We start from the raw sequence: 113,416 nt of genomic DNA, 5'->3' as shown, positions 1-113,416 counted from the left end.
ATTGTCTTTCCGGAGGGCTGGTATCTGAAAAACTGAGGGGCCGGGGTGCAGGCTCCCCTCGCCCAAGCGCCGGCCCTGTCAAGGCGCCACAGCTGGCGCTGTCCCGGCGCCATGCCGCTTACTCGCCCTGCTCCGGCGCGCGGCCGATCTCGCCGTCGATATTGGCCAGGAACCAGGCCAGCGACGACATCAGCGCCACGTTGCGTTTCAGGTTATTCGGGTCGACCTTGTCCAGGGTGTCGGCCGGCGTATGGTGGTAGTGGAAGTAACTGTGGCTGTCGACCAGCGGCTCGAAGCTGGGCACGCCTCCCGTTTCCAGACGGTGCAAATCGCCCGTGCCCAGCGCATCGCGGCGCGTGAACGCGTGTGCGCCCATCGGCTGCAGGGCGGCCAGCAAAGGCGTGAACAGTTTTTCCGCCTTCGGTCCCACGCTGGCCTTGATACCGAACGGGCGGCCGGCGCCGCTATCCATCTCGATGGCCGCATATTGCTTGCCGAGCGCCTGCTTGTGGGCCTCGAAGTAAGCCTGGCCGCCGCGGCCGCCGTTTTCCTCGTTCATCCAGGCGATCACGCGGATGGTGCGGCGCGGACGGTAGTCGAGCTTTTTCAGGGTTTCCACCACGCCCATGGCCGCCACCACGCCGGCGCCGTCGTCGTGCGCGCCCGTCGCCAGGTCCCAGGAGTCGAGGTGACCCGAGACCACCACCACTTCGTCGGCCTTGTCCGTGCCCGGCCAGTCGGCGATGACGTTGTAGCTATCGGCTTCCGGCAGGTTTTGCGGCGTCAGGGTCAGGTGCATTTTCATCGGGCCGCGCGCGGCCAGGCGGCCGATCAGCAGGGCGTCTTCCACGGTGACGGCGGCGGCGGGAATGCGTTTATTGTCGTCCAGGCCCGTGGCGCCCGCATGCGGGATGCGGAAATCGGCGCCGCCCACCGAGCGCACCAGCGCGGCCGCTGCGCCCAGGTCGGCCGCCGCCTTCGGTCCGAGGAAGCGCGAGCGCGAACCCTGGCCGTAGGTGACGCCGGCCAGACCCCGCTCGGCCATCTCCTGGTCGAACGGCGTGTCGATCAGCACAATGGCGCCCTTCACTTCCGCCGCGCGCGCCTTGAGTTCTTCCAGGCTCTTGACGATGATCACGGGCGCCGTCAGGCCCGCGGCCGCAGTGGCGCCGGAGCCGCCCAGGGCCGTGAGCACCACGCGCTGCGACACGCCCTGCGGACGGCCCGCATAGTCGACGATTTCCGCCGTTTCCACGCCGCGCACCCAGTGCGGCACTTTCACGGGCTGCAAGGTGACCTTGGCGCCCAGCTGGCGCATGGTGTCGGCCACCTGCTGCACGGCGGCGGCGGCGCCGGCGGAGCCGGACAGGCGCGGGCCGATCAGATCCGTCATGTCGGCCAGGCGGGCGTAGGCCCAGTCGCTTTGCAGCGCGGTGTCGCGCACCTGCGCCAGCGCTTGCGGCGTATTGCCTGGCGCGGCGGCAAAGGCGCCGGCGCTGACGATACAGCCAAGGGCAAGGGATACGGCGGAACGGCGCAGTGGCGCGCCAGTCGGGATGCTATGCATGTGTTCAGTTCCAGTCAACAAGGTCGAAGCGGGTACGCCGTAGCCATGGGCAAGGCGCGAATTTTTCTACGATAGCGTATTTATTCTGTCATTGCAGCAACTTTTACGGGATCGATTGCCTCTTTCCCCCAGAGTCGATTACCATGCAGATCGTGATCGCTACCGGATACCGCCATGCTCAAGGGAAGACTCTGTATCGTCCGGCATTTGACCGCCGCCGACCTCAATACCTATATCGCGCTGATCAACGACCTGCCCGCGCGCAGCGAGTTCTTTTCCATGCAATTCAAATCGCCCGAAGCGATCCGGCGCGAATTCCTGCAGACGGGCCTGGTCACGGAAGATAGTGAACTGTTCCTGATTGAAGACCATCACCAGCACATCATCGGCTCGATCACGCACTTCAAGGGCCGCACCCCGGCTTGCCGCGAAATCGGCTACCGCCTGTTCGACCCCAAGTGGGGCGGACGCGGCTATGGCGGCGAAGCGACGCGCCTGGTGGTCGACTACCTGTTCAATGCCTATCCCTACCACCGTCTGGAATTGCTGATGGACCCACAAAATACGGCTTCCGAACGGATCGCGCAAAGGTGCGGCTTTACCGAGGAAGGCGTGAAGCGCCAGGCCTTTTTCATCAATGGCGTCATGCGCGACGTGAAAATGTATAGCCTGCTGCGTCCGGAATGGCAAGCGTTTGCGCCTATCGTGTCAGGCTGAAACTGTTACCACGCCGCCCTGATTGTAATAAGTTGTATTAGACGTGGAACAAGCTTGCGGCAGCGGATATAGTCCACTCCATGCAGATCATTGTGATCTCGCCGGAATGGAAGGAAATGCCATGTTGAACAAGAAACTCCTGGGTGCGGTAATGGTAGCGGCAGTGGCTGTGTCTTCGGCCGCAGTCGCCGGTGACCGCGACTTCAATACCGTTGCAGGCGCCGTTGTCGGAGCGGCCATTGGCAACAGCACCGGCGGGCGCAATGGCGCGATCGTCGGTGGCGTGCTTGGCGCCGCCGTCGGCAACAGCATCAGCACGAATGACCGTTATTATGACCGTGGCGGCTATCGCGGCGGTTACCGCGAAACCTATTACGCGCCTGCGCCGCAGCCGGTGTACTACGCCCCTGCCCCGCAGCCGGTGTATTACGCGCCGCCACCGCGCTACTACGGCCCGCCAGCTGTCGTCTACGTGCAACCGGGCCGCGGCTACTACCGCGACCATGGCCGCCGCGACTATTATGACCGCGGCCACGGTCACGGCCACGGCTGGGGCCATCGCCGTTAAGCACCGCCCTGCACTTGCACCATGAAAAACCTGCGCCAGCCTGCTGCCGCAGGTTTTTTTGCGCGACAGGCAAGGTATCGTCCCTGCGCAATTTCGGCTAAGCTGTGTCCTATGATCAACATTGCTGGCCGCCTGGACCGCACCAACCGATGCATTTAATCAAAGACGGACTTGACTTCGGCCCCTGGCTCGATGCCGCCGCCGGCACCAGCGTGGGCGCCGGTCCCCTGCCGCGCCGCGAGAACCAGGACAACTTCCTGCTGATCGATGCCAGCGGCCACGCCGTCTGCCTGTCGCAGCAAGCGCCGTTCCACTGCCAGGTGCCGGGCTGGCCGCGCGGCCATGTACGCGCCGCCGTGCTCGACGGCATGGGCGGTCACGGCCAGGGGCGAGAAGCGGCGGAAGCGGCCGTGCAAGGCTTGCTGGCCATGCCCGCCTGCCTCGACACGGCCAGCCTGGCCGCCAGGCTCGACGAGTTGCACACGCGGCTGCAGGACAGTTTCGCCATGGCCGCGCCAGCCCAGGCGCGTCCGCCCGGCACCACCCTGACCCTGCTGGAAGTACCGCCCGGCGAAGCGCCGCTGCTGTATCACGTGGGCGATTCGCGCCTGTATGAAATCGCCGACGGGGCAGCCAGCATCCTCACCGTGGACCACGTGCCGGCCACCGTGTACGCCATGCGCGGCGCGCTCGACGAGACGCGCTGGCGTGCCGCCGTGCACGGCGAGCATCATCCGCAAATCTCGCAGGCATTCATTTTAGGCAATGCCATCAGCGACAGCTTGCAGCTCGACAAGCCATTGCGCGCCCTCGATGCGGCCACCCTGCCGCCCTTCCTCGCGCACCTGGGCGACCGCCGCGTGCTGCGCGTGCGCCCCGGCGCCCACTATCTGCTGGCCAGCGACGGTTTCTGGGCCTGCGACGATCCGCTGGCCCTCACGGCCCGCTGGCCCGCCTTGTGTGCAGGCAAGACTGCGGCACAGGCCGTCAGCGCCCTGTTCGACGACTTCCTCTCCCACCCGCCAACAGGTTTACATAGCGACAACATTACCATGCTGGCGCTGCGCTTCGATGCGGAATTCACCGCCCCAGGCGGCTAGCGGCCAGGTAGCCGGCCGTCGCCGACACGGCCGACAGCAGGGCGCCCCAGGCCATGTCGATCGCCGTCAAGGCCAGCGGCCAGTCGCGCAATGTCGCGTAGTTGCTCAGATCATAGGTGCCGTAGGCAAGCAGCCCGAGCAACGCGCCCAGCGCTGCCGCCGTGCGCCCGCGGCGCAGGCGCAAGCCGGGCAAAATGGCAAAGACCAGCAGTCCCGCCACGTACAGCAGGTAAAACAGCGTGGCCGGCGCCCAGCGGGGCGTGTCCGCCAGCAACGGCCCCAGCGCCGCGGCGTACATCGGTTTCATCAGCACGGCCAGCCACAGGGCATCGATGGCCAGGAATACGCACAAGGTGGCGCCATAGGCAATGGCAAGCTGGAGCGGACGTTGGACAGGCATGGTCATCTTTCGGCGTCAGGCAGCGTGTGGGGGATAACGGTTACGCCAGCATAATGCAAAACGCCGCCATGGATGCCATGGGATCAAATAGGCCGCATGAAAATACACCATGGCTCAGGTGCGCGAACTGCCCGTCTTACTCGAACGCATGAACTCTGCCTGCATCCTCCCGCTGGCGCTGCGGCGAGTATCCGGAAGTGACCGCCAACCAACAACGCAATGATAAGACATATCAAAATAACATGCCAACAAAGACATTAAATGTGTTTATGAGCAATAGTTTCCATGGCTTGCATGGCAAGATGTGACCAGGGACATGAATTTGGGCAAAAAGAGCGCATTCCGGCGCCGTGAAAGTTGCCAAGCAGGCGCAAAAGCGCGTAAGCTCTCATGTATAACAGAGGGCAAAATGTCCCCGCTCGATTCGAGTCAGAATGTCATGAAAAAATGCAGCAACCCGGAGCACCCGCACTGTACGTTCTGGGTCTTGCCTGGGGAAACAGTCTGCGCGGGCAACCACCCGCAAACGACGACTGCCCCCAGCAGCTACGACCTGTTGACCGCACTGCGCAGCGCCCGTTCCGAGCCATCGGCAACGGCGCTTTCGCACGCCCCTGCCCGTGATGCTGTTATTCGCGATGCTGCTATGCAAACGCTGACGAGCCCCGTGCCGGCTTCCGCCGCGCCTCCGGCATTCGCGCCAACGCCGGTTGCGCCGCCATCGGGCCTGCAGGCCTACCAGCCGGTGCAAGCCCACCTGCACATCAGCGGCTTCGATCCGCGCGCGGCAGGCGGACGGCAAACCCTGAAAATGGAATTGCGCGGCATGAGCGCCGCCTGCGCGCCGCAGCTGACCTTGCGCCTGCGCTCGGACCTGATCCCCCGCGGGCACGTGCAGCATGATTTCGTGCGCACCACGCGCGGTGACTGGCGTCCCGTGTTTGTCGAGTTTTCGTCGCGCAACAAGGAACACGGGCAATACCAGATCGAAGTGGAAGTGCACAGCCACATCGATGGCGCCGTGGCGCAGAAATGGGTGTGCACCTTCGTCATCCTCGTGCCGCGCCGCGACGCCACCCTGACGGAAATCCACCAGATCTTCCTCAGCACGCACAAGAACGTGCGCGTGATGGCCGATGACGCCTCGATCGCCCGCGTGACGGGGGGCGACGGCTGCAACCTCGACGTGACGGCGCGCAATGCCGGCATCGCCCACGTGGATTTATCTGCGCCGCAAGGCAAGATCGACATGGGTTTTACCACCATCGCCTGGGACGAGGAGTTGATCGAAGTCGACCTGCCCGCCGCCAGCCACTGCCATCCGCACCCGAGCCAGGCCGCCTGCCTCGTCAATGCGGCGCCGGAAGCGGGCGAACAGCGCCAGATCCGCCTGTTCGCGCTGGAAGAATGCATGCTGGGCCGCTTCGAACTGGTGGACCCGGAAGCCGATGTGCTGCTCAGCCATTTCAGCCCCGACGGCCAGGACAACAATGGCTTGACGCGCCGCCTGTCGGGCCGCCACGCCATCATCCGGCGCAGCCAGCAAGGCTTTGAAATCGAGGATGTGTCGCGCTACGGCATGCTGCTCGACGGCGTGTGGCCCGGCAAGCACAAGCCCCTGCGCCTGGGCATGCGCATCGAATTGACTGCCAGCATCAAGGGTATCGTCGTGCTCAGCGTCACGGCCCTGCTCGCACACGGCGTGATCCTGCACCGCATCGACCACGGCGCCCACGCCGAATGTTTTTACCTCTTGCTGCCCGACACCCAGCCCACGCCAGCAAGCCACCTTGCCACGCCGCAAGCCAGCTGCCTGCCCGTACTCTTCCACCGCAATGGCGGATTCTGGCACCTGGACACGGCCAGCGGCAAGGAAACCGCGCTGGCCCCCGCTACCGCGCTCGACAAGCTCAGCGGCTTCGCGCGGCACAACCGCTTCGCCAGCGAACCGTATCCGGAATGCTGGATCATCCGCACCGAAGGTGCTGCGCTATGCGATAGCCCCATGCAAACTGCCTGATACAACGCCTCCCGCCACCTGACCGCTAGCGTCTGAAAAATGGTCAGAGCAAGGCGCGCTGCCGAAGACAGTACGAATGTACGGCAAGGCAGTGCAACGCAGCTATGCCCTTTTTTCGGACGCTAGCGTGGCACCAGCACGAGGAAAATCATCGACAGGCCCAGTATAAACACCGCTTCCAGCGTAAACACGATGGCGGGAATCTGCAATTCGCGCGGGATTTTCATGGCGACACCTCTTCAAAACACAGGACTGCCTTCAGCATAGCGCGCCCTGCGCCAATTGCATTATCAGCCGTATAACACACTTGACCGCCCGGCATGAGTTGCCGAGTTCGCTGCCAGGGCCATGCCGACACATAATTTAACAAATTATCGGCAGATATTCTGCAAATAGCCCCCTTACCTACCCTTCCGTACTGTATATTCATCCAGTTAATATTCCCCTGTATTTCACACAGCGCCCGCATGGCGTTTTACATTTCCTATGGCTTCCAATAAAGCGCATCATGCGACCGGTTGGGCTGCTGGCGTGATCGCCGCTGCCCTGGTCGCGCACGCTGGCGCCGGTGGCCCGTATCAAGTGCTGAGCATGCTCGCCTTTGTCATGGGTGCGCTGGGCGGCACGGCGCCGGACTGGCTGGAAGTGGCCTGGTGGGCGCGCACGCACCGGCTGTGGATCACGCACCGCACGTGGACGCACTGGGGCCTGGCCTGGATCGCCCTGCTCGTCTACACCTATCTGCAATTGCAGCACCACCTGTGGGCGCCGCCCCTGTTCGGCTTTGCGGCCGGCGGCATCATGCATTTGCTGGCCGACTGGCCCAATCCGCTGGGCGTGCCGTGGATCTTCCGCCGCCACTCGCTGCGCTGGTGGAAAAGCGGCCGCCACGACATCATCGTCATCATCGCCGCCTGGCTGGCCGCCACCGTCGTGGCCGACCACGTGTTTTTTGACGGCATCCACCTGCGGCGCACCCTGCTGGCGTTCGACAGCCTGCTGCACTGGTCCGCCAGCGCCCTGCAGCAGGCTTGGGCAGATCTGCAACAATGGCAGCTGCGCTGGCGCCTGGGCGGCGACGCCAATTGACGCCGGCGGCGTGGCAATGTGATAATGAGTATCATTCTCAAACAGCCCAGCCAGCCGGCACCGCGCGGTCCGTCAGCCCAGCTCTTCCCTTGCCTGGAGAACGCAGTGAGCACCGTCAGTCCCATCCCTACCAGCCACCTGAGCACCCTGTACAGCGAGCACCACGGCTGGCTGTATGGCTGGCTGCGCGGCAAGCTGGGCAACCGCGCCGAGGCGGCCGACCTGGCGCAGGACACGTTTCTACGCCTGCTGGGCAAGCGCGAGGTGACACCGCTGGCGCCCCTGCGCGAACCGCGCGGCTACCTGGCGACGATTGCGCGCGGCTTGCTGATCGACCGCTACCGGCGCCAGGCGCTGGAGCAGGCCTACCTGGAAGCGCTGGCGCAGCAAGCCGAAGCAACGACGATCAGCGCCGAAACGCATGCCATCATCATCGAAACCCTGCTCGCCATCGACCGCCTGCTCGACCGTCTGGGCCAGCGCACGCGGGCCATCTTCCTGCTGGCGCAGATCGAAGAACTGAGCTATGTGGACATCAGCCGGCGCCTCGGCATCTCCCTGCCCACCGTGAAAAAACACCTGGTGCGCGCCTACACGGAATGCCTGATGCTGGCGGCCGGCTGATGTTCGGCCCCGCGATCTCGCCTTCCGCACCCATTGCCCGCAAGGTGCTGGCCGCCGCCGCCCACTGGCATGTGGAACTCCAGTGCGGCAGCGCCGACCCGGCCGCCGTGCAGGCATGGCGCGACGCCAGCGCCGAACATGAACGTGCCTGGGACTTGTTGCAACGCATGCACTGCCAGCTGGGCACGATACCGGCAGCGCTGGCGATGCCCGCCCTGCAGACGGCGCAGCAGCGCCGGCGCGCGGCCGCCAGGATACTCGCCCTGCTGGTGGCGGCCGGCGGCGGCATCGCGCTGGGCCAGGCGGGCTTGCAGTCCGGCCCATGGCAAGCCCTGACGGCGTCCTTGCGCACGGCACCGGGCCAGCGCCGCCACGTGACCTTGGCCGATGGCGGAGGCATGGAGGTGAATACGGATAGCGCCCTGGATGTCGCTTACAGCGCCACGCAGCGCCGCATCCGCCTGCACCATGGCGAAATCATGATCACGACGGCGCCCGACCCGCGCCCCTTCCTGGTCGACACCCCGCATGGCGTGATCCGCGCGCTGGGCACGCGCTTCGGCATACGCTGCGACGACGATGGCAGCACCGTCAGCGTCTTCGAGCACGCCGTGGAAGTACGTTGCGCGGCGCGCCCGGATGCCGTGCGCCGTCTGGAAGCGGGACAGCAGCTGCGCTTTGGCGACACCGGCGCGGATGACGTGCAGGCCATGCCGGCGCACCAGGACAGCTGGCTGCGCGGCATGCTGGTGGCCGCCGACTGGCCGCTGCAACAACTGGTCACGGAACTGGCGCGCTACCGGCGCGGACGCCTGGCGTGCGACGCCGGCGTGGCGCAGCACCCCGTCACGGGCACTTACCGCCTCGACGATATCGACGCCGTGCTGGAAAGCCTGTGCGCCTCGCACGGGCTGCAAGTGACGTACTTCACGCGCTACTGGGCCACGGTGGCGGCACGGCCGGCATAATTATTTTCAGTTTTTTGCGCCAGGGGTTGGTGTTTCGATGCGCTGCTTCGGCTTGACAAGTAAGAAGCCGATTCATACGCCATTTTCTTATCCCTCTGAGCAGAAAGACCGAGCATGCAGCTGACCACCCCCGTCCTCCATCCCGCCGCGCGCGCCATCCGCCTGGCCGTCATCGCCATGGCTTGCGCCGCCCCCGCCGCCTTTGTCGCCGCGCCCGCGCTGGCGCAAGGCCAGGTCGCCGCCACCGCAGCGCCGCAAGCCTATGCCGTGCCAGCCGGGCCGCTGGCCACCGCCCTCAACGACTTTGCCGTCGCCGCCGGCGTCAGCCTGTCGACCGATCCCGCGCAGACGCGGGGACTGCGCTCGCCCGGCGTGCGCGGCAGCCATAATGTGGCGCAGGGTTTCGCCCAGGTGCTGGCCGGCAGCGGCCTGGAAGCCGTGCAGCTGCCGAACGGCGCCTACGTGCTGCGCCAGGCCCCTCCCTCCTCTGCCTCGGCAGGCGGCACGGAAAAGACCATGGCGCCCGTGACGGTTAGCGCCAGCATGGAGCGCGACCCTGTCAGTGAGCACAGCAACTCGTATGCGGCGCGCGCCGTCACCGTCGGCAAGGGCGTACAGACCCTGCGCGAGATCCCGCAATCCGTCAGCGTCGTCACGCGCCAGAAGATGGATGACCAGAACCTCAACACCATCGACGCCGTGCTGGCCAATACCACCGGCATCACCATGTACGACAGTCCCATGGGCGGGCGCTATGTGTATTCGCGCGGCTTCATGGTCGAGACCTACCAGTTCGATGGCGTGAACCGCGCCATGTACTACCCGCAGGCAAACAGCTTTACCAGCAATACGGCCATGCTGGATCGCGTGGAAATCGTGCGCGGCGCAACGGGACTGCTGCAGGGCACGGGCTCGCCGGGCGCCGCCATCAACATGGTGCGCAAGCGCCCGCTGGCGGAAAAGCAGGTGCAGCTGGCGCTCGGCGCAGGCCGCTGGAACGACGTGCGCGGCGAAGTCGACGTCACCGGCCCCTTGAACGAATCGGGCAGCATCCGCGGCCGCGCCGTGGCCTCCATTGAGCAGCGCGATTATTTCTATGACGTGGCCGACAGCCGCACAGACGTGCTGTATGGCGTGCTGGAATTCGACCTGGCGCCGGGCAGCAAGCTGACGACGGGCGCCAGCTACGAAAAACTGCACTCGACGCCCTTCTTTTCCGGCATGCCCCGGTACCGCGATGGCAGCGACCCGAAACTGCCCCGCGCAACCTTCCTCGGCGCCGACTGGAACCGCTGGGACAGCCGCCAGACGGCCGTCTTCGCCGAATTCGAGCACCGCTTCGACGCCGACTGGTCACTCAAGGCCAGCGCCAACTACACGCGCGAGCGGCATGACGTGAAATACATGTTCAGCCAGGGCGCGCTCAATCCCGACACACTGGCCGGCATGATGATGTATGGCGGCGTGTTCGACTACGGCAGCACCAACAAGGGCATCGACCTGTCGCTCGATGGCAAATTCAACGCCTTCGGCCGCCGTCATGGCTTCAGCGCCGGCATCAACACGAACCGGCTGGAAAGCGACAGCGATTTCAGCCTTGCCCTGCTGCAGCAAGCGAACAATCCGCTGCGGCCCAATCACGGCGTGGCCGAACCGAGCGATGCCTGGTTCCGCGAGAACAGCTACCGGGGCGATCCCAGCGTAACAACCATGACGCAGACGGGCGCCTACGGCGTGGCCCGCTTCAGCGTCAGCGATCCGCTCACGGTGGTGGCCGGCGCGCGCGTGTCGAACTACAAATGGAGCAGCGTGTACCGCGACACGGGCGAGGTGTATATCGATCCATACCGCGAAAATGGCGTCGTCACGCCGTATGGCGGCGTCATTTACGCATTCGACCCGCGCTGGTCCGGCTACGCCAGCGTTTCCGACATCTTCCAGCCGCAGAACCAGCGCACGACCGACGGCGCCCTGCTCGACCCGCTGCAAGGCCGCAACCTGGAAGTGGGCGTGAAAGGTGAACTGTTCGACGGCAAGGTGAACACCTCGCTGGCGCTGTTCCGTATCGAACAGCGCAACCGCGCGGAGCTCGACCTGGTCAACACCTGCTCCAGCGGCACGGAGTGCTATTTCTCGGCCGGCAAGGTACGCAGCGAAGGCCTCGATGCGGAAATCAGCGGCGAAGTGGCGCCGGGCTGGCAGCTGTTCGCCGGCTATACGCTGAACAACTTCAAGTACCTGGAGCAGACGTCGAATGCGGGCGTGATGTTCGCCAGCACCTACTCGCCGCGCCACATGCTGCGCGCGTGGAGCGATTACCGCCTGCCCGGCGCCCTGCAGAAGTGGAGCGTGGGCGGCGGCGTGAACTTCCAGACGGAGAGTTCGCGCGTCACGCAGAACATCACGGTGGCGCAAGGCGCGTATGCCTTGTGGAGCGCGCGCGCCGCCTACCAGATCGACCGCAACTGGACGGCGTCGCTGTCCGTGACGAATCTGCTCGACAAGCACTACTACCAGACAGTGGGCGCGCCTGCGTGGGGCAATTTCTATGGCGAGCCGCGCAAGGCGCAACTGACCTTGCGCGCGCGGTTCTGAACGATGCCTAGCTTGCCGGGCGCAATGGCGCCTTCGGCAACGGGATGAATTCCGTCTCGCCCGGCACTTGTCCCATGCGCTGGGCGCTCCAGTCGTCGGCCGCCTGCGACAGGCGCTCCTTGCTCGACGAGACGAAGTTCCAGAACAGGAAGCGGTGGCCGTCCAGCGGCTCGCCGCCGATGACGACGAACTGCACCGGGCCGCCGCCTGCAGTCACCACGGGCGCGGCCCCAGCTTCCAGCAAGGCCATGGTGTGTGGCACCAGCGCCACGCCATCGACGAGCACTTCCCCGCTGATCGGATAAATCGCCGCCTCCGCCGGCAAGCCCTCCAGCCGCAACTCGCGCCCCGCCTGCAGCGCCACATCCAGGTACAGCGTCTGCATGTAGGTGCGCACGGGCGAGGTCTGGCCAAAGGCCGTGCCGATCAACACTTTCACCACGGCGCCATCGAGCGGCACGACGGGAATGTCGGCTTGCGGCGTGTGCGTGAAACTCGGTTCGTCCTCTTCATGCGCCTTCGGCAACGCGGCCCATAGCTGCAAGCCGTGCGTGCGGTGCGGCTGGCCGGCCAGGTCGGGCGGCGTGCGCTCCGAATGCACGATGCCGCGTCCGGCCGTCATCCAGTTGATGGCGCCCGGTTCGATGCGCTGGCAGGAACCGATGCTGTCGCGGTGGTCGATCGCGCCCTCGAACAGATAGGTGACGGTGGCCAGGCCGATGTGCGGATGGGGGCGCACGTCATGGTTGGCGTCGGGCGCCACGTCGATGGGGCCGAAATGGTCGAAGAAGATGAAGGGACCGACGGCCTGTTTTACTGCGGAGGGCAGCAGGCGCCGCACGACGAAGCCGCCGCCGAGGTCCTTTTCGTGGCTTTTCAGGATGGCCGCGCTCATGCCAGCACCGTCGTCACTTCGGTCGTCACGGCCGTCATCAATTTATGCAGCGGGCATTTGCCTGCCGCGGCCAGCAATTCCTCGCGCTGCGCATCCGTCAGCTCGCCCGTCAGGTGCAGGGTGGCGGCCAGGCGATAGACGCCCTTGCGCTCTTCGCTGGCATCGCGCTCGGTCGACACTTCCACGTGTTCCAGGGGGATGCCCTTGTGCTTGGCGTACCAGACGACGGTGAGCGCCTTGCAGGCCGACAGGGCCGCGTCGTACAGGTCGTGCGGCGAGGGGCCGGCATCGCCGCCCCCTTCGGCCACCGAGGCGTCGGCGGAAATGATGTGATCGCGCACGTGCACGATGTGGCGCATGGGTTGCGACTGATCGCGGATGGCTTTGATGGTCATGGCGTTCCTTGGTGCGTTTGGAAAGCCACAATTTACACCGTTTGCCCGCTTTGCGCAGCCTGCTGCCCTGCTACCTGGTCATTTGATACGGAACACGGCGTCGACCGTCTGCGCCATTTTGAGGCTGGTGACCATCAGCATGTCTTCGGGGTTCTGGCGCTGGCGGCTATTCGCGCGGTTGTAGCGGTCCGAAGGCACCAGGCCTACCGCATTGCCCAGGTTTTTCAGCTGGTCCGACGAGATGCCGGCCACGGCGCCCGCGCGCTTGCCGAAGCCGCGCGCCATGGCATCGGCCTTGCGCTGCGCATCCTTGACGGCTTCGCCCATCAGTTCCTCTTCCAGGCGGATGCGCTCCGTGGCGCCGAAGGTGACGGCAAACGCATCGAGGTTGGGCATGGCCAGCAGCGGACGCATGATGGCGGGCCATTTCGACAAATCCGCCACGTTGATATGCACGCTCGCCTTGATCTGGTACTGCGGGTTGGCCGGGTCCTGCTCGGCGCCCTTGCGGATTTCCTTGCGCACGTCGCGCACCTCGATGCCGGCCGCCGCCTCGGGCAAACCCTGCTCCACCAGCAGCGCCTTGATTTCCGCGATGCGCGCCGCTACCTGCGCGGTGGCCACGTCCGGCGCCGGGTCGAAGACACTGACGTCGAAATCGATCTCGCCCAGGTCCGGCGTGACGAAACTGTACGCCGTGCCCGTCGCGTGGATGAAGGGATAGGAGGGCAGATCGCCGGCCAGGGCGGCGAGAGGCAGGCAGGCAAACACGATGGACAGCAGGCGGCGTTTGAACACGGACACTCCGGCACGGTTAAGGTGCATGAAGTATCCGCCAAGATGAGCGATTTAACAACATGCTAATCGAGCGTGCGCGCCACCCTGAAGCCCACGATGTCGTTCGACAGCACGGTGGAAAAGCCGTTGCGCAAGGCCGAGCGCAGGTAGCGCGGGTGGTACAGCCAGGAGCCGCCGCGCAGGATGCGCCGGCTGCTGTCGCTGCCCTCTTCCCACGCGCTGCCGTCGACGGGCGCGCCTTCGTAATTGTCGTGCACCACGTCCTGCACCCATTCCCACACATTGCCATGCATGTCGAACAGGCCCCAGGAATTCGGCGCGAAAGTGCCCAGCGGCGTCGTGCCGCCCCGGTACACGCCGCGCGGGCCGCCGTTGTACACATACAGGCCGTCGTAGTTGGCTTGCTCGGTGCTGATCGTGTCGCCCACGTTGAAGGCCGTGCGCGTACCGGCGCGGCACGCGTATTCCCATTCCGCTTCGCTGGGCAAACGGTACTGGCGGCCCGTGCGCTCGCTCATCCACGCCAGGTACAGCTGCGCGTCATTCCAGCTCACGCCCACCACCGGGTGCTGGTCGTTCTGCACGAAGCCGGGATTGTCCCAGTCCGTTTCCGAACCGCCCGCCCAATCGGTCGCCTTGACGAAGGCGCGCCATTCGCCCACGCTGACGGGGTGGCGCGCCAGCGCGAACGGGCGCTCGATGCCGACCCAGTGCTGCGGTGTTTCGCGGTCCAGCCATGACTGCTGCGAACCGGCCTGCAAGGCCGCCTTGTGCTCCGTCTCGTGCGCGCCCATCTGGAAGCGGCCGCTGGGAATGAGCACCAGTTCCGGCCCCTGTCCCGCGCCATCGAGGAAATCATCGCGCAAGATGCCTTCGGCATTGGCCACCGGTTCAGCGTGTGCGGGCGCCGGCGCCGGCTCGCTCACCGCGGCGGCGGGTTGCGCCTGCGCCGCCGCAGCGCGGCTGGCCTCTTCCTTGCGCGCGCGCTCCTGCTCGGCGCGGTAGGCCGCCTCCGCCTTGGCGACGATGGCCTTGCGCTGTAATTCCTGGTGTTCCTGCAGGGCGGTGGCCGCGTCGGCTTCGCGGCGCGCGCGCAGCTGGCCGCGCAGCGCTTCCTTGCGCAGCTTGCGCGCCTCTTCCGCTTCGAAATGGCGCTGCGCCTCCTGCTCGCGGCGCAGTTTGTCCTGGCGCTGCTTTTCCAGCGCGGCCGCCTGGATTTCCGCCTTGCGGCGCTGATCCAGTTCTTCCTGGCGTATCCGGGCCCGCTTGATCTCTTCCTCGCGGGTCTGTTCGGCGGCCAGCGCGGCCTGCCGTTGTTGCTGCGCCTGCTGCGCCGCAAGCGCCTGCTGCTGGCGCGCCTGTTCCGCCAGTTCTTCGGGCGACGGCCCGGCGGCCCGCTCCAGCCCTTCCAGCAAGGCTTGCACGGATTGCGGCCGCAATTCCGCCGTCAAGGAAAAACCGTTCTGCAAGACTTGCCACTGTTGCGCGTTGAGCGCTTGCGGCGCCGACGGCAAGTGGCTGGCGCTGCGCGTGTCGTCGAACGGCATGCACCCTTCCAGCATCTGGTAAATCATCACAGCCACCGCATATACGTCCAGGCGCGGGCTGGGCTGACGCTGGTTGGCGCCGGCCTCGGGCGCCCGGTAGCCGTGCGTGCCCGCATTTGGCATGTCCAGCGCCAGGCTGCTGTCCGCATTGCGCACGCGCGACGCGATGCCGTAGTCGAGCAGCTTGACGTCGCCCTTCGCCGTCAGGAAGACATTGCCAGGCTTGATGTCGCGGTGCACCAGCTTGTGCTTTTCCCACGCATACGCCAGGGCGTCGGCCACCGGCTGCAGCAATTGCTGCACGGTCGACAGCGGCAGCGCGCCCTCGCGCGCCAGATAGTGCTCGAGGTCTTCGCCATCGAGGCATTCCATGATGATGAAATAGCTGGCCGTGGCCGGATCCTGCGCCCACTCGTAGACGCGCACGATGTTTTCATGCGCGAGTTTGCGCGCCTGCGTGGCTTCCTCGATCAGCAGTTTCGCATGCGTGGCGCTTTGCGTCAGCTGCGGCGGCAAGATCTTCAGCGCCACCATTTCGCTGCTGCCCAGCTCCGCGTGCGTGGCCAGGTCGGTGGCTTGCCACACCTGCCCCATGCCGCCCGTGCCGATCAGCCGTTCGAGCCGGTAGCGGCGGTTTTGCGGGCCGATTTCCTGGCCCGTCATAAAGCCCAGCTCCGTGCCCTGGCGCACCGGTAGCGGCGCGGGCGCAGGTGCGGCGCCGGGCGGCGCGTACTCGGCGTCGAGGATGGCGTTCTTGCGGCTTTCAAATTCCTGCTCGCTGAGCAGCCCGTCATCGTGGAGGGCGCGCAGTTCCCGCAGTTTGTCTCGTGCTTTTTGCATCATCTGGGGTGAAACGCTTCCATCAAGGCTGCAAGGCAACGCCGCAGGCGGCGCAGAATTTATCTTCCGGATGGCCCGCGCGCTGCGCATGGCCGTTCTTGCAGCGCAGCGACGCAGCGGCGCCCAGCCCGACACTTGGCTGCAGCGCCTGCGCCACGGCCACGCCCAGCTGCGCCTGCGCCGACAGGCCATGCGCATGCGCCGCATTCTGCAGGTTGATCAGGTCCAGCTGCTGGCGCCGTTCGCGTTCCGCCTGGCCTTCCAGATAGCTGCGCTCCTGCGTCACGCTGTCCTGCGCCATGCGCAGCGCGTCCAGCGGCGCGACGCTGTTCTCGGCCGCCGCCAGCGCCGCCAGCGCGTGGATCTGCTCGGCGCTCATGCCCGCCTGCAGCTGCACCTTCAGCACTTGCGCCAGCGCGGCCGCATTCTGCCCGGCGGCCATGGCCACCTTGCCCGTTTCGCTCAGCGAACCGATTTTCTCGATGCGGTCGATATCGATGCGCGCCAGTTCGGCCGCATGCGCCTGCTGCGCCAGCAGGGCTTCGTACTCGCCCTTCCAGCGCGCGTAATCGCTTTCGCGCTGCTGCGCCATGGCCAGCAGATCGCGCTGCCATTGCGCTTCCTGTTCCAGCTGGCGCAGCTGCTGGCGCTGTTCCTCGATGGCCAGCGCGTCGAGCTGTGCCAGCTGCGTTTGCTGCTGCAGCTGGCGCGCGTGCACGCCATCGGCCTCGATGGTGCGCAGCAGCTTTTCCTGCTGCGCGATGGCGTCTTCGCGGGCGCCGCCGCGCCGCAGCGCCGCCACCTTTTCCGCGATTTCAGCCGCCTGCACCTGGGCCGCTTCATCCTTGTGCGCCTCGGCGCGCAGCAGTTCGCGCTGGCGCGCCAGCTGCATCTGGTCTTCCCACTCCTGCACCCGCTCGGCCTCGCGCTTGCGCGCCGCGTTCGCCAGCATCAGGCCCTGCCAGGCGGCCTGGTGCTGTTCCGCTTCCAGCTGCGCCTCGCGCTGGGCCGCATCCGCTTCCGCCTGGCGCAGGCGCGCCAGCTGGGTGCGGCGGCCCGTCTCGTCGTCGATCAGCAGCGCGCTTTCCACTTGCTGCGCGATCGACTGCAAGTGGACTTGATGCGTAAAACGCTGCTGCGCCAGCTGGATCTGTTCGCGCCCATGCAGCTGCGACAGTTCCAGCTCGCTGCGCATCTTGATGGCGGCCAGCGCCCGCACGTGTTCCCAGTTGGCCGCTTCATCGGCGCGCTGCGCGCCCTTCTGCGCCAGCTCCTGTTCCAGTTCGCCCAGCGCCAGCGCGGCGCCATGGTCGAGCGCCTGGCGCCGCGATTTCGCTTCCAGGATGCGGCCATACAGGTCGATCTGGCGTCCGCGCAGCGCTTGCAGGCGCTCCGCTTCCTGGTGGTTCAGTTCCGCCTTTTCCACCGTCGCATCCTGCTGCAGCTCGGCGCGGCGGTGCGCATGGCGCGCCGCCAGTTCCTCGCGGCGGATGCGCTGCCACTCTTCCTCGTCATACAGCTGGTCGAGCTGCTTCATGCGTTCCAGGCTGTGCTGCTCCAGGTCCTGCGCCGGCAAGCCGCCCAGCCACAGGGTGCCGATGCTGGCGCCGGCGTCGCCTTCGCGCTTGTCGTGGCGTAGCGTCAGGGTTTCCACGCGCGCCACGGCCAGGCCGCTGGACGCCAGGCGCTGCGTCAGCGCCGATTGCAGGCGCTCGTTCAATTCCGGGCGCAGGTCGGCATTCGCCTCCATCTCGCGCAGCGCGCGGCTGCCGATGAATTCCAGCGCAATCTGGCGCACGGATGGCAGCAACAGGGCGTGCAGGTGGGCGCGCGTGACGGCGCCCGGTGCGCGCATGAACTGGCGCGCGAACGCATCGGGCTGGCCCAGCGCGATATCCACGCGCAGGGATGCGGCGACGTCCAGCCGCTCCGTGCTGGCCAGGCCGGGCAAGTCGAATTCCAGGCTGACGGCGTCGGCGCGCGCGATCAGCACTTCGGCCGGACGCGCCGGCAGCAGCGCGGGCAGGCGCGCAAAGAAGGCGGCGCTGTCATAGTCGCCGGCAGGTATCAAGGTGAAAGCGTCCGATTGCACGATCCAGGCGCGCGACTCGGCCGGCACCTGCAGGCGGCGCGCGGCGCTGCCGAACAGCGAAGACAGTTCGCGCACGCCAAAGAACAGTGCCAGTTGCCCATCAGCAAGATGCCATTGATTGGCATGCAGCACCGCGTCGCTGTCGGGTGCCCCAAGCGACAAGCCGCATTGCGCGCAATAGCCGGCGGCAGCGCCGTTCTTGTGCTCGCAGCGCGGGCAGCGGGCGCCGCCAAAACCAAACAATTGGAACATATGTGACTCCTGATGATATTTTTATCCATGCGACGGGGCCGCCATGCCGATTCTAGCAGGACAGCTGGCCCTGCACTTGCCGCGCGCGGCAGTGTGCAGCGTCAAATAATGCCACGCGGCAATTACATTCATATGCCCGGATACAGGGCAATTTAGGCCTCAATTCAAGCGGTCGGCTTGCCAGCCCCGCGCGCAGGCATTTCAGCGCCGTTTTTTTGCAGGCCATCCCGCCAAAACCACGGCTGGTCGCATCCACGTGGCGCAGAGGAGCGCGCATGGCTACAGTGCATGCATACCCACCCGCCACCCGAAAGGAAACATCATGAAAGCCTTGAAAAACATGGAAGCCATCTTCACCGTCGCCGTCGCCATCGCCTGCGGTGCCAGCTATGTCAGCTTCATGCAGCCATCGGCCGCCAAGGCTGCCGATGCGGCGCAAGCGAGCGCCATCCCCGTCGTGGTGGTCAGCGCCAAGCGCATGACGGAACAGGAAAAGAAAATCTCGCTGATCGAGGAAAGGCAAGCCTTGCTGGGCAACGCCACCGCCAGCACCCTGTGAGCCACCGATGCTGACACCACGCCGCCTGGCGCCCGCTTGATCACCGCCGCGCCAGGCCGCCATTTGCATCGCAAATGTATCCGCCACGGATACACGGACACACAGCATTGTGTCAATTGTAATAAGTTGAATCAAAGGCGAAAAACCGCCAGCAAGCGCCTATAGTCCATTTCACGCAATCACCGAAATGGAGTACACCATGAAACCCATCACACTCTACGCAGCAGCCATGCTTGCCATCAGCACCGCGGCGTTCCTGCCCGTGCAGGCCATGGCACAGAATCAGCTCGGCGTCAGCATTGTCGTCGGCAACGCCCCGCCTCCGCCACGGTTTGAAAGCGCACCCGCGCCGCGCGCCGGCTATGTCTGGGCACCCGGCTACTGGAACTGGGATGGCCAGCGCCATGTCTGGAACAACGGTGAATGGCTGCGCGAGCGCAGCGGCAACCAGTACCGCCGCGCCGCCTGGATACAAGAGAACAACCGCTGGCGCCTGGACCGTGGCGGCTGGGTCGCGGCGCAAGTGCAGCCCGTGCGCTATGACGACATCCGCATCGCCCCGCCGCCGCCGCGCCGCGAAGCCATCCCGCGCGCCCGCCACGGCTATACCTGGGCGCCAGGCCACTGGGAATGGCGCGGCCAGCGCTACGCCTGGACGCCAGGCGTATGGATCGCCGAACGCCCCGGCTACGTGTATGCGCCGCCCGCCTGGAACCAGCGCGATGGCCGCTGGCAGATGGAGCAAGGCCGCTGGTCGCCACGCGGCCCGAACGGTGACCGCGACCGCGACGGCATCCCCAACCGCTATGACCGCGACAATGGCAACCGCCATGACCGCGACCATGATGGCGTGCCGAACCGCGACGACCGGCGTCCGGATAACCCGAACCGCAGCTGATATGCGGCTGTAATTGGCACCAAGGCCACCGTTCGCGGTGGCCTTGTCATTTTCCCGACATATCCGTGTATTAGAATCGCGCGACGATCAATCACACTGCGCGAGAAAGATTCACGATGGCGATGGAAACTGCCGGTTTTACCTACGGCTCGGACACCTCGGGCCTGGTCTGGGGCTTCCTGTTTGGCCGCGACGGGCCACCGCTGGCGCTCGACTCGACGGCGGCACTGGCCTGGCTGGCCGATGGCGCGGCGCGTCCGGCGCAGGAATTCGTCTGGCTGCATTTCAATTTGTCGCATGCGGCCAGCGAAAAATGGCTGATGACGCATACGCAGCTGGCCGACGAATTCTATGAAACCCTGCACCAGGGGTCGCGCTCGACGCGCATCGAACAGGCGGAAAACACCCTGATCGCCGTGGTCAACGATGTGGTGCACAATTTCTCGTTCGAGGCATCCGATATTTCCACCATGTGGGCCAGCGTGGCGCAAAACCTCGTCATCACGGCGCGCCGCGCGCCGCTGCAGTCGATCGAGCGCCTGCGCCAGGCCGTCATCAAGAACCACGAGCCGATCCGCTCGTCGGTGGAGCTGCTGATTCATTTGCTGCGCGACCAGGCGGACGTGCTGGTCAACATCGTGCGCGACGCCGTGGCGCGGGTCGACGATATCGAGGATCACTTGCTGGCCGGACGCCTGGTGCCGAAACGCGAAGACCTGGGCGCCATGCGGCGCGTGCTGGTGCGGCTGCAGCGCCTGCTGGCGCCGGAACCGGCCGCCCTGTTCCGCCTGCTGCAACGCCCACCTGCGTGGGTGTCGGAGCTGGACAGCCTGGAACTGCGCCAGTCGACGGAGGAATTTTCCGTGGTGCTCAGCGATATGTCCTCGCTACAGGAACGCATCAAGCTGCTGCAGGAAGAGATCGCCGCCAGCGTCAACGAGGAAAACAGCCGCAGCCTGTTCGTGCTGACCATTGTCACCGTGCTGGCCTTGCCGATCAATATCATCGCCGGCATGCTGGGCATGAACGTGGGGGGAATTCCGCTGGCCCAGCACCCGCAGGGCTTCTGGATCATCGTTGCCATCATCGTCACGTTTACGGTCGTGGCTGGATGGCTGGTGGTGCGCGTGCAGCGAAACAGTTAATTCCCGTCCCGGCACGGCCTGGCAGGCGAACGGCAGGCGCCGTCCGCCATTACTGCTTACTGCGCTTAACGGTGGTATTCGCCAGCCCGTTCAGGCTGATAGACGATTTCCTCGATCTTGACCTTCACCACGCCGCCCGGCATGGGCCAGGCGATGCTGTCGCCGACGGACAAGCCCAGCAGCGCGCTGCCGACGGGTGCCAGCACGGAAATGCGGTCGGCCTGGCCTTCCACATCCTTCGGATACACGAGCGTCAGGCAGAATTCCTCCTTGTTTTCCACCGTGAAGCGCACGGTGGAATTCATCGTCACGACGGTCGGCGGAATCTCTTGCGGCTCGAGCACCTCGGCGCGGCCCAGCTCATCGAGCAAGGCGGCCTTGTCCGGCGACAGATTATTACCCAAGGCATACAACAACGCTTCCAGTCGTTCCAGGTCTTGTGACGACAAAATAATTTTTGGTTTTTTTTCCAAGATATCCTCACTATTGATCATTAGGGCGACGTCCGGTTTTACTGGCGGCAGCTTGCTTGGCCGCGGCAGACAAAACAAACAGCATCAGAACGTCCATCATCAGCGGATTATGGACGAAGTCGCGGAGCAAGGCCATAGCGTTCGCGCATTCTTCATTAAAATTTATTAAAATCAATGACTTGCAATCGTCCACACGGACAAGAAATTAATCCATGCCGGGATGGTCGCAGGTATTGAAGTTATTCTTGATGGTATTTTGTTTACCATCAGCATGTTTTTAAAGAAAAAAACCGGCGGGCAAAAAAAGGATTAAAATTCATCTGGAATTATTATTAGAAAGACACGTCCCGCCTTTTCCGTCCGTCTTGTCGCCTTGCCTGCTGCCACCGGCCTGCGGTATGGACACTAAATTGCCGCGCGCCCTGTACTTTCACGCTGCAAAATGACAATATGTCGGCCTTAACAACACGTTGAGAGTTCCGGCTCACTTCGGTTTTCATCAGACTGGAACGTAAAGTATGGCAGGGCGAGGCGGGATCACACGGGGCGGCGGCAAGCGGGGCCGGCAGGAGGGCGCGTCATGATGGCGCCATTGATGCTGCCGTCGGCGCAATTGCGCGGCGACCGGATTGCCCGCTTGAACTTGCTGGCCGCGGCGGCCATGCTGGCGATGGCCAGCCTGCTGCTGATCCTCTTCCAGTTGTTTTCCCTTCAAACATCCTTCCAGCGCACGCTGCGCATCCAGGCCGACATGCTGGCGCCTGCCGCCACCCAGGCCGTGCGCCAGGACAATCGACTTGCAGCGCAACAACTCCTCGCCTCCCTCGCCGCCGCCCCGCATGTCCGGCAAGCACTGCTCTACAGCCCCTATGGCGCGCCGTTTGCCAGCTACGCGCGCAGCGCCAGCGATGCCGCGCCCGCGGCGCCGCGCAACGGCCTGCACATCGATTACCTGGACGGCAGCGCCGCCATCCTGAAAACCTTGCCCGGCGGCGGCGCGCTGTACCTGCGCGCCAGCCTGGCGCCGCTGTACGCCAGCCTGGCGCAATTTGCCGCCTTCACCCTGCTCGTCTGCCTGTGCGCGTTCGGCCTGACGTTCCTGATGGTGCGCCGCACGCGCACGGCCGCCCAGCATGCGGAAAGCCATTTGCACTACCTGGCCCATGTCGACCCGGTCACGCAACTGCCGAACCGCCATGAATTCAACGATGCCCTGGCCTACGCGCTGGCGCGCGCCGACCGCCAGGACAGCAGCGTGGGCCTGCTGCTGCTGGACCTGGACAACTTCAAGATCGTCAACGATACGCTGGGCCACCACTGCGGCGACCAGCTGCTCAAGCTCGTCTCCGAGCGCCTGGTGGCCATCCTGCGCGGCACCGACATCATCTGCCGCATCGGCGGCGATGAATTCGTCGTCATCGTCGAACCGGCCGACGACGCCTCGGAAATGGCCAGCGTGGCGCGCAAGATCCTGGCCGTGCTGGCCGCGCCGTTCGACCTCGAAGGCCACCAGCTATATGTCAGCGCCAGCATCGGCGTGAGCCTGTATCCGTTCGATGCGCAGGACGTGGCCACCCTGACGCGCAATGCCGATACCGCCATGTACCACGCCAAGCACCAGGGCAAGAACCGCTACGCCGTGTTCAAGGCCGAAATGGAATTGCGCGCCCAGCGCCGCCTGCGCATGGAAGCGAACCTGCGCAAGGCTCTGCAGAACGAGGAACTGTATCTGCACTACCAGCCGCAGATCGACTTGCGCAGCGGGCGCATCGTCGGCGTGGAAGCGCTGATACGCTGGAACTGCCGCGACATGGGCCAGCTGAGCCCCGCCGAATTCATCCCCGTGGCCGAGGAAAGCGGCATCATCGTCGACCTGGGGCGCTGGGTGCTGCAAAGCGCCTGCCGCCAGGCGGCCCTGTGGTGCAAGGCAGGCCTGCTCGATTCGCTCGAGCACGTGGCCGTCAACCTGTCGGCCTGCCAGGCGCGCGACCCGGGCCTGATGGACGATATCCGCGCCATCCTGGATGAAACGCAGCTGCCGCATGGCTTGCTGGAGCTGGAAATCACGGAAGGCGTCCTGATGGACAACATCCACGCCAACGTGGAACTGATGCGGCGCCTGCAGGAAACGGGCATCCACCTGTCGATCGACGATTTCGGCACCGGCTATTCGTCGATGTCGTACCTGAAGCGCCTGCCCATCGACCAGCTGAAAATCGACCGCAGCTTCGTGCACGACCTGCCCGGCGAGGGAGAAGCCATCGTCACGGCCATCATCGCCATGGCGCACAGCCTGCACCTGAAGGTGGTGGCAGAAGGGGTGGAAACCTTGCGGCAGGTGGAGTTTCTGAGAAAAGCCGGCTGCGACAACGTGCAGGGCTTTTTCTTCGCGCGTCCGATGACGGCGGCGCAGTTGACGGCGCTGCTGCTGGAACGCCGCGACTGGAGTACGCGCACGATCCTGCCGGCTTGAGTTGCTGCCAACAAGGGTGTCGGATTACGCACGGCCTGGCCGCGCTAATCCGACCTACGCCATAAACGGGTAGGCCGGATTAGCGCATGGCGCGTCATCCGGCGCTACAAGACGTAGGTCGGGTTAGCGCAAAGCGCGTAACCCGACGCCGCCAATGCTACATCAGGCCAGCTTGGCCGAATGCTCGCGCGTGGCGTGGAATGTCAATTTCGGCCAGCGCTCTTCCGTCAGGCGCAGGTTCACGCCCGACGTGGCCAGGTAGGCCATGTTGCCGGCCGCATCGTAGGCCACGTTGTGGCCCAGCGCGTTTTCGAAATCCTGCAGGATGCGCTTGTCGTCGCAGCTGACCCAGCGGGCGCTGCTGATGCTGGTGCCTTCGAACACGGCGTCGACGCCATACTCGTTGAGCAAACGGCTGGCCACCACTTCGAACTGCAGCACGCCGACGGCGCCCAGTACCAGTTCGCCGCCCTGCACCGGCTTGAAGACCTGCACCGCGCCCTCTTCGCCCAGCTGCTGCAAGCCCTTGTGCAGCTGCTTGATCTTCAGCGGATTACGGATGCGCACGGAGCGGAAGAAGTCCGGCGCGAAGTACGGGATGCCCGTAAAGGTCAGCATCTCGCCTTCGGAAAAACTGTCGCCGATCTGCATGTTGCCGTGGTTCGGCAAGCCGATGATGTCGCCCGCGTACGCTTCTTCCACCTGTTCGCGCGAGGAGGCCATGAAGGTCACCACGTTCGACACCTTGATCTCGCGCCCCAGGCGCAAATGCTTGACCTTCATGCCGCGTTCGAAACGTCCCGAGCACACGCGCAAAAAGGCGATGCGGTCGCGGTGGGCAGGGTCCATGTTCGCCTGGATCTTGAAGACGAAACCGGTAAACGGCTGTTCGGACGGGGCCACCGAACGCACGGTCGCGTCGCGCTCGCGCGGCGCAGGCGCCCAGTCAACCAGCGCGGACAGGATCTCGCGCACGCCGAAGTTGTTGATGGCCGAACCGAAGAACACGGGGGTCTGCACGCCGGAGAGGAATTCCTCCAGGTTGAACGGATTCGACGCGCCGTGCACCAGTTCCACTTCCATGCGCAACTGGTCCATCTCCAGCGGGAACATCTCCTGCAGGCGCGGGTTGTCGATGCCCTTGATGATTTCAAAGGCGCCATCGGCCTTTTCTTCACCGGCCTTGAACAGCATGATCTCGTCGTTCAGCAGGTGGTACACGCCGCGGAAGTTCTTGCCCATGCCGATAGGCCAGGTGACGGGCGCGCACTGGATCTTCAGCACCGACTCGAGTTCGTCGAGCAGGTCCAGCGGATCGCGCGTCTCGCGGTCCATCTTGTTCATGAAGGTGACGATCGGCGTATTGCGCATGCGGCACACGGCCAGCAGCTTGATCGTCTGCGCTTCCACGCCCTTGGCCGCATCGATCACCATCAGCGCCGAGTCGACCGCCGTCAGCACGCGGTAGGTATCTTCCGAGAAGTCCTGGTGGCCCGGGGTGTCGAGCAGGTTGACGACGTGGTCGCGGAATTCGAACTGCATCACCGAGGAAGCGACGGAAATGCCGCGCTGCTTCTCGATCTCCATCCAGTCCGACGTCGCGTGGCGGCCCGATTTGCGTGCCTTGACGGTACCGGCCATCTGGATCGCGCCCGAGAACAGCAGCAGTTTTTCCGTCAGGGTGGTTTTACCCGCATCCGGGTGGGAAATGATGCCGAAGGTGCGGCGGCGCTGCACTTCGCGCGCGATCACGGCCGGCGCCTTGCTGCTCGCTGGCGCTGCGGCGATGTCCGCATTGTCGCTGGAATCGGGAGTGTTGATGTCGTTCTCGTTGGCCATATTGGTGACCATAATATGGCCCTCGCAAAAAACCCTCGATTTTACAGAAGGATCGGCCTTCCGTGTGAACTGCTTCACTCTGGCGAACGGCAAAATCGCCCACTTCATCAAGGGGTCACAATCCGCAGGCAACATTGCACTGCAGAAATGTTGCCACTCTTTCCTGGAAACCCGATGAAAATGCTCCTCACCCCCGCCATCCGACTCATGCAGCGCTTGCGCCTGCTGCCCAAATTCATGCTTGTCTGCCTGGTCTTCCTGCTGCCGCTGGCGCTGGCGACCACCCTGCTGATCTCGGAACTGGGCAAATCGCTGGCCCAGGCGCAGGATGCGCAGCGGGGCGTGGCCTATGTGCGCCAGCTGCAGGAAGGCACGCGGCTGCTGCAGCAGCGGCGCGGCCTCGAACATTTGCGCCTGAGCGGCAAGGCGGGGATGGACAACACGGCCCTGAATGCGCGCATCACGTCCACGCTGGCCGCCCTGGCGCGCTTGCCGGCGGGCGCAGGCCTGCCCCAGGCGGCCGAACTGACGAAGCAGTGGCAAGCCCTGTTGGGCCGCCAGGCGGGCCTTGCGGCGCGCGACAGCTACGCGGCGCACACGGCGCTGCTGCGCCAGGCGGCCAAACTGGGCCAGCTGGTAGCCGACCGTTCGCACCTGAGCCTGGATCCGGACGCGGGCGCCAACCACCTGAGCGCCGTTTTCACCGCCACCCTGCCCGACCTGGCCGAAAGCCTGTCGGACATCGCCGGGCGCGGCGCCGCCTATATCGACACGGGCCTGTTCGAGGCGAATGAAGATCAGTTGGTCAACGCCAACGCCCTGATCGCGCGCCACGAACTGGAACGCCTGCCGGCCCGCTTCGACGAAATCATCACTGCCAAGCCGGAACTGCGCGCCAGCCTGCAGCCAGCCCTGAAAGCCGTGCCGGCCGCGCTGGCCTTCCTCGAACGCACGAAGAATGAAGTGACGAATTCCTACGATCAGACCTCGGGCGCGCAATTCCATGCGGCCGGCATGCAGGCGATCGATGCCCTGCAGGCGCTGTCCGGCGCCTCGGCCGCCGCCCTGGACGGCTTGCTGGCGCAGCGCATCGCCCGCGACGAGGCGCGCCGCAGCCTGATCCTGGCGGCCATGCTGCTGGTGCTGCTGGCCGCCGCCTACCTGTGCGCAGGCTTCTATGCCGCCTTCGTGCGCGACGTGACGCAATTGCGCGTGGCCGTTGGCGCGGCGGCGGCGGGCGACCTGTCGCAGCGCATTACCTCGCAGGCGCACGATGAGATCGGCGACCTGGTGCGCGACTTCGGCGCCATGACGCACGGGCTGGCCACCCTGGTGCAGGAAATCCGCGGCGGCGCGGCCGTCATTGCCGCCGCCGGCGCCGATATCGCGCAGGGCAACGCGGCCCTGTCCGGCCATACGGCCACGCAAGCGGACGCGCTGGGCGCCACCGTCGATTCGATGCGCGAGCTGACGGCCACCGTGGGCCGCAACGAAGCCCATGTAGGACAGGGGCGCACCCTGGTGGCCTCGGCCGCCGAAGTGGCCCTGCGCGGCGGCGAGACCGTCAGCGCCGTGGTCGAGACCATGGCCTCGATCAAGGCCAGCTCGCACAAGATCGTCGACATCATCGGCGTCATCAACGGCATCGCCTTCCAGACGAACATCCTGGCCCTGAACGCGGCCGTCGAAGCGGCCCGCGCGGGCGAGCAGGGGCGCGGCTTTGCCGTCGTGGCCTCCGAAGTGCGCAGCCTGGCGCAGCGCTCCAGCGAGGCGGCGCAGCAGATCAAGCGCCTGATCGGCGATTCCGTCGCCACCGTGGATGCGGGCGGCGACCTGGTGAATGCGGCCGGCAGCACCATGCGCCAGGTCGTCGATGCCGTGCAGCAGGTGTCTGTCGTCATCGGGCGCATCAGCAGCGCCGGCGCCGAGCAGAATGGCGAGATCGCCCGCATCAACGGCGCGCTGGCGCAAATCGACGACATGACGCGCCAGAACGCGGGCCTGGTCGACGAGGCGCGCGCCGGCTCGCAGCGCCTGCACCAGGAAGGCGAAGCGCTGACGCAAGCCGTCAGCCGCTTCCGCCTGGGCGAACACGAGGCGCCAAACGTGCGCCAGACACCTGCCGCAACCGTGCGCGAGGGCTTGCCCAGCGTGCGTCCGGCCGGCCTGTGGAGCGCCAACAAGCCGCGCGTCATATCACAAAATCGCGCGGAACGGCGCAAGGCTAGCTAGTCAAAAGTGTGCGCGTAGGACAAGGACTACAATTTCGCCTCAATGGAGACTACAAAGTGGCGACTGCTAATCTTATGTTCGCCACTTACATAAGCTTTTAAAGTAGCTACATCGCGATCTGCACCGCGCGGTCGACAAAAACGCCGTTACTACATGAGTACGGCAGTTTTTTTTGACCAGCAACGCGGCAGTCGCACTCCGATGTAAAAAGCCTGTGAGGAATACTATGAGCCATACTCAACTTATCGCCCCGGTCCAGAAGAACCAGTTGCTGCCGCGCGCCATGCCGGCGGCCGGTCGGGAAATCAAGCTTGCGTCGCGGGTTAGCCTCAGCAGTGCCCAACAGAATGAATTGCTGGCCGCCCTGCCGCGCGCCGCGCTCGAATCGCTGTTCGAAGACCTGGAACTGGTGGAACTGCCTTTCGGCAAAGAACTGTATGCCTACGGTAACAACCTGGAATACAGCTACTTCCCTACCACCGCCATCATTTCCTTGCTGTATGTAATGGAAGACGGCGCCACGACGGAAATCGCCGTTGTCGGCCATGAAGGCGTGGCCGGTGCCTCGTTGCTGGCAGGCGAGCGCGCCATGTGCACGGCTGTCGTGCAAAGTGCCGGCTACGGCTACCGCCTGAAAACGCAAAGCTTGCGCGATGCCTTCAATCAAGGCGGCGCCCTGCCCCAGTTGCTGATGCGCTACACCAACGCCCTGTTTGCGCAAATGGCGCAGAACGCCGTCGGCGGCCGCCACAGCTCGATCGAGCAAAAGCTGTGCCGCTGGCTGCTGGACCGCCTGGACCGTTCGCCATCGAATGAATTGAAAGTCACGCAAGAGCTGATCTCCATCATGCTGGGCGTGCGCCGCGAAAGCATCACGGCCGCCGCCGGCAAGCTGCAGGAAGAAGGCTTGATCCACTATCGCCGCGGCAATATCACGGTGCTGGACCGCGCCGGCCTGGAATGCTATGCGGGCGAGTGCTACAAAGTGGCCAAGACGGAATACGACCGTTTGCTGCGCGACGTATCGCGCTGCTGATCAGGCAAGATAAAAAAATGGCCGGGCTTGCATGCCCGGCCATTTTTTTGCCGCAACCTCAACCTCAACTACGCTTCGGCATCCGCATCGATGTCTTCCGGCTCCGGCGTCAGCGGCAGGGGAATCACGGCTTCCACACAGGTCCCCTTGCCTTCCGGCCCCTGGCGTACGGTGAGGGTGCCGCCCAGCAACAAAGCCCGTTCGCGCATGCCCAGCAAGCCGTGCGACATGGGTTTTTGCAAAGCATCTTCCGTGATGCCGATGCCATCGTCGATCACGCGCAGCACCAGGCCATGCTCGTTGCGTTTCAATGTCACGCTGACCATGCCGGCGCGCGCATATTTCAGGATGTTCGTCAGCGATTCCTGCACGATGCGGAACAGGGCAATCGTCAGGGTGGCTTCGCGGTTGTCGATATTGATGGCCACGTCCGTTTCACAGCGCACGGAACTCATGCGCGTAAAATCCTCGCAATAGCTTTCGATGGCGGCGCACAGGCCCAGATTGTCCAGCAGGCTCGGGCGCAAATCCTCGACGATGCGGCGCTTCAGTTCCACCGTTTCCAGCAAGGTTGCCTTGGCGCGCCGTAATTGCGCGGCCAGTTCCGGCTGCGCGTGCGCCAGTTGCTGCGTAACGGCGCCCAGGTCCATGCTGATCGAGGTCAAGTTGGCGCCCAGCTCATCATGCAATTCGCGCGCCAGGCGCGCCTTTTCCACTTCGTTGACGCTGATCAAATGGCGCGACAGCACGGATAGCTGCTCCGTGCGCTTGCTGACCGTCGATTCCAGATTGTCGTTGGCATTTTGCAATGCATACTCGACGGCCGCGCGGTTCTGGAAGCTGCGCCGCACCAGCTGGTAAAACATGATCAGCACGAGGATGGCCAGGGCATTGATGCCGATGCCGAGCAGCACGGCTTTCTGGTACTCATGGTAAAACGCGGCGCTGCCGGACGACAGCGCTTCATTCTGCTCGCGCGTCATGATCACCACCTGCAGGCGGATCTCGTCCATGGTGGCGCGGTCATCGGTCACGCGGGAAATGTTGACGATCTCGGCCAACCCGCCCTGCCTGTAGACCTCGATCGACTCTTGCAGCATCGACATCTTGCGGCGGATCAAGCTTTTCAGCTGGCCCAGGTTTTTCAGCTGGGTGGGACTGCCCGCGAGCAAAGTCTGCAGCTCGTTGAATTCGTTTTCAATTTCGGTGGTAGCCGTCTTCGACGGTCCCAGATAGGTTTCGGAGCCGGAAATGAAATAGCCGCGCAAGCTGCTTTCCGCATCAAGCACGAGCACGTTCAAATATTGCAGGCGATCCGCCACGCGGGCGCTCTGGCTGAGCAAGGCGTTCGTGCCCTTCAGCGACTGCAGGTTATGAAAGAGACTGAAACCATTAAGTACAAGCAACAAGGCGCACGTCACGCACAGGATCGTCTTGTACAGGGGCAGGCGGTGATTCGGGGCCGGTTCAGCGGTGAAATACATCCTGATGTGCATCCTTAGCAAGGTTCGGCGCGGGAGAGAGCGCCGGCGCCGGCCAATTATAGTCCTCGCCACAAACTGCTGCACTGCACAAGTCGTGCTGGCCAGCTGGCTGAGCGATCATGTTTCCATGATCGCACCGCAGCGCTAGTCAAGCAAATTGTTTTTCATTGCGTAATAGGTCAAGTCGCTGTTCGATTGCAAGCCCATTTTTTCCATGATGCGCGTGCGGTAGGTACTCACCGTCTTTATGCTCAGCGACAAGGCGACACCGATATCGGACACGGTGGCGCCGCGCGCCAGGCGCAGGAAGACCTGGAACTCGCGATCCGACAATTCCGTATGCAGGGCGGCATTCGTGTCGCGGTCGAACGATTGCGCCAGCAATTCACCGACGGTGGAGCTGACGTAGCGGCGTCCCTGGAAAACGGTGCGCACGGCCGTCATCAGCTCGTCGGCTTCGCACTCCTTGTTCAGATAGCCATTCGCGCCCATCTTGAACAGGTTCAGCGCGTATTGCTGCGCGGGATAGCCGCTGAGGATCAGCACGGGCAATTCCGGCTGGCCCTGGCGGATCGTGCGCAAGGTATCGATGCCGCTCTGATCGGGCATGGCTATATCGAGCAACAATACATCGCAAATTTCGCGGCGGGCGATATCGAGGGCTTCACGCCCCGTACCGGCTTCCGCCACCACACTGAAATCGCTTGACGACGAAAAAATCTGTTTGAATCCAGCTCGTACTATTTGGTGATCATCACAAATGGCAACGCGTATCATTGTTTCCCCTTAAATTTTCCTGGCCTGGGAAAGACTACCGGAACCTGAACGCTGCTCCGGCTTAGCGTCACTAACAAAAACGCAACATTAACATTATATTCAAAATATGGCGCGCCGTACGGTAGCGTCAACGCCAAGACGGAGCGCCCATGCAGTATAGTCAACTTAGTCAACTGCTACCGGACAACCCCACCTATATTGGTACAAATCTTATTTTAGCAAGTTTAAAATCGCAATTAATTCATTGCGTATCCACACGCGGTCCAGCGGCGCTTCCTGCGGCACAACGGGCATGGCCGGCAGCACTGGCAACTCGTCAAGGATGGCATGCGATGCGCCACGGCTGTCGAGCTTGTTTCGCGCGCCGCTGATGGTAAAGCCCTGCTCGTACAGCAATTCGCGGATGCGGCGTATCAGCAGCACCTCATGGTGCTGATAATAACGGCGGTTGCCACGTCGTTTGACCGGCTTGAGCTGGGAAAACTCCTGCTCCCAGTAGCGCAACACGTGCGGTTTGACGCCGCACAATTCGCTCACTTCGCCGATCGTGAAATAGCGTTTCGCCGGAATGGGCGGCAAGGCGATCAACTCGGTTTTACTGATGCGCTCGTTCATCGCCACTCACTCAGGCAGCACGTGCCAGCGGACTGGTCTCTTCGACCATGCTTTTCAGCTTCTGGCTCGCATGAAAGGTCACGACACGGCGCGCCGTGATGGGAATCTCTTCGCCCGTCTTCGGATTGCGGCCGGGCCGCTGCGGCTTGTCGCGCAACTGGAAATTGCCGAAACCGGACAGCTTGACGGCCTCGCCACGCTCGAGCGCGTTGCGGATCTCGTCGAAAAAGGTCTCGACCATATCCTTCGCTTCGCGCTTGTTCAGGCCCACTTGCTCGAACAACAGTTCGGCCAGTTCCGCCTTGGTCAAGGTGGGTAAATCTTTTTCCGCTTCCTGGCGCACTTTGGCAACCAGCATGGCCCGATGCAAATCGGCGGCCAGTGCGGATTGCAGTACGGCGGAATCAACGTCGCTGTTATTAATTTTCCTGCCCTGCCTTTTCTGTGCGCCCGAGCCCGCCACATGGCAAGCTCGTCTACGGTTGACGACGGAAAGGCCGTCACGCAAGGCGACGGCCGTCCGGTAATTACGAACGCAGTTTCGCGTCGTGGCCCTGCTTGGCCGCATCGATCAGGACAGCCATCAGGCCGTCGACGACATCGTCTTGCAGGGTGTTTTGAGTATCTTGCAAGCTAATCCGGAAAGCAAGGCTTTTTTCATCCACTTCCAGCCCTTTTCCACGATATTCATCAAATAAAACAATGGCTTGCACGATACGCGCTGCCGGGCTCGACTTGGCGGCGGCATGGAAGCTGTCGAGCAGATCCTGCACGGCCACCGATTGCTTGACGACCACGGCCAAGTCGCGGCTGACGCCAGGGAATTTCGAGATTTCCTGGTACGCCGGCACGACTCGTTGCGTCAAGGCAGCGGCGTCGACTTCGAACAGCACGGGCGCCAGCAGCAAGTCGTACTTTTGCATCCAGCGCGGGTGCAATTCGCCGATGAAACCGATGACCTTGCCATCGAGCTCCACATTGGCCGAACGGCCCGGATGCAGGGCCGGATGTTCCGCCTTGGTGAAACGCAGGACCAGCGGTGCAAACAGCGCTTCCAGGTCCGCCTTCACGTCGAAGAAGTCGACCGTGCGCGCAGCCTGGCCCCACTGCTCGTCGGCAACCGCGCCGTAGGCCATGGCCGCCACGCGCTTCGGCTGGGCGTAGCCAGCCACCGACAAGGGGCCGTTTTCCACGCTGTCGTCGCGCTGGTAGATCGCGCCCACTTCGAAGATGCGCACGCGGTTCGTCTTGCGGTTCAGGTTGTAGCGCACATTGGCGATCAGGCTGCCGATCAGCGAGGAACGCATCACGCTCATCTGGCTGGCGATCGGGTTCTGCAATTTGATCGGGTTCGTGTTGCCCGAGAAATCGCGTTCCCATGCCGTATCGACAAAGCTCATGTTAACCACTTCCTGGAAGCCCAGGTCGGCCAACTCATGACGTACCGCAAACAGCGAGCGGGTATTTTCTGGTGCAATCTGCATCACGTTCGCGGCCACGGGCGGCAAGGTCGGGATGTTTTCAAAGCCGTACACGCGCGCCACTTCCTCGATCAGGTCTTCCTCGATCTCGATGTCGAAACGGTAGCTGGGCGACGTCACGGAAAACACGCCGTCCGCCAGGGTGTATGGCAGGGCCAGGCGCGTGAAGATATCGGCGATCAGCTCATCGTTGAGCGGCACGCCGATGACTTTTTGCGCGCGCGCCGTGCGCATCGACACGGGCTGGCGCTGCGGCAGGTTCACCACGTGGTCGTCGACAGGACCGACGGTCGTGGCCGGCGTGCCGCAGATTTCCACGATCAGGGCCGTGATGCGCTCGATGTGCTCGACGGTGGTGGCGAAATCGACGCCGCGCTCGAAGCGGTGTGCCGCATCGGTCGAGAAATTCAAGCGGCGCGCGCGGCCTTGAATGGCGTTCGGCCACCAGAATGCCGCTTCCAGGTAGATGCTGTCCGTATCGTCCGACACCGAGCTGGCGTCGCCGCCCATGATGCCGGCCAGCGATTCGATTTCCTGCTCATCGGCAATGACGCCGATCCACTCGTCGACGGCGATGGTATTGCCATTCAACAGCTTGACGGATTCGCCCTTCTTGCCCCAACGCACGTCGAGGCTGCCGTGGATCTTTGCCAGGTCAAACACGTGGCTGGGACGGCCCAACTCCAGCATGACATAGTTGGAAATGTCGACCAGGGCCGACAGCGGACGCTGGCCGCTGCGCTCGAGGCGCTGCTTCATCCAGTCCGGCGTGGCTGCCTTTGCGTTCAAGCCGCGGATGACGCGGCCCGTGAAACGGCCGCACAGGTCTGGCGCGCTGACTTTCACGGGCAGGATTTCGTCGCTGGAAACTGGCACGGTGCGGAACTGCGGCGCATTCAGGGGCACGCCCGTCAAGGCCGACACTTCGCGCGCCACGCCCAGCACGGACAGGCAGTCCGCCTTGTTAGGCGTCAACTTGATGGTGAATTTCAAGTCGTTGAGCGCAAAGTAATCGCGGAAATTCTGGCCGATCGGCGCGTCGTCCGGCAATTCCATCAAGCCGGCGTTTTCTTCCGACAATTTCAATTCGCGCGCGGAGCACAGCATGCCTTGCGACTCGACGCCGCGCAGCTGGCCCACCTTGATTTCAAACGGCTTGCCATCGGCGCCAGGCGGCAGCACGGCGCCCGCCATCGCGCACACGACTTTCAAGCCCGGGCGCACGTTCGGCGCGCCACAGACGATGTTGAGCATGGTGCCCGTGCCGACATCGACCTGGCACACATTCAGACGGTCCGCATTCGGATGTTTTTCCATCTCCAGGACCAGGCCTACCACCACGTTCGAAAACGGAGGGGCGACAGGATCGACGTCCTCGACTTCGAGACCGGACATGGTCAGCAGATGGGCCAGTTCGTCCGAAGTCATCTTCGGATCGACCATGGTACGGAGCCAGTTTTCGGAAAATTGCATAATCAAGCCTTCAAAGGGTCAAAGCTCACAGCGCGAGCGCACAGGCGCTCAAGCGCAATGAATCAAACGGAACAACGCTTAGTTGAATTGCTTCAGGAACCTTAAATCGCCTTCATAGAACAGGCGCAGGTCGTTGATGCCGTAACGCAGCATCGTCAAGCGTTCCAGGCCGGAGCCGAAAGCAAAACCGATGAATTTCTCGGGATCGAGGCCAAAGTTCTTCACCACGGTCGGATGCACCTGGCCGGCGCCCGACACTTCCAGCCAACGGCCTTTCAATGGACCGGAGCCAAAGGCGATGTCGATCTCGGCCGACGGTTCCGTGAACGGGAAGTACGATGGACGGAAGCGCACCTGCAAATCGTCCGTCTCGAAGAACGCCTTGACGAAATTCAGGTACACGCCCTTCAGGTCGGCAAAGCTGATGTCTTCGGCGATCCACAGGCCTTCGACCTGGTGGAACATCGGCGAATGGGTGGCGTCGCTGTCGACGCGGTAGGTGCGGCCTGGCGCAATGACCTTGATCGGCGGCGTGTGCGTGCGCGCATAGCGCACCTGCATCGGGCTCGTGTGCGTGCGCAGCAGCAAGGGCTTGCCATCGGTATCGTTGCCGTCGATGTAGAACGTGTCTTGCATGGAACGGGCCGGGTGGTTTTCCGGGCTGTTGAGCGCCGTGAAGTTGGTCCAGTCGTTCTCGATTTCGGGGCCGTCGGCCACGTCGAAGCCGATCGAGCGGAAGATTTCCTCGACCCGCTCCCACGTGCGCATCACGGGATGGATGCCGCCGGGCATGCGGCCACGGCCTGGCAAGGTCACGTCGATCGCTTCGGCGTTCAGACGGCCTTGCATCTGTGCATCGGCCAGTGCGTCACGGCGCGCCGTCAGCGCGTCCTCGATCTGCACTTTGACGGCGTTGATCAGGGCGCCTTGCGCCTTGCGCGCGTCCGGGTCCAGCTTGCCCAGGCCCTTCATCATTTCAGTAATCTGGCCAGTCTTGCCCAGGTAGCGGGCTTTGGCGTTTTCAAGTGCGGCAGCGTCTGCGGCGGCGATAAAGTCAGCCTGGGCCGAGACGACGAGTTCTTCTAGGGAGTTCATGCGGCATTTCCTGTTTTGGACATCAATTCTGGACTCGCTTATCTAAAGTCCAACAATCAAAAACGGAAACGGGGCATAAGGTTCACACCCCTGCCCCGCTCTTTATGACAACCGACCTAATCTGCTGCGCGTCGTGATTTACGGTGTGCGATGCTCACCGTACCTTCGTACGGTTGCGCTTCTCGACCGCAACTCCCTTCCGCTCGCGACGATTTTGTCGGTCGCCGTTCTAACGTCACCCTACGGATGACGTTGTGCAATGACCGATGCTTACGCAGCGATTTTTGCTTTAACTGCGTTGACAATCGCAGCGAATGCTGGCTTGTCCATCACAGCCATATCGGCCAGGACTTTACGGTCCAGTTCGATATTTGCTTTTTTCAAGCCGTTCATGAATACGCTGTACGTTACGCCATGCTCACGGGAAGCGGCGTTGATACGGGCGATCCACAGGCGGCGGAAAACGCGTTTCTTGTTGCGGCGATCGCGGTAAGCGTATTGGCCAGCGCGCATAACTGCTTGCTTGGCAACACGGTATACACGGCTGCGGCGACCACGGTAGCCTTTAGCTTGAACAAGAATCTTTTTATGACGGGCACGAGCTGTAACCCCACGTTTTACTCTAGGCATAGTAACTCCTTAAATTGAGTGTGAGATTAAGCAGTCGGCATCATGCGCATGACGGATGTGACATCCGATGCGTTGATGTTACGGGTACCGCGCAACTGACGTTTGTTTTTGGTGGTTTTCTTGGTCAGGATGTGGCGTTTGAACGCGTGACCCGACTTGACTGTTCCACCTGGACGCACGCGAAAACGTTTTTTCGCGGAGCTTTTGGTCTTCATTTTAGGCATAGCAATCTGTCCTCTTACGGACAGCTCCATTTATAACAGGATTGCAGGTGGCAACACGACGCTGCGCTTAGATGCCTGCTTTCACATGTTGTGCAGCGGATGCGAGTCCACTACAGTTCACGCGGCCCGGGCATTGCTGACCGGGCCGCGCAAATTCTGCCTGGAATCTGGTGTCGCGCCCATGCAGGCACAAACCACGTCGATCCACAGTAAAACGCTATTGTAGCTTACTTCTTCTTCTTAGGCGAAAGAACCATGATCATTTGGCGGCCTTCCATCTTCGGGAACTGCTCGACCTGGCCGTACGGCTCCAGGTCGGCTTTCAGACGTTCCAGCATGCGGAAGCCAATATCCTGATGCGCCATCTCACGACCGCGGAAACGCAAGGTGATCTTGGTTTTATCGCCATCTTCGAGGAACTTGATGAGATTACGCAACTTGATATTGTAGTCACCATCATCAGTCCCCGGACGGAATTTGACTTCCTTCACGAGGATGATCTTTTGCTTCAATTTGGCTTCGTGAGCTTTCTTTTGCTCCGAATACTTAAATTTGCCGTAGTCCATCAAACGGCACACCGGTGGCTGCGCGGTAGGCGCAATTTCCACCAGGTCGACGTTTGCCTCTTCCGCCAGGCGGAAGGCTTCAGCCAAACTTACGATACCGAGTGGCTCGTTATCGACCCCGCTTAAACGCATTTCAGGGGCAGTGATTTCGCCATTGATGCGATGTGACTTGTCAGTAGCTATTGTAATTTCCTTTAAAAATCTTGTAAGACGGTCGTGCAGCGAGTTTCCTCGTCAGGCCTTGGTGTCGACTTCATGTTTGAGTCGCTCAATCAGGGCATCGACGGACATGACGCCCAGATCGACATTGCCCCGCGCCCGCACGGCCACTGTATTCGCATCCCGCTCTTTGTCGCCAATCACTAAGATGTAAGGCAATTTTTGTACGGAATGTTCACGTATTTTATAGGTAATCTTCTCGTTACGCAAATCAGCCTGTACGCGCAGCCCCGCTTTGCGCAGTTTTGTTGTAACTTCCTGTACATAGTCGGCTTGAGCGTCGGAAATATTCAACACCGACACTTGCACTGGCGACAACCACAGCGGCATGGCGCCCGCATAGTGTTCGATCAGGATGCCGATGAAACGTTCCAGCGAACCGACGATCGCGCGGTGCAGCATGATGGGCACCTGGCGCGTATTGTCCACGGCCACGTATTCCGCACCCAGGCGGCCCGGCATCGACGGATCGATCTGCACGGTACCCACTTGCCATGCGCGGCCCAGGCTGTCTTTCAGGTGGTATTCGATCTTCGGACCGTAGAACGCGCCCTCGCCCGGCAATTCCGTCCATTTCACGCCGCAGGCGCGCAAGGCCGAACGCAGCGATTCCTCGGCGAAATCCCACGACTCTTCCGTACCGATGCGGTTATCCGGGCGCAAGGCCAGTTTCACATCGATATTCGTGAAGCCGAAAGCCGTATACACATCCATCGCCTGCTGGTGGAACGCCGTCACTTCGCCGGCGATCTGCTCTTCCAGGCAGAAGATGTGACCATCATCCTGCGTAAAGCCGCGCACGCGCATCATGCCATGCAAGGCGCCCGACGGCTCATTGCGGTGGCATTGACCGAATTCGCCGTAGCGCAATGGCAAGTCGCGGTAGCTGCGCATGCCATTGTTGAAAATCTGGATATGACCAGGGCAATTCATCGGCTTCAGCGCATAGGCGCGGTTTTCCGATTCCGTGATGAACATGTTTTCACGGTAATTGTCCCAGTGACCGGTTTTTTCCCACAGGCCACGGTCCAGAATTTGCGGCGCCTTGACTTCCTGGTAGCCGTTGACCTGATACACATTGCGCATGTATTGCTCGACTTGCTGCCAGATCGACCAGCCTTTCGGATGCCAGAAGATCAGGCCTGGCGCTTCTTCCTGGAAATGGAAGAAATCGAGCTGCTTGCCCAATTTGCGGTGATCGCGCTTTTCCGCCTCTTCCAGATTGTGCAGGTACAGTTCCTGGTCTTCCTTCTTGGCCCAGGCCGTGCCATAGATACGCTGCAGCATCTCGTTTTTCGAGTCGCCGCGCCAGTAGGCGCCGGCCAGCTTCATCAGCTTGAAGACTTTCAGCTTGCCCGTCGATGGCACGTGGGGGCCGCGGCACAAGTCCGTGAACTTGCCTTCGGAATACAGCGACACCTCCTGGTCGGCGGGAATCGAGCCGATCAGCTCCGCCTTGTACGCCTCGCCGATACCCTTGAAGTATTCGATGGCTTCGTCGCGCGCGACAACCTTGCGCGTGACTTGCTCATCCTTCTTGGCCAGTTCCGCCATTTTCTTTTCGATCGCCGTCAAATCTTCGGGCGTGAACGGACGCTTGTAGGCGAAATCATAGTAAAAGCCGTTGTCGATCACGGGACCGATGGTCACTTGCGCGTCAGGGAACAATTCCTTGACAGCATACGCCAGCAAGTGGGCCGTCGAGTGGCGGATCACTTCCAGGCCGTCCGCGTCCTTGTCCGTGACAATCGCCAGTTCCGCGTCCTGCTCGATCAGATAGGAAGTATCGACCAGTTTGCCGTCGACCTTGCCGGCCAGCGCAGCCTTGGCCAGACCGGTACCAATATTGGCCGCAACCTGGGCCACGGTGACCGGGCCGTCGAATTGACGGGCGGAACCATCGGGAAGTCGGATTGTAAGCATATTGATCTCCATATCGGCGCTGGCGCCAGGTAAAACTGCAATGTGATGGGTAAAATACTGAAAGGAAAACGCAGACGCAAAAAAACGCGGACTAGCCGCGTTTTTCACTTTCTTGAGACAAAGGAAACCCGTTCGACTAGCGTCACTCCCAAAGCTTGGTAGTAGTTCGCGGTGTCATAACCGGTTTTACCTTTCTCTCTAACTGCATTCTGGTGGGCGGTGAGGAATTCGAATCCCCGACCCCTTGGATGTCGACCAAGTATTCTAACCAGCTGAACTAACCGCCCGTAAAACTTTTGTTGATCATTGTATTTCAAATGACCGCTTGCGGCTTGCGCCAGCTTAAAAACCATCTACTGCCAAATTCTGGTGGGCGGTGAGGAATTCGAATCCCCGACCCCTTGGATGTCGACCAAGTATTCTAACCAGCTGAACTAACCGCCCCGAAGACCAGCATTATAGAGAGGCTTTCCCAGAATGACAAGGGCTGTTTTACAGGAAACTTTAATCACTCTCCGGGCGTCAGCCCCCTTTATATAGAGTAGGCCCTGCGCACGCGGAATGCCGCTAGAATCGCGGCATGAACTCCACCATATTAGCCTGGCTGAAAACCCTGAGCCGCATCTGCGGTTTTGAAACGGCCGACTCCTTCCCCCCCGGCCACCCGTATGCACGCACGCACTGGGAAGCCGCGTATTTCGATATCGCCTCCGACGTAAAACCTGACGAGATCGAACGGCGCATTTGCGCGGCCATTGCCAATACGCCGAGCGTCTTCGCCTACATCACCAATCCCACGCCGCGCATGCAGCGCGCGCTGCTGAACGTGATCCACGACCGGCTGCGGCGCCAGCCCGGCGCGGGCGCCACGGACCTGGTCTTGTTATTGATCCATGCCTACGCCAGCGACCACATCACGGAAGCCGTACCCGGCCTGCGCGCCCTGATCTGCAACACGGAGCACGAAGACACGAATCTGCGCGTGCATGCCATCCTGGAATTGCTGGTGGGCACGCCACGGGGGCTCGATGTAATCGACATGTAGCCGTCACGCATGATTCGCGGGAACGTAGCGCGCCCGCAAGCGCATGAACGGCGTTTCCACCAATCTATATAAGAGCCAGCCCGTGACGATGCTCACAGCGATACTGACCAGTATCGCCGTGAGGCCATCCGGCCCGTAGCCAAAGTCTTGCAACAAGGGGCGCAGCAAAATGCACAGCTGCTTGTGCAGCAGATAGATCGCATACGACCACAAGGCCAGGCTGGCCGCACCGGGCACGCGCAGTTGATACAAAGCACTGGCGGGACTCAGCGCGGCGATCAGCAATAAAGTAAAACTGGCGGCCAGGGCCGGATAGCCGAACACCGTCACCCAATAGCCATAGTGATCGGTGAGAAACACATAAAACATCAGCGCCGTGCCCGCGATTCCCGCCAGCAAGCTGCGGTTACCGTAAGAGGTCAGGCGCGACCAGGCGCCAGGGTGGTAGTTCTTCAGCAGCGCCAGCGCCACGCCCGCCACTAGCTCGTCAAAGCGGCACCACGACGCGTAATAAATATACTTGTAATACCCGAGGCCGCCGCGCGGCACTTGCACGTATTCATCCCACAAATAGGCGCGCACCAGCATGCCGACGATAAAGCTGGCGGCCACGGCCAGCCAGGCCCACAGCAGCGACTTGCGGCAGGCGGCGATCACCAGGGCCACGGCCGGCAGCAGCACATAGAACTGTTCTTCCACGCACAAGGACCACGCATGCGAAAACGCCGTACCCGGCGTCAGATTGATGTTTTGCGTAAAGGTCAGGAATTTCCACAGGGGCAGCAGCGCGCTATCGCCGCGGAACGCGGGCCACAAGTAATACAGGGCCAGCACGGCATAAAAACTGGGCAAGGTGCGCAGGAAGCGCCGCGCATAGAAACGCGGCAAGGAAAATCCATGTTCGCTGCGCAAGGCCGCAAAAATCTGGTTGCCGATCAGATAACCGCTGAGGGCAAAGAACAGGTCCACGCCCACCCAGCCGATTTCTCCCCAGAAACCAAACGCCCCATCCTCGCTAACGAACAGCAAATAATGGTTCATGAAGACAAGCACGATGGCCAGCGCGCGCAAGGTATCGAGGCCGTACAGGCGGGAAGGATGGGACGTACTGGACATGGAATCGGCAAGGGAAAACAACGGTGGCGCCGATCATGCCACGCCGCACGCCGCCATGGCCAACTTTTTACAGGCGTCCACGGGGAATCCCGCTAAAATATGCCGATCCCGCTTTCCCTTCCCGCAACAGCATAGGATATGTCCAGCATGAGCAGCGCACTCCACTTCAAATCCATCAACTACACGGGCCAGGGCAGCGGCCCGCGCCTGATCGTCACGGGCGCCGTGCACGGCAATGAAACCTGCGGCACCAAGGGCATTCACCGCGTGATGGCTGAACTCGACAGCGGCGCCCTCTCCATCGTGGCCGGCAGCGTCACCTTCGTGCCCATCACCAATCCGCTGGCCTATGCCAAGGGCGTGCGCAGCGGCGACCGCAACCTGAACCGTAATCTGTTCCCGAACGACAATCCGCAGGATTTCGAAGACCGCATCGCCAATTGGCTGTGCCCGCTGTTGGGCCAGCACGACGTGCTGCTGGACTTGCACTCGTTCAATGCCGACAGCCAGCCCTTCGTCATGGTCGGACCACGCAACAACGACGGCCCGCTGCAACCGTTTAAACATGAAGAAAAGGAACGCGCGCTGGCGCGCCGCCTGGGCGTGCGCCGCTTCGTCGACGGCTGGCTGCATGCGTACGGCCAGGGCGTGCAGCGCCGCCTGGGCAATAGCGACCAGGTGGGCCTGGTCTTGCGCTACGGCGTGGGCACGACGGAATACATGCGCTCGACGGGCGGCTACGCCTTGACCCTGGAATGCGGCCAGCACGCGGACCCGGCCGCGCCGGATGTTGCTTACCGCGCCATCATGAACACCTTGGCTTTTTTGGGTTTCATCGACGCGCCGCAGCCGGAAGCGATCGCCGACGCCGACATGGAAGCGCTGAACATGGTCGTCGTGCACGACAAGCTCGATGCGGGCGACCGCTTCATCAAGACCTGGTCCAGCTTTGACAAGGTCAAACAGGGCGAGCAGATCGGCGTGCGCGCGGACGGCACGCCCGTGACGGCCGAATTCGACGCCTACATCCTGTTCCCGGACGTCAATGCGGCGGCGAATGCGGAGTGGTATTACCTGGCAAGGGTCGCCGCCAGCTTTTGATTAGAGCCTATTCCAGTAGGGAGCGTCATCTGCTGGTAGTTCATCAGGAGCGCGGACAAGGCGTGAGGAGGACGCGTGGCGAGCCACGCGACGACGATCAACGCAGTTCCCCGCTTCTGAGGGGCGCCAGCAGGGGATGTATTCAGCTACTGGGATAAGCTCTTAGTGGCCGACCGACTTGGAAAACAAGTTAATGACAAGCACGCCGGCAATGATCAGCCCCAGGCCGATCAAGGCCGGCGTGTCGAGGCTTTGCTTGAACCAGAACCAGCCGACGGCGGAAATGAGCACGATACCCACGCCCGACCAGATGGCGTACACGATGCCGGTAGGAATGACCTTCAAGGTCAGGGACAAGCACCAGAAGGCGATGCTGTAGCCAATCACGGTGATGACACTGGGCCACAAGCGACTGAAGCCCTCGGACGCCTTCAAGGCGCTGGTGGCGATGACTTCGGCGATGATGGCGATAGCCAGGTAGAAATACGTCATGGCGAGACTCATGCTGGCATCCTTTATTGTGGGCTGAGCAGTTTCAAGCCCAGGATGCCCGACACGATCAGGGCGATGCAGGCGATGCGCGCGGCGCTGGCCGGCTCGCCCAGCACCATGATGCCGAAGATGGCCGTGCCGACGGTGCCGATGCCCGTCCAGATGGCGTAGGCCGTGCCCAGTGGCAAGGTGCGCAGCGCCAGGCCCAGCATCACTACGCTGCCCAGCATGGAAATGGCGGTCAATACGGATGGCACGAGGCGGGTAAAGCCGGCACTGTATTTGAGGCCGATGGCCCAGCCGATTTCCAGCAAGCCCGCCAATACCAGAATGATCCACGCCATACTTTTCTCCCGAGGCGGCAGGGTCGTCCCCGCCATACAGCCCCGTCATCGAGCAGGGTCGTCCCCACTGGAGCAAAGGGAAAAGTATACCATTGGGCGAAAACTCTTGCCGTCAGCACATTTTTCTAGTGCGGCCGCTCCAATCGAAAGTTGCCAAAAAACATGCTGATGGCAGCATAATTGCCGCATCCATTCACTTTCGGGAACAATGATGCTACTTATGGCCCAAATCCTTACCGCCCTCATCCTGCTGCTGCACGTCTACATCGTGCTGCTGGAAACCGTGCTGTTCGATGCGCGCGGACGCAAGGTGTTTGGCCTGTCCAAGGAAAAGGCGGAGATCGTGCGTCCCGCCATGTCGAACCAGGGTTGCTACAACGGCTTTCTCGTCGCCGCCCTGGCGCTGGGCTTTTTTCACCCGGACGCGGCCATCGCCTATGCATTCACCGTGTTCGGCCTGGCGTGCATCGCCGTGGCCGGCGTGTGGGGCGCAGCGACCGTCATGACGCGCATCCTCTACCTGCAAACCGTGCCTGCCGTCATCGCCCTGCTGCTGTTCCACTTCGCCTGATACCTGCCAGGGCGGCCAGCCGGCCGCCCTGGCCCGCTCAGCACTGCCTGCGCATACCCCAAATGGGTGATGTTTCCAAAAAACATGCCCGATACAATTCCTTGTAGCAAAAATACCACCAGACACATGGTGGCAAGTCACAGTCCACAGGGGAAATCATGCAAGCACATCCAACCACCTTTGCCGTCACATTGCTCGGCTGCCTCATGCTGTCCGCCTGCGGTGGCGGCGGCAGCGACGGCAGTGGTTCCGGCAGCGGTTCCACCAGCGCCGGCGGCACCAGCGGCACCTCGGCAAACTGCCAGTACAGCAACCTGATCAGCGATACGGAACGCAAGCAGGCCAGCGCCTGCGGCATCCAGGTATCGGGCAACTACGCCCAGGCGGACTCGGGATACGACAGCGTGGTCGCCGCCTGCAAACAGGGGCAGAAAACCGTTGCCGATACCTATTACAGCGGCACGTACCAGAAAATGGTCGACTACGCGCGCTCCGTGAGCAAGGAGCTCGGCTGCGGGCAAAACAATGGCCCAACCTTGCCCAACAACACGACGGCAAGCAACTACAATTTCTGTGTCAAGAGCACCACCGTCAGTGGTAAGCTCAGCTATGAAGGCGCTTGCTACGGTCCCGTCAAATCGGGCGAAGGCGGCTGCGGCAGCGGCTATAACTATGTCAGCCAGTATGCCAGCCTCAGCACGTGCACATCCGGCGGCAAAAGCTGGCTGGAATCGCGCTAGGGAAGCCGGGCGGCCGTAGCAAGGGCCGCCCCCAGATGTGTCTTGTCCACCGCTTGCCGCCATGAGGATCGCCAATGACGCCATCGCTCGCCGTCGCCAGCCAGGCACTGACTGCCCTGATCTACGAAGCGGCCACGCGGCATGGCGCCTGGTCGCAATTCCTCGCCGCCTTTGCGCGACAACTGAAATCGCACGCGGGTTTGATCTGGGCCAATGATTTCAGCAACCGCTCGGTCGACGTCCAGCTGCCCGGCAGCGGCCTGTCCGCCACGTATGGCTTCGAGTCGGATGCCATGGCCAGCTTTGCCAGCTATTACGGCGCGCGCAATGTCTGGCTGGAAGACGCCACCCTGCACCGCGAGGGTGCCGTCGTCACCGGCTCCATGCTGTTTCCCGACCATTGCCTGAAGAAAACCGAATACTGGAACGACTGGCTGCGCCCGCAAGACATCTTTTATACGGCGGCGGCCATCGTCGAACTGCGCGCCGAGCGCTCCACCAATGTCACCGTGGTGCGCCGCGAACAGGCGGGCGCCTATGACGCGGGCGAACTGGCGCTGGTCCGCAGCCTGATGCCGCATTTGCAAACGGCCTTTGCCCTGCAGCGCAAGCTGCGCCGGCTGGAAGTGCTGTCCCAGAGTTCCACGCAGGTGCTGGAATTGCTGCCGTTTGGCGTGCTGCTGCTCGATGCCACGTCGCAACTGCTGTACGCCAACGAGCGAGCACTGGCCATGACGGCGTCGACGCGGCTGCTGCAGCTGCGCGAAGGCGCACCCCTGTATTGCCCGCGCGAAGCGGACAACGGCGCGCTGCGGCGCATGCTGCACGAGGCGGCCCAAACGGGCACGACGGCGGCAGGCGGTCCCGGCGGCGTGCTCAACCTGAATGGATTGACGGGCGAACAGCTGCGCCTGCGCGTCACGCCCCTGCCTTCCTGGCACAGTCCGTTCGGCTCGGCCAGCGCCATCGCCGTTTTCCTCAGCGATAGCAGCGACCTGATCACCTCCCTGGCCGCCACCCTGCGCAATTTCTATGGCATGACGGTGGCCGAGGCGCGCCTGACGGAAGCGCTCGTCAACGGCTATTCCTTGCAGGAATACGCCGAACGACAGCGCATTTCCATCCACACGGCGCGCACGCAGATCAAGAGCGCCACAGCCAAGGCCGGCGCCCAGCGCCAGGTGGATCTGGTGCGCATCGTGCTGACGGGCCCGGCCGTGCTGCAGCGCAATCCCCTACCCGCCTGAATCCGTTCAAAAACGCGCGCCGCCAGCACGCTTTTCATTTATATCGTAAGATAGATATATCGTAAAACAGCGATATTAGAATTGAACAACTACGATATATACATCGCTGAAAAGCGAATTGTATGTTCAGGAGAAACAATATGGATATCGACGCCATCCACAAGGCGCTGGCCAATCCGGTGCGCCGGCAGATTTTGCAATGGCTGAAAGAGCCGCAGCTGTATTTCCAGGAGCAGGATCACCCGCTGCACCTGGGCGTGTGTGCCGGCCTGATCGACCGCCGCCTGAACCTGTCGCAATCGACGGTCTCGGCGCACCTGGCCAGCTTGCAGAAGGCAGGCCTGATTTCGGCCACCAAGGTGGGCCAATGGAGTTTCTTCAGCCGCAATGAAGCCACCATCGCAGCCTTCCTCGAACACATGCAGCAAGGTTTGTAAGCACATAGTTCATCTTGACAACCCCGTCTCAACACCGCCTGAACGGCACCCACAAGGACAATCATGGCAACTTTATTCGACCCCATCACCATCGGCAGTCTGCAACTGAAAAACCGCATCATCATGGCGCCGCTGACGCGTTCGCGCGCCGGCAACCCGGGCCGCGTGCCCAACGCCCTGATGACCGAGTACTACACGCAGCGCGCTTCGGCCGGCATGATCATCTCGGAAGCGACGGCAGTCACGCCCCAAGGCGTGGGCTATGCCGACACGCCGGGCATCTGGTCCGAAGAACAGGTGGAAGGCTGGAAACACATCACCCAGGCCGTGCATGACGCAGGCGGCTTGATCGTATTACAACTGTGGCATGTGGGCCGCATTTCCGCCCCCGTCTTCCTCGATGGCGACTTGCCCGTGGCGCCCAGCGCCGTCAAGCCGGCCGGCCACGTCAGCCTGCTGCGCCCGAAACAGGAATTCGTCACGCCACGCGCGCTGGACACGGAAGAGATCCCCGGCATCGTGGCAGCCTACCGCCTGGGCGCCGAAAATGCGAAAAAAGCCGGTTTCGACGGCGTGGAAATCCACGGTGCGAATGGTTATTTGCTCGACCAGTTCCTGCAAGACAGCACCAACTTGCGTACCGACAACTATGGCGGCTCGGTTGAAAACCGCGCCCGTTTGATGCTGGAAGTGACGGACGCCTGTATCGACGTATGGGGCGCCGACCGGGTCGGCATGCATCTGGCACCACGCCGCGATGCGCACGACATGGGCGATTCCGACCCGCGCGCCACTTTCGGCTATGTGGCACGCGAGCTGGGCAAGCGCGGCATCGCCTTCATCTGCGCCCGCGAAGCGCTGGGTGACGACCGCCTAGGCCCGTACCTGAAGCAGGAATTTGGCGGCGTGTACATTGCCAATGAGAAAATGGACAAGGCGGCGGCCGAAGCCCTGCTGGCCAACGGTGAAGCCGATGCCGTGGCCTTTGGCCTGTGGTTCATCGCCAACCCCGACCTGCCCATCCGCCTGCACAGCGACGCGCCATTGAATCCCCTGAACCCGGATACCCTGTACGCAGCGGACGCTGCCGGTTACACGGACTACCCGGCACTGGCGGTACAAGCCTGAACGGCTCCCTGAGGCTCCCTGAGACTCCCTGAGAATACCCTGAGAGCTCCCTGAGCGGCACTAAGCTGCTCATCCCCGCTCATCCCCCACTGGCTGCGGACGCAACGATACCAACGCAACTCACTGCGTGACGATCGCGGCGCCCGCCGTTTTCGCCGCTTTTTTTAATGACACCGCCGCTCCCCATCGTCAGCGCCATCGGCGCCGTGCCGGCCGGGCCGGACGACGCGCCTGCACGCTGCTGAAGACCCGGCGTATCACCTCGACCGGTACCGCGTGTTCGCGCAAATAGGCTGTCGCTACCGTCCGTCCCAGGGTGTGATGAAAAGCGACGCCCCGCTCGACGAGCTCGGCCATCGCTTTGTCCGTTCGCACATGCTCCCCATTTACATCGTCGATGTTGTTTTTCATGCCATGGCTCCATGTCGGGTGGATCAACGCTGCGTCAAGTTTTGACCACATTGTGCGCATTTAGTGCCCGACACAGTGACCAAGCATCGTTAAAATAGCGGCAGCAACCGCCTCGACACCGCATGAATAGCGGCCTCGGCTGCTTGTCGCCATCGCCAGCCCCGTATAGAATGCCTGCGCAGAATTTTTGCTTCAAGGAAAATGGCCACCAGCGCCATCCCATTAAGAACAGTGTCACTGAAGGGTATCAATGGACGATTTATTTGTAAAAGCGGGCGACTTGCCGACCTGGCACCAGCGCTGCGCGCTGCGCGTGCTGCACCTGTTTGGCTGGCGCATGCGCTTCCGTCCCCTGCCGGGACCGCGCGGCATCGCCGTCGTCTACCCGCACACATCCAACTGGGATTTCATGGTGGGCCTGTTCGGCAAATGGGCGCTGTCCCTGCCATTTCGCTGGCTGGCCAAGGATTCCCTGTTCCGCGGCCCGATGGGCAAGGTGCTGCGCTACCTCGGCGGCGAACCCGTCGACCGCAGTACCACCAGCGGCACGATCCAGCGCCAGGCCGAGCGCATGCTGGCCGCCGACTGGTACTGGCTGGCCATCACGCCGGAAGCGACGCGCAGCTACCGCCCGAACTGGAAAAGCGGCTTTTATCACCTGGCCCTGGCCGCCAAGGTGCCGCTGTTGTTGGTGTATATCGACTACCCGAACAAGGTGCTGGGCGTCGTCGACCATATCTATCTGACGGGCGACAAGGACGCCGACATGGCCGCCATCGCTGCCGTGTATGCGGGCCATCAGGGCTTGCATCCTGAAAAGGCGGCGCCCATCGTGCTGTCGGAACGTCGCCCCGGCGCTTAATTCATTCCCATCAGCACCACGCCGGCAGCCGTCAAGGCCACGCCGGCCACACGCAGCATGCGCTCGGCCAGTACCTGGCCGATGAAACGTCCCGCCCCCAGCAAGATGGCCGAAGCCAGCAGGAAACCGCACGCGGCCGAGGCAGCCGGCAATTCCTGGCCATGCGCATTGCCATGCGCCAGCGCAAACATGCCCACCAATCCCATGCCCAGCCAGTTCGGCAAGGCCAGCGCCAGCGCGATGGCCAGTCCCACCAGCGCCACCGTGGCGGCGATACCCGTTTCCAGCCCGGGTACCGCCACGCCCGCCATGCCGACCAGCGCGCCGAGCAGCATCATGCCGAGGAAAGTGGCGGGCTGGGCCAAGCCGCGGCGCTGCTGGCCGCCCCAGATGCCCACGCCCAGCATGGCCAGCAAATGGTCGATGCCCGTGAACGGATGGGCGAAACCGGCCAGGAAACCGGCGCTCTCGCCATGGCCGGGGTGGGCCATGGCGGGCAAGGCCAGCAGGCACAGCGCCGCCACGGCGGCCGTATTCTTCATCAGTCTTGCGCTCATTGCAGCTCCTTGCCTGGTTGATCGAGCAAACCTTGCTCGCGGATAAAGTCGATAACGATCTGCACGCCGTCGCCGCTGCGCAGGTTGGTGAACACGAAGGGGCGCTCGCCGCGCATGCGTTTGGCATCCTGCGCCATGATGTCCAGATTGGCCCCCACATACGGCGCCAGGTCCGTCTTGTTAATAATGAGCAAATCGGAACGCGTGATGCCGGGCCCGCCCTTGCGCGGAATTTTTTCGCCGCCGGCCACGTCGATCACATAAATGGTGAGGTCCGACAATTCCGGACTGAAGGTGGCGGCCAGATTGTCCCCGCCCGATTCGACCAGGATCAAATCGAGATTCGGAAAATCTGCCTGCATGCGCGCGATCGCTTCCAGGTTGATGGACGCGTCTTCGCGGATGGCCGTGTGCGGGCAGCCGCCCGTCTCCACGCCCATCAGGCGCTCGGCCGGCAAGGCATCCGCGCGCAGCAGGATTTCCATGTCTTCCTTGGTGTAGATGTCATTCGTGATGACGGCCATGTCGTAGCGCTCGCGCATGCCCTTGCACAGCATTTCGCACAGGGCCGTCTTGCCCGAACCGACGGGCCCGCCGATGCCTACGCGCAGGGGGTTTGAGGTAATCGATGTCATGTTGTTGTCTCTCGTAGTAGTGTTCAGGAGCGGTACAGGCGGCTGTACTGCACTTCGTGCCGCATCGACAGCAGCGACAGGCCGGGCGCCCAGTTGCCCATCTCGTCGTCTGGTAACGTCTGCGCCGTGAGGGCCGCCGCTTCCAGCTCCGGCCGCAGCGACAGCAATAGCCGCTGGCCCGCCACCTGTCCCAGCGGCACGGATTTCACGCAGACGAGCACCTGGTTTTCCGCCCACGCAAACAGCATGGCCAGCAGCGCCTGCTCGCGCGGAATGGCCAGTGCCGCCACGGCGCAGGCATAGGCCGTGGGCAAGGCCACTTCCGGCTGCCCCTGCAGCATGTCGATCAGAACGCCGTCGGCCACGCCCAGCTCGGCCAGCAGGCGGGTCAAGGAATAGCCCATCTGGATGGTTTCGGCGCGAAATTCCGCCGTGTCGCGCGAAGCGATGAAACGCTCGCTCCAGCGCTGCACGGCGCACAAATCCTGTGCTTCGAACGCTTGCATCAAGCGCCAGCACAGCGGCGCTTCCCAGCGCGCCACCACGTGCGTCAGATGCTGGGCGATCCACGCGCGCGCCGTGGCCGCATCCACTACCAGGCCGGATTCGAGCGCCGCCTCCAGCCCCTGCGAATAGCTGTAGGCGCCGATCGGCAGGGCCGGGCTGGCGAACTGCAGCAGATGCAGCAGGGCCGACGCCTGCATCAGACGGTGCCCGGGGTATCGCCGGGGCGGTGGATTTTCTGCCGCAGCGGCACGGGCGCCAGCAAATGCTGGCCATGGCCGTCGTGGTGGCCATGGCCGCCGCCATACGCGCCCGCTTCCGGCTCGAACGGCGCGCTTTCTTCCGTCACAGTCGCTTGCAAGCCTTCCAGCATCTCCTTGAGCACCACGTCCTTGCGGATGCGCAAAAAGCCGTCGCCCACCTGCGCCTGCGTGTGGCGGTTCCCCAGGTGAAAAGCGCAGCGCAGCAGGGTATGCGCGTCCGCGCAGCGCACCAGATAGGTTGGCTCGCGCGCGGCGACGATCTGCACCACCTGGCCATCCGGCCCCGTCATGCGCTCGCCGTCGCGCAGCACCGTGCCGCGCACGGTAAACACGGCCACGTCGTCGCCAGTCGACAGCACGGCGCGCAGCCGGCATTTTTCGCGCTGATCGTAGGGCAGCACCAGTTGCGCAAACGGCGCGCGTTCATCGCCAGGTGCCAGCTTGGTATGCAATGTGAGCATGATTGTCTCCTGCTTAAAATAGAAAATAGCGCTGCGCCATCGGCAGCACGGCGGCCGCCTCGCACACGAGCAGCTGGCCGTCGGCGCGCACGGCGTAGGTTTCCGGGTCCACTTCCATGTGCGGCGTGGCGCTGTTGTGGATCATGTCGTGCTTGCGCAAGCCGCGCATGTTCTTCACGGCGATGACGGATTTATTCAGTTTCAGCTGGTGGCCGATATCGAGCTCGTAGGCCGCCTGCGAGACAAACGTAAACGACTTTTTCAGGCCGCCGCCGAAGGCGCCGAACATCATGCGATAGTGCACGGGCTGCGGCGTGGGGATCGAGGCGTTCGGGTCGCCCATCTGCGCGGCCGCGATCATGCCGCCTTTTAGAATCATCGAGGGCTTGACGCCGAAGAAGGCCGGCTTCCACAGCACGATGTCGGCGATCTTGCCCGCCTCGATCGAGCCCACCACGTGCGAGATCCCATGCGTGATGGCCGGGTTGATCGTGTACTTGGCGATGTAGCGCTTGGCGCGGAAATTGTCGCTGCGCGCCGTATCGGGCGCCAGCGGCCCCCGCTGCACCTTCATCTTGTGCGCCGTCTGCCAGGTGCGCATGATCACTTCGCCGACTCGCCCCATGGCTTGCGAGTCGGACGACATCATCGAGATGGCACCGATGTCGTGCAGGATGTCTTCCGCGGCGATGGTTTCGCGGCGGATGCGCGACTCGGCAAAGGCCACGTCTTCGGCAATCGCCGGGTCCAGGTGGTGGCACACCATCAGCATGTCCAGGTGCTCGTCGAGCGTGTTGACGGTGAAGGGCCTCGTGGGATTGGTCGACGAAGGCAGCACGTTGGCCTGGCCCACGGCGGCGATGATGTCGGGCGCATGGCCGCCACCCGCCCCTTCCGTGTGAAACGTGTGGATGGTGCGGTCCTTGAAGGCGGCCAAGGTGTGTTCGAGAAAACCGCCTTCGTTGAGGGTATCGCTGTGCAGCGCCACCTGGATATCCATGCGGTCCGCGACGGACAGGCAATTGTCGATGGCGGCCGGCGTGCTGCCCCAGTCTTCGTGCAGTTTCAGCCCGATGGCGCCCGCGCGCACCTGCTCTTCCAGCGGCAGCGGCAGGCTGACGTTACCTTTCCCCATGAAGCCCAGATTCATCGGGAAAGCATCGGCCGCCGCCAGCATGGCGTGCAGGTGCCACGGCCCCGGTGTGCAAGTGGTGGCGGCCGTGCCCACGGCCGGTCCCGTGCCCCCGCCCAGCATGGTGGTCACGCCGCTCATCAGCGCTTCCTCGATCTGCTGCGGGCAGATGAAGTGGATGTGGGTATCGACGCCGCCGGCCGTGACGATCATGCCTTCGCCGGCGATGATCTCGGTGGCGCCGCCAATAGCCAGGGTCACGCCGGGCTGGATGTCCGGATTGCCCGCCTTGCCGATGCCGAAGATCAGCCCGTTTTTCAAGCCGATGTCCGCCTTCACGATGCCCCAGTGGTCGAGGATGACGGCATTCGTGATGACGGTATCCATCACCTCGGCAGCGCTGCGCTGCGACTGGCCCATGCCGTCGCGGATCACCTTGCCGCCGCCGAACTTCACCTCTTCGCCGTAGATCGCATAGTCATGCTCGACCTCGATGAACAATTCCGTGTCGGCCAGGCGGATGCGGTCCCCTTTGGTGGGGCCGAACATTTCGGCATACGCGCTGCGGGGAATGCTGGCCATCTCAATCCTTTCCCGGTGGAGTATCTTGCAGTTCGCCCATCACTGCGCCATTGAAGCCGTAGACCTTGCGCTCGCCCGCCAGCGCCACCAGTTCCACCGTGCGCTGCTGGCCCGGCTCGAAGCGCACGGCCGTGCCGGCCGTGATATTGAGGCGCATGCCGTAGGCGCGCCAGCGCTCGAAGGACAGCGCAGGGTTGACTTCGAAAAAGTGGAAATGCGAGCCCACCTGGATAGGCCGGTCGCCCCGGTTGGCCACTACCACGGTGGCCGTGGCGCGTCCGACATTCAAGCTGATTTCGCCTTCTTCCAATTTGTATTCGCCTGGGGTCATGACCGGCTCCTGTAATGTCGCTTGGTTGGTTAAGGTATCGGGTGGTGCACGGTGACCAGCTTGCTGCCGTCGGGGAAGGTCGCCTCCACCTGGATATCGGGGATCATCTCGGCGATGCCGTCCATGACGTCGGCGCGCGAGAGTATCTTCGTGCCGTCCGACATCAGCTGCGCCACCGACTTGCCATCGCGCGCCCCTTCCATGATGGCCGCGCTGATCAGGGCCACCGCTTCCGGATAATTCAACTTCAAGCCGCGCGCCAGGCGCCGTTCGGCCAGCAGCGCGGCCGTAAAAATGAGCAGCTTGTCTTTTTCGCGGGGAGTCAGGTCCATGTTTTTCCTTGCGCTTCTTTCCTGATTAAGTGTTCCAGATGCGGGGCACGACGGCGTCGCGCCCCAGCATGGCGGGACGCAGCAGCTGCCAGGCGGCCAGCATGATGCGGCGCGCCGCCTCGCTGTCGCCGCACAGCAGGCGCACCGCCACCAGCGATTTCATGTGCGTGGCGCCAAACGCGGCGCCGTCCGGCACGGCGATCTCGCGCACGGCCGCCAGCACGGCGGCAGAAACTGGCGTGCCGATGGCGATCAGGGTGGCACACACGGTGTGGCCTCCCAGGCCCAGCGGGCTGGCCATCAGCGCGCCGCCGGCGGCCAGCACGCCCTGCTCCCACCACAGCAGCTTGCCGCCGCGGCGGATCCGCACCTGCTGGCTGATGCTGCCCGTATTGAACATTTCGCCCGAGGCGCTGCGGCCCAGGCAGACGATGTCGCAGCCGATGTAGCTGGCGTCGGCCGCCAGTTCCACTTCATGGCGCAGGCGCACGCAAGCCTGGTCGAAGAAAATGCTCTCCTGCGGCAGCCACTCGATGGCCGCGCCGCTGGCGGCGCGCAGCATGATGTGCTGGCCCGAGACATGGCCGTTGGCGCGGTACCACTTGGCGGCGCCCGGGGACGTGAGCAAGGCGTGCGCGCCCTCGCCCACCGTGGCGTCGACGGCCAGCTGGTCGCCGCCCACCACGCCGCCGGGCGGATGGATGATGATGGCGTGGCAGACGCGATCGCCCTCCGGATAAAGGGGCTTTTGCACGCGCAGGGGGCCGCTGTGCGTACGCTCGACGAGGCGGCTGACGCCATCGTGCAGCGCAAAGCCCAGGCGCAAATGCGCCTGCCAGGCGCCGTGCGCGCTGGCCTGCAAAAGCATGGCTGGAGGGGTACTGTCTGGCATGCGGGGCAATCGCGTAAATAAGCGATTACCTAAGCAGGATATGTGCCAGCGTCAGGGGAAATAAAAGTGAGAATCGTGCACCGCGCTGCAGCGAACGCACCGGCATGGTGCATCGGCCGCACCGCGGCGCTTAGGCCGCCGCCACGGCCAGGGTGCGCCGTTCGCGCAGCAAGGCCGTGAAGGCTTCCGCGGCCAGGGGGCGGCTGAAGTAATAGCCCTGCATTTCGTCGCAGCCGTGTTCCGTCAAAAAATCCACCTGCTCGCGCGTTTCCACGCCTTCGGCGATGACGCGCATGTCCAGGTTGTGCGCCAGCGAGATGACGGAACGGGCGATGGCCGCATCGCTGCTGCTGGTGGTGACATCGTCGACGAACGATTTGTCGATCTTCAGCACGTCGATGGGAAAGCGCTTCAGGTAGCCCAGGCTGGAATAGCCGGTGCCGAAGTCGTCGAGCGAAATGCCCACGCCGATATCCTTCAGGCGCGTGAGGGCCGCCACGGCCTTGTCCGGATCGCCCATCACCGTGCTTTCCGTGATCTCGATGCCCAGGCAGGCGGGCGCGATGCCGTATTTGCGCAAGGCCGCCTCGACGAACGGCACCGTGCGGTCTTGCGCGAACTGCTTGCCGGACAGGTTGACGGCCACCTTGATGCTGCCCAGGCCCGCGTCGTGCCAGGCGCGGATCTGCGCGCACACGCTTTCGAGCACCCATTCGCCGATGGCCGTGATCGAGCCGTATTCCTCTGCCAGCGCGATGAACAGGCCGGGCGGCACCTTGCCCAGCACCGGATTATCCCAGCGCAGCAAGGCTTCCGCGCCCAGCAAGGCGCCCGTGCGCAAGCACATCTGCGGCTGGTAGTGCACTTCGAATTCATCGCGGCCGATGGCGCCGCGCAGCTGCTGCTGCATCGCCAGGCGGGCGCGGATATCGCTGCCCATGCGCTCCGTGAAGAAGGCGTAATGGTCGCGTCCCATTTCCTTGGCGCGCACCAGGGCCGTATCGGCGTGGCGCAGCACGTCGTCGAGGCTGTCGCCGTCGGCCGGGCACATGGCGATGCCGATGCTGGTGGTCAGCGCCAGGCGCTCGCCATCGACGCTGAGTTCTTCGCGCAAGCCGGCCAGGATGGTTTGCGCCAGCCCCAGGGTGCGCCCCAGCAGGGCATCGTCCTGCAGCAGGATCTGGAATTCGTCGCCGCCCTGGCGCACCACCGTGTCGCCCTCGCGCACGCAACCGGACAGGAAACGCGCCACCACTTGCAGCGCCTTGTCGCCCACGGCCTGGCCGTGCGAATCGTTGATGTTCTTGAAGCGGTCCAGGTCCAGGCACATCAGCACCACTTGCTGGCTGTCGCGCAGGGCGTTCGCGCGCGCCTGTTCGAAGCGCTCGCGCAGCAGCACGCGGTTCGGCAAGCCCGTCAGCGCGTCGTGGTAGGAAAGGAAATCGATCAGATGCTGCTCGGCCTTGCGCTCGCTGATGTCGAGGAAGACGCCGATGTAGTTGACGACGGCGCCGTCGGGGCCGTGCACGGTGGAGGCGCTGAGCAGGCAGGGATAGGTGTCGCCGCTCTTGCGCCGCGTCTGCACCTCGCCCGACCAGCAGCCGCTGCTGCGCAAGCCCTGGCGCAGGGCCAGCAGCACCGCTTCGCCCGTGTGTTCGGCATGCAGGCGCAGGATGTCCGTGCCCACCACTTCCTGCGCCGCGTAGCCGGTGATGCGCGTAAAGGCGGGATTGGCCGTGACGATGACGCCGGCAGGATCCGTGATCAGGATGGCGTCCTGGGTCGCTTCAAAGACCTGGCCCGACAGGCGCAGCAATTCTTCATTGGCGCGGCGGATCTGCACTTCGCGCGCCAGGGTGCTGGCCACCTGTTCCAGTTCGGCAGTGCGTTCGGCCACGCGCCGCTCCAGGTTGGCGCGCTCCTGCGCCAGCTGCAGCTGCGCCCGCGCCAGACGCACGTGGGCATCGGTGCGGGCCAGGATTTCCTCGGCCTGGAAGGGCTTGGCGATGAAATCGACGGCGCCCAGCGCGAAGCCGCGCACCTTGTCGTCCGTATCATACTGGGCCGACAGGAAGATCACCGGCACCTGGCGCAGGGACGGTATCTCCTTCAGGCGGCGGCACACTTCAAAGCCGTCGAGGCCCGGCATGCGCACGTCGAGCAGGATCAGCTCGGGCGGGCGCGCCTGGGCCGTCCACAGGGCCAGTTCGCCGTTCGGCGCCTGGCGCACCGCATAGCCGGCGCCGCCCAGCAAATCGCTCAACAGCTTCAGCGAAGCCGGCGTATCTTCAACGATCAGTACTTCGCCCTTCGAATTCACTTCCGAAAAATCGCGGTGCATGTAGCAGTTCTCTCAGCTTTGGATGAGGCGCGGCGATCCGTTGCCGCGCTGGACAAGACATTTCTTTGCGATGAACTACGTACTATCATCATAATCTTTATTGCAATTTAGCACCATCCATCGGTGGCACTTAGCCCGTCTTTTCATCGAATCCGATGTTGTCAGCCCACACTTTTCAATCGTGCGCCAGCGCGCCCTCACTCTCCAGCAAGTCGCACAGCTGGCGGTACTGATGCTGGTCGAGCATGGCTTGCAGCGGCGCCAGCACGGGCGCAGCCGTCGGCGGCAAGTCACCCAGCAGCAGCGCCACCCTGGCCAGGTTCAATTCGCGCAGCGCCACCAGCAAGGCCGCGCGCTCTTCACCTGCCAGCAGCAGCAAGTCTCGCGCCCGCAGCGCCGGCGGCGCCTCGGGCGCCGGCGCCGCCGGCAGCGGCACGGGCACCTGCACGGGCGCTTCCGCCGCCTGCGCGGGTATGCTGAAACGGAAGGTGGCGCCCTGCCCCGGCATCGATTCCACTGTCAGTTCGCCTTTCATCAATTGCACGAATTCGCGCGAGATGGCCAGGCCCAGGCCCGTGCCATCCTTCGGTCCCGCGCTGTCGGCCTGCACGAAGGGTTCAAAAATGCGCTGCTGGTCCTCCGGGGCGATGCCGATGCCCGTGTCGCTGACGGCAAACGACAGCATCCATTGATCGCCATCGCGCCGCTCAGCGCGCACGCGCAAGGTGACTTCACCGCCGCCGGCAAATTTGACGGCGTTCGACATCAGGTTCAGCAGCACCTGGCGCAAGCGCGTCGCGTCGAGCACCACGGCCGCCGGCAGGTCCGCGCAATCGAGGCGCAGGGCCAGGCCCTGCTGCTCGGCGCGCATGCCCAACATGTCCATCACTTCCTGCAACAGGGGCGCCAGCGCAGCCACGGCCGTCTGCGCGTGAAGGCGTCCCGCCTCGCCCTTCGACAGTTCGAGGATTTCATTGATCAGGGTAAGCAGATGATTGCCGGAGCGGTGGATGATGGCCAGGTTGCGCTTTTCATCGTCCTGCATGTTGGGCGAGGCGGCCATCAGGCGCGAAAAGCCGATCACGGAATTCAAGGGCGTGCGCAGTTCATGGCTCATGTTCGCCAGGAAGGTGCTCTTGGCGCGGTTCGCCGCCTGCGCCTGGCTGACGGCCACCGACAGGGCGCTCGTGCGCTCGGCCACCAGCTCTTCCAGGTGATGGCGGTGGCGCAGCAGTTCCAGTTCGGCCTCGCGGTGCGCCGTGATGTCGTAGTTCGAGCCCACCAGGCGCATGGGCTGCCCCTGCCCGTCGCGGAAGATCACGGCATCGGCCTTGATGTAGCGGATGGCGCCATCGGGCCACAGGATGCGGTACTCGTGCGTGAACGCCTGGCCTGCTCCGAGCGCGGCGCGCAGGGCTTCCTTGGCGGCCGGCACGTCGTCGGGCATCAGCGCCGCGCGCCAGATCGCCGCGGGTGCCATCCGGCTGTCCGCATCGGCCTTGAACTGCGCGTACATCTGTTCATCCCACTGCAAGGCATCGTTGATGACGTTCCAGTCCCAGATGCCGATGCTGGCCGCGCCGGTGGCCATCTGCACGCGCTCCTCGCTGCGCTGCAGGGCGCGGTAGCGGCTGTCGAGCAGTGCCACCATGTCGCGGATGGAGCGGTACAGCGTGCGCAGTTCGCCCAGGAACCACGCTTTCGGCGGCGTGCCGAATGCTTCGCCCTGCCCCGCCTTGATGCCGGCCGCATACTGGCCGATCGCCTTCAGGGGCTTGAGCATCAGGCACCACATGAGCAGCCAGACGCTGGCCACCAGGATCACGTCGAGCGCCACGATCATGGCGCCGATGCCCAGCGCGCGCTGCTGCAGCTGCGCGTGCAGCAGCGCCGGCGTCGCATACACGGCCACGCTGCCGATGACCTGTCCGCCCATCGTCACGGGGCGCCGCTGCACCAGCCAGTCGGGCTCCGCGGACAGCGAGGAAAAGCTGTCGATGGCGCCGCTTGCCGTGCGGCGCAAGACCAGCGCCTCCTTGCCGATGCCCGGCGTCAGGGAACTGGCCACCAGGTCGCGCTTGCCCAGCATGCTGCGCATGATGGCCTGCATCTGCTTTTCATCGAGATTCCACAATGGCAATTCGATGGCCACGGCCAGCTGGTCCGCGCTCACGGCCAGGCTGCGATGCAGCTGCTGCCAGCGCTGCTCGCGTTCGGACTGGTAAAACAGCACGGCAAACACCAGCAGCAGCGCGGTGACGACAAAGGTCAGCGCCACGCTGACGGCCAGCACGATGGACACGCCGCCCAGGCGCGCGTCTTTGGGCAAGTGAAAAGTCATGCGTCCTCGCCCTGCGGCTCGCTCGCCAGCTGCGCCAGCAAGGCGCACAGCGGCTGGTACTGATGCTGTTCCAGCATGGCGGCGATATGCGCGGCCAACTGCGGCAGGCTGGTCGCCACGCCGGCCAGCACGATGGCGCTGCGGCGCAGATCGAGGGCTTGCACGGATTCGAGCAGCGCCTGCCGCTCGGCAGCGCCCAGCTGGCCCAGCGCCTGCTGCAAGTCAAAGACAGCCACCGGCACGCGCGGCGGCGCGGCGGCAGTACGCTGGAAGCGCACGCCCAGTTGCTGCTCCAGCATGGCGAACAGGTGTTCCTGCTCGATCGGCTTGCGCAGGAAACCGTCGGCGCCGGCCGCCAGCGCTTCCTGTTTTTCCTCCTCGAAGGCGGAGGCGGTCATGATCACCAGGCGCGGCTGCACCAGCGCCGGCTGCGCGCGCAGCCAGCGCGTCAGCGCCAGGCCATCCATATCCGGCATGCGCCAGTCGCTGAGCACAATGTCGTAGCGCTGCGCCGCCAGCATGGCTTGCGCCTGCACGCCGCCCGCCGCCTCCTGCAGCTGGAAGCCCAGCGGCGCCAGCAAGCCGGCCAGCAGCTTGCGGCAGTTATCGTCATCGTCGACCAGCAGCACCATGCGCCCGCGTTGGGCTGGCGGCAGGCGCGCCACGCGGCCCGGCGCCAGCGACGCGATGGCCGGCTGCTGCAGCACCGGCGCGCGCAGCTCGAAACTGAAGCGCGACCCGGCCCCCAGGGTCGATTCGACGCGCAGCTCGCCGCCCATCAGACGCACGAATTCGCGCGAAATGGTCAGCCCCAGTCCCGTGCCAGCCTGCGCGACGGCGCTGTCGGCCTGCACGAACGGTTCAAAGATGCGCTCCAGATCCTCTTCCGCGATGCCGCTGCCCGTATCGCGCACGGCAAACGCCAGCGCCACCTGTCCATCGCCGTCCGCCTGGCAGGCCAGCGACAGGGTCACGCTGCCCTGCTCGATGAACTTGAGCGCGTTCGACAGCAAATTCAACAGCACCTGGCGCAGCTTGGCGCCATCGAGACGCACCAGCGGCGGCACGCCGGCACGTTCGAGCCGCAGCGCGATGCCCTGGTCGCCGGAGCGCATGCGCACCATCTCGAGCACCTCGTCGAGCAAGCCATTCAAGTCCACGGGCCCCGCTTGCAGCTGCATGCGGCCCGCCTCGATTTTCGACAATTCCAGGATATCGTTGATCAAGGTCAGCAAATGATGGCCGGCGCGGTTGATGATGGCCAGGTTATGCTTTTCTTCCTCGAACATGCTGCTCGAATCGGCCATCATCTGCGAAAAGCCGATCACGGAATTCAAGGGCGTGCGCAATTCGTGGCTCATGTTGGCCAGGAAGACGCTTTTCGCGCGGTTCGCCGATTCGGCCTCCGTGACGGCCACCGACAGGGCCGCCGTGCGCTGCTGCACCAATTCTTCCAGATGGTCGCGGTAGCCGAGCAGCTCCTGCTCGCTTTGCTTGCGCTCGGAAATGTCGACGATGCCGCTGCGCACCAGGCGCCGCCCTTCCATCGGCAAGCGCACCAGCCGCACTTCGCATGGAAAGATGCTGCCGTCGGCACGCCGCACATTGCGCTCAACCAGGATGGGTTCACCGAGCATGGCGCGGCGCAGATGCTCTTCCATCATCAGTCCCAGCGGCAGGCCATCGGGCTGCTCGCCGGTATACAGGTCGAACGGCCCACGCGCCAGCAGCGCTTCGCGCGACATCCCCAGCATGCGCTGCGCGCTGCTGTTGGCGTCGATGAAGCGGTCCAGGTCCAGGTCATACACGACGATGGCTTCGGGCGCATGCTCGACGAGGATGCGGAAGCGCTGCTCGCTTTCGCGCGCATCGCTCTCGGCGCGGCGCAGGCGGCGGCGCTGCAGCAGCAAGGCGCTCAGCATGCACGCCATGGCGAGAAACACGGCGCCGGCCGACAGCACGGCGACGCGGTGTTCGTGCCACAGCTGTGGCGGGCGGTTGAAGAACAGGGTGTGCGGCGGCAGCCGGCTGAAGTCCGCATCCCAGCGCTGCAGCTGTTCCCAGTCATACATGGGCACCGGGCGGACCGGCGGCAGCAAGGCGCCCGGCGCGGCAGGCGCCTTGCCGGCCAACACGGCCAGCGACATCTGCGCCACCTGCTGCGCGGCCCCTTCGATGTGCAGGATGGAGCCGCCGAGGATACCCTTGCCCACGTTCGTGTTGTACATGCCGAACGCGGGCACGTTCGCCAGCCGCGCCAGTTCCCCTGCAAACTGCACGGGCGTGGCGATGGCGCCGTCCACGTCGCGGTTGACATTGCCCGCCACCAGCAAGGTATCGGCGGGCAGGTGCGCCACGGCCGCGCGCATCTGCGCCAGGGTCAGATCATCGAGGTAGCGCATGGCCACCTTGCCCTGCCACGCCAGCGCCGCCTGCTGCATGTTGCGCTTCAAGGCCTGGTCGGCCTCGCTGGCGCCGACGGCCATGACGATGGTTTTGGTCTCCGGGAACAGCGCCATGGCTTGCGCCAGGGTGCCGGGGAAATCGACATTCGCCTTTTGCTGCCAGATGGATGCCGGGCTGCCGGCCGGCAAAGCCTTGCCCGAGGTGTTAATCGCCAGCACGGGCACGCCGCGCGCCAGCGGCGCCAGGTCCGACAGCAAAAAATCGAGCGCCGGCTGCTGCATGGCGATGATCAGGTCGGCCTTGCGCCCCATCATCTGCGTGTATCTTAAAAGCAACAAATCCCGCATCTCATTGCGCAGCGCCGGGTCGCCCTGGGTATTCAGGTTCAGGTGCTCGACCATGATGTCTTCGCTGGTCAGGCCCGCGGCGGCCATGGCGGCCACATAGGTCCGCGTGTACGACTCCACGCCGGCGCGGCCGTAATCGTAGGCGTTGAGAAACAGCACGCGCTGGCCCTGGTGCGGCGGCGCAGCCGGCACGGCGGCCGGGGCTGCGGCGACACAGAACGCCAGCAGCAATGCGCGGCCGCAGCGGCGCACCGCTGCCCTGCCCATCCCGCCGCCAAGCCGCAAGCCGCCCGGCACATCACGCATCATTCGCCATGCCCATGCTCACTCCCGCCTGTCACCATGTTTCAACTATGCGCCGACTGCTCAGCCACCGACACTTACAAAAACATGATAACGTCAACTGCAGGGGCAAGTCTATTCCTTAGGGCAATCTTTTGACAAGACATCCGCTCGCCACGCCCACCATCGTTACGCGGCGGTGCCGCTGATACCGAACAATTCCAGCTTCAACCCTTTTATGCCAGACGGCACATAAATCGCAATCGCCTGGGCCTTGATCATGCTGTCATAAATACTGCCCTTGTTATCGATCGAAAAGTAATACGTATTGGGCCGCACTGGCACTTCGGCAGGGACCTGGGCCATATGACGCAACTCGGCACCCGGAAGCGCCCGCCCCAGTAATAGTTCGATAGTGTCCGGAGAGGAAACTTTGAACTGCAATGGCACCGTGGCGACCAGTTCCAGCGCCGGCATATCGGCGTTTACCGCAAGACAGAGTTCGGTCTGCCGGTCAATCCGCTTGGCATCGAGCAAGCCGTGATAGTGGGTGTTTTGTTGCATGTCGTTGGACAGCGCAATCGGGAAATAGCGCGACAGCAGCACAGTATCGATCAGGTCGCGAATGATGCCATCGAGCTTGCCGAAACCGGGAGCCGCGTCATCGTGACAATACGCCGGCAAGTCGCTCAGTGTGTATTTTTTCGAAAACGTCATCAAGCCACCGGCCAATGCCATCAATTTTTCAAACAAATATACGGGATGGTGGCGCCGATAACTGGCGCAATGGCTGAGCGTGGCGCTGGCCGTGCTCAAGGTATGGAGCATCCAGAATGAGGAAACATCCCCGCCATGAAATTCAACCGTATTTTTACCGGGCTGACGGTGGCGGCTGTACAGCGCCTCAACTTTCGCGCCCATGCGGTCGATCAGCGACTCGAGCATTTTTTGCAGCGAAGACTCGGCGCTGATGGTCAGGCCAGGTGGAATGAAGGACGTATCGACTTCAAAGCCGCCATTGCCAGCGCGGTACAAACGGATCAGCGGAATGGCAAGGTAATCGTTCGGGGGCTCCAGTTGCGACAGAAGATACACGCGTTTCTTCAGGTAAGCCACGTCAATGCTGACTGCTTCGCTGTACAGATCCGGAGTTTCGATATCCACCTGAACATAGCGCGCGCCGGCAGAACTCGAATTGCCGCCATGTGCCTGCAGCGCGGGCAGCGCGGCATAAAACGTAAAACTATGTTCGCTGGAAGGTAGCTTGGACAGGTCAACCGCACTGGGCAATACATCGCCAAGCGGCGCGTCAAAGAGCTCTCCATCCTGAAAGACGAGCGACATGGCGTCCGCCCGCAGGCTGTTGCTGGCCAGTGCATCCGCATTCCAGCTGACGCTGTGCACGCCCCATAAATGTGGATTAATGAGTGAGGCCAGACGTTGCAGCCGCGCTTCATGGTAGCGGTCCAGTTGCTGGAACTGCTGGGGACCGATGGCCAGTCCTTCGGACCAAAGTAATTTGGATGGCAATGTCATCGCGTTCTCCATGTTGACCGTTGGAATCATGCTGCCTTGCCAGTCTGAGGTGGCCAGCGTTGACGTCTTTGATGTTGCGCAGTAACCCTATTCAATTATTTGCGCAAACGCAATTTACCTTTGAGCAAACGCTCGGATACTGGCCATTCCGCCGCAAAGACACAGGAAAAGAGAGATGGAGGACTTGCTGCCGTATTTCGAACGCGAGCTGGTGATGCTGCGGCGACATTGCCGTGAGTTCTCCGAATGCTATCCGCGAATCGCCGGCAAACTGCACATGTCCGGCGAGTCTTGCGAAGATCCGCACGTCGAACACTTGATCGAATCGGTGGCCATGCTGGCGGCGCGCATCTCGAAACGGCTCGATGACGACTATCCGCAATTTACCGAAGCCTTGTTCGAAGCCCTGTTCCCCCATTATCTGCGCCCCTTTCCATCGTGCACCATCGTTCACCAGTCCGCCCCAGCCACTGGAGCGGGCGTATTGCACTTGCCGGCGGGCAGTGAAATGGACGCAACGCCTGTGCGCGGCGTGCGCTGCCGCTTCAAGACTGCCTACGGCATGACGACAGGAGCATCGGTACTGGAAAGCACGTTTTTCGATACGATGATCAAGGCGCCAGCAGGCGTACGCCTGCCGGCACAAGCCAGTTCCTCGCTGAACATCGGCATCCGGCATCTCGACGCAGCGCCTGCATCACTGCGCGTTTTCATCGATGGCGAAGCTTCTTTTTCCGCCGCATTGCGCGATGCCTTGTTCATGCATGCAGTCTGCGCTTTTGTGTCCATCGACGCAGTGCAATGGTTTGCTTTACCCGCCGTGCCCTTGACGCCCGTCGGCTTCGCCGACGCGGATGCCTTGATACCTTTCGGTGCCCGTTCCCAGCCGGCCTACCGCATCCTGAGCGAGTATTTTGCGTATCCGGAAAAATTCAATTTCTTCGACATCGATATCGCGACGCTGAGTACGGCCCTGCCGCCTGGGTGCCAGCGCTTTACCCTGCATCTGTGCATGGCAGGTTTGCGACCCGATTGCGCTGCGGCACGTATGTTGTCCAGCATTTCCAGCGAAAACTTAAGGCTGGGCTGCAGTCCGGCGGTCAATCTTTTCCGCCAGGAAGGCGTGCCGATCGCCATCACCCGGCAGAAAGCCGACTACTCCGTGCTGGCCCATGCTACCCATGCCCATGGTTACGAAGTCGTCACTGTCGATACGGTGCGTTTGTTGCGCCAGCGGGGAGGGGAAAGCACGCTGACCGAATTTCGCCCGCTGTACAGCCTGCGCCATGGCGAAAGCGCGGCGCAACAAGGCCATTACTGGATCGTTCGCCACGACATGGCTTTGGCCATCAAAAGTCCTGGCCATGAAAAGAAAATCACGCTGGTCGATGGCGACTTCAATCCCTTGATCCATGAAAAGGCCAGCTTGTCGCTGTCGCTGACATGCAGTAACCGCGATCTTCCGCTATCGCTCAAATACGGCCAGCCGCAAGGAGACTTGCAACCGTGCGGCGGCGGACCCGCATTGCACATGCTGCGACGCCCCAGCCAGCCGCGACGCTTTTCAGCGGGCGCGGGCCTGCACTGGCGCCTGATTTCGCACCTGACGCTGAATCATCACGCGCTGGTCCAGGAGGGCTTGCCGGCGCTGCGCGAAATGCTGACACTGTATGACCTGTCCCAATCGGCAAGCTCGCAACGCCAGATCGACGGCATCGTCGCACTGATGCACTCGCCGACCACGACCTGGCTGCGGCACAAGCGCGGCACCTCGCTGGCGCATGGCGTGGAGGTGCGCATCACGCTTGACGAGGGGGCGTTCGTCGGCAGCAGCATGCACCTGTTTGTGCAGGTGATCGATCACTTCCTTGGGCTATATGTGCAAATCAACAGTTTCATCGAACTGGTGGTGCTGTCACTGCAAAGCGGAGAGGAGCTGATCCGATGCAAACCAAGAAGCGGACTGCAGAATCTGGTGTAATGCACCACTTGCTGGCCGAGCCGTACCGCTACCAATTCGTGCAGGCAATACGTATTCTGCTGTGCTGGCTACGTCAGCAGAACGTGTCCCATGCGCAAGCCTTTGGCCATGTGTTGCGTTTCAAGAACAGCTTGTCATTGAGTTTTCCCGCCAGTGAAATCGAACAGCTTTCACTCGACGACAATGAACAGCTGACCTTGATACCGACGTTCATGCGCTTTCTGGGCATCGGCGGTACCTTGCCTTTGCACCATTCGGAACGTATCGCCGGCCACCGCTTGTCGAGCAAAGACGCCGGCGTTCCGGCCTTCCTCGATATCTTTTCGCACCGCATGCTCACGCTGTATTACCAGGCGTGGGAAAAGTATCGACTGGAATCCACGCTCCAGACCCAGGCAACGGATGCGCAACTACCTTTGCTGATGGCACTGGCCGGCGTGCAGCGCACTGCACTGCCGTCGAACGGAGATACTGATGCTGTGACGCAGGATGTCGCGGCCTGGTACGCGGGTCTGCTGCGCTGCCGCCCCGTCTCCACGCAAGCAATCGGCCCCGTGCTGGCCGAGTACTGCGCCGTACCCGTCACCCTGCAACAATTTGTCGGCGGCTGGGACTATCTTGAAAAAGATAGGCGCAGCCTGCTGGGCAGTGTCAACTTTACGCTGGCGCGCGGCGCAACGCTTGGCCTGCGGCTGTGGCGCCAGGATATGCGCGTGTGCCTGCATATCGGTCCGCTGGATGCTGCTGGCCTGCAACGCTTTCTGCCGCGCAGCACAGGCGCGGCGGCTTTGGCAAAGATGCTGGCGCTGTTCGGCGTACCAGACTTGCAATATGAAGTGCGGCTGATATTGAGTCCGTCATGCATTACTCCCCTGCTCCTGAGCTCCAACCCTTCAGAAAGACGGCGCTTGGGCTGGACGACGTTCTTGCAGACAGCACAAGGCAAGGTACGCGGCGCCGAAGTGCGTTATTTGCTGCAACTGGCTTGAGTACTTCACTCTTGGAAAGCGAGGCAAGCATGAAACATGCGGGACGCGGCGTCATCCGGCTCGGAGACGCAACCGATCACGGCGGCAAGGTCACCAGCGCATCGTCCGGCAGCAGCGTGATGGGGAAGACTGCGGCGCTGGCCGACGACACAACGTTCTGCCCCAAGTGCAAGGGCAGTTTTCCGATCACGCCGGATGGCGCCGGCGCAAAACACATGGGCAAGCCGTACGCCTATGACGGCGATGCCACCGCCTGCGGCGCCTACCTGATCACATCCCTGTAACGGAGGCAGGCCATGCATGCAAGCATCCAGGCGGCACTGTCGGCCTTCGACCTCGCCGCGCAAGAACGGCGCCTGCTGAAGATCGATTTCCCCCATGAAGATGGGCCAGCCGGCGCCATCCTGCTGGTCAATTCGCTGACTGCCAGGGAGGAGGTGTCGCGCGACTTCCGTTTCGAGGCCGAACTGCTGTCCGATGACGCGCATATTGCGCTCAAGGCCATGATGGGCCGCATGGTGAGCATTTCCATGGTGCGCGACGATGGCACGCTGCGCCACTTCAATGGCTATGTGGGCGAGTTTTGCCTGCTGCGCGCCGATGGCGGCTTTGCGTGGTACCGCATGGTGCTGCAACCATGGCTGGCCTTCGCCCGCCTGCGCCAGGACAATGTGTCCTTTCATGGCCAAAGCGTGATGCAGCTGACCGAAACAACGTTCGCATACTACGAGCAGCGCGACTGGAAAACCAGCATCCATGGCGACGATCCGCAGATCACCTGCGCCAACCAGCACAATGAGACCGACTATAACCACCTGCACCGGCGCTGGGAAGCGCTGGGCTGGCATTACTGGTACGAACACCGCGCCGATGGCCATACGCTGTGGCTCGCGGACAACAGCACCCTGGCGGACATGGTCGCCACGGCGTCCGGAGACGGAGCCATGCGTTTTCACGCCGAATCGGGTGCCATGGAAGACGATGGCCTGCAACAGTGGCAAGCCGTGCGCCGGATCGGCTCCGGGCAGCTGACTTTGGCCAGTTTCGACTATAAAAATCCCCAGCCGCGCCTTGCCAGCGGCTACTCCCTGAATCGCCAAGGCGACGTATTTTCCCACGAACTGTATGAAAACACGGGCGCCTATGGCTACAAGAATGTCGATGATGGGGAATCCCTGGCACAGCGCCGCATGGAAGAAAGCGACCATCTGCGCCAGTATTTCGAGGCGGCAGGCAATCACCGTGGCGCACAGCCCGGCCTTTGTTTCCGGCTCGATGGGCATTTCAGCGCCGAGGAAAAACGCTATCAGCCTGGCCAGGAGCGCCCAGACAATATTGCCGAACGCGAGTACCTGATCCTGTCAGTCATGCATAGCGCCAGCAATAATTATCAGCTTGGCTCTGGCACACCTTCCCACTATGTCAACAAGTTGGTGTGCGTGCGTCGGGACATCCGCTGGCGGCCGGGTCGTGACTACAACAGCACACCGTGCGTGGTTGCCGGTGTGCAGACGGCGCTGGTGGTCGGACCGGCCGGAGAGGAAATCCATACCGATGCACTGGGACGCATCCGCCTGCAGTTTCACTGGGATCGTCTGGGTGAATTCGATGAGCGCAGCTCGCCATGGATACGCGTCATGATGCCGATGGCGGGTCCGCAAATGGGACACATCGCCTTGCCGCGCGTGGGCCAGGAAGTCGTTGTGCAATTTCAAGACGGCAATATCGACCACCCTATCGTCATCGGCGTGGTCTACAACAGCGCCAATCCGCCGCCGTGGCAACTGCCGCAGCAGCGTGCCCTGTCCGGCTTGCGCAGCCGTGAACTGGGCGCCCGCAGCGCCAACCATCTCGTGCTCGACGATACCAAGGGTGCGATCCAGGCGCAGCTGCGCAGCGAACACCAGGACAGCCGGCTATCACTGGGCAACATCACCCGCATCGACGACAATGCCGGCCGCAAGGAAGCGCGCGGCGTGGGCTTTGAACTGGCCAGCAGCGCCTGGGGCGCCCTGCGCGCGGCCAAAGGCATGCTGATTACCACCGAAACACCGGCAGGTGGCGGCTCCGTCAAGCAACTCGACGAAACACAGGCCCGTCTGGCGCAAGCACGTCAACTGCAGCAAGGCTTGGCCGGCATGGCTGTCGACGCGGGCGCGCAAGACAGCGCAGCACAACAAGGCGCCGTCGCCGAGTCCATCCAGCGGCAAAACGCCGCAATCAAGGGCGCCGGCGGCGATTTCCCGGAACTGTCCGAACCGCATTTGCTGCTGGCCAGCCCGGCCGGCATCGAGTTGAGCACGGCCCAGTCCATCCACCTCGCCGCCAGCGAGCATGTGGCGCTCTCCAGCAGCAAGCATATTTCACTCGCCAGCGGCGACAGCATGTTTGCCAGCATTGCCAGGACCTTCAGCCTGTTCGTGCACAAGGCCGGCATGAAACTGATCGCCGCCAGCGGCAAAGTGTCCATCCAGGCCCACAGCGACGAGGTGGAAATCCTCGCCCAGAAAGTCTTGTCTCTGATCAGCGAAGCGGACTGGGTCAACATCAAGGGCAAAAAAGGCGTACGCCTGCACGGCGCCAACCACATGCTGGAAATCAGCGACAAGGTGCAGTTCTTCACCTCTTCTCCCGTGCTCTTTAACGGCAACCTGGAAACATTGGCACCGAAGAGCGTGTCGCAGGAATTCAATGAGAGGCCAAGCAGCAGCTTTGATCAGGAAGTGTTGTTGATGGAAGCGGCCGACGAACCCGCTGTCGGCATCGATTTTGAAATACTGCGAGAGGACGGCAACATGGCTGGCAAAAGCGGTGACGACGGCTCGACGAGCCTACAAAAATCCACCGGCATGGACAGCTATGTGATTCGATACAAAGGAGAACTGCCATGAGTGATAACGATGAGCTGAACAAACGCGGCAATCATCCAAGACAATTTACACAGGGTGTGGGCGGATGGGCTGAGTATGCAGTGCAGATGACCAGAACCAGCGATACAGCACGCCATGAAGTCGCCAAGCCCCCCGGCAAAGTTATACCGATCATTTTTCTGCCAGGTGTCATGGGCAGCAACTTACGTACCTCCAAGGCACGACAAAAACGGTTGGAGCGCCCAGACAATCGAGCATGGCGACCGGACGACTTGATGGGGGTGGGGGGAATGGCAGATGTCGCCGCCGGAACTGGTTTGGGCGGATGGTTCAGAGAGGCTACGCCTCAACAACGTCAGTTGGTGTTTGACCCCAACGAAACAGAAGTCGAATATTACCATTACACAGAAAACAATGGACGATTTGACGCGGAGGGGCCAGAAACAATGGCTTCCGATATGCGACATCAGAATGTTCCTGACAGTCTGACACCCATTCCCCCCCTGATTGGATCGAACAGAATCAATCCCGGCAGTCGTCCGGTACAAGGAAAACCGCAAGCGTTCGCAACTCCAGCGCAGGTGGCGCGATGGCGCGGCTGGAGTGAAGTGTTGTTTGATGGCGCTTATGGCTCCATGCTTCAACACACTGAAAAACATATGAACAATATAGTGTTTGGTGGAAAGCTGCATCCAGTCTGGCGCGGCACAAGTGGCTTGAGTGCGTCGGTGATGAAAGACCCTTCCACGTTTGGTGGCATATCAGGTAATCCCATAACTGAAGAAGACTTGAAAAAAATCGCGGCATGCTGGTATCCAGTTCACGCGATGGGCTACAACTTTGTGCAGAGCAATGGCGTCACTGCCGTGACCATTGCCAAACGCCTAAAAGGCCTGGTCAAAGGTTATCGTGAGCGAGGCTTCAAGTGTCATGAAGTCATTCTGGTCACGCACAGCATGGGTGGCCTGCTGGCCCGCGCCTTGATACATCCCGACTATGGAAAAATAGTTAACGACAAGGACCTGACAATACTTGGCATTTATCACAGTGTTATGCCCGCCATCGGCGCCGCCGGAGCATATAAACGCATGCGCTTCGGCTTTCAGGAAAAAGACACTACTGCGGGTGAATACGAAGCAGAGGTACTTGGCATCAATGGCATCCATGCGACCGCTATTCTGGCGAATGCTCCGGCACCGCTGGAGATGATGCCTGGCGTCGTCTACGGTGAAAAATGGCTCAGGGTGGTAGATCAGCAAGACAAAGAACTGTGGAGCTGGCCGCGCGAGGGCGCTACAGCATTGGATGCTATTTACTTGCAGCCACCGAATGCGTGGTGGCGGCTGATAAATCCGAAATGGATAAATCCGGCAAACATCGACAAAAAAAGTGGAGGTGGCCTTGAGAAGGTCAAGTATAGGCTTAACGATGCATTCAAATTCCTGAACTCAATAAAAGAAACTTTTCACACCACCACCTTTGCAAGCTACTGCGCCTCACCAAAGAGGTTAAGTTATGGGACTGTCGTATTTAAAGTAATTGAAGGACTCAACAGCGGACTATCAGTTCCTATGGAAATTCAAAATTTACCTCCATCGGAAAAATGGACACTACTTGAAGACAATGCTAAAAATGAGCTTGTTGTTCAAGCTGGCACTCGAAAATTACGATTAAAGCTAATGCCAGCCAGCGCCGCTGGCGATGACACAGTTCCATCAAAAAATTTAGAGAAGTGCTTTAAAAAAGAAAGATTATTTATTCACGGGGTAAAAGATGGCACTGATTACGGACATCAAGATAGCTATTCAAATCCCAATGTACTTGCTTCAATGCTGTATTCCATCATACAAATCGCAAAAACCGCAAAGTGGACCTAATCATGTTTAGTCAAAAAAAAATATTAATTCTTTTCACTACCATTGCATTGTTTGGATTATTTCAACCTTGCAAAGCACGAAGTACCATCGAGGAGAATGCCGTGTCAGAAAATATCGCTCTTACTAAACGTTTTGAAGTGCTCTTTCTGCAAACGAAATTAGTATGTTTTGGGCGTTATGCCCTGCGCATACCGCAAGAGGCTGAATTGATTTCTGGCGAGACATCCCTCCCATCAACGATTGGAATAAGAACCGATGGATTGGTAGGGAGGGACATACAGGTTTTAGGGGATATTGAACAAATAAAGTTCAATAGTCCAACCTCGGAAATTATCTACAACGGCATAGGTCCAATTGAAGACAGTTGGCAGATTCAGTATTTTGAGAATGAATACACCAAAAATGAAGGTGATATATATTTCAACACATACATTACAAAAGGAAACATAACATTTACGATAGGAGATTCGACCCCAGAAGGCCAGACCAAGCAAAGTGCTGAACAAAAACAAGTAGTTCGCGCAAAAAATTTACACCTACGCAAAGAAGATGAGATACCGTCCGAATCCGGCAACTGTATTCCTTATGGATTCATTTTTGACAATATTTATGACGAACAAGAAATAGTCAATACGGGACTGTATCTCCCAAGCTTCCCAGATGTAACGTTCTCCGTCAGCTCGAATAAGAACGCTTATGGTGACTACTCGCCTGCTGAGTTCGAAAATAATGTGAGAGGTGCCCTTTCCTTAATTCACCGAATTCAGCAAGCAAAAGACCGGCAAGGCAATCGCTATCCCAAAAGAACCGTGCTACGCGAAGGCAAACGCAACGTCCAGCACTGGAAAGGCGAAGAGTCGCTGATACGGCGTACCGACGGTGTCCATGATTTTGAATGGGCATTGGTAGGCAAACCAAAGGACATCGCGAATCCATCGGTACTGGAGGTCAGGATGTTCACCAAGGTCGCCCACAACATGGTCGGCGCCGCCGAAGCATCGTCGCTGACCGACGAGGAGGCGATCGCCTTGTGGGACAAGCTGCTGTCCGGCCTGAAGTTCCGGGTGAAAGTGCCGGGTGCGCCGCCCGGTTCGTACTATATCGATCCGGACCAGCCGGCGCAGTGACGGTCAGATAAGCCCCTGCTGGCGCCCAGCCAGCCATTGCGCTAGCATGGCCTTTTGCCCGGAAGGCTTCCATGCCCATTACCCTGCGCCCCGCCCTGCCCGACGACATCAACGCCCTGTGGGCCCTGCGCACGGTGGCCGTGCGCGTCAGTTGCGCCACGCACTATGCTCCGGAGCAAATTACTGTGTGGACTGCCTCGCCCGTGCCGGACTCTTATGCCGCCATGCTGGCTGCGGGTGGGGGCATCGTGGCGATGCAGGGCGAGATCATTGCCGGTTACGCCATGCTCGATGCGGACAAGCAGGAAGTGGACGCCGTGTTCGTCGATCCCGCGCACGCGGGCCTGGGTATCGGCAAGCGCCTGCTGGCGGCGCTGGAGCAACTGGCGCGCGGGCGCGGCATTGCGCGTCTGCACCTGTCCGCGTCGCTCAATGCCGTGCCGTTTTACGCGGCTGCCGGCTTTACAGCCTTGCGCGAGCAAGCATATGCGCACCCGAGCGGCATCAGCCTGTCCAGCGTGGCGATGGAAAAGGCGTTAACGCCCGCCTGAACCGTCAGTCGGGCACCGCGCCCGCCTCGGACTCGGCCAGGCAGTGCTGCAGCTTCGCGATCAGGGCGCGCACTTCATCGCCGCCCAGGTCCAGCGGGTCGCCTTGCGCGCCGACGGCGATCAGACAAATCGCCGAGCCGTCGTACCAGGCGTCCAGGCGTTCCTTGCCCTCATTCATATTGCTCTGATTCATGTTGCAAATCCCTCAGTAAATCAGCCGACGCCGCGATGCTGGCGCTGCCTTGCGGTACAGGGAAGACGAAAGCCAACTGGCCATTCTGGTTCATACCGGGCAGCCACTTGGCCAGGAAATCGCCGAGCGCGATGGCGCGCGGCTGAAAATGTTCCCATTCGCCGCTGGCGCACGCCTGCGCAAACGCGGCTTCCGGCCAGAACGGGATGGCAACCTTGCCGTCGACTTGCGCCGTGGCCCAGCCATCGCGGTACAAGCCCCACACTTCTTGCGTATCGGCTGCCTTGCGCACAAAGTAGGCATGGCGTTCGGCGGACGGCAGCCCCGCCACCTGCTTGAACTTTTCAGGATGCATGCTCGTCTCCTGCCCCGTCCCATACCCGCAGCTGCGGCGTGCACCAGCCCGTCACCATGTCGAGGGCGTCCAGTATCACGTCTTCCAGCGGCCATTCCTGCGCGCCGTCCTCCATAGACGGGCGCAGTTCCTGCAGCAAGGCGGCCACTTGCGCGGCCGTCACGCCGCTGGCCTTGTAACGCAGCAGGATGGCGCGCAGCGTGAGCAACCCTGCCCTCGCGTCCAGCGCGGCCAGCAAGTCCCGGTCGATATCGGCGATGATGGTTTGCGGCATCTCAATCCGCCTCCCACGCGATGGCGGCCGGCCGCGCGCCGCCCGTCCTGAAAAACTCGGCAAATGCCCGCTGGCATTGTTCCACCTCCACGCACCATGCCTCGGGATACTCGTCCACCTGGCCATTCGACAGCAGATAGCTGCAGGCACCGTCTGCCTCCTCGTCGCCCAGCGAGTGAAAACTCAGGTCGTCCTGGCCCGACAGATACATCAGCCAGGCATTGCCGCCATTGCGCAACATGCACAGGGCCGGGCCCTGCTCCGCGTCCGTGGCCAAGGTCAGCCACAGCTCGCACTGCGCCTGCGCGCGCGCCTCTTGCAGCGCTTGCTCCAGCGCAAGGATGCTATCCACCACGCGCGGCTCGCCGTGCAGATTCAGTTCCATCGTCATGCTTTTTCCCCACTTAGATCGGCCGTCGCCAGGGCCGTGCTCAGGTACAGCTTGCCGCTCAGGTCTTGCAATAAACTGCTCTGGCGCAGGCGGTCCATCACGGGCCCTTTCACTTCGGCCAGGTTCAGGCTGATGCCGCGCTTGATCAGCGCGCTGTTGAGTTCGATCAAGCCCAGCAAGGCCGTGCTGTCGATCTGGTTGACTGCCGACAACACCAACACCAGGTGGCGCGCCGTCGGGTGGCCGCGCAACTCGTCTTCCACGCGCTCCGTCACGGCTTCGACGTTGCCGAAGAACAGGCCCGCATCGATGCGCAACAGCAAAACGTCCGGCAAGGTCTGCGCCTCATAGCGCTCCACGTTGCGGAAGTGCTCGCTATTCGGGATGCGGCCCAGCACGGCGATGTGCGGGCGGCTGGCGCGCCAGATCAGGGTGCCCATCGACAACAGCACGCCGATCACCACGCCCGCTTCCACGCCCAGCACCAGCACGCCGGCCGTCGTCGCCAGCAGGGCCAGCGCATCGCTGCGGTCGTAGCGCCACGACAGTTTCAAGGTGTCCCAATCCAGCAGGCTGCTGACGGCAAAGATGATGGTGGCCGCCAGAACGGGCAGCGGCAGCAGGGCCAGCCAGCCCGTGGGCGCCACCAGCGCCAGCGCCAGCAGGCCGGCCGTGATGATGCTGGCCAGGGGCGTGTTGGCGCCCGCCTGGAAATTGACGGCCGAGCGGGAAATCGAGCCCGTGACGGGGAAGCCGCCCGACAGCGCGCTGGCCACGTTGGCCGCGCCCAGCCCCAGCAGTTCGCGGTTGGTCTGCAGCTTTTCACCGCGTTTTTGCGCCAGGGTCTGGGCGGCGGACATGCTCATCAAAAAGATGATGAAGGCGATCAGGAGCGCCGGCGACAGCAGGGTGCGCCAATGGGCGCTCGAGGTAGCCAGGTTCAGGCCCGGCAAGCCGCTGGGCACGTGACCGGTCGTCTGCACGCCCATCGCTTCCAGGCCGCCATAGGCGACCAGCGCGATGCCGGCCAGCACCAGCGCCATCGGCGCCAGGCGCGCGCCCACGTCGGCCGCCACCTTGTTCAGGCCGCAACGCTGCAACAGGCGCGACAGATAACGCTTGGCCAGCCACAGGAACAACAGGCCGGACAGTCCAAGCATGAGGCTGGGCGTATGCCAGTGGGGCCAGGTGGCACCCAGCAAGGGCGTGATCTGGCCCCAGATGATCAGGATCGCGGCGCCATTGCTGAAACCGCTGATCACGGGGCGCGACAAAAAGCTGGCCATGAAGCCCAGGCGCAGCACGCCGCACAGCAACAGGACGAGGCCGCTGATGAAGGCCAGCTGGGCGGCCAGGACGATATACAGGGAGGAGCCGGGGTCGGCCAGCGGCGCCAGGGCGGCGGCCGTCATCAGGGATACGATGGCCATGGGGCCCACCGATTGCGTCATGCTGCTGCCGAACAGGGCGTACAGCACGGGCGGCAAGATGCTGGCATAGATGCCCACCACGGGCGGCAAGCCGGCCACCAGCGCATAAGCCATGCCTTGCGGCACCATCATCATGGCGACAACGATACCGGCAGTGATGTCTCCGGCCAACAGAGGACGCCGGTATTGCCTGAGCCAGAGCAGCATGGATGATCCCGAAATCTGAAAACCGAAGCCTATCATGCGACGCGGCCGGCTGACAGGGGGAACGCGTTCACTCTTGCAGCAATTGCGCCTTCACGGCATCGAGGATCTCCGCCGACAGGGCTTCGTCATCGACGGAACGGGCCAGCACCATGGCCCCCACCATGGCGGCAAACGTGGCGATCGCCTGCTGGCGCCGCTCTTCCGGGGCGCCGTCGGGCAGCAATCCCTGCAGCAAGGCGAACTGCTGCTGCGTGGCCGCCGTAAACGCGGGACGCGCGCCGGGCGACATGCGCGCCACGTCGACGCCCATGGCCGCCGCCGGGCAACCGCCGCCGGGCTGGTCGCGGTGCCGGGTGGTCAAATAATTGTCGATAATGGCCGGCAACGCCCGCTGCGGGTCGCTGGCGACCTTTGCCTGCCAGCCTTCCAGCGATTTCTCCAGGGCATGCTGGCACGCCTCGATCATCAAGTCTTCCTTGGACGCGAAATGGCCATAGAAGCCGCCATGCGTCAGGCCCGCGTTCTTCATCAAATCGGCCACGCCGATGCCGTCATAGCCCTTTTCGCGGAACAACTTGGCCGCCACCTCCACGATGCGCTCGCGGTTCAGCGCCGCCTGTTCCCTGCTTACCTTCATGCTGCCCTCCCACATTTATGTCAACCATCATATAACTTTACGCCTGTTTGCGCCACTCTGTTAGCAAGCGCACCGTTGGATGCGGTTGCCGCGCCGATACTGGATCTTCGTTTCCAGGGAGGCCAGCATGAACGAGAACAAGGACCAGTCCGCCGGTAACTTGCAGCGCAGCATACAGCAGGAGCAGGATCAGGAAGACAAGCAGCGCGATGCCGCCAAGCAAGGCAAGGCAAGCAAGCCTCCCGTGCAGACAGGCCACCGCAACCAGCCGACGCCTCCCCTGCCCGCCCAGCACCTGGACAAGCCCGGCCTTGAAGCACAGATGGCATTGAAACCCCGCTTCCTGGCGCCCGACTACTGCGGCAGCGGCAAGCTGGCCGGCATGGTCGCCATCATCACGGGCGGCGATTCCGGCATCGGCCGCGCCGTGGCCGTGCTGTACGCGCGCGAAGGGGCGGATGTCGCCATCATTTACCTGAACGAACACGCGGACGCCCACGAAACCAAGCGCTACGTGGAAGCGGAAGGACAGAGCTGCCTCCTGATTGCCGGCGACGTGCGCGACCAGGGCTTTTGCCAGCAAGCCGTCAGCCAGGTGCTGGACAAATTCACGCACATCGACGTGCTGGTCAACAACGCAGCCTTCCAGGAACATGCGGAATCCTTGCTGGACCTGAGCGAGGAACGCTTCGACCTCACCATGAAAACCAATGTCTACGGCTACTTTCATATGGCCAAGGCCGTCCTGCCCCACTTGCAGCGGGGCGCATCCATCATCAACACGGGCTCCGTGACGGGTTTGCAAGGCTCGAAGCACTTGCTCGACTATTCCACCACCAAGGGTGCCATCCATGCGTTTACCATGGCGCTGGCCGGCAACCTGCTGGACAAGGGCATACGCGTGAACGCCATCGCGCCCGGGCCCGTCTGGACGCCCCTCAACCCGGCCGACAAGTCGCCAGAGGACATCCAGAAATTCGGCCAGGGCACGGACATGCGCCGCCCGGCCCAGCCGGAAGAACTGTCGCCCGCCTACGTCTTCCTGGCCTCGCCCGCCTGTTCCAGCTACATCACGGGCATCGTCCTGCCCATCACCGGCACGGTGGGGGACTAGGCGATGGCGCGCGCACTGTGGAAAGGCGCCATCAGCTTCGGCCTTGTGCACATCCCCGTCGAGCTGATTTCAGCCAGTCTCGACCATGAACTGGACTTGTCCATGCTGGACCGGCGCGACTTTTCACCCATCGGCTACAAGCGCTACAACAAGAAGACGGGCAAGGAAGTCGAGTGGGACGACATCATCAAGGGCTATGAATACAAGACGGACGAGTATGTGGTGCTGTCCGAGGAAGATTTAAGGCAAGCCAATGTGAAGGCCACGCAAACCATCGACATACTGACCTTTGTCGATGCGCTTGAGGTGCCGCTGACCTTTTACGAGCACCCGTATTATTTGCTGCCCGCCAAGGGCGGCGAAAAAGTCTATGCGCTGCTGCGCGAAACCTTGCGCAAGGCGAACAAAGTGGGCATCGCCAGTGTGGTCATGCGCACCAAGCAGCATTTGTGCGCACTCGTGTGCGTGGGCGACGCCATCGTGCTCAACACCTTGCGCTACGCCGATGAAATCCGCCCCACAGACGACCTGGACTTGCCCGGCAGCACCCTGAAATCGGCCGGCATTTCCGACAAGGAACTCAAGATGGCCCTGTCGCTGGTGGAAGGCATGAGCGAAGCGTGGGAACCTGGGCAATACCACGACAGCTACCGCGAAGACGTGCTGGCGCTGGTCAAGAAGAAAATCAAGGCCAGGCAGACCAAGACCATCACGCCGCCCGCGCCCGAGCCAGCAGAAGAGCACGGCAACAACGTGATCGACCTGGTCGCCCTGCTGCAGCAAAGCATGGGCAAGAAAACGTCCGCCGCGCCGGCCCGCAAGCGCGCGGCCTCGTCCGCTGCCCGCAAGCCACCGCCCGCCAGGCGCAAGGCGGCCTGAACCACCCCACCCGCTTAGCGAGACTCTGCCATCATATAAATGCATTGACTTTGATCCAGCTTCTCGCTACGTTATGCACAGGCCTGCCACCCGGCAAGCCCTGTCATGCGTGCGGAAAAAATGGATGCCGAGTTCGATCAGCTTATCCTCAGCAACGCCCCTGGCGGCGTTGTCATCACGAACGAAGAGCATGCCGTCGTGCGCTGGACAGCCGGGGCGCAGCGCATCTTCGGCTATGCCAGCGACGAAGCGCTGGGCCGCACGCTGTGGGAACTGATCTCCTTGCCGGGACAGGCAGAAGCGCCCGCCCTGATCGACGAGCAGCTGGCCTTGCACGGCAGCTACGACCGCGAATCGCTGCGGCGGCGCAACGACGATGAGCTCATCTACGTCGACGTGGCATGCCAGGCCGCCCACGCGGCGCCGAACGGCCACCGCTACCTGATTTTCACCATGAAGGACACGACCTTGCTGAAGGCCGCGCGCGACGCCCAGTTCGTCGACGTGCGCTACCGCGTGCTGTTCGAATCGACGCCGGACAGCGTCATCATGGTCAATGCCACGGGCGCCATCGTGCTGGCCAACCAGCAGGCGCAGCGCCTGTTCGGCTATGCGGAAGGCGAATTGAGCGGCAGGCAAATCGATAGCCTGCTGCCGCAACGCCTGCGCCATGCGCACGTGGGGCACCGCGCGCGCTATTTCGACCAGCCGCGCACGCGCACCATGGGCGCCGACCTGGAATTGCTGGGCTTGCGCAAGGACAACGTCGAATTCCCTGTGGAAATCAGCCTGTCGCCGATCCAGACGGAAATCGGCACCTTCGTCATCAGCGCCATCCGCGACGTCAGCGACCGCCGCCGGGCCGAGCAGAAGTTCCGCGGCCTGCTTGAATCGGCGCCGGACGCCATCGTCATCGTCAACGGCGATGGCGAGATCGTGCTCGTCAACTCGCAAACGGAACGCCTGTTCGGCTATTCGCGCGCGGAGTTGCTCGGGCGCAATGTGGAAGTGCTGATCCCGGCCCGCTATGCACACGATCATCCGCATCACCGCCAGTCCTTTTCCGCGGCGCCGCGCGCCCGCTCCATGGGCGCGGGCCTGGAACTGTATGGCTTGCGCCGCGATGGCACCGAATTTCCCGTCGAAATCAGCCTGTCGCCGCTGGAAACGGAGGAAGGCGTGCTGGTCTCGTCAGCTATCCGCGACATCACGGAGCGCAAGCGCATCGAGCGCACGCTGAACGAACAGAAAATCGAACTGGAACGGGCTAGCCAGGCGAAGGACCGCTTTCTTACCAGCATGTCGCATGAATTGCGCACGCCGCTGAACGCCATCCTCGGCTTCGCCCAGCTGCTGGCCAATGAAGCCCTGCCCGCGACCGTGCTGCAAAAACGCGCTTTCGTGCAAAACATCGTCACCTCGGGCCGCCATCTGCTCACCCTGATCAATGAAATCCTCGACCTGGCGAAGATCGAATCAGGCAGCCTGAGCCTGTCGATGGAAGCGGTGGCGCTGCCCGTGCTGCTCGAGGAAGTGCGCGTGATGGTGGAAGAACAGGCGCAGCAGCGCCAGATTCACCTGGTGTTTCCAGCCTGCGAGGCGCTGACGCTCAGGGCCGACCATACGCGCCTCAAGCAAGTGCTGCTGAACCTGCTGTCAAACGCCATCAAGTACAACCGTCCGGCCGGCAAGGTAGAGCTGGAAGTGTCGCAGCCCGGGGCGCAGCGCGTGCGCATCGCCATCCGCGACACGGGCAAGGGACTGGACGACGCACAGATGGCCGAGCTGTTCCAGCCGTTCAACCGCCTGGGACAGGAGGCAGGCAGCGAGGAAGGCACCGGCATCGGCCTGGTCGTCACCAAGCGCCTGGTTGAGCTGATGGGCGGCAGCATGGGCGTGCACAGCTGCGTCGGCGTGGGCAGCGTGTTCTGGATCGAACTCGACACCATGACCGCCCCGCCCGCCAACCGGCAGCCGGAATACCTGCCCGAACCCGCCTGCGACGTCCGGGACGATGCCGGCGGCCAGGCCCTGCTGCTGTATGTGGAAGACAATCCGGCCAGCCTGCGGCTGGTGGAAGATATCGTCAGCTTCCTGCCCCATCTGCGCATGATCTCGGCCACCGACGCCCGCCAGGGTATCGCGCTGGCGCTGGAACGCCGCCCCGACGTGATCCTGATGGATATCAACTTGCCCGGCATGAATGGCAACCAGGCGCAGCGCATCCTGCGCAACGATACGCGCACGGCGCACATCCCCGTCATCGCCTTGACGGCCAACGCCATGAAGGGCGATATCCGGCATGGCCTGGCCGCGGGTTTTTTTCGCTACCTGACCAAGCCCGTCGAGATCACCCTGCTTAACGCGGCCATCGAGGAAGCGCTGCAGCTGGCGCGCGCCGTCCTGCCGTTCAAGCCGGAGGAGTAAAGGCCAGCTTTTTCATCGCCGCATCGATGCCCTTCGCGCTGCGCGCGTAGCCGTCCCATGGCGCGTTGCCCACGTCGAGACGGCTGTGGACATTGCCCACGTTCCACTGATCGCCCGCCTTCAGTTTGTCGAGCTCGTCCCAGGCCAGCGGCACGGAAATGCCCAGCCCCGACCGCGTGCGGGCAGACCACGCGCATACGGTGGTGGCGCCCCGGCCATTGCGCAAATAATCGATGAAAATCTTACCGACGCGGTTGTCGGGGCCGCTTTTCAGGACGAAGCGCTGCGGAATGAGCTGCGCCATGTGCGCCACGATGGCTTGCGAAAACGCTTTGACCGTATCCCAATCGTGTTTCGGGCGGATCGGCACGAACACATGCAAGCCCTTGCCGCCGCTGGTTTTCAGCCAGGCGGGCAGTCCCAGCTCCGTCAGGAAGGCACGCAGCAATACGGCCGCCTCGCGGATGGCGGGCCAGGCCACGCCCTTGCCCGGGTCCAGGTCGAACACCAGGCGGTTCGGCGTGTCATAGGCGCTGGCCAGGGCGTTTTGCGTGTGAAATTCCACCACATTCCACTGCGCCGCAGACAATAAGCCCTGTGCGCTGGCCACTTCCAGCATGCAGGCATGCTCCGGATCGAGGCCGGGATCGAGCTGTTTGACGCCGGGCATGCTGGACGTGTCCGCATGCTTCTGGAAAAACAGCTCGCCGCCCACGCCGGCCGGCGCGCGCACCAGCGACACGGGCCGCCCGCGCAAGTGCACGAGCATCAGCTTGCCCACCAGCGCGTAGTAGCGCACCAGGTCGATCTTCGTCGCGCCACTGTCCCGGTCGATCACCCGGTCCGCATGGCTGACCTTGAAACTGGCCGGCAAGACGCCGTCTGGCGTGGATTTGCTCTGCATCGTCTTCTCCCTGTCGATTCGCTGCGCCCGCTCGCGCACGATGGCGGCTGGCTGTTTATCTTCGCGCAAGCCGTGAAACACGGCATGGCGCACGGCGCCACCGCTGGTCCATTGCGCAAAGCTCACTTCGGCCACCAGTTGCGGCTTGACCCAGATGGGCTGGCGCACGCCGCCCGCCTTGCCTGCGAACGGACTCGTCCCGGCTGCCAGGGCGTCAAGCCGGCGCCGCAATTCGCGCAGGCTGGCATCGTCGAAGCCGCTACCCACATTGCCCGCATAGAGCAGCCTGCCCTGGTCATCATGCACGCCCAGCAACAAAGAACCGATGCCTTCGCGCGCGCCCTGCGGCGCCGTATAGCCGCCGATGACGAATTCCTGGCGCAGCCCGCATTTGAGCTTGATCCAGTCGCCCGAGCGCCGCGAGACGTAGGGCGAACCGCGCCGCTTGCCGATCACGCCTTCCAGCCCCAGCCGGCAGGCGTGGGCCAGTATCTGCTGCGGCGTCGCGTCAAGCGCGGCGCTGAAGCGCACCAGGGGCGACGCTGGCAAGCTCTGCAGCAACTGTTCCAGCAACGCCCTGCGCGCCTCGACAGGCTGGCCCCGCAGATCGTGGCCATCGAAAAACGCCACGTCGAACAGGTAATACACGATCTCGCTGGTCGTTTCCGCATCGAACGCGCGCTGCAAGGCGCCAAAATCCGGGTGGCCGCTGGCGTCGTTGACGACGATTTCACCGTCATACCAGCCTGGCGGCAAACTCAACTGTTCCAGCGCCTGCCGCAGCTTCGGCAGTTTTTCCGTCCAGTCATTGCCATTGCGCGTGATCAAATTGATCCGTTCGCCATCGCAACGCGCAAGGATGCGGTAACCGTCGAATTTCACTTCGAAAAGCCACTGCTGCGCGTCTGGCGGCGGCGCATCGACCAGGGTAGCCAGCTGCGGCGACAGGGTGGCGGGCAAATCGGCATCCGGCGCTGCGGAGCCGTCCGCGCTCTTCTTGCGCTTGGGCATGGCCTTGTTCTTGACGCTGTCGGGAAACTCGTCCACGACAGAAAATTCCAGTGCCGGCCGGGCATAGTCGTCCTTTTCCTTGATCAGCAGCCAGGCAGGCTGCTTTGCGCTGCGTTTATCGCCCTTGCCTTTCATGCGCACCAGCACCCAGTTGCCATGCATCTTGTGGCCATGCAGGGTCAATTTCAGCTCGCCGGCCGCCAGCGCCTTGCGCGCATCAGGCGTGGCCGGCTGGGCTTGCCACGTCCCCTTGTCCCAGATGATGACCTTGCCCGCGCCATACTGCTTTTCGGGGATCGTGCCTTCAAAACCGGCATACGCAATCGGATGGTCTTCCACCTGCACCGCCATGCGCTTGTCGCGCGGGTCGTAGCTGGGCCCTTTCGGCACGGCCCAGCTTTTCATCGTGCCGTCCAGTTCCAGGCGAAAGTCATAGTGCAAACGGCTGGCCCAGTGCTTCTGGATGACGAAGGTGAGCGCCTCGCCCGCTTCCTCGCCGCCATCCGCAGGCTCGGGCGTGGCGGCGAAATTGCGCTTGGCTTGATAGGTTTTCAAGGCGGCTTTCATGGCGGACCCATGCGGTGACGATGGCATCGAGTCTAGGCCGCTGCCGTCCCTGGCGCGGTACGCCAGCTAACAGAGTACCTGCCCCGGCAAATGTAAGTGTTTGTAATTAGCCCGAATCGCTGTCAACGCTATTGCCGTACGGCGCGTTTTTGCCTCAGTGACAGGGGAAATGCATCTCCTGAACTACAACCCCACTTCTCGAGGAACTGCACCATGAAAAAAGTAATCGCTACTCTGATCGCCGGCTTGTTCGCTACCGCAGCCTTTGCTCAAACGCCAGCCGTGCCTGCCAAGGCCGAAGCCAAGCACACCAAGGAAGTGGCAAAAGCGGAAGCCAAGGAAACCAAGGCCGTCGTGAAAGCCGATGCGAAAGAAGCCGCCGTCGCCGCCGATGCGAAAGCCGATGTGGCCAGCGCCAAGGCCGACGCCAAAGCCACCAAGGCCAAAGCCCATCACAAAGCCACCAAGGCCAAGGCAAAAGCCGCCGAAGACAAGGCTGAAGCGACCGCAGCAGCGAAGTAATCGCCATCCCGCCATGGCGGGAGGCACCATGCAAAAAGACAGCTTCGGCTGTCTTTTTGCATTTTCACACTTTCTTCTTCAATTAACGTCGCTCAAATCACCTGATTGTAAGAAAGTGTAAACCAGGTCAACCATTCCCTTCCGGGCCGCGTTTTCTGCTCAGTGACACGGGAATCATCCCGGCACACCAGACAAACCACCACCGAGGACTGCACCATGAAAAAAGCAATTGTTACCCTGATCGCCGGCCTGTTCGCTACCGCAGCCTTCGCCCAAACCCCTGCCGCTCCCGCAGCATCGGTTCCCGCCAAGGCGGAAGCGGCCCACACGAAAGCCGTGGCCAAGGCTGAAGCCAAGGAAACCAAGGCCGTCGTGAAAGCCGATGCCAAGGAAGCGGTCGTCGCCGCCGATGCGAAAGCCGATGTGGCCAGCGCCAAGGCCGACGCCAAAGCCACCAAGGCCAAGGCCCATCACAAGGCCAGCAAAGCCAAAGTGAAAGCGGATGCGGCCAAAGCAGACGCAGCAGTTGCTGCCACGCCGGCAAAATAAGCGCGATGGTGTAGTCACGCAAGCGCGTCCGCCAGGTCTGCGCCAGCGTTACCACTTCGAAATCCAGGGACAGCTTCGGCTGTCCTTTTTTTGTCCATATTTTTTGCTGCGCATGTTATTGACACAATTCTTGCGCGGCAGCAAAACTTCATCGCCTGGCCAAGTTCGGCATCATGCACATTCAGGCTATCCTTCATCAGAACTGTTATTCCAAACTCCGCTTATTCGCTGCCCCACCCCGCTGAGGCGGCACGCGAATGCGTGCATCCGCGACGCCGTACCAACTTGAAAGCTGCCGATGAACCTACGCTGCGCCGTATCCCGATTCTCATCCCATCCAAGCGTCGAAAAAGGGCAGCGAGCATCTCCGCCGGGGCCAAATGGATTGGCTGGGGAACCACCACACGTCGCCCACTGGCTACTGCGGATTACAGCGCTGCTGGCCGCCGCCATGCTGGGTTTGAGTCTGATTTTGTGGGTAGCGGCCAACTGGGATCTTTTTGGCCGCGCCAGCCATTTCCTGCTGTTACAAACCCTGTTTGCAGGCAGCGGTCTAATCGGCTTTCGTTCGACGACAGCCAGGACCCCCATGCTCTTGACGGCCATGCTGTTCATGGGCGCCCTATTCGGGTATTTCAGCCAGACCTACCAGACGAGTAGCGATCCCTGGCAATTATTCGCCGCCTGGGCCATCGCTGCCATGCCCTTGTGTCTGGCGACGCGCAGCGATGTGCTGTGGATACCCTGGATACTGGTCAGCTTCAGCGCCTCCACCTTATGGCTGTCCGACATGGCAACCTATCGCTGGGACATCGATGCAATGTACATGGGTCACTATGCGGCCAGCTTACTAATCTCGGTAACGCTATGCGGAGCGATGACACCCTTCATGGCACGCTGGACGGGCGCGGGCGCCTGGCCACTACGCATGGCCATCGCGTTGACCACGCTGATGGCAGGCACCATCGCCCTGGGCTTGCTGCTCGATTCGAAACCGACATACGGTCTGCCGCTGCTGCTCGTGCTGACAGCAATACTCGTCCTGCTCCTGCCACGCTTTCATGATGTGATCTGCCACAGCATCATCGCCCTGGGTGCCAATACCATCCTGACGACATGGTTGGCCGTTCTTTTATCCGATGGTGATCTGCCAGCAGTACTGATCTTTGTGGGGCTCACTGCGGCCGGCATGCTGGCAACGACGGGCTACTGGCTGCTATGGCGGCATCAACTGCATCACACCGAGGTAAGTGCATGAACGCCCGCCTCGACGTGCACCAGGCGACTCCAGGCATGGCACGTTCAGCTTCAACAGGCATGCCATGGCCGCTGCAGATGCTCATCGCTATCGGCGCCTGGCTGGCGGCAATCCCCCTGACATTCGCGTTCGCCTTGTATGCGCAAGATCGACTGATCGAAGGGCAGGCCGGCTATATCGCCGGCACCCTGCTCCTTGCTTGTACCGTGCTGGGGGTTCGCAGCCTTAAACGCTACTTCTTCATCCAGCAATTCGCAGCGCCAGCGATCATTGCTGGCCTGCTACTGCTGGGATTTTCCTTATTCCGCGACCTGAACACGAACGTGGCCGCTGCCCTTTTGGCGCTGTTCGTGCTTGCCATGGCCATCCTGCTACCGATCGCGTGGCTGCGCACCCTGCTTGCCGCACCAACCTGCGCCCTGCTGGTGCTCGCACAGTTACCGCATGGCGTGGACTGGCTGCATGAGCACAGTCTTACCTCGGACATGTTGTTCGAAGCCGGCCTCACGGTACTGGCAATCTGGCTGTTTCTAACGTATGTACAGTACGCCGTGTTTAACAAACCAGACGACCAGGGAAGCGCGGACGCGCTCGCGGCCATATCGTCGGGCTGGGCACTGTGCATGCTGGCTGGCTTCTGCCTGTGGTCAGGAATGGCCTTCCTGATAAGTGCCATCATGGATAATACGGGCTGGATAGGCGTGCTCGCACAAGACCTGTTCAAGGCTCGTGACAATGGCCTCCCGGGTAACTACTGGGGCAGAGAGTCAAGCCTCCTGGCCCTCGTAGCTGCCGCGTTGCTGCTGTGCGCCTGGCCAGGCTTGCGCCGAACTCTGAGCGCCATCCTGGCACTGGTGCTGGCCATCCTGGCCTGGTACTTGCCGGCATTGGGACCGGTCTTGCTGATACTCGCCGTCAGCCTGGCTACCGGAAGGCGCTCGCTGTCCATGGTAGCCGGGCTTGCCGCTGCCTGGATCCTTGGCAGCGTTTATTACAACCCGAACTGGCTGCTGATGGAAAAAGCCGCAATGCTGGCCGCCATCGGCGTCTTGCTGGGCGCATGCGCGTTGCTGGCGGCGCGCAGCATGGCAAAGACAGTAATTGGAAGCCAAACGCTTGCCACACACCCGGCACGGTCCGGCATGGCTGTTGCCGCAACGTTGCTCTCTGTGCTGATTATCGGCAATGCAGCCATCTGGAACCGCGAGCAGCTGATCAAAAATGGACAGCCAGTCTTCTTTGAATTGAGGATCCTCGATCCACGCTCGTTGATGCAAGGCGATTACATGAGCTTGAATTTTTTCAACGACACATCCAGTGACATTAACTACGCCTATCAGACACCCCTTAGAATAATCGCCACACGCGATGCCCGCAACATCGGCACGATGCTGCGCTTGCACCAGGACGAGACTTTGGCATCCAATGAATTTCTGATCGAAATACATCGCAAAAATTCACGCTTGGTCATGGCCAGCAACGCATGGTTTTTCAAGGAGGGCAACGGCGAACGCTGGTGGCAAGCCCGTTACGGTGAATTCCGCGTCATGCCTAACGGAAAAATCATTCTCGTGAATTTGCGCGGCAAGGATTTGCAGGCGCTGTGAGGAAACACCAGCGTGCCCGTTGTATGCAAACTTCATCAAACAGGCAGGGGAAAATGCCACAAGACCGCGTAATTGGGCGACACTGGCAATCCGCCCATCGCCACGAAAGCTGTCCATGCGCCACCTGTCCTTTTCACTATTGAGTGCCCTCTTCCTGTCCGGCCCTGTCCTGGCGCAGGACAGGACACCCGCCACCCTGGCGCAAGTCCTGCAAGCCCAGGACCGCGACAGCCATGGCGATTTGCGCGCCGTCGTCGTGCTGCGCGATGGCGCCGTCGTGGCCGAACGCTATTACAACGGCGAGACGGCCGATACCCTGCACGACATCCGCTCGGCCGGCAAGAGCATCACCGCCCTGCTGGTGGGCGCGGCCGTGGCGCGCGGCCAGCTGGCGACAACAAAAACGGTGGGAGACTACTGGCCCGAAGTCGCTGGCAGCCGGGCGGGCAAGGTCGCCCTCGACGATTTGCTGACCATGCGTTCGGGCCTGGCCGCCTTCGATGAAGACGAACAGTCGCCTGGCAATGAAGACAAGCTCGATGCGGCGCCCGACCCCACCGCCTTCGTGCGCGGCGTGCCGGCTGCCACGGCGCCGGGCAGCATGTATCGCTACAACTCGCTGGGGTCATATGTCGCGGGCAGAGTGGTGGAAAACGCCAGCGGCGCCGACCTGGAAGACTACGCCGCCAGGGTGCTGTTCGCGCCACTGGGCATCACCCGCTGGAGCTGGGGCCGCGACGTGGCACGCCACCCGAAAGGCCAGGGCAATCTGTCGCTGCGCGCGCGCGACACGGCAAGGATCGGCCAGATGGTGCTCGACGAAGGCGTATTTGACGGCAAGAGGGTAATCGATGCCGCCTGGCTGCAAGCGGCGCTGGCGCCGCGCGTGGCCATCGGCGCCGTGGACCGCTACGCCGACAGCTACGGCTATTTCTGGTACGCGAAGACGCAGGACGTCGGAGGACAGAAGATTGCCGTGCATTTCGCCTCGGGCAATGGCGGCAACAAGATCTATGTGATACCCGCCCGTCGCATGGTGGTCAGCATCGCATCGAGCGCGTATGGCAAGGGGTATGGACAGCGCCGGTCGGAAGACATCCTGAAGGCCATCCTGAAAGCGGATGCAACGCAGATGTAAGCGTTTGTAATGACCGTCAACGCAAGCGTCCGGGGGCGCGTTTTATGCTCAGTGACACGGGAATCATCCCGACACCAACAGACATACCAGACAAACCACCACTGAGGACTGCACCATGAAAAAAGTAATCGCTACCCTGATCGCCGGCCTGTTCGCAACTGCAGCCTTCGCCCAAACCCCGGCAGCACCTGCGGCCGCTCCGGCAGCGCCCGCCAAAGTGGAAGCGGCCCACACCAAGGCCGTCGTGAAAGCGGACGCCAAGGAAGCGCAAGCCGTCGTGAAGGCGGATGCCAAAGAAGCGAAAGCCGTTGTCGCCGCAAAAACGGACGTCGCCAGCGCCAAAGCGGAAGCGGCCACCACCAAAGCCAAGGCACACCACAAAGCCAAGAAAACCAAGGCCAAGGCTGACGAAAAGCTGGCATCGGCTACCGCCGAAGCGGCGCCAGCCAAGTAATTCCGACACACTTTACTGACCACGCATACCAAGGATCTTAAAATGAAAAAAGTTATCGCCACCCTGATCGCCAGCCTGTTCGCCACCGCCGCTTTCGCCCAGACGCCAGCCGTCGCGCCAGTCGCTCCAGTGGCACCGGTTCCTGTCGTCGCCCCTGTCGTCAAGGCCGAAGCGCCGGCAGCCGCCGCCAAACCAGCGGCGCACAAGAAAGCCAAGCATCACAAGGCAAAGAAAGCCGCGCCAGCCGACAAGGCAGCGCCTGCGGAACCAGCAGTACCGGCAACGCCAGCAGCGCCAGCCAAGTAATCGCGGCAGCACAAACCAGAAAGACAGGGCCTCCCCTGTCTTTTTTTTCGTCCGCTTTTTCGTCCGCTTATTTCGGCATCAGCACCGTGTCGATCACATTGATCACGCCATTCGACTGGTACACGTCATAGGTGCTGATATTGGCGCTGTTGCCGCCCTCGTCCATCACCACGATGTTGTGCATGCCGTTCATGGCGAACATCAGCTTGCCGCCGCTGGCCGTGGGCAAGGTGGCTTTACCGTCGTGCATCTTGATTTCCTTCGCCAGCGCATTGAAGTCGTATTTGCCGGGCACCACGTGGTAGGTAAGGATCTTCGTCAGGGTCGCCTTGTTTTCCGGCTTCACCAGGGTCTCGACGGTGCCTGCGGGCAGCTTGCCGAAGGCCGCATTCGTCGGCGCGAACACGGTAAATGGACCCTTGCCTTTCAGCGTGTCGACCAGGCCGGCCGCCTTGACGGCAGCGACCAGGGTCGTGTGGTCGGCCGAATTGACGGCGTTATCGACGATATCCTTGGACGGATACATGCTCTGGCCACCCACCATGGTCGTCATGTCGGCGGCAAACGGGGCGCTGGCGGCCAGCATGGACGTAATGAACAATGCTGCGGGAACGAAGGTGCGCATGATGATATCTCCTGGATGACTGCGTTTGCGTGATTGCAGGAGTACTTACGGCGCCGTTCCGCAAACGGATTCAACTCGCTGAAAACAGAAAAACGGCGCCGTGCAGTGCACGACGCCGTTCTTGGCAGGCTCCCGCGTCGCGGGCCGGATTGATCCAGCCCGCGGTGCCGGGAAACTAGTTGGCCGCGACCTGCGGCTCCGTTTCGCCCCAGCCGCCGCCCAGGGCGCGGATCAGCGCCACCGTGGTGACGGCGCGGTTGCCGCGCAGCTGCACGGCATTGCGCTCGATGGCCGCCAGGTTGCGCTGTGCGTCCAGCAGATCGAGGTAGCTGGAACGGCCCGCGTCGTACAGCTTTTGCGCCAGGTCGGCCGAGCGGCGTGCCGAAACGACGGCTTCGTCGATCTGCTGCGTCTGGCCCGACAGGATGCGCAGGCCGGCCAGGTTGTCTTCCACCTCGGCGAACGCCACCAGCACGCTCTGGCGATACGTCGCCACCGACTCTTCCAGCTGCGCTTCGCTGCGGCTCACGGCTGCCTTGTTGCGGCCACCGTCGATGATCGGCATCGACATCAGGGCGCCCAGCAGCCAGGAGCGGCTGCTCCACTTGAAGATGTCCGAGAAGGTATCGGACGCGCCGCCGCCGGAGGCGTTCAGGGTCAAGGCGGGGAACATGGCCGATTTCGCCACGCCGATGCGCGCATTCGACGCTTCCATGGTGCGCTGCGCCGACGCGATGTCGGGACGGCGCTCCAGCAGGGACGACGGCATGCCGGCCGGGATCACGGGCAGGAAGCCGCTGTCCTGCAGCGGGTTGACGGTCGCCGTGAAACTGGCGGCAGGTTTACCCAGCAGGACGGCCAGCGCATGTTCGCTGGTGGCGCGCTGGCGCTGCAGGCCGATGGCTTCGGCGCGCGTCGTCGACAGCTCCGTGCGGGCACGGGACAGGTCGAATTCGCCGATGTCGCCCAGGTCGTAGCGGCGCTGGTTCACATGCACGCTTTCCTCGCGCAGGCGCACCGTCTGTTCCAGGGTCGCCAGTTCGGCATCCGTGGCGCGCAGCTGGAAATAGGTCTGCGCCACGTCGGCCTGCAAGGACAGCAGCACAGAACGGTATGTCGCTTCCACGGCCAGCGCATCGCTGCGCGAGGCGCTGACGTTCGAGGCGACCCTGCCGAACAGATCGACTTCGTAGCTGGCCGTCAGATTCGCCTGGTAGACATTCGTGGCAGCCACCGGCGCGCCGTTCGGCAAGCCGAGCGACACGGCGGAAGCGCGGTTGCGCTGGCCGCCCACGTTCACGCCCACTTGCGGGATGCGGTCCGCTTCGGCGATGCCGGCAATCGCCCTCGCCTGCTTGACGCGGGCGGCGGCCACCGCCAGGTTGGCATTGGCCTGCGTGGCTTCGTTGATCAGGCTTGTGAGGGCCGGATCATTGAAGGCCAGCCACCACTCGCCGCGCGCCTGGCGCTCGGCTGGCACGCCCTGCTTCCAGCGCGTGCCGTCCGCCGCCGTCTGCACGGCAGGCGTTTGCGCTTCCTTGAACGCCGTCGGCGTCTCGATCTGCGGCTGTTTGAACTCCGGCGCCGCGCAGGCCGCCAGCAACACGGCTGCTGCCATGGCGGTCAGCACGGGCTTGACGCGCCAGATGATTTCCTTGGTTTTCAATATATATCTCCTTCCAGGTTCAATGCTGGCGCGGCGGCAGGCTTGGCGGCAGCATCGGCTGGTTTTTTCTCAAAACGCTGCGCCAGGGTGCGCAGCAGTACATAGAACACGGGCGTCAGGAACAGGCCGAAGAAGGTCACGCCCAGCATGCCGGCGAACACCGCCACGCCCATGGCATGGCGCATTTCCGAACCGGCGCCGTGCGAGAACACCAGGGGCACCACGCCCATGATGAAGGCGATCGACGTCATCAGGATCGGACGCAGACGCAGGCGGCACGCTTCCAGCGCCGCTTGCACGACGGTGCGGCCATGCTCTTCCAGTTCGCGGGCAAATTCCACGATCAGAATCGCATTCTTCGACGCCAGCCCCACCAGCACGAACAGCGCGATCTGGGTGAACACATTGTTGTCGCCGCCGGTCAGTTTGACGCCCAGCAAGGCACACAGGATCGACATTGGCACGATCAGAATCACGGCCAGCGGCAAGGTCCAGCTTTCGTACTGGGCGGCCAGCACCAGGAATACCAGCAGCACGCACAGCGGGAAGACATAGATCATCGTATTGCCGGACAAGATGTCCTGGTAGGTCAGCTCCGTCCATTCATACGCGATCCCCTGCGGCAGCACTTCCTTGGCGATGCGTTCCAGCGCGGCTTGCGCCTGGCCGCTCGATACGCCAGGGGCTGCGCCGCCATTGAAGTCGGCTGCGGCATACGCGTTGTAGCGCTGCACGCGGTCCGGACCATAGCTGTCCTTCACGCGCATCAATGACGACAGCGGGATCATTTCGCCCTTGTCATTGCGTACCTTCAGCTGCGCGATATCCTGCGCATGCGAACGGAACGCCGCATCGGCCTGCACGCGCACCTGGTAGGTGCGGCCAAACTGGTTGAAGTCGTTTACGTACAGCGAACCGAGGTTGATCTGCAAGGTCTGGTAAATCGTTTGCAGCTGCACGCCCATCTGCTTGGCTTTCACGCGGTCGACGTCGGCGAACAGCTGCGGCACGTTGATCTGGTAGCCCGAGAACACGCCCGCCAGTTCCGGCGTCTGGTACGCCTTGGCGGCCAGTGCCTGGGTGGCGTTGTACAGCGCGTCGTAACCGAGGTTGCCGCGGTCTTCGATCATCATCTTGAAGCCGCCGATGGTACCAAGGCCGTTGACCGGCGGTGGCGGGAAGACCATGATGAAAGCGTCCTGGATGCCGCCCAGGCGCTTGTTGATCTCGGCCGCGATGGCGCCGCCCGACAATTCCTTGCTGCTGCGTTCGTCGAACGGTTTCAGGGTGGCGAAGACGATACCGGCGTTCGGCGCATTGGTGAAGTCGTTGATCGACAGGCCGGGGAAGGCGATGGTCGATTCGACGCCAGGCACCGACTTGATGACGTCGGACATTCGGCGCACGACATCTTCCGTGCGGTCCAGCGAAGCGGCGTCAGGCAATTGCGCAAAGCCCACCAGGTATTGCTTGTCCTGCGCTGGCACGAAGCCTGCCGGCACGGACTTGAAGGTGAAGATGGCGGCAACGACCAGCAGCGCATACACGCCCAGCGACGCGCTCTTACGGCCCAACACGCCTTTCACGCCCGCCTCATAGCGGTGCGAAGCGCGGCCGAAGAAGCGGTTGAACCAGGCAAAGAAACGGCCGAAGACCATGTCCATGCCGCGCGTCAGCGCGTCTTTCGGCGCATCGTGCGGTTTCAGCAGCGCGGCCGACAGGGCTGGCGCCAGAGTCAGCGAGCTGAAAGCGGAGATCACGGTCGAAATGGCGATCGTCAGCGCGAACTGGCGATAGAACTCGCCCGACAGGCCAGGCACGAAGGCGATCGGCACGAACACGGCGCACAGCACCAGGGCGATGGCGACGATAGGACCGCTCACCTCTTTCATGGCCTGGATGGTGGCGTCGCGCGGCGACAAGCCTTCCTCGATGTTGCGCTCGACGTTTTCCACCACCACGATGGCATCATCGACGACGATACCGATGGCCAGCACGAGGCCGAACAGCGACAGCGTGTTGATCGAGAAGCCAAAGCCCAGCATCACGGCAAAGGTGCCGACGATGGAGACGGGTACGGCCAGCAGCGGAATGATCGATGCGCGCCAGGTTTGCAGGAAGATGATCACCACCAGCACCACCAGGGCGATGGCTTCGAGCAGGGTATGGATCACGGCTTCGATGGACGAGCGCACGAACTGCGTGGGGTCGTACTCGATACGGTATTCCACGCCTTGCGGGAAGTCTTTTTTCAGTTCGTCCATCTTGGCCCGCACGTCGGAAGACAATTGCAGCGCGTTGGCATTCGGCGCTTCGAAAATACCCATGCCGACGGCCGGATTATTGTTCAGCAGCGAACGCAGCGAGTAGCTGTTGGCGCCCATTTCCACGCGCGCCACGTCCTTCAGGTGCGTCACGGCGCCGTCGGCATTGGTGCGCACGATGATGGCGCCGAATTCCTCGGGCGTCTGCAGACGGCCCTGGGTATTGACGGTCAGCTGGAAGTCCGAGTTCTTCGCCGGCGAAGCGCCGATGACACCTGCAGCCACCTGCACGTTCTGCTCGCGGATGGCGTCGACGACGTCATTGGCCGTCATGCCGCGCGCCGCTACCTTTTGCGGGTCGAGCCAGATGCGCATGGCGTAGTCGCCGGCGCCAAAGATCTGGATGTCGCCCATGCCGGGCAAGCGGGCCAGCTGGTCCTTGACGTTCAGCACCGCGTAGTTACGCAGATACATGTCGTCATAGCGCTTGTTTGGCGAGACCAGGTGCACCACCATGGTCAGATTCGGCGAGGACTTCACGGTCGTCACGCCGATCTGGCGCACTTCCTCGGGCAGGCGCGGCAAGGCGCGCTGCACGCGGTTCTGCACCTGCGTCTCGGCCTGTTCGACATTGGTGCCGATCTTGAAGGTCACGGTCAGCATCATCGCGCCATCGGACGTGTTTTGCGAGGACATGTAGAGCATGTTCTCGACGCCGTTGATCTGCTCTTCGAGCGGCGCGGCCACGGTTTCGGCGATCACTTTCGGATTGGCGCCCGGGTACTGCGCGCGCACCACCACGGATGGCGGAACGACGTCGGGATATTCGGAGATGGGCAGGCCGAAAATCGACAGCAGCCCGGCCACGAATATGACGATCGACAGCACCGCCGCGAAAATCGGCTTGTCGATGAAAAAGCGGGAAAAATTCATGTTTATTCCTTGGAGGTCGATGCTGCTTTCGCGGCGATCTTGGCGTCTTTTACTTCAGGTTTTGCGGGAGCGACAGGCGCGGTCGGATCGAAATCCATCGCCACCATCTGCGGCGTCACCGGGGCGCCGGGGCGCACGCGCTGCAAGCCGTTGACGACGATCTTTTCGCCCGCCTTCAAGCCTTCGCGCACCACGCGCAAGCCGTCCGAGGCCGGGCCCAGCTTGACGGCGCGGTATTCGGCCTTGTTGTCGGCGCCCACCACGTACACGTATTTGCGGCTCTGGTCCGTGCCGACGGCACGGTCGCTGATCAACAGCGCCGTGCTTTGCGCCTGCGGGCCGTTGCCGCCGTCGAGCTGGATGCGCGCGAACAGGCCCGGCACCAGCTGGCGCTCGGCGTTGGCGAAGGTGGCGCGCATGCGCACGCTGCCCGTGGCCGGATCGAGCTGGTTGTCGACGAATTCCAGCTTGCCTTCGTGCGGGAAGCCCGTCTCGTTGGCCAGGCCCACCTTGACGGTGACGGGCGTGCCCTTTTGCGCCGTGCCGGCCACGCGCAGATACGTATCTTCATCGCCGTCGAAGCTGGCGTAGATGCGGTCCGTCGACACCACGGACGTGAGGATGGCGGAAGCGTCGATCAGGTTGCCGACGGTGATTTCCGCCTTGCTGACGCGGCCGCTGATCGGTGCCTGCACCTGCGTGTACGACAGGTTCAGCCTGGCCGCTTCATACGCGGCTTGCGCCGAGCGGGCGTTCGCGTCCAGCTCTTTCAGGCCCGACGCTTTTTCATCGAATTCGCGCTGGGCGATGGCTTTTTCGGCCAGCAGCTTTTCAGCGCGCGACAGTTCCAGCTTGGCCAGTTCCGCCTTGGCGCGGGCCGAAGCGGCCGTGCCTTCGGCCCGCGAGACTTCAGCCTGGAATGGGCGCGGATCGATGACGAACAGCACATCGCCCTTTTTCACTTCGCTGCCCGGCTTGAAATTGACGGCGGTGATGAAGCCGCCGACTCGCGAGCGGATTTCCACGCGCTCGATCGCTTCCAGGCGGCCCGAGAATTCCTGTGTTTCGGTGATCTGTTTTTCAACGACGGCGGCGGCCGAGATGGGCGGGCCGCCGGCCGCTGGCGCGTCGGGCACCTTGCTATTGGCCGAATCGCAGCCAGCCAGGCTCACGGCCACCAGTCCTGCCAGCGCGAGCGAGGCAGCCAGGGGCTTGAGCAGAGTGGAAAATTGTTGAACGTTTTTCATTTTATTTCCCTGTTTTATGAAAATTTCTAATGGTATGGGCGGCAGGAAGCAACCCAACTGAAAAAGTGAATGGTGGTGCCATGGCGCCCGACGGCGCTCGATCAAAGGTAAACAGGCCGCCAGCTGCTTAAAAGCGGACGGGGACGACGAAGCTGGCTGTGCGAACGCACAACTCAGGCATGAAGGGAACTACACTGCGTAGTGTAGCAACCAAAACTCAAAAAGTAAACTGATTAGTGTAAGTTTTTTTGCGGTGCCGCGGATGGCGGCGTCATGACTCGGGCTCCTGCCCCAGTCCGGCGACGAAACTGCTAATTTCGCTCAATACCTGCACCTTGCAAGCGCACTCATTGCGGGCGGTGGCGTCCTGCAGCGGCGCGGCGGCCATGCGCCGCACGGTGGTCTTGATGCCGCAGGCGATCAGTTTGCTGCCGTATTGTTCAGCCTCGTCGCGCAATGGGTCGTCTTCGCTGGACAGGATCAGCGCCGGCGGCAGGTTCTTCAGGCGGCTCGACTGCAATGGCGACGCATACGGATGGGTACGGTCAGCGGCATTCGGCAAGTAGCCGCGGTAGGCGGCGGCACATTGATCGGCCACTTCCGCCAGGTCAGGACAGGTCGGCAAGTTGCGCATCGAGCAGGTCGACAGGCCGGGATCGAGCATGGGCATGATCAGCACCTGGCCCGCGAGGGGCGGTCCGCCCCGGTCGCGCGACATCATGGCGCATACGGCAGCCAGGTTGGCGCCCGCTTCGATGCCCGACACCACCATCTGCTTGCCCGTCCAGCCCAGCTTGGACTTGTTCTTTTTTGCCCACAGCAGCACGGCATGCGCGTCTTCCACGGCGGCGGGAAATGGCCGCACACGGGCCAGGGTGTAGTTCGCAGCCAGCACCACGTGGTCGGGGTTGCTCAGCACGAGGCAGCGCAGGAAGTCGTCCGCATCGTCCAGGTCGCCGTCGACAAAGCCGCCGCCATGGAAGAAAACCATCAGGTTCGGCTGCCTGGCACCCGGCACGCCGGCCGTGTAGACGCGCGCGCCGAGCGCATCCTGCGCGCCCTGCACCTGGATATCGCGTATCTTCAGCGCCTGGCCAGGCGCCAGTTCGGCCGCGGTGTCGGCAAAGCTCATTGCGCCACCACCGGCTGCACCGCAACATCGAGCACCGTGTCGTTCAGGCACAACAGGGCGACGCCGCCCACTTCATGGGTCAGGGCGCTATAACCGCTGGCTTCGCTTTGCGCCGCCATCGAATATGCATCCGTCGATACCATCGCGGCCAGAGCGAGCGAGCTCATAGCGAGAGCAAGCACTGCAAAGATTCCATTCCGATGACCCATGATTTTTCTCCTGTGAACTTCCTGCTGCAATCATCTTATGCTGCAGTACAACAACTATAGACTTGATCTACAATCTGATAAAGAGTGCAATGACGAATTGATTGTTCAAAATTCTGAATAATCATGCATAAAGTGATAGGAATTCAAGTGAACAAGCTGCAAGCCATGGAAGTTTTCATCCAAGTCGTCGATGCGGGCGGCTTTACGCGCGCGGCGGAAAACATGCAGCTGCCGAAAGCCACCGTGTCGACCCTGATCCAGTCGCTGGAAGCAAGCCTGTCGGTTAAGTTGCTCAACCGCACTACGCGCCATGTCAGCATCACGTCCGACGGCGCCGCCTATTACGAACGCTGCGTGCGCATCCTGTCGGACGTGCGCGAGGCCGAGGAATCGCTGTCGCGCACGCGCCTGAGTCCCAGCGGACGCCTGCGCGTGGATGCGCCCACGGCCCTGGCCAGCGAACTGATCATTCCCGCCCTGCCCGATTTCTTTGCCCGCTACCCGGACATCTCGCTGGAACTCGGTTGCAGCGACCGTCCCGTCGACCTGATCGAGGAAGGCGTCGATTGCGCCGTGCGCGGCGGCGAATTGGGCGACCTGAACCTGATCGCGCGCCGGGTCGGCGTGCTGCACTTCATGACCTGCGCCTCGCCCGGCTACCTGGCGCAGCACGGCACGCCGCTGCATCCTGACGACCTGCCCCGCCACCGGGGCGTAAATTTTTTCTCCGCCAAGACGGGCAAAACGTTTGATTGGGATTTCACGCGCGCCGGCGAACGCATCCAGATCGCCATGCCCAGCCATATCGCGCTGAACGATTCGAACGCCTACACGGCCGCCGGCCTGGCGGGCCTGGGCATCGTGCAAATGACGCACTTCATGCTTGCGCCGCTGATAGAACAGGGCAAAATGGTGGAATTGCTCGGCGAATGGGAATCCGACCCGTTGCCCATCCACGTGATCTATCCGCCCAACCGCCATCTGTCCGCCAAGGTGCGCGTGTTTGTCGAATGGGTCGCCGACATGTTTACCAACCACCCGGCCACGCAGTTCAAGGGCAAGAGCAGTCCCGCGAGCGCGCGCGCCAACCTGACCGAGGTCCAGCCATGACAACAGCAAGCACATCGCCGCAGCCGCACCGCATCGTCTTTCTCGACCGCGACAGCCTGATCGCCAGCGTGCGCCCGCCCGCCTTTGCGCACGGCTGGGAAGAGTATCCGCACACCAAGGGCAGCGAACAGACGGTGTCCCGCCTGCAAGGCGCCAGCATCGCCATCACGAACAAGGTGCCGCTGCGCGCGGCCGAGCTGGCGCAGCTGCCGGACCTGAAGATGATCGCCGTGGCCGCCACCGGCACGGACATCCTCGACCTGGCCGCCTGCCGCGAGCGGGGCATTATCGTGGCGAATATCCGCGACTATGCGCGCGCAACCGTGCCCGAGCATACCCTGGCCCTGATGCTGGCCCTGCGCCGCCAGTTGTTTGCCTACCGCGCCGATGTGGAAGCGGGCCTGTGGCAGGCATCGGACCGCTTCTGCCTGTTCGGCCACCCGATCCGCGACCTGGCCGGCAGCCGCCTGGGTTTGCTCGGTTATGGCGCGCTGGGCAAGTCCGTGGCGCAGCTGGGACGCGCCTTCGGCATGCAGGTGCAGGTACACAACCGCTCCCCTATCGATGAGGACGGCGTGACGCAAGTGACGTTCGACGAATTGCTGGCTACTTCCGACGTGCTGAGTCTGCACCTGCCGTTGACGGACAAGACGCGCAACATCATCGGTGCGGCAGAGCTGGCGCGCATGCAGCCCACATCCCTCCTGATCAACACGGCGCGGGGCGGCCTCGTCGACGAGGCGGCACTGGCCGAAGCGTTGACCCGTGGCGTGATCGCCGGCGCCGGTTTCGACGTGTTATCCAAGGAGCCGCCGCTGCCCGACAACCCGCTGCTCAATTTGCGCCTGCCCAACTTCATCCTCACGCCGCACACGGCCTGGGCCAGTGGGGAAGCCATGCAGAAGCTGGCCGACATATTGATCGGCAACGTGGAAGCGTTCGAGCGCGGCGCGCCCACGAACGTGGTGGCATGAGCGTATTGCACGAACTCGATGAGCTGCTGGTCCTGGACAGCGGCGAGTATGACCGCCTCGACCTGTTTCAGGAGGCGGCTGAGCTGATCGGGCAACTGCAGCCCGCCGACGTGCCTGCACTGCTAGCCTTGTGGCAGCAACGCAGCCTTTGCTGGCAGCAGCGCTACACGCAAGCGAGCACCAGCATCGACGCCGCCGTGCTGCGCGCCCTGCTGGCAGGTTTGCTGCAGATCAAGGAAACCACCCACGGCGTGTTCGAGCTGATGGCGCGCCTGCGGCCCGTGGCCGACGCCTCTGCGCTCAGCGAAGCCTTGCTCGATTACGCCGAGCAAGCCTGGCATGCGCATGGGCCGGCCCGGCACCGGCAAATCCAGATGAGCTGCTGGAGCTGCGGGCTGTCGGGCCGGCTGCTGAAGCGGCTGGGACTGGCATCGTGGAAAGAAGCGGGCTTGTAGGAACTACGGCGCGGCAGGCCGCTCAAAACTGAAACCCGGCGCATACGCGTGATAACCGTCGAAATCGCCCTTGCCGATGGCCGCGCCGCCGCTGCGCGCGATCGCATACGCCATGCTGAAGTGAAAATAGAAATTCGGCAGGATGTACAAATTCAAATATTCGTCGGCGGGCAAGGCGATGTCGGCAAAGCCGGCGCGGTCGCGGCAGATGCGCCCCGGCGGCCCGTCAAAGCGTTCCGGGGGGATGGCCTTGAGGTAGCGCATGGTGTGCGCGATCTGCTCCTGCAGACTGGCGGCGGCGCTGAAATCGGCCACTTCCAGCCCCGCCAGCGGACAGCAGCCGCGCAGGGAAAAGCTCACGGCCGCGCGCACTTGCTGGGCGAATGGCAGCATGTCCGGGTGCAGGCGCGCCGCCAGCATGTGCGGCGCGGTGCCGGTCTTGTCGAGCATGGCGGAAAGCTGCGCCAGCGAGCGGCAAAAGATGGTGGCGGGATTGATGTGCATCGCGTCCGTCATGACAAGCCTTCCTGCGCGGCGACCTTCTTCAGCACGCGGATCAGCCGGCGTTCATGGCGGCCCACGGCATCCCAGTGCCAGGCATCGGTCGGACCGAATTCCGGGTAATGCGGCTGCCATTTTTCCGCGCGCTTCTGCGAATTGGCGCCCACATGCGACGCCAGTCCCTTGCCGCTGGACAAGCGCAGGTACACGCGGATGAGGCCCCAGCCTTCGCAAACGTAGCGGTAGGTGAGGCCATCGCACTTGGCCGGGTCGAGCGCGATACGGCGCGGGGCAAACTGCCCGCCCATGTCCGGGTAATGCACGGCCAGGAACACCTCGCTGGCGCCTTCGGCCTCCAGCCTGGCCGCATACGCGCACAGCTCGGCCGGCGAGTGAAAGTGCAGCGTTTCCTGTTCCGCCTCCGAATACGCCTGCGCCACGGCCGCGCCGGGCTTGGCGAAGATCGCCTCGGCCATGGCCGCGATACCTGCTTCTGACATTGCCACCATGCTCCCCTCAAGTTGCCGCATAGCACTGCAGCGATGGCCGCCATCCTAGCATGGCGTCAGCGGTGATGGCGGCTGAAAAAGTCCCACATGACTTCATTCGCATCGATGGCGCGCGTGGTCTTGCCGATGGGCAGGCCGATATTGAAGGCATCGGCACCCGGCCAGGTGTGGCCGCCGTCCTTGATAGTGAGCAAGGCCACCTGCTGCGCGCCATTGCCCTGCACCACATGCGTCACTTGCGTATCGTCACCTGCCACGGTGGGTAGCAGGCGCGCTGGTGGCGCGGCGCCTACGATGCCGTTATGCCTGCGCCAGTAATCGAACGTGCCTGCTGCCGACAGGTAGCTGGCAGCCTTGCCTTCATGCAGCACGACCTTGTCGGCCGTCCCCTGTATCAACAGCATGCCGACCCTGTCCATCTTTTTATGATGCTGCAGCACCGGTTCCGGCATCGGCGCCCCCACCGAGGCGACGGCGGCGAACTGCTGCGGCAGCTCGGCCGCCAGGCGCAGGGCAAAGAATCCGCCACGCGACAAGCCCGTGGCATACACGCGCTTCTCATCGATGCGGTGAGTCTGCTTGAGCTTGGCCAGCATGGCTTGCGTAAAGCCGATATCATCCGTGCCCGCCAGGTAATCCATGCCGAAGCCCACGTTCCAGTCTTGCTTGATACCTTGCGGGTACACAACGATGAACTGGTGCCGTTCGGCCGTCTTGTTCATCTGCGTGTACAGCATCTGCTCGGCCATGCTCATGCCGCCGCCATGGAAATTGAAGACGACGGGAAAGGCTTGCTGCGGCGCACTGTCGTAGGCGGCGGGCGTATAGACGATGTAGCGGCGCTTGTCTTCCTTGTGCTGCAGCGATTGCACCTGCGCCAGCACTGGCGTACACAGACAGGACAGGATGAACAGGCTGATGGTGATTTTCATGGGCTTCCCTTCAAGTAAAAGAGCAGCCAGCATAAGCAAGGCGAGGTGAAATCGCGGTGAAATCCGGCGACTTCTTTTATGGCGCCTGGACGGGAAGGATGGCGACACGGTACTGCGTCGCGCCGGGGTGGAAAACAATGTCCCATTGCATGGCTTTTGCCAGGCGCAGCAGCAGGTTCTGGCCATGCGCGAAACCGTGGATGCGCCGTGGATGCCCCGCCTGCACGGTATTGACGATGTTCAGGCGGCCTTGCGCAAACATAATGCTGATGCGGCAGTCGGGGCCGCCATGGAACAGGGCATTCACCAGGCAATTATTAATGAGCAACATGAGCAGTTGCGGGTTGCCAAGCACCTCCAGCCGCTCGGGCAAGTCCAGGGTCAGCAGGCTGGCATCCCAGCGATGTTCGTCGAGCAGGCGCAGCAGGCATTGCTCGATGCAGGCGCGCAACTCCACCACTACGCCCGATAGCTGTTCGGCCCGCGCCAGCGCGAACAGCACGTCGATGGTGGCGCGCATCTCGTCCATGGATTGCTGCAGCTGCGCCTGCTCCTGCCCTCCCAGGGGCTGCGCATTCGCCAGCGCCAGGGTGTTATGCATCAGGGTGAGCGGCGTGCGCAATTCATGGCTGACGTCGCGGGTGAATGCCTGTTCGCGCCGCAAGAGCACCTGCAGTTCGGTAAAGGTGGCTTCCAGGCGGCGCGCCAGGAAACCGATCTCGTCGGGGCGGTCGCGCTCGCTGAAATGGACGGCGCTGCCGGGCGCCAGCTGGCGCGCTTCCTGGGCCAGACGCTGCAATGGCAGCACGAGACGCCGCGCCAGCCAGTATGCCAGCAGCAAGGCCAGGGCGATCAGCGCCAGCGCCACGCCAGCGACGACACCACCCACTTCCCGCGCCAGGCGCGACACCACCAGCACGGGTGCCACGTCGGCCAGCAGATAGCAGCGGGCCGGCTTGCCGCCGGCAAGGACATCGAGCGCCAGCACATGATAATGCTGGCCCGTCGTGGTAAACACTTCCCCGCGCGGGGCAGACGGCGGTACTTGCGCGCGCACCGCTTGCGGCAAGTCAAGGTAGCTGCCATAAACCGTGATCAGGTCGCTGCCGGAAGGCGTAAGCTTGCCGTGCTGCTGCCAGCGCATGCTGACGGCCGCCGCTTCGCGCTCGAGCAGGCGCTGCACCAGCATATCTTCCGTCACATACGCGATCACCAGCGCCAGGCCCGTGTAGCACAGGCACAGCAGGACGGCGAAGCCGGCCAGGGCGGCGAACAGGCGCTGCCGGATCGACTTGCTCATGCAGACGCCGCAGCATCGAAGGCCAGGCGGTAGCCCAGCTGCGGTATGGTCACGAGCATGCCCGCCGCACCCGCCCCTCCAAGCAACTCCAGCTGCTTGCGCAGCACATAGATATGCGATTTGAGGGCGTCGCTGTCGGGCGGCTGGCTGCCCCACAGTTGCTGCAGCAAGGCCGAGCGCGAGACGGCATGCGGATGTTCGCGGCACAGCAGCAGCAATATCTTGAAACCCGTCTGCGTCAGCGGCAGGGGTGCGTCGCCATACAGGGCGCGCCCTGCGCGCGTCTGCAAGGTGAATGGCCCCACGCGTATTTCCTGATGCATGTGCAACTGCTGCCGGCGCGCCAGCGCTTCGCAGCGCAAAGCCACCTCGCGCAGGTCGAAGGGCTTGGTCAGGTAATCGTCGGCGCCGTCGCGAAAACCGCGCGCCTTGTCTTCATACGCGTCGCGCGCCGTCAGCATCAAAATCGGCACATTGCTGGGAGCGGCTGCCTTGATGGCGCGGCACACTTGCAAGCCATCCATGTCGGGCAAGTTCAGGTCCAGCAGCACCACGTCATAGCTGTTGCACGTGGCCAATTGCACCGCCAGCGCGCCCGTGCCCGCATGGTCCGTCTGCCAGCGCAAGCCGTCGAGGAAGTCGAGCACCTGGCGCGCGATGGCCAGGTGATCTTCCACCAGCAGGATACTCAAGGGTAGCTTGTTCATCGCACGCCGGCAATGCGCGCATACAGCCAGAAATTGCCGGATCTTCCGCGAACTTGCCGGTAACAGCGCAGATAGCCCTCCCGCTCGAAAGCGCAGCGTTCGAGCACGCGGACCGAACGTTCATTGCTTTCCAGCACAGTGGCCTGGATGCGCAGAAAGCCAAGGCGCTGGAAGCCCCAGTCCACGACCGACGCGGCGATGGACGTGGCCACGCCCTGCCCCCATACAGCTGGGGCCAGGTCGTAGGCGATCTCCGCCGTGCGATGCTGCGGAGAAATGGCGTTGAAGCCAATCGTGCCCACCAGCTGGCCCCCCTCGCGCAGCACGACAGCCAGCCGTATGGACGAAGACGCCTCTGCCGATGCGTAGTCATCGAAATTGGCCTGCAGATCGTCGACGCAATGCAAGTTCCAGCTCGTGTGCTCCACGACGGCAGGGTCGGCCAGATAGGCATACCAGGCCGGCGCGTCGCTACGTTCCAGCTGGCGCAAAGTCACCAGCGGATGCTCTGAAGCGGGTAAATCAGCAGCTTTCATCGGCTTGCATCCTTTTTAGTCAAGCGGGCAATCGGCGGCCAGCCAGGATGCGAAATCATCGGCGGCCAGCTCGAAATCATCGCGCTGCATCGAGCCATGCCCCACCAGGTAGACGGCGCGCTCAGCGCCATCGAGCGCCAGCATGACGGCGCGTCCGCCGCTGTCGTCGCCGATGGTCATGTAGCCAGGACAGGATTGCTGCGTGTCATAGGTCTCGTTACGCTCCCGCAAGCTCTCTGCGCCGTACAGCAATACCTGTTCGCCGCGCATGTCTTCGTGCCAGTCCTTGAGAAAAGCCAAATAGTACGCTGGCAATGTGTGGCCCAACGCTTGCTGGAAGACTTCGATTTCTTGCATCGTCTTACTCATAACTCCTGATCCTGTCTGTGCCTCAGCGGCACTTGCATTGTGTCGGCCCCTTATCTCTCATTCCCGCCGTTTGGTGCGCGCTATGGAGATACTCCAGATAGCCGACCTGGTTCTCCTTCGCGCACGTGGCGGTGCACATCTCCTGCTCCGAGGGGAAAAAGCGCGACAGGTAAGCGGCCAGCACATACACGCTGATCGTCGCAATGATGGCCAGCGCCACGATCGCAGGGGACGACCAGCGCGCAGTCCTGTGCTCTCGCATGTTTATTCTTCCAGCAGGCGCCGCGCTTCCCACTCGCGGCGCAGCAAGCCGTACAGGGCCGAATCGCTGACCTGGCCGGCCACGATCCAGCGTTCGGGCAGAAACCCTTCCTTGTTGAAACCCTGGCGTTCCAGGGCGCTGGCCGAACCGGCGTTGAGCGGGTCGATGTCGGCTTCCAGGCGGTTCAGGTCGCGCTCGACAAACGCATACTCGATCAGCGCCGACAGCGCTTCCTGCATATAGCCACGGCCCCAGTACGGGCGTCCCAGCGCGTAGCCGATCTCGGCGCGGCGGTTCTGGCGGTGCTCGGAAAACAGGCTGCAGCTGCCCAGGTATTCGCCCGTCGCCTTCAGCTCGACGGCGAAGCGGAAGAATTCCTCTTTCTCGAAAGCGGCGATGTCCTCGGCAATCTGGCGCGCGGCGCGGCCGGCATCGTCCCAGGGCGGTTCGCTGAAATAGCGCATCACTTCGGGGTCGGAATGCATGGCGAATTGCGCCGCCTCATCCGATGCTTGCGGCTTGCGCAGGATCAATCGTTCAGTGGTGATGGTCTTGCTGTAGGTCATGGCTCTCCAGTCTGGCGGCAAACGGACGAATGCTTATTATTCCATGCAACTATAACGATGTGGCAATTTTGTACGCCTGCTTTTAATGTAGTATGGCAATATTTTCACCATATCATTGATGCAACTTCATGATTCGCCTATGGATGCAGTAAAGGATGCAACAAACAAGGACGCGGCGGGCACCCTCGCGGCGCAGCCCGAGGTCTTGAGCAAGCACAAGCGGCCAGTGATCGTCTGGGCCAGCATCGCCTTCTTCTGCATGTGCGCCATGCTGCTTGGCATGACCATCTGGATCGTCTGGTCTTCGCGCGAAGTCCGCCTGCGCGAGAGCAGCGCGGCGACGGAGAACATGGCGCGCGCCCTTGCAACGCAAGCCTACATGGAACTGGAAGTCGCCGATGTCATGCTGGAAGATATCGTCGAACACATCCGCAACGAAGGCAATAATGACGCCACCGGCGAGCGCTTGCAATCGCATCTGCAGCAGCTGTCGAGGAATATCGTGGAAATTGCCGGCGTCTTCATTTTTGACAGCCAGGGGGACTGGCTGGCCACCTCGTCCGGCGCCATGCAGGACGGCAACAACGCCGACCGCGATTATTTCACCTATCACAAGACGCATGCGCAGCTGAGCAGCCGCATCAGTGCGCCCGTGCGCAGCAAATCCAGCGGGCAATGGATCTTGCCCGTGTCGCGCCGGGTGGAATTGGCGGACGGTTCCTTTGCCGGCGTGGTGCTGGTCACCCTGGGGCTCGCCTCCTTCGAACGCATCTACGATAGCCTCAACCTTGGCAACACGGGTACGGCATTCTTTGCCCTCGATGACGGTACGCTGATTTACCGGCGGCCGTTCCAGCCCAATATCATCGGCATGGATATTTCGTCGGGCGCACTCTTGCGCGCCTACCGCGAAAAAGGGCCGGTGGGCACGGCAATGATGACGGCGAAGGTAGACGAAATCGAACGGCTGTACAGCTATCGCCACCTGGAACGCTTTCCCGTCATCGTGGCGGCGGGCTTGTCGAAGGAAGACATCTTCGCCGAGTGGCAAAGGCTGAGCATGCAAATCGTGCTGGCGTCGCTGGCGGCGGGGGCGGCGCTGATCTACCTGTTCCGCAGGCTGATGCGGCAGATTGCCGTACGCGACCGCATCGAAGCCAGCCTGCGCCTGGCCACGGCGGAGCTGCGGCACGCGAATGCGGATCTGGCGGCGCGGGCGTCGCAAGACGGCTTGACGGGACTGGCCAACCGCCGCTGTTTCGACGAGACCCTGGCTCAGGAATTGAAGCGCGCCCAGCGTAGCGGCCATGAAGTGTCGCTGATCATGCTCGACGTGGATTTTTTCAAGAAATTCAACGACCAGTATGGCCACGTGGCCGGCGACGGGTGCCTGCAGGCAGTTGCCGGCGCCGTGGCCCGCAGCGTCGGCCGGATCGAAGACCTGGCGGCACGCTATGGCGGCGAAGAGTTCGCCGTGATCATGCCTGGCACCAACGCCGCGGGCGCGCTGGAAGTCGCGGAAGCCATCCGCTCGGCCGTGGAAGCCTTGCAGATTGCCCATGCGGCCAGCGCAAATGGTGTCGTGACGGTCAGCCTGGGCGCGGCCACGCTGCAGCCCGGCCAGCAGCGATGCACAGAGAGCAGCGAACTGATACGCCAGGCCGACGCCTTGCTGTACCAGTCGAAAAACACGGGCCGCAACCGCGTCAGCGGCGGCGGGCCGGCAGCATGAGGCCGCCCATGTCCAGGAAAAGAATCGCCCTCAGCATGCCGCTCGCCCTCATCGCACTGGCCATCTGGCTGGGCTTGAGCCTGGGCGGCCGCTGGCTGGAAGCGGCCGGCTACGCCTTGCCGGGCGCCACCGTCACCGGCCGCATCGGCCTGTCGTGGGCGCTGGCCGCCCTGTTCGCGCTGGCGCTGCTGCTGGCCTCAAGCCGGCGCCGCGCGGCGGGCCTGTGCGCGCCGCAGCCATGGAAAACGCTGTGGCTCGTCTGGCCGCCCCTGCTGTATGCGCTGCTGATGCTGTTGCTGGCCTGGGCCGGCGGCTGGCCGCAGCCGCGCGTGCTGCTGATTGTCGCTTGCAATGCGGCGCTGGTGGCCGTCTCGGAAGAGCTGATGTTCCGCGCCATCTTGCTGCAAGGCATGCTGGAGCGCTACGCCGTCTGGCCGGCCGTCCTGATGTCCTCGGCGCTGTTCGGCCTGGCCCACACGGCCAACGGCCTGGCCACGGGCGACGTCAGCGGCGCCCTGTGGCAAGCCGTGGCCGCCACCCTGCAGGGCGTCGGCTACGCGGCCATCCGCCTGCGCACCCGCTCCATCTGGCCCATGGTGCTCGTGCATGGCTTGTGGGATTACGCGCTGGTGACGGCCACCTTACCCAACCCGGCCGAAGACGGCGCATCGATCCTGCCATATATCGCCCTGCTGGCCGTGCTGCCCTTGTGCCTGTACGGCGTCTACCTGCTGCGTCCCAGCCAGCGCGCCACCATGTCGCAACTGCAACTATAATATTGCAACAAGATTTACCATCCCTATGTTGAGGAGTGTGCATGGCGTTTTTTTCCCGTGATTACGAAGTATTCCTGCTGCTGGCCGCGCCCGATGCGCCGCCGCTGTGGGATGCGGCGCAATGGATGCCGTTTGCCGCCAGCCTCGATGGGCTCATGGCGCAGGCAAGCGCGAGGGGCAAGCCCGGCGTGCGCAGCCATCAATACAATCCCAAGGGCAAGTCGATTCCCTATGGCCGCCTGGGCTGGGACGACAAATCGCACGCCAAGTGGATGCATACGCCGGAAACACGCGACGCCCGCTTCATGAGCCTGGAAGCGTGGGCGCCCACCTGGACCGTCTGCGAAAAGGACGACCAGGCGCCCGATGTGTTCCTCGCCCTGGCCAATGAATCGCTGCTGGGACGAGCAGGCAAGCCCTTGCAATTTGGCCAGCGCCTGGTGTGCGCCATCGCCACGGACATGGGGCCGGAAGCGAGCACCACCTTGCGGCACTCCTTGACGCAGCTGGCGGCGCAGCAAGACGCCGTCCTCTTCGCCTGCACGCAACGCCAGTGGGGCCGCGCCGCGTACGGCGGTTTCACGGGCGCCATCCAGGATATGCTGATCGGCGGCCTGTTCCAGCCCGACGACCCGCATGCGCGGCCGCTCGATGCGGCCACGTTCCGCGAGCCATGGACGCGCATCGGCAATTGACAGCGCCAGCCATTCCATGGCATCGTTCAGTCATGCAATCGCCATTCCCGCCCCTGCCATCGATTATTGCCGCCATTCGACCGATGGTGGCTTAGCAGGACAGTGATTGCCAAAGCCGCCTGAGAGGCGGCTTTGATTTGCAGTAATAGATCAAGACGTCTCGCAGGCATTATTTCTTTTTAGCGAGCGACCATGTCCCCTACCTCCAGCACTACCGCTGCCCCCACTCTGCACCTCGTGTGCGGCAAAATTGCCTCGGGCAAATCCACCCTGACCGCCCGGCTGGCCAGCGCGCCACACACCGTGCGCATCAGCGAAGACAGCTTGCTGGCGCAGCTGTATCCAGGCCAGATCGCCAGCCTGGCCGACTACGCGGCCTGCGCTGCGCTGCTGCGCGCGGCCATCGCCCCTTTGGCCCTGCAGATGCTGCAGGCGGGCGTGTCCGTCGTGCTCGATTTCCCCGCGAATACGCCCGCCAGCCGTGCCTGGATGCGCGACCTGTTCCAGCAGGCAGGCACGCCGCACGTGCTGCATTACCTGGACGTGCCGGACGAGGAATGCAAGGCGCGCTTGCGCCAGCGCAATGCCAGCGGGCTGCACCCGTTCTCCACCAGCGACGCGCAATTTGATGACATCACGCGCCACTTCGTGCCGCCCCAAGCGTCGGAAGGCTTTGATATTGTGCGGATTGCCGCTTAAAACGTGCCCGGCAGCAGGATCTTCTTGTCCACGTGCTGCAGGTCGCGCAAGCCGCAAAAGGCCATCGTCAAATCGAGTTCGTTGCGGATGATGTCCAGGCATTTGGTGACGCCCGGGCCGCCCATGGCGCCCAGGCCATACAGGAAGGGGCGGCCGATGTACACGCCTTTCGCGCCCAGGGCCACGGCCTTGAGCACGTCCTGGCCCGAGCGGATGCCGCCGTCCATGTGCACTTCGATCCGGCTGCCGACGGCGTCGACGATGGCGGGCAAGGCTTCGATCGACGATTGCGCGCCATCGAGCTGGCGCCCGCCGTGGTTCGAGACGATCAGCGCATCGGCGCCGCTTGCCACGGCCAGGCGCGCGTCTTCCGGGTCCATGATGCCCTTGATGATCAATTTCCCGCCCCAGCGCTGCTTGATCCATTCCACGTCCGCCCACGACAGGCTCAGGTCGAACTGCTGCTGCGTCCAGGCCGACAGGGACGACATGTCCGACACGGATGTGGCATGGCCGACGATGTTGCCGAAGCCGCGCCGCTTCGTGCCCAGCATGCCCGCCACCCAGCGCGGCTTGGTGGCCATGTTGATGATGTTGGGAATCGTCAATTTCGGTGGCGCCGACAGGCCGTTGCGCAAGTCCTTGTGGCGCTGCCCCAGCACCTGCAAGTCCAGGGTCAGCACCAGCGCGCCGCATTTGGCCGCCTTGGCGCGGTCGATCAGGCGGTTGATGAATTCGCGGTCCTTCATCACATACAGCTGGAACCAGAACGGTTTCGTCGTGTTCGCCGCCACGTCTTCGATCGAGCAGATGCTCATGGTCGACAGCGTGAACGGCACGCCGAAACGCTCGGCCGCCTGGGCCGCGAGGATTTCGCCATCCGCATGCTGCATGCCCGTCAAGCCCGTGGGCGACAGGGCCACCGGCATCGATACGTGCTGCCCCACCATGGTCGAAGCCAGGCTGCGGTTTTCCAGGTTGACGGCCACGCGCTGGCGGAATTTGATCTTCGCGAAATCGCTGTTGTTGGCGCGGTACGTCGATTCCGTCCAGGAGCCGGAATCGGCGTAGTCGTAAAACATGCGCGGCACCCGTTTCTGGGCCAGCACGCGCAAGTCTTCGATGCAGGTGATGATACTCATGCGTTTCCTCGGTCGATGGCAAGTCGAACCATGATCGTGCATTTGCCTGCAATTGTCTATCCGGCAGGCAATGCCATCGGAACCCGCGCCACACTTACCAGTCGCGCGCGCCGAGGATCTGCTCGCCCAGCGCCGTCAACCGCGCCTGCGGGTAGCGCAGCTTTTCCTTTTCTTCGGGGTCGCCGGGAAACGCATAGCCCTGCGGCGCGCTGCGCTCGCGCCAGCTTTGCACGCGCCAGTCGCGCAAGGCTTGATTGTCTTCCTGCGCTGGCGTGAAGGAAATGTATTGCGCCAGGCGCACCTGGTCCGCCGACGTGTTCGGGCGGATGCCGTGCGCCAGCAGGCTGTTGAAGATCAACAACTCCCCTTTCTTCATGGCGATGAATTCCATCGGGTACGGCACCGTCGCCAGGTCTGGCTGCCACGGGTTGCGATCGAGCGGCACCGTCTTGCGCCACGCCAGCAAGTTGTTGAACAATTCTGGGTAACACTGGAAACCGCCGCTCTCGGGCGAGGTGTCGGACAGGGCCAGCACGCCTTGCACGTTGACGGGCAGCGGGTCGAGCGTGGTGTCGGCATCCCAGTGGATGAAGCCGCCAAACTTGCGCTTGCCGTTGTTCGGCGTGTTCAGGTTGGCGCGGTCGATGGTCACCCACAAATCCTGACGGTCCCAGATGTCGACAAAGGCGTCGTACACGCGCTGGGTCTGGCGGTTATCCCACAGGGTCTGGTTGTGGTAAGCCTCGACCATGCCGGAACCGTTGAGCTCTTTCATGGCGTGGTCGCGCAACTGGTCCCGGTTCCAAGTGGCGGGGTCATGCTGGTCCAGTCCCTGGAATTCCCACAGGAAATCGGTTGTGCGGCGCACCTGTTCCGGCGGCACGGCATCCTTGACGATGACGTAACCGTAGGTTTGCCAGTGCAAAAAGTCGCTGTCGGACAGCACGCGCAGGGGCAGCTGTTTCCGGATGTCGCGCAACTGGGTTTGTTCCGTGTAGGCCACGGACGGGTTGCCGGGACGGTCTTCGCCATATTGATATCGGTCTTCTTGCATCGCTGTCTCCTGTGTTGGTGTGAGACAGATTGTGCTTCGGCAGTGCCGTGTAAAATGGGTGCGCAGCAACCAATACTGATACTATCCTGACTATCCACTACCTCAAAACGTCACGATGACGCCTTTATTCGAACAAGTCACGATCCCGACGGGCCACTCCTGGGGCTTGCTGTGGCGCGAACTCGATGCCATTCCCTTTATCTGGCACTACCACCCGCAGTTCGAGTTGACCTTGACGGTCAATGCGCGGGGGCAACGCTACATCGGCGACCACCTGGGCGATTTCGAGCCGGGTGACCTGGTGCTGCTGGGGCCGAATTTGCCGCACACGTGGTCGGCCAGCGAGCGCATCGACGGCACGCAGCCCATGCTGGCCGTCGTCGTGTGGTTTTCCCTCGAATGGGTGGAGCAGCTGGCGGCCTGTTTTCCGGAATTGCACAGCGTCCGGCAACTGGCACGCCGCGCCGGCCCTGCCCTGCATTTTTCGCCGGCAACGAGCGCGCGCAGCGCATCCAGACTGCTGCAATTGAATGCGCTGCCCGTACCGCAGCGCTTGCCGCTGCTGCTCGACGTGCTGCTGGATCTGGCGGGCGATGGCAGTGCGCAGCCGCTGGCGTCAACAGCGCAGGCGCCGATGCCCGATGGGCAGCAAAAGCGCATGGCAATCGTGTTTGACTACATGCACGCGCATTTCCGGGAAGAGATTGCACTGGAAACGCTGGCGCAGCGGGCGGCCCTGTCGCTGGGCGCCTTTCACCGCTGTTTCAAGCGCCACGCGCATTGCACGCCGGGCGAATACCTGGCGCGGCTGCGTATCGGCCGCGCCTGCCAACAGCTGATCGAAAGCAATCTCGCCATCGCCGTCATCGCGCAAGAGGCTGGCTACCGCAACCTCGCGCATTTCAACCGCCAGTTCCGCGCCGCCAGGCAAGTCACGCCGCGCGCGTTTCGCCTGCAATACCGGCGTGGCGCCACTGGCGCAGCGTAAATCCATTCAGAAACGAAAAAGGGGATCAGATTTTACAATCTGACCCCCAATATTCTGGTGCGGCTGGCAGGAATTGAACCCACGACCCCTTGGTTCGTAGCCAAGTACTCTATCCAGCTGAGCTACAGCCGCCTAAGACAAGATTATAGCAGGGCTTTGCAGAATGGCAAAGGGCGCCGTGCGGATATTTCACAATTGCCCAGGCCGCCAACATGCACCCTGCCCGCGTCCCGTCAGGACGAAAAAAAACCCGGAAAGCGAACTTTCCGGGTTTTTTCACTACTGCAAATACTGGTGCGGCTGGCAGGAATTGAACCCACGACCCCTTGGTTCGTAGCCAAGTACTCTATCCAGCTGAGCTACAGCCGCT

105 protein-coding genes and 4 tRNA genes are annotated in these 113,416 nt (G+C 62.7%); 47 read left to right on the top strand and 62 right to left on the bottom strand.

Translation table 11 applies throughout. From position 1 onward, the window contains the following. Positions 1-118 precede the first annotated feature (118 nt). Positions 119-1,567: a M20/M25/M40 family metallo-hydrolase gene (locus IGS58_RS09165; RefSeq protein WP_230521153.1), complete on the bottom strand. Its 1,449-nt coding sequence runs from the start codon at positions 1,565-1,567 to the stop codon at positions 119-121. A 174-nt stretch (positions 1,568-1,741) separates the two neighbouring features. Here IGS58_RS09165 and IGS58_RS09160 point away from each other — a divergent pair, with 174 nt between their 5' ends. The 3 genes from IGS58_RS09160 (at position 1,742) to IGS58_RS09150 (ending at position 3,952) form a co-directional block, all read left to right on the top strand. Further along, a complete protein-coding gene (locus IGS58_RS09160) occupies positions 1,742-2,284 on the top strand; it encodes a GNAT family N-acetyltransferase (RefSeq protein ID WP_099388194.1) in 543 nt (180 codons plus the stop codon). A gap of 121 nt (positions 2,285-2,405) precedes the next feature. After that, positions 2,406-2,852 carry a glycine zipper 2TM domain-containing protein gene (locus tag IGS58_RS09155; RefSeq protein WP_034751896.1) on the top strand — a complete coding sequence of 149 codons (447 nt, stop codon included), beginning with the start codon at positions 2,406-2,408 and terminating at the stop codon, positions 2,850-2,852. 149 nt (positions 2,853-3,001) lie between these two features. Beyond that, positions 3,002-3,952, top strand: coding sequence for a PP2C family protein-serine/threonine phosphatase (locus IGS58_RS09150; RefSeq protein WP_230521152.1), 951 nt, complete (start codon positions 3,002-3,004; stop codon positions 3,950-3,952). Here IGS58_RS09150 and IGS58_RS09145 read toward each other — a convergent pair. Continuing rightward, entirely contained in the window at positions 3,933-4,352 is a 420-nt protein-coding gene (locus tag IGS58_RS09145) for a DUF2177 family protein (RefSeq protein WP_070258166.1), read from the bottom strand. The two genes, IGS58_RS09150 and IGS58_RS09145, sit on opposite strands and share 20 nt — an antisense overlap. 646 nt (positions 4,353-4,998) lie before the next feature. Between IGS58_RS09145 and IGS58_RS09140 the strand changes: the two genes are divergently transcribed. The 5 genes from IGS58_RS09140 (at position 4,999) to IGS58_RS09120 (ending at position 11,648) form a co-directional block, all read left to right on the top strand. Continuing rightward, complete coding sequence (locus tag IGS58_RS09140; RefSeq protein ID WP_329957979.1) at positions 4,999-6,372, top strand: FHA domain-containing protein; 1,374 nt, start codon at positions 4,999-5,001, stop codon at positions 6,370-6,372. Positions 6,373-6,858: 486 nt separating this feature from the next. Continuing rightward, positions 6,859-7,461 carry a metal-dependent hydrolase gene (locus IGS58_RS09135; protein ID WP_230521150.1) on the top strand — a complete coding sequence of 201 codons (603 nt, stop codon included), beginning with the start codon at positions 6,859-6,861 and terminating at the stop codon, positions 7,459-7,461. Positions 7,462-7,485: 24 nt separating this feature from the next. Then, a complete protein-coding gene (locus IGS58_RS09130) occupies positions 7,486-8,085 on the top strand; it encodes a sigma-70 family RNA polymerase sigma factor (RefSeq protein ID WP_268989822.1) in 600 nt (199 codons plus the stop codon). Continuing rightward, entirely contained in the window at positions 8,085-9,053 is a 969-nt protein-coding gene (locus IGS58_RS09125) for a FecR domain-containing protein (protein WP_230521149.1), read from the top strand. Before IGS58_RS09130 ends, IGS58_RS09125 begins: the two co-directional genes overlap by 1 nt. Before the next feature lie 114 nt (positions 9,054-9,167). After that, entirely contained in the window at positions 9,168-11,648 is a 2,481-nt protein-coding gene (locus IGS58_RS09120) for a TonB-dependent siderophore receptor (protein ID WP_230521148.1), read from the top strand. Between the two features lie 7 nt (positions 11,649-11,655). On the opposite strand, the gene IGS58_RS09115 is transcribed toward IGS58_RS09120, so the two are convergent. From IGS58_RS09115 to IGS58_RS09095, 5 genes are all read right to left on the bottom strand, one after another. After that, positions 11,656-12,543, bottom strand: a complete 888-nt coding sequence (locus IGS58_RS09115) for a pirin family protein (RefSeq protein WP_070258114.1) — start codon at positions 12,541-12,543, stop codon at positions 11,656-11,658. After that, a complete protein-coding gene (locus IGS58_RS09110) occupies positions 12,540-12,938 on the bottom strand; it encodes an OsmC family protein (RefSeq protein WP_034783198.1) in 399 nt (132 codons plus the stop codon). Before IGS58_RS09110 ends, IGS58_RS09115 begins: the two co-directional genes overlap by 4 nt. A gap of 78 nt (positions 12,939-13,016) precedes the next feature. Beyond that, positions 13,017-13,763 carry an SIMPL domain-containing protein gene (locus IGS58_RS09105; RefSeq protein WP_070280346.1) on the bottom strand — a complete coding sequence of 249 codons (747 nt, stop codon included), beginning with the start codon at positions 13,761-13,763 and terminating at the stop codon, positions 13,017-13,019. Between the two features lie 35 nt (positions 13,764-13,798). After that, positions 13,799-16,126, bottom strand: a complete 2,328-nt coding sequence (locus IGS58_RS09100; protein WP_230521147.1) for an SUMF1/EgtB/PvdO family nonheme iron enzyme — start codon at positions 16,124-16,126, stop codon at positions 13,799-13,801. 19 nt (positions 16,127-16,145) lie between these two features. Then, the gene (locus IGS58_RS09095) at positions 16,146-18,467 is read right to left on the bottom strand and encodes a hypothetical protein (RefSeq protein WP_230521146.1); all 2,322 of its coding nucleotides are present in this window, start codon (positions 18,465-18,467) and stop codon (positions 16,146-16,148) included. 322 nt (positions 18,468-18,789) lie between these two features. Between IGS58_RS09095 and IGS58_RS09090 the strand changes: the two genes are divergently transcribed. The 3 genes from IGS58_RS09090 (at position 18,790) to IGS58_RS09080 (ending at position 21,069) form a co-directional block, all read left to right on the top strand. Next, positions 18,790-19,026 (top strand): hypothetical protein, encoded by a 237-nt coding sequence (locus IGS58_RS09090; RefSeq protein WP_070258104.1) that lies wholly within the window; start codon positions 18,790-18,792, stop codon positions 19,024-19,026. A gap of 199 nt (positions 19,027-19,225) precedes the next feature. Next, positions 19,226-19,924 carry a YXWGXW repeat-containing protein gene (locus IGS58_RS29155; protein WP_306532424.1) on the top strand — a complete coding sequence of 233 codons (699 nt, stop codon included), beginning with the start codon at positions 19,226-19,228 and terminating at the stop codon, positions 19,922-19,924. Between the two features lie 116 nt (positions 19,925-20,040). After that, a complete protein-coding gene (locus IGS58_RS09080; protein ID WP_170846295.1) occupies positions 20,041-21,069 on the top strand; it encodes a transporter in 1,029 nt (342 codons plus the stop codon). Positions 21,070-21,134: 65 nt separating this feature from the next. On the opposite strand, the gene rnk is transcribed toward IGS58_RS09080, so the two are convergent. Continuing rightward, complete coding sequence (gene rnk / locus IGS58_RS09075) at positions 21,135-21,542, bottom strand: nucleoside diphosphate kinase regulator (protein ID WP_162835757.1); 408 nt, start codon at positions 21,540-21,542, stop codon at positions 21,135-21,137. A 580-nt stretch (positions 21,543-22,122) separates the two neighbouring features. Here rnk and IGS58_RS09070 point away from each other — a divergent pair. After that, a complete protein-coding gene (locus IGS58_RS09070) occupies positions 22,123-24,015 on the top strand; it encodes a putative bifunctional diguanylate cyclase/phosphodiesterase (protein ID WP_230521145.1) in 1,893 nt (630 codons plus the stop codon). Positions 24,016-24,177: 162 nt separating this feature from the next. On the opposite strand, the gene IGS58_RS09065 is transcribed toward IGS58_RS09070, so the two are convergent. Continuing rightward, positions 24,178-25,854 carry a peptide chain release factor 3 gene (locus IGS58_RS09065; RefSeq protein ID WP_070258162.1) on the bottom strand — a complete coding sequence of 559 codons (1,677 nt, stop codon included), beginning with the start codon at positions 25,852-25,854 and terminating at the stop codon, positions 24,178-24,180. 174 nt (positions 25,855-26,028) lie between these two features. Between IGS58_RS09065 and IGS58_RS09060 the strand changes: the two genes are divergently transcribed. Then, the gene (locus IGS58_RS09060) at positions 26,029-28,086 is read left to right on the top strand and encodes a methyl-accepting chemotaxis protein (protein WP_230521144.1); all 2,058 of its coding nucleotides are present in this window, start codon (positions 26,029-26,031) and stop codon (positions 28,084-28,086) included. Between the two features lie 226 nt (positions 28,087-28,312). Then, a complete protein-coding gene (locus IGS58_RS09055; protein WP_034783188.1) occupies positions 28,313-29,122 on the top strand; it encodes a Crp/Fnr family transcriptional regulator in 810 nt (269 codons plus the stop codon). 68 nt (positions 29,123-29,190) lie between these two features. Here IGS58_RS09055 and IGS58_RS09050 read toward each other — a convergent pair whose 3' ends face one another. The 12 genes from IGS58_RS09050 to IGS58_RS08995 form a co-directional block, all read right to left on the bottom strand. Further along, a complete protein-coding gene (locus IGS58_RS09050; RefSeq protein ID WP_151096331.1) occupies positions 29,191-30,606 on the bottom strand; it encodes a sensor histidine kinase in 1,416 nt (471 codons plus the stop codon). 144 nt (positions 30,607-30,750) lie between these two features. After that, the gene (locus IGS58_RS09045) at positions 30,751-31,383 is read right to left on the bottom strand and encodes a response regulator (protein WP_034783185.1); all 633 of its coding nucleotides are present in this window, start codon (positions 31,381-31,383) and stop codon (positions 30,751-30,753) included. 210 nt (positions 31,384-31,593) lie between these two features. Then, on the bottom strand, positions 31,594-31,998 hold the full coding sequence (locus IGS58_RS09040) for a MerR family transcriptional regulator (protein ID WP_034783182.1): 405 nt from the start codon (positions 31,996-31,998) through the stop codon (positions 31,594-31,596). A gap of 10 nt (positions 31,999-32,008) precedes the next feature. Further along, a complete protein-coding gene (locus IGS58_RS09035; protein ID WP_010399205.1) occupies positions 32,009-32,356 on the bottom strand; it encodes an integration host factor subunit alpha in 348 nt (115 codons plus the stop codon). Between the two features lie 169 nt (positions 32,357-32,525). Further along, positions 32,526-34,952 carry a phenylalanine--tRNA ligase subunit beta gene (gene pheT, locus IGS58_RS09030; protein ID WP_230521143.1) on the bottom strand — a complete coding sequence of 809 codons (2,427 nt, stop codon included), beginning with the start codon at positions 34,950-34,952 and terminating at the stop codon, positions 32,526-32,528. Between the two features lie 78 nt (positions 34,953-35,030). Continuing rightward, the gene (pheS, locus tag IGS58_RS09025) at positions 35,031-36,047 is read right to left on the bottom strand and encodes a phenylalanine--tRNA ligase subunit alpha (protein ID WP_034751917.1); all 1,017 of its coding nucleotides are present in this window, start codon (positions 36,045-36,047) and stop codon (positions 35,031-35,033) included. 270 nt (positions 36,048-36,317) lie between these two features. Continuing rightward, a complete protein-coding gene (gene rplT, locus IGS58_RS09020; RefSeq protein WP_010399214.1) occupies positions 36,318-36,677 on the bottom strand; it encodes a 50S ribosomal protein L20 in 360 nt (119 codons plus the stop codon). Positions 36,678-36,703: 26 nt separating this feature from the next. Continuing rightward, complete coding sequence (rpmI, locus tag IGS58_RS09015) at positions 36,704-36,901, bottom strand: 50S ribosomal protein L35 (RefSeq protein ID WP_038493025.1); 198 nt, start codon at positions 36,899-36,901, stop codon at positions 36,704-36,706. A gap of 227 nt (positions 36,902-37,128) precedes the next feature. Beyond that, on the bottom strand, positions 37,129-37,689 hold the full coding sequence (gene infC, locus IGS58_RS09010; protein WP_205711303.1) for a translation initiation factor IF-3: 561 nt from the start codon (positions 37,687-37,689) through the stop codon (positions 37,129-37,131). Positions 37,690-37,701: 12 nt separating this feature from the next. Beyond that, on the bottom strand, positions 37,702-39,609 hold the full coding sequence (thrS, locus tag IGS58_RS09005; protein ID WP_230521142.1) for a threonine--tRNA ligase: 1,908 nt from the start codon (positions 39,607-39,609) through the stop codon (positions 37,702-37,704). Positions 39,610-39,819: 210 nt separating this feature from the next. After that, a tRNA-Val gene (locus IGS58_RS09000) sits at positions 39,820-39,896 on the bottom strand. Between the two features lie 80 nt (positions 39,897-39,976). After that, positions 39,977-40,053 (bottom strand) — tRNA-Val (locus tag IGS58_RS08995). 136 nt (positions 40,054-40,189) lie between these two features. On the opposite strand from IGS58_RS08995, the gene IGS58_RS08990 reads away from it, so the two are divergent. Next, a complete protein-coding gene (locus IGS58_RS08990) occupies positions 40,190-40,654 on the top strand; it encodes a hypothetical protein (RefSeq protein WP_230521141.1) in 465 nt (154 codons plus the stop codon). Positions 40,655-40,657: 3 nt separating this feature from the next. Here IGS58_RS08990 and IGS58_RS08985 read toward each other — a convergent pair whose 3' ends face one another. Further along, positions 40,658-41,770, bottom strand: a complete 1,113-nt coding sequence (locus IGS58_RS08985) for an acyltransferase family protein (protein WP_230521140.1) — start codon at positions 41,768-41,770, stop codon at positions 40,658-40,660. A gap of 138 nt (positions 41,771-41,908) precedes the next feature. Here IGS58_RS08985 and IGS58_RS08980 point away from each other — a divergent pair, with 138 nt between their 5' ends. After that, positions 41,909-42,871 carry a succinylglutamate desuccinylase/aspartoacylase domain-containing protein gene (locus tag IGS58_RS08980; RefSeq protein ID WP_080753417.1) on the top strand — a complete coding sequence of 321 codons (963 nt, stop codon included), beginning with the start codon at positions 41,909-41,911 and terminating at the stop codon, positions 42,869-42,871. Between the two features lie 162 nt (positions 42,872-43,033). On the opposite strand, the gene IGS58_RS08975 is transcribed toward IGS58_RS08980, so the two are convergent. After that, positions 43,034-43,363, bottom strand: a complete 330-nt coding sequence (locus IGS58_RS08975; RefSeq protein WP_070280339.1) for an SMR family transporter — start codon at positions 43,361-43,363, stop codon at positions 43,034-43,036. A 23-nt stretch (positions 43,364-43,386) separates the two neighbouring features. After that, a complete protein-coding gene (gene sugE, locus IGS58_RS08970; RefSeq protein WP_034783172.1) occupies positions 43,387-43,707 on the bottom strand; it encodes a quaternary ammonium compound efflux SMR transporter SugE in 321 nt (106 codons plus the stop codon). Positions 43,708-43,918: 211 nt separating this feature from the next. Here sugE and IGS58_RS08965 point away from each other — a divergent pair, with 211 nt between their 5' ends. The 5 genes from IGS58_RS08965 to IGS58_RS08945 all read left to right on the top strand — a co-directional run bounded on the left by IGS58_RS08965 (position 43,919) and on the right by IGS58_RS08945 (position 47,830). Then, positions 43,919-44,278, top strand: coding sequence for a DUF1304 domain-containing protein (locus tag IGS58_RS08965; protein ID WP_230521139.1), 360 nt, complete (start codon positions 43,919-43,921; stop codon positions 44,276-44,278). A 158-nt stretch (positions 44,279-44,436) separates the two neighbouring features. Next, a complete protein-coding gene (locus IGS58_RS08960; RefSeq protein ID WP_230522250.1) occupies positions 44,437-45,018 on the top strand; it encodes a hypothetical protein in 582 nt (193 codons plus the stop codon). A gap of 74 nt (positions 45,019-45,092) precedes the next feature. Next, positions 45,093-46,265 (top strand): helix-turn-helix transcriptional regulator, encoded by a 1,173-nt coding sequence (locus tag IGS58_RS08955; protein WP_070258084.1) that lies wholly within the window; start codon positions 45,093-45,095, stop codon positions 46,263-46,265. A gap of 140 nt (positions 46,266-46,405) precedes the next feature. Beyond that, positions 46,406-46,702, top strand: a complete 297-nt coding sequence (locus IGS58_RS08950) for an ArsR/SmtB family transcription factor (protein WP_230521138.1) — start codon at positions 46,406-46,408, stop codon at positions 46,700-46,702. A 63-nt stretch (positions 46,703-46,765) separates the two neighbouring features. After that, positions 46,766-47,830 carry an alkene reductase gene (locus IGS58_RS08945; RefSeq protein WP_230521137.1) on the top strand — a complete coding sequence of 355 codons (1,065 nt, stop codon included), beginning with the start codon at positions 46,766-46,768 and terminating at the stop codon, positions 47,828-47,830. Between the two features lie 189 nt (positions 47,831-48,019). Here IGS58_RS08945 and IGS58_RS08940 read toward each other — a convergent pair whose 3' ends face one another. Beyond that, positions 48,020-48,241, bottom strand: coding sequence for a hypothetical protein (locus IGS58_RS08940; protein WP_034783165.1), 222 nt, complete (start codon positions 48,239-48,241; stop codon positions 48,020-48,022). Positions 48,242-48,491: 250 nt separating this feature from the next. On the opposite strand from IGS58_RS08940, the gene IGS58_RS08935 reads away from it, so the two are divergent. Beyond that, entirely contained in the window at positions 48,492-49,103 is a 612-nt protein-coding gene (locus tag IGS58_RS08935; RefSeq protein WP_034783164.1) for a 1-acyl-sn-glycerol-3-phosphate acyltransferase, read from the top strand. Here IGS58_RS08935 and IGS58_RS08930 read toward each other — a convergent pair. From IGS58_RS08930 to tssK, 12 genes are all read right to left on the bottom strand, one after another. Beyond that, the gene (locus tag IGS58_RS08930; protein ID WP_230521136.1) at positions 49,100-49,660 is read right to left on the bottom strand and encodes a HupE/UreJ family protein; all 561 of its coding nucleotides are present in this window, start codon (positions 49,658-49,660) and stop codon (positions 49,100-49,102) included. The genes IGS58_RS08935 and IGS58_RS08930 overlap by 4 nt on opposite strands. After that, the gene (gene ureG, locus IGS58_RS08925) at positions 49,657-50,295 is read right to left on the bottom strand and encodes an urease accessory protein UreG (protein ID WP_070258073.1); all 639 of its coding nucleotides are present in this window, start codon (positions 50,293-50,295) and stop codon (positions 49,657-49,659) included. Before ureG ends, IGS58_RS08930 begins: the two co-directional genes overlap by 4 nt. Before the next feature lie 23 nt (positions 50,296-50,318). Next, positions 50,319-50,999, bottom strand: coding sequence for an urease accessory protein UreF (locus IGS58_RS08920; protein ID WP_230521135.1), 681 nt, complete (start codon positions 50,997-50,999; stop codon positions 50,319-50,321). Then, entirely contained in the window at positions 50,999-51,523 is a 525-nt protein-coding gene (gene ureE, locus IGS58_RS08915; RefSeq protein WP_230521134.1) for an urease accessory protein UreE, read from the bottom strand. The genes IGS58_RS08920 and ureE overlap by 1 nt, the downstream gene beginning before the upstream one ends. 13 nt (positions 51,524-51,536) lie before the next feature. Then, positions 51,537-53,237, bottom strand: a complete 1,701-nt coding sequence (ureC, locus tag IGS58_RS08910; RefSeq protein WP_230521133.1) for an urease subunit alpha — start codon at positions 53,235-53,237, stop codon at positions 51,537-51,539. 1 nt (position 53,238) lies between these two features. After that, entirely contained in the window at positions 53,239-53,568 is a 330-nt protein-coding gene (locus IGS58_RS08905; RefSeq protein ID WP_151096340.1) for an urease subunit beta, read from the bottom strand. Between the two features lie 29 nt (positions 53,569-53,597). Next, the gene (locus IGS58_RS08900) at positions 53,598-53,900 is read right to left on the bottom strand and encodes an urease subunit gamma (protein ID WP_034751936.1); all 303 of its coding nucleotides are present in this window, start codon (positions 53,898-53,900) and stop codon (positions 53,598-53,600) included. 25 nt (positions 53,901-53,925) lie between these two features. Beyond that, complete coding sequence (locus IGS58_RS08895) at positions 53,926-54,792, bottom strand: urease accessory protein UreD (RefSeq protein WP_230521132.1); 867 nt, start codon at positions 54,790-54,792, stop codon at positions 53,926-53,928. 130 nt (positions 54,793-54,922) lie between these two features. After that, the gene (locus IGS58_RS08890) at positions 54,923-57,133 is read right to left on the bottom strand and encodes an EAL domain-containing response regulator (RefSeq protein ID WP_099394092.1); all 2,211 of its coding nucleotides are present in this window, start codon (positions 57,131-57,133) and stop codon (positions 54,923-54,925) included. Between the two features lie 175 nt (positions 57,134-57,308). Continuing rightward, a complete protein-coding gene (locus IGS58_RS29040; RefSeq protein WP_268989821.1) occupies positions 57,309-59,474 on the bottom strand; it encodes a sensor histidine kinase in 2,166 nt (721 codons plus the stop codon). After that, complete coding sequence (locus IGS58_RS08880) at positions 59,471-62,536, bottom strand: sensor histidine kinase (protein ID WP_230521131.1); 3,066 nt, start codon at positions 62,534-62,536, stop codon at positions 59,471-59,473. Before IGS58_RS08880 ends, IGS58_RS29040 begins: the two co-directional genes overlap by 4 nt. Before the next feature lie 162 nt (positions 62,537-62,698). After that, the gene (gene tssK, locus IGS58_RS08875) at positions 62,699-64,075 is read right to left on the bottom strand and encodes a type VI secretion system baseplate subunit TssK (protein ID WP_329957978.1); all 1,377 of its coding nucleotides are present in this window, start codon (positions 64,073-64,075) and stop codon (positions 62,699-62,701) included. Positions 64,076-64,220: 145 nt separating this feature from the next. Here tssK and tssF point away from each other — a divergent pair, with 145 nt between their 5' ends. The 7 genes from tssF to IGS58_RS08840 all read left to right on the top strand — a co-directional run bounded on the left by tssF (position 64,221) and on the right by IGS58_RS08840 (position 73,440). Next, the gene (gene tssF / locus IGS58_RS08870) at positions 64,221-66,026 is read left to right on the top strand and encodes a type VI secretion system baseplate subunit TssF (RefSeq protein ID WP_230521130.1); all 1,806 of its coding nucleotides are present in this window, start codon (positions 64,221-64,223) and stop codon (positions 66,024-66,026) included. Further along, positions 65,990-67,015 (top strand): type VI secretion system baseplate subunit TssG, encoded by a 1,026-nt coding sequence (gene tssG / locus IGS58_RS08865; protein ID WP_230521129.1) that lies wholly within the window; start codon positions 65,990-65,992, stop codon positions 67,013-67,015. Before tssF ends, tssG begins: the two co-directional genes overlap by 37 nt. 29 nt (positions 67,016-67,044) lie before the next feature. Continuing rightward, positions 67,045-67,299, top strand: coding sequence for a PAAR domain-containing protein (locus IGS58_RS08860; RefSeq protein ID WP_230521128.1), 255 nt, complete (start codon positions 67,045-67,047; stop codon positions 67,297-67,299). Between the two features lie 12 nt (positions 67,300-67,311). Beyond that, on the top strand, positions 67,312-69,906 hold the full coding sequence (locus IGS58_RS08855) for a type VI secretion system Vgr family protein (protein WP_230521127.1): 2,595 nt from the start codon (positions 67,312-67,314) through the stop codon (positions 69,904-69,906). Further along, positions 69,903-71,762, top strand: a complete 1,860-nt coding sequence (locus IGS58_RS08850; RefSeq protein WP_230521126.1) for an esterase/lipase family protein — start codon at positions 69,903-69,905, stop codon at positions 71,760-71,762. The genes IGS58_RS08855 and IGS58_RS08850 overlap by 4 nt, the downstream gene beginning before the upstream one ends. A gap of 101 nt (positions 71,763-71,863) precedes the next feature. Continuing rightward, positions 71,864-72,889 carry a T6SS immunity protein Tli4 family protein gene (locus IGS58_RS08845; RefSeq protein WP_230521125.1) on the top strand — a complete coding sequence of 342 codons (1,026 nt, stop codon included), beginning with the start codon at positions 71,864-71,866 and terminating at the stop codon, positions 72,887-72,889. A 71-nt stretch (positions 72,890-72,960) separates the two neighbouring features. Beyond that, positions 72,961-73,440: a GNAT family N-acetyltransferase gene (locus tag IGS58_RS08840; protein WP_230521124.1), complete on the top strand. Its 480-nt coding sequence runs from the start codon at positions 72,961-72,963 to the stop codon at positions 73,438-73,440. Between the two features lie 4 nt (positions 73,441-73,444). Here IGS58_RS08840 and IGS58_RS08835 read toward each other — a convergent pair whose 3' ends face one another. From IGS58_RS08835 to IGS58_RS08810, 6 genes are all read right to left on the bottom strand, one after another. Continuing rightward, positions 73,445-73,633, bottom strand: coding sequence for a hypothetical protein (locus IGS58_RS08835; protein WP_139144227.1), 189 nt, complete (start codon positions 73,631-73,633; stop codon positions 73,445-73,447). After that, the gene (locus IGS58_RS08830; RefSeq protein WP_070258048.1) at positions 73,611-73,988 is read right to left on the bottom strand and encodes a DUF2750 domain-containing protein; all 378 of its coding nucleotides are present in this window, start codon (positions 73,986-73,988) and stop codon (positions 73,611-73,613) included. The genes IGS58_RS08835 and IGS58_RS08830 overlap by 23 nt, the downstream gene beginning before the upstream one ends. Next, positions 73,978-74,262: a hypothetical protein gene (locus IGS58_RS08825; protein ID WP_230521123.1), complete on the bottom strand. Its 285-nt coding sequence runs from the start codon at positions 74,260-74,262 to the stop codon at positions 73,978-73,980. The genes IGS58_RS08830 and IGS58_RS08825 overlap by 11 nt, the downstream gene beginning before the upstream one ends. 1 nt (position 74,263) lies before the next feature. Beyond that, the gene (locus IGS58_RS08820; protein WP_081345769.1) at positions 74,264-74,653 is read right to left on the bottom strand and encodes an Imm1 family immunity protein; all 390 of its coding nucleotides are present in this window, start codon (positions 74,651-74,653) and stop codon (positions 74,264-74,266) included. Further along, a complete protein-coding gene (locus IGS58_RS08815; protein WP_230521122.1) occupies positions 74,650-76,290 on the bottom strand; it encodes a SulP family inorganic anion transporter in 1,641 nt (546 codons plus the stop codon). Before IGS58_RS08815 ends, IGS58_RS08820 begins: the two co-directional genes overlap by 4 nt. A 67-nt stretch (positions 76,291-76,357) precedes the next feature. Further along, on the bottom strand, positions 76,358-76,927 hold the full coding sequence (locus IGS58_RS08810; RefSeq protein WP_070280414.1) for a TetR/AcrR family transcriptional regulator: 570 nt from the start codon (positions 76,925-76,927) through the stop codon (positions 76,358-76,360). A gap of 127 nt (positions 76,928-77,054) precedes the next feature. Here IGS58_RS08810 and IGS58_RS08805 point away from each other — a divergent pair, with 127 nt between their 5' ends. The 3 genes from IGS58_RS08805 (at position 77,055) to IGS58_RS08795 (ending at position 81,347) form a co-directional block, all read left to right on the top strand. Further along, on the top strand, positions 77,055-78,041 hold the full coding sequence (locus IGS58_RS08805) for an SDR family oxidoreductase (RefSeq protein ID WP_070258043.1): 987 nt from the start codon (positions 77,055-77,057) through the stop codon (positions 78,039-78,041). A gap of 3 nt (positions 78,042-78,044) precedes the next feature. Then, the gene (ku, locus tag IGS58_RS08800) at positions 78,045-78,920 is read left to right on the top strand and encodes a non-homologous end joining protein Ku (RefSeq protein WP_230521121.1); all 876 of its coding nucleotides are present in this window, start codon (positions 78,045-78,047) and stop codon (positions 78,918-78,920) included. 105 nt (positions 78,921-79,025) lie between these two features. Continuing rightward, positions 79,026-81,347: a PAS domain S-box protein gene (locus IGS58_RS08795; protein WP_230521120.1), complete on the top strand. Its 2,322-nt coding sequence runs from the start codon at positions 79,026-79,028 to the stop codon at positions 81,345-81,347. Here IGS58_RS08795 and ligD read toward each other — a convergent pair. Next, positions 81,331-83,829 carry a DNA ligase D gene (ligD, locus tag IGS58_RS08790; protein WP_230521119.1) on the bottom strand — a complete coding sequence of 833 codons (2,499 nt, stop codon included), beginning with the start codon at positions 83,827-83,829 and terminating at the stop codon, positions 81,331-81,333. The genes IGS58_RS08795 and ligD overlap by 17 nt on opposite strands. A 213-nt stretch (positions 83,830-84,042) precedes the next feature. Here ligD and IGS58_RS08785 point away from each other — a divergent pair, with 213 nt between their 5' ends. The 7 genes from IGS58_RS08785 (at position 84,043) to IGS58_RS08755 (ending at position 89,663) form a co-directional block, all read left to right on the top strand. Continuing rightward, positions 84,043-84,351: a hypothetical protein gene (locus IGS58_RS08785; protein WP_034783132.1), complete on the top strand. Its 309-nt coding sequence runs from the start codon at positions 84,043-84,045 to the stop codon at positions 84,349-84,351. A 216-nt stretch (positions 84,352-84,567) separates the two neighbouring features. Beyond that, positions 84,568-84,900, top strand: coding sequence for a hypothetical protein (locus tag IGS58_RS08780; RefSeq protein WP_070258035.1), 333 nt, complete (start codon positions 84,568-84,570; stop codon positions 84,898-84,900). Between the two features lie 298 nt (positions 84,901-85,198). Further along, a complete protein-coding gene (locus IGS58_RS08775) occupies positions 85,199-86,158 on the top strand; it encodes a DUF2157 domain-containing protein (protein ID WP_268989820.1) in 960 nt (319 codons plus the stop codon). Then, complete coding sequence (locus IGS58_RS08770) at positions 86,155-87,765, top strand: GDYXXLXY domain-containing protein (protein WP_230521118.1); 1,611 nt, start codon at positions 86,155-86,157, stop codon at positions 87,763-87,765. Before IGS58_RS08775 ends, IGS58_RS08770 begins: the two co-directional genes overlap by 4 nt. 115 nt (positions 87,766-87,880) lie before the next feature. Next, the gene (locus IGS58_RS08765; RefSeq protein WP_230521117.1) at positions 87,881-88,903 is read left to right on the top strand and encodes a serine hydrolase domain-containing protein; all 1,023 of its coding nucleotides are present in this window, start codon (positions 87,881-87,883) and stop codon (positions 88,901-88,903) included. A 115-nt stretch (positions 88,904-89,018) separates the two neighbouring features. After that, on the top strand, positions 89,019-89,357 hold the full coding sequence (locus tag IGS58_RS08760) for a hypothetical protein (protein ID WP_070258028.1): 339 nt from the start codon (positions 89,019-89,021) through the stop codon (positions 89,355-89,357). Between the two features lie 42 nt (positions 89,358-89,399). Then, positions 89,400-89,663, top strand: coding sequence for a hypothetical protein (locus tag IGS58_RS08755; protein WP_230521116.1), 264 nt, complete (start codon positions 89,400-89,402; stop codon positions 89,661-89,663). A gap of 67 nt (positions 89,664-89,730) precedes the next feature. Here the strand turns inward: IGS58_RS08755 and IGS58_RS08750 are convergent, their stop codons facing one another. The 6 genes from IGS58_RS08750 to IGS58_RS08725 form a co-directional block, all read right to left on the bottom strand. After that, entirely contained in the window at positions 89,731-90,288 is a 558-nt protein-coding gene (locus IGS58_RS08750; RefSeq protein WP_442908358.1) for a fasciclin domain-containing protein, read from the bottom strand. Between the two features lie 175 nt (positions 90,289-90,463). Continuing rightward, entirely contained in the window at positions 90,464-91,906 is a 1,443-nt protein-coding gene (locus IGS58_RS08745; RefSeq protein WP_230522214.1) for an efflux transporter outer membrane subunit, read from the bottom strand. 44 nt (positions 91,907-91,950) lie between these two features. Further along, complete coding sequence (locus IGS58_RS08740; protein ID WP_034783119.1) at positions 91,951-95,151, bottom strand: efflux RND transporter permease subunit; 3,201 nt, start codon at positions 95,149-95,151, stop codon at positions 91,951-91,953. 2 nt (positions 95,152-95,153) lie between these two features. Then, positions 95,154-96,398 carry an efflux RND transporter periplasmic adaptor subunit gene (locus tag IGS58_RS08735; RefSeq protein WP_070258022.1) on the bottom strand — a complete coding sequence of 415 codons (1,245 nt, stop codon included), beginning with the start codon at positions 96,396-96,398 and terminating at the stop codon, positions 95,154-95,156. Positions 96,399-96,669: 271 nt separating this feature from the next. Further along, on the bottom strand, positions 96,670-97,530 hold the full coding sequence (locus IGS58_RS08730; protein WP_052140188.1) for an alpha/beta hydrolase: 861 nt from the start codon (positions 97,528-97,530) through the stop codon (positions 96,670-96,672). Beyond that, complete coding sequence (locus IGS58_RS08725; protein ID WP_161789575.1) at positions 97,527-97,697, bottom strand: hypothetical protein; 171 nt, start codon at positions 97,695-97,697, stop codon at positions 97,527-97,529. The genes IGS58_RS08730 and IGS58_RS08725 overlap by 4 nt, the downstream gene beginning before the upstream one ends. A gap of 189 nt (positions 97,698-97,886) precedes the next feature. Here IGS58_RS08725 and IGS58_RS08720 point away from each other — a divergent pair, with 189 nt between their 5' ends. Genes IGS58_RS08720 through IGS58_RS08710 form a run of 3 tightly spaced genes read left to right on the top strand, consistent with a single transcriptional unit; the run spans position 97,887 to position 100,278 of the window. Then, positions 97,887-98,849 (top strand): LysR family transcriptional regulator, encoded by a 963-nt coding sequence (locus tag IGS58_RS08720; RefSeq protein WP_230521115.1) that lies wholly within the window; start codon positions 97,887-97,889, stop codon positions 98,847-98,849. Beyond that, positions 98,846-99,823 (top strand): D-2-hydroxyacid dehydrogenase, encoded by a 978-nt coding sequence (locus IGS58_RS08715; RefSeq protein ID WP_230521114.1) that lies wholly within the window; start codon positions 98,846-98,848, stop codon positions 99,821-99,823. Before IGS58_RS08720 ends, IGS58_RS08715 begins: the two co-directional genes overlap by 4 nt. After that, the gene (locus IGS58_RS08710) at positions 99,820-100,278 is read left to right on the top strand and encodes a hypothetical protein (RefSeq protein ID WP_230521113.1); all 459 of its coding nucleotides are present in this window, start codon (positions 99,820-99,822) and stop codon (positions 100,276-100,278) included. The genes IGS58_RS08715 and IGS58_RS08710 overlap by 4 nt, the downstream gene beginning before the upstream one ends. A 3-nt stretch (positions 100,279-100,281) precedes the next feature. On the opposite strand, the gene IGS58_RS08705 is transcribed toward IGS58_RS08710, so the two are convergent. The 8 genes from IGS58_RS08705 to IGS58_RS08670 all read right to left on the bottom strand — a co-directional run bounded on the left by IGS58_RS08705 (position 100,282) and on the right by IGS58_RS08670 (position 105,960). Beyond that, the gene (locus IGS58_RS08705; protein ID WP_230521112.1) at positions 100,282-100,794 is read right to left on the bottom strand and encodes a DUF1993 family protein; all 513 of its coding nucleotides are present in this window, start codon (positions 100,792-100,794) and stop codon (positions 100,282-100,284) included. Continuing rightward, complete coding sequence (locus IGS58_RS08700) at positions 100,791-101,288, bottom strand: hypothetical protein (RefSeq protein WP_230521111.1); 498 nt, start codon at positions 101,286-101,288, stop codon at positions 100,791-100,793. Before IGS58_RS08700 ends, IGS58_RS08705 begins: the two co-directional genes overlap by 4 nt. Positions 101,289-101,344: 56 nt before the next feature. Further along, on the bottom strand, positions 101,345-102,220 hold the full coding sequence (locus IGS58_RS08695) for an alpha/beta hydrolase family esterase (protein WP_230521110.1): 876 nt from the start codon (positions 102,218-102,220) through the stop codon (positions 101,345-101,347). Positions 102,221-102,296: 76 nt separating this feature from the next. Next, positions 102,297-103,520 (bottom strand): sensor histidine kinase, encoded by a 1,224-nt coding sequence (locus IGS58_RS08690; protein ID WP_230521109.1) that lies wholly within the window; start codon positions 103,518-103,520, stop codon positions 102,297-102,299. After that, positions 103,517-104,227, bottom strand: coding sequence for a response regulator transcription factor (locus tag IGS58_RS08685; protein ID WP_230521108.1), 711 nt, complete (start codon positions 104,225-104,227; stop codon positions 103,517-103,519). The genes IGS58_RS08690 and IGS58_RS08685 overlap by 4 nt, the downstream gene beginning before the upstream one ends. Continuing rightward, positions 104,224-104,763 (bottom strand): GNAT family N-acetyltransferase, encoded by a 540-nt coding sequence (locus tag IGS58_RS08680; protein WP_230521107.1) that lies wholly within the window; start codon positions 104,761-104,763, stop codon positions 104,224-104,226. The genes IGS58_RS08685 and IGS58_RS08680 overlap by 4 nt, the downstream gene beginning before the upstream one ends. A gap of 15 nt (positions 104,764-104,778) precedes the next feature. Further along, positions 104,779-105,132 carry an SMI1/KNR4 family protein gene (locus IGS58_RS08675; protein WP_230521106.1) on the bottom strand — a complete coding sequence of 118 codons (354 nt, stop codon included), beginning with the start codon at positions 105,130-105,132 and terminating at the stop codon, positions 104,779-104,781. A gap of 264 nt (positions 105,133-105,396) precedes the next feature. Next, a complete protein-coding gene (locus IGS58_RS08670; protein ID WP_230521105.1) occupies positions 105,397-105,960 on the bottom strand; it encodes a GNAT family N-acetyltransferase in 564 nt (187 codons plus the stop codon). 139 nt (positions 105,961-106,099) lie between these two features. Here IGS58_RS08670 and IGS58_RS08665 point away from each other — a divergent pair, with 139 nt between their 5' ends. From IGS58_RS08665 to IGS58_RS08650, 4 genes are all read left to right on the top strand, one after another. Continuing rightward, a complete protein-coding gene (locus IGS58_RS08665; protein ID WP_230521104.1) occupies positions 106,100-107,692 on the top strand; it encodes a GGDEF domain-containing protein in 1,593 nt (530 codons plus the stop codon). An 8-nt stretch (positions 107,693-107,700) separates the two neighbouring features. Then, positions 107,701-108,468: a CPBP family intramembrane glutamic endopeptidase gene (locus IGS58_RS08660; protein ID WP_230521103.1), complete on the top strand. Its 768-nt coding sequence runs from the start codon at positions 107,701-107,703 to the stop codon at positions 108,466-108,468. A gap of 41 nt (positions 108,469-108,509) precedes the next feature. After that, positions 108,510-109,163 (top strand): hypothetical protein, encoded by a 654-nt coding sequence (locus IGS58_RS08655; RefSeq protein WP_230521102.1) that lies wholly within the window; start codon positions 108,510-108,512, stop codon positions 109,161-109,163. A 192-nt stretch (positions 109,164-109,355) separates the two neighbouring features. Then, on the top strand, positions 109,356-109,862 hold the full coding sequence (locus IGS58_RS08650) for an AAA family ATPase (protein WP_230521101.1): 507 nt from the start codon (positions 109,356-109,358) through the stop codon (positions 109,860-109,862). Here IGS58_RS08650 and IGS58_RS08645 read toward each other — a convergent pair. Both IGS58_RS08645 and IGS58_RS08640 read right to left on the bottom strand, forming a co-directional pair. Then, the gene (locus tag IGS58_RS08645; protein WP_230521100.1) at positions 109,859-111,004 is read right to left on the bottom strand and encodes an alpha-hydroxy acid oxidase; all 1,146 of its coding nucleotides are present in this window, start codon (positions 111,002-111,004) and stop codon (positions 109,859-109,861) included. The two genes, IGS58_RS08650 and IGS58_RS08645, sit on opposite strands and share 4 nt — an antisense overlap. Before the next feature lie 94 nt (positions 111,005-111,098). Then, positions 111,099-112,058: a phytanoyl-CoA dioxygenase family protein gene (locus IGS58_RS08640; RefSeq protein WP_230521099.1), complete on the bottom strand. Its 960-nt coding sequence runs from the start codon at positions 112,056-112,058 to the stop codon at positions 111,099-111,101. Positions 112,059-112,173: 115 nt separating this feature from the next. Between IGS58_RS08640 and IGS58_RS08635 the strand changes: the two genes are divergently transcribed. After that, complete coding sequence (locus IGS58_RS08635; RefSeq protein ID WP_230521098.1) at positions 112,174-113,046, top strand: helix-turn-helix domain-containing protein; 873 nt, start codon at positions 112,174-112,176, stop codon at positions 113,044-113,046. 55 nt (positions 113,047-113,101) lie between these two features. On the opposite strand, the gene IGS58_RS08630 is transcribed toward IGS58_RS08635, so the two are convergent. Then, positions 113,102-113,178: transfer RNA gene (locus tag IGS58_RS08630), tRNA-Arg, on the bottom strand. Positions 113,179-113,338: 160 nt separating this feature from the next. After that, positions 113,339-113,415: transfer RNA gene (locus tag IGS58_RS08625), tRNA-Arg, on the bottom strand. Between the last annotated feature and the right edge of the window lies 1 nt (position 113,416).

The organism is Janthinobacterium sp. EB271-G4-7A, assembly GCF_020858075.1.
Taxonomy (GTDB): domain Bacteria; phylum Pseudomonadota; class Gammaproteobacteria; order Burkholderiales; family Burkholderiaceae_D; genus Janthinobacterium; species Janthinobacterium lividum.
This window is presented reverse-complemented; position numbering and strand designations above follow the sequence as displayed.

Excerpts from the sequence above, each read along its gene's own strand:
- IGS58_RS08695 (WP_230521110.1), bottom strand. The coding sequence starts at position 102,220 with ATGAAAATCACCATCAGCCTGTTCATCCTGTCCTGTCTGTGTACGCCA.
- IGS58_RS08855 (WP_230521127.1), top strand. The coding sequence starts at position 67,312 with ATGCATGCAAGCATCCAGGCGGCACTGTCGGCCTTCGACCTCGCCGCG.
- IGS58_RS09035 (WP_010399205.1), bottom strand. The coding sequence starts at position 32,356 with ATGCTGGTTGCCAAAGTGCGCCAGGAAGCGGAAAAAGATTTACCCACC.
- rpmI (WP_038493025.1), bottom strand. The coding sequence starts at position 36,901 with ATGCCTAAAATGAAGACCAAAAGCTCCGCGAAAAAACGTTTTCGCGTG.
- IGS58_RS09115 (WP_070258114.1), bottom strand. The coding sequence starts at position 12,543 with ATGAGCGCGGCCATCCTGAAAAGCCACGAAAAGGACCTCGGCGGCGGC.
- IGS58_RS09120 (WP_230521148.1), top strand. The coding sequence starts at position 9,168 with ATGCAGCTGACCACCCCCGTCCTCCATCCCGCCGCGCGCGCCATCCGC.
- IGS58_RS09060 (WP_230521144.1), top strand. The coding sequence starts at position 26,029 with ATGAAAATGCTCCTCACCCCCGCCATCCGACTCATGCAGCGCTTGCGC.
- IGS58_RS29155 (WP_306532424.1), top strand. The coding sequence starts at position 19,226 with ATGAAACCCATCACACTCTACGCAGCAGCCATGCTTGCCATCAGCACC.
- IGS58_RS08850 (WP_230521126.1), top strand. The coding sequence starts at position 69,903 with ATGAGTGATAACGATGAGCTGAACAAACGCGGCAATCATCCAAGACAA.
- IGS58_RS09165 (WP_230521153.1), bottom strand. The coding sequence starts at position 1,567 with ATGCATAGCATCCCGACTGGCGCGCCACTGCGCCGTTCCGCCGTATCC.
- IGS58_RS29040 (WP_268989821.1), bottom strand. The coding sequence starts at position 59,474 with ATGACTTTTCACTTGCCCAAAGACGCGCGCCTGGGCGGCGTGTCCATC.
- IGS58_RS08640 (WP_230521099.1), bottom strand. The coding sequence starts at position 112,058 with ATGCAAGAAGACCGATATCAATATGGCGAAGACCGTCCCGGCAACCCG.
- IGS58_RS08950 (WP_230521138.1), top strand. The coding sequence starts at position 46,406 with ATGGATATCGACGCCATCCACAAGGCGCTGGCCAATCCGGTGCGCCGG.
- IGS58_RS09070 (WP_230521145.1), top strand. The coding sequence starts at position 22,123 with ATGATGGCGCCATTGATGCTGCCGTCGGCGCAATTGCGCGGCGACCGG.
- IGS58_RS09145 (WP_070258166.1), bottom strand. The coding sequence starts at position 4,352 with ATGCCTGTCCAACGTCCGCTCCAGCTTGCCATTGCCTATGGCGCCACC.
- IGS58_RS08965 (WP_230521139.1), top strand. The coding sequence starts at position 43,919 with ATGCTACTTATGGCCCAAATCCTTACCGCCCTCATCCTGCTGCTGCAC.
- IGS58_RS08890 (WP_099394092.1), bottom strand. The coding sequence starts at position 57,133 with ATGCACCGCGATTTTTCGGAAGTGAATTCGAAGGGCGAAGTACTGATC.
- IGS58_RS08725 (WP_161789575.1), bottom strand. The coding sequence starts at position 97,697 with ATGAGCTCGCTCGCTCTGGCCGCGATGGTATCGACGGATGCATATTCG.
- pheS (WP_034751917.1), bottom strand. The coding sequence starts at position 36,047 with ATGAACTCCCTAGAAGAACTCGTCGTCTCGGCCCAGGCTGACTTTATC.
- IGS58_RS08675 (WP_230521106.1), bottom strand. The coding sequence starts at position 105,132 with ATGAGTAAGACGATGCAAGAAATCGAAGTCTTCCAGCAAGCGTTGGGC.
- IGS58_RS09140 (WP_329957979.1), top strand. The coding sequence starts at position 4,999 with ATGCAAACGCTGACGAGCCCCGTGCCGGCTTCCGCCGCGCCTCCGGCA.
- IGS58_RS08780 (WP_070258035.1), top strand. The coding sequence starts at position 84,568 with ATGAAAAAAGCAATTGTTACCCTGATCGCCGGCCTGTTCGCTACCGCA.
- IGS58_RS08805 (WP_070258043.1), top strand. The coding sequence starts at position 77,055 with ATGAACGAGAACAAGGACCAGTCCGCCGGTAACTTGCAGCGCAGCATA.
- pheT (WP_230521143.1), bottom strand. The coding sequence starts at position 34,952 with ATGCAATTTTCCGAAAACTGGCTCCGTACCATGGTCGATCCGAAGATG.
- IGS58_RS09040 (WP_034783182.1), bottom strand. The coding sequence starts at position 31,998 with ATGAACGAGCGCATCAGTAAAACCGAGTTGATCGCCTTGCCGCCCATT.
- IGS58_RS08765 (WP_230521117.1), top strand. The coding sequence starts at position 87,881 with ATGCGCCACCTGTCCTTTTCACTATTGAGTGCCCTCTTCCTGTCCGGC.
- IGS58_RS09125 (WP_230521149.1), top strand. The coding sequence starts at position 8,085 with ATGTTCGGCCCCGCGATCTCGCCTTCCGCACCCATTGCCCGCAAGGTG.
- IGS58_RS08665 (WP_230521104.1), top strand. The coding sequence starts at position 106,100 with ATGGATGCAGTAAAGGATGCAACAAACAAGGACGCGGCGGGCACCCTC.
- IGS58_RS08905 (WP_151096340.1), bottom strand. The coding sequence starts at position 53,568 with ATGACCCCAGGCGAATACAAATTGGAAGAAGGCGAAATCAGCTTGAAT.
- IGS58_RS08770 (WP_230521118.1), top strand. The coding sequence starts at position 86,155 with ATGAACGCCCGCCTCGACGTGCACCAGGCGACTCCAGGCATGGCACGT.
- IGS58_RS08740 (WP_034783119.1), bottom strand. The coding sequence starts at position 95,151 with ATGAATTTTTCCCGCTTTTTCATCGACAAGCCGATTTTCGCGGCGGTG.
- IGS58_RS08775 (WP_268989820.1), top strand. The coding sequence starts at position 85,199 with ATGAACCTACGCTGCGCCGTATCCCGATTCTCATCCCATCCAAGCGTC.
- IGS58_RS09090 (WP_070258104.1), top strand. The coding sequence starts at position 18,790 with ATGAAAGCCTTGAAAAACATGGAAGCCATCTTCACCGTCGCCGTCGCC.
- IGS58_RS08690 (WP_230521109.1), bottom strand. The coding sequence starts at position 103,520 with ATGAGCAAGTCGATCCGGCAGCGCCTGTTCGCCGCCCTGGCCGGCTTC.
- IGS58_RS09135 (WP_230521150.1), top strand. The coding sequence starts at position 6,859 with ATGGCTTCCAATAAAGCGCATCATGCGACCGGTTGGGCTGCTGGCGTG.
- IGS58_RS09050 (WP_151096331.1), bottom strand. The coding sequence starts at position 30,606 with ATGTATTTCACCGCTGAACCGGCCCCGAATCACCGCCTGCCCCTGTAC.
- IGS58_RS08755 (WP_230521116.1), top strand. The coding sequence starts at position 89,400 with ATGAAAAAAGTTATCGCCACCCTGATCGCCAGCCTGTTCGCCACCGCC.
- IGS58_RS08860 (WP_230521128.1), top strand. The coding sequence starts at position 67,045 with ATGAAACATGCGGGACGCGGCGTCATCCGGCTCGGAGACGCAACCGAT.
- IGS58_RS08900 (WP_034751936.1), bottom strand. The coding sequence starts at position 53,900 with ATGGACCTGACTCCCCGCGAAAAAGACAAGCTGCTCATTTTTACGGCC.
- thrS (WP_230521142.1), bottom strand. The coding sequence starts at position 39,609 with ATGCTTACAATCCGACTTCCCGATGGTTCCGCCCGTCAATTCGACGGC.
- IGS58_RS08655 (WP_230521102.1), top strand. The coding sequence starts at position 108,510 with ATGGCGTTTTTTTCCCGTGATTACGAAGTATTCCTGCTGCTGGCCGCG.
- IGS58_RS08700 (WP_230521111.1), bottom strand. The coding sequence starts at position 101,288 with ATGGTGGCAATGTCAGAAGCAGGTATCGCGGCCATGGCCGAGGCGATC.
- IGS58_RS08920 (WP_230521135.1), bottom strand. The coding sequence starts at position 50,999 with ATGCAGGCGTCGGCCCTGCTGCATCTGCTGCAGTTCGCCAGCCCGGCC.
- IGS58_RS08945 (WP_230521137.1), top strand. The coding sequence starts at position 46,766 with ATGGCAACTTTATTCGACCCCATCACCATCGGCAGTCTGCAACTGAAA.
- IGS58_RS08990 (WP_230521141.1), top strand. The coding sequence starts at position 40,190 with ATGAACTCCACCATATTAGCCTGGCTGAAAACCCTGAGCCGCATCTGC.
- IGS58_RS09080 (WP_170846295.1), top strand. The coding sequence starts at position 20,041 with ATGGCGATGGAAACTGCCGGTTTTACCTACGGCTCGGACACCTCGGGC.
- IGS58_RS09130 (WP_268989822.1), top strand. The coding sequence starts at position 7,486 with ATGAGTATCATTCTCAAACAGCCCAGCCAGCCGGCACCGCGCGGTCCG.
- IGS58_RS09150 (WP_230521152.1), top strand. The coding sequence starts at position 3,002 with ATGCATTTAATCAAAGACGGACTTGACTTCGGCCCCTGGCTCGATGCC.
- IGS58_RS09045 (WP_034783185.1), bottom strand. The coding sequence starts at position 31,383 with ATGATACGCGTTGCCATTTGTGATGATCACCAAATAGTACGAGCTGGA.
- IGS58_RS09110 (WP_034783198.1), bottom strand. The coding sequence starts at position 12,938 with ATGACCATCAAAGCCATCCGCGATCAGTCGCAACCCATGCGCCACATC.
- tssG (WP_230521129.1), top strand. The coding sequence starts at position 65,990 with ATGCAAACCAAGAAGCGGACTGCAGAATCTGGTGTAATGCACCACTTG.
- IGS58_RS08660 (WP_230521103.1), top strand. The coding sequence starts at position 107,701 with ATGTCCAGGAAAAGAATCGCCCTCAGCATGCCGCTCGCCCTCATCGCA.
- IGS58_RS08980 (WP_080753417.1), top strand. The coding sequence starts at position 41,909 with ATGTCCAGCATGAGCAGCGCACTCCACTTCAAATCCATCAACTACACG.
- ureE (WP_230521134.1), bottom strand. The coding sequence starts at position 51,523 with ATGCTCACATTGCATACCAAGCTGGCACCTGGCGATGAACGCGCGCCG.
- IGS58_RS09095 (WP_230521146.1), bottom strand. The coding sequence starts at position 18,467 with ATGTTCCAATTGTTTGGTTTTGGCGGCGCCCGCTGCCCGCGCTGCGAG.
- IGS58_RS08750 (WP_442908358.1), bottom strand. The coding sequence starts at position 90,288 with ATGCGCACCTTCGTTCCCGCAGCATTGTTCATTACGTCCATGCTGGCC.
- IGS58_RS09155 (WP_034751896.1), top strand. The coding sequence starts at position 2,406 with ATGTTGAACAAGAAACTCCTGGGTGCGGTAATGGTAGCGGCAGTGGCT.
- IGS58_RS08670 (WP_230521105.1), bottom strand. The coding sequence starts at position 105,960 with ATGACCTACAGCAAGACCATCACCACTGAACGATTGATCCTGCGCAAG.
- IGS58_RS08810 (WP_070280414.1), bottom strand. The coding sequence starts at position 76,927 with ATGAAGGTAAGCAGGGAACAGGCGGCGCTGAACCGCGAGCGCATCGTG.
- IGS58_RS08710 (WP_230521113.1), top strand. The coding sequence starts at position 99,820 with ATGAGCGTATTGCACGAACTCGATGAGCTGCTGGTCCTGGACAGCGGC.
- IGS58_RS08745 (WP_230522214.1), bottom strand. The coding sequence starts at position 91,906 with ATGGCAGCAGCCGTGTTGCTGGCGGCCTGCGCGGCGCCGGAGTTCAAA.
- IGS58_RS08935 (WP_034783164.1), top strand. The coding sequence starts at position 48,492 with ATGGACGATTTATTTGTAAAAGCGGGCGACTTGCCGACCTGGCACCAG.
- tssF (WP_230521130.1), top strand. The coding sequence starts at position 64,221 with ATGGAGGACTTGCTGCCGTATTTCGAACGCGAGCTGGTGATGCTGCGG.
- IGS58_RS09055 (WP_034783188.1), top strand. The coding sequence starts at position 28,313 with ATGAGCCATACTCAACTTATCGCCCCGGTCCAGAAGAACCAGTTGCTG.
- IGS58_RS08815 (WP_230521122.1), bottom strand. The coding sequence starts at position 76,290 with ATGCTGCTCTGGCTCAGGCAATACCGGCGTCCTCTGTTGGCCGGAGAC.
- ku (WP_230521121.1), top strand. The coding sequence starts at position 78,045 with ATGGCGCGCGCACTGTGGAAAGGCGCCATCAGCTTCGGCCTTGTGCAC.
- IGS58_RS09160 (WP_099388194.1), top strand. The coding sequence starts at position 1,742 with ATGCTCAAGGGAAGACTCTGTATCGTCCGGCATTTGACCGCCGCCGAC.
- IGS58_RS09100 (WP_230521147.1), bottom strand. The coding sequence starts at position 16,126 with ATGATGCAAAAAGCACGAGACAAACTGCGGGAACTGCGCGCCCTCCAC.
- IGS58_RS08835 (WP_139144227.1), bottom strand. The coding sequence starts at position 73,633 with ATGAATCAGAGCAATATGAATGAGGGCAAGGAACGCCTGGACGCCTGG.
- tssK (WP_329957978.1), bottom strand. The coding sequence starts at position 64,075 with ATGATTCCAACGGTCAACATGGAGAACGCGATGACATTGCCATCCAAA.
- IGS58_RS08985 (WP_230521140.1), bottom strand. The coding sequence starts at position 41,770 with ATGTCCAGTACGTCCCATCCTTCCCGCCTGTACGGCCTCGATACCTTG.
- ligD (WP_230521119.1), bottom strand. The coding sequence starts at position 83,829 with ATGAAAGCCGCCTTGAAAACCTATCAAGCCAAGCGCAATTTCGCCGCC.
- IGS58_RS09105 (WP_070280346.1), bottom strand. The coding sequence starts at position 13,763 with ATGCACCTTAACCGTGCCGGAGTGTCCGTGTTCAAACGCCGCCTGCTG.
- IGS58_RS08730 (WP_052140188.1), bottom strand. The coding sequence starts at position 97,530 with ATGAGCTTTGCCGACACCGCGGCCGAACTGGCGCCTGGCCAGGCGCTG.
- IGS58_RS08635 (WP_230521098.1), top strand. The coding sequence starts at position 112,174 with ATGACGCCTTTATTCGAACAAGTCACGATCCCGACGGGCCACTCCTGG.
- IGS58_RS08830 (WP_070258048.1), bottom strand. The coding sequence starts at position 73,988 with ATGCATCCTGAAAAGTTCAAGCAGGTGGCGGGGCTGCCGTCCGCCGAA.
- IGS58_RS08955 (WP_070258084.1), top strand. The coding sequence starts at position 45,093 with ATGACGCCATCGCTCGCCGTCGCCAGCCAGGCACTGACTGCCCTGATC.
- IGS58_RS08840 (WP_230521124.1), top strand. The coding sequence starts at position 72,961 with ATGCCCATTACCCTGCGCCCCGCCCTGCCCGACGACATCAACGCCCTG.
- IGS58_RS08705 (WP_230521112.1), bottom strand. The coding sequence starts at position 100,794 with ATGACGGACGCGATGCACATCAATCCCGCCACCATCTTTTGCCGCTCG.
- IGS58_RS08940 (WP_034783165.1), bottom strand. The coding sequence starts at position 48,241 with ATGAAAAACAACATCGACGATGTAAATGGGGAGCATGTGCGAACGGAC.
- IGS58_RS08795 (WP_230521120.1), top strand. The coding sequence starts at position 79,026 with ATGCGTGCGGAAAAAATGGATGCCGAGTTCGATCAGCTTATCCTCAGC.
- IGS58_RS09065 (WP_070258162.1), bottom strand. The coding sequence starts at position 25,854 with ATGGCCAACGAGAACGACATCAACACTCCCGATTCCAGCGACAATGCG.
- IGS58_RS08895 (WP_230521132.1), bottom strand. The coding sequence starts at position 54,792 with ATGCCAGACAGTACCCCTCCAGCCATGCTTTTGCAGGCCAGCGCGCAC.
- IGS58_RS08975 (WP_070280339.1), bottom strand. The coding sequence starts at position 43,363 with ATGACGTATTTCTACCTGGCTATCGCCATCATCGCCGAAGTCATCGCC.
- sugE (WP_034783172.1), bottom strand. The coding sequence starts at position 43,707 with ATGGCGTGGATCATTCTGGTATTGGCGGGCTTGCTGGAAATCGGCTGG.
- IGS58_RS08880 (WP_230521131.1), bottom strand. The coding sequence starts at position 62,536 with ATGATGCGTGATGTGCCGGGCGGCTTGCGGCTTGGCGGCGGGATGGGC.
- IGS58_RS08820 (WP_081345769.1), bottom strand. The coding sequence starts at position 74,653 with ATGACGATGGAACTGAATCTGCACGGCGAGCCGCGCGTGGTGGATAGC.
- IGS58_RS08760 (WP_070258028.1), top strand. The coding sequence starts at position 89,019 with ATGAAAAAAGTAATCGCTACCCTGATCGCCGGCCTGTTCGCAACTGCA.
- IGS58_RS08735 (WP_070258022.1), bottom strand. The coding sequence starts at position 96,398 with ATGAAAAACGTTCAACAATTTTCCACTCTGCTCAAGCCCCTGGCTGCC.
- IGS58_RS08715 (WP_230521114.1), top strand. The coding sequence starts at position 98,846 with ATGACAACAGCAAGCACATCGCCGCAGCCGCACCGCATCGTCTTTCTC.
- IGS58_RS08825 (WP_230521123.1), bottom strand. The coding sequence starts at position 74,262 with ATGCCGCAAACCATCATCGCCGATATCGACCGGGACTTGCTGGCCGCG.
- IGS58_RS08645 (WP_230521100.1), bottom strand. The coding sequence starts at position 111,004 with ATGAGTATCATCACCTGCATCGAAGACTTGCGCGTGCTGGCCCAGAAA.
- IGS58_RS08785 (WP_034783132.1), top strand. The coding sequence starts at position 84,043 with ATGAAAAAAGTAATCGCTACTCTGATCGCCGGCTTGTTCGCTACCGCA.
- IGS58_RS08685 (WP_230521108.1), bottom strand. The coding sequence starts at position 104,227 with ATGAACAAGCTACCCTTGAGTATCCTGCTGGTGGAAGATCACCTGGCC.
- rplT (WP_010399214.1), bottom strand. The coding sequence starts at position 36,677 with ATGCCTAGAGTAAAACGTGGGGTTACAGCTCGTGCCCGTCATAAAAAG.
- IGS58_RS08680 (WP_230521107.1), bottom strand. The coding sequence starts at position 104,763 with ATGAAAGCTGCTGATTTACCCGCTTCAGAGCATCCGCTGGTGACTTTG.
- IGS58_RS08650 (WP_230521101.1), top strand. The coding sequence starts at position 109,356 with ATGTCCCCTACCTCCAGCACTACCGCTGCCCCCACTCTGCACCTCGTG.
- IGS58_RS08930 (WP_230521136.1), bottom strand. The coding sequence starts at position 49,660 with ATGAGCGCAAGACTGATGAAGAATACGGCCGCCGTGGCGGCGCTGTGC.
- IGS58_RS08960 (WP_230522250.1), top strand. The coding sequence starts at position 44,437 with ATGCAAGCACATCCAACCACCTTTGCCGTCACATTGCTCGGCTGCCTC.
- ureG (WP_070258073.1), bottom strand. The coding sequence starts at position 50,295 with ATGACATCGATTACCTCAAACCCCCTGCGCGTAGGCATCGGCGGGCCC.
- ureC (WP_230521133.1), bottom strand. The coding sequence starts at position 53,237 with ATGGCCAGCATTCCCCGCAGCGCGTATGCCGAAATGTTCGGCCCCACC.